The sequence below is a fragment of the Halorubrum amylolyticum genome (genome assembly GCF_004114995.1).
GTDB lineage: Archaea > Halobacteriota > Halobacteria > Halobacteriales > Haloferacaceae > Halorubrum > Halorubrum amylolyticum.
This window is the reverse complement of the sequence record NZ_SDJP01000003.1, coordinates 111,461-213,560: the sequence shown is the minus strand read 5'-3', so window position 1 is coordinate 213,560 and position 102,100 is coordinate 111,461. Positions and strand designations below refer to the sequence as shown.

Genomic DNA, 102,100 nt, shown 5'->3' with positions numbered 1-102,100 from the left:
CCGCGCTCGGCGAACCCCAGCGACGTAAGTACCGCAAGGAGCGAGCAACGCGAGCGACTGAGGAGCGCAGCGAGCTGTGGGAGCCGAGCGCGGCTGGGGCTTTGGAGGTCGTCGCCGCAGAGCCGTCGATCACCGATACACAGCCGACAGCAACACCACTCGATCATTTATAAATAACCGATCCGACACAGTGATTCACGTACTCCCGCACTCGATCAAGAAACCATCCGCAGCGACCGGCTGTGCCGGGCAAATGCTGTCCGAAGAAGAGGGTTTCAGCAGGGCCAAAAACCGGGTGTTCGTCCGTCCGTTCGGTATCGAGGCGTCGTTAGCTGCGGGTAAAGCGGTACTCGACGGTGCCAACTCCCGGCAGGCTGACGCGGCCGACAGTCTCGCGGTCGACGTGGCGGGCGATCGAACGCGACAGGGCGACGAGCGCGACGACGCCGGTCAGGACGCCGAGCGAGACGAGCGGGTACGAGGCCACGAGGACCGCCAGCCCCAGAAACGCGAGGAACGCGAGCGAGGCGCGGGCGCCGCCGTCGAGCGAGTCGGTCGCCCTCGGGCGTCGGCCGTCGGCCGAGAGACCGTGTTTCGGTTGCAGTGGTTGGTCAGTACCGTATCGCATTCCCTCCCGGCCTAAAGGCCGGGATTCCCTGCTTGTAGAAAGATGGTTCCCCGTACGTTCTCGTCAGGCATATACCTTTCATATCTCAGATATGTTTTGAGAACTGGTAACACACAGCTACTCTAGGAGGGAACTAAAACGGCCGTTAATGCCGTGTAATTCTTACCATGGTACTTATTCGTACACTCATAATATATCTAGTAGTTCTGGGAGAAGAGGAGGAGGAGGAGGAGAGCGGGACGTGGACGGATGTCGGGCCGCCGTGGTGGTCGGCCCCCTGTCGTGGTGACTCGTCCGATCTCGATGTCGGGGTCGCGTTAAGTTAGTATCAATATGGCTGCCGTCATGCGATTTTGCTGAAGTGTTCTAGAATGTTGTAGCTGATCGTGTTCTGACGATCAACGGGAAGGAGAACTGAGAAGGCAGATCCTGTTTCTCCCGGAGTTACTACCTATCTTGAGTGTATAAATTGGTTTCCCCCAACTCGCGGAATACTCTCGCCGTCCTGCGTTTCTGCTTAACTTAACGCGACCGATGTCGGCGCCCTCACTTTTATTCCGGTCCGGTACGTATTGGAGAGACGAACAAACGATGCCGACGACACACGACACACCCTTCCCACGGACGGAGCCGGTCGCGGTCCCGGACCGCCGTCGGGTCATCGCCGGGCTCGCGGACGGGGCGGTGGAGACGGTCGGGGACCTGCGGGTCCGCGGCCGGGCGGACGAGATCGCCGCCGAACTCCGCGAGACCCACCTCCCCGCCCTGGAGGAGGCCGGGTACATCGAGTGGGACCGGGAGACGGGGACGATCGAGCCCGGACCGAACTTCGAGGAGGCGGCCGAGCACGTCGCCGACCTCCCCGACCTCAACGAAGAGCCCGAAGAAGACTGAGCCCGCCGACAGGGGGTCGCGTCCGCCGCCGGAGCCCCTGCGAGCCGCGCCCGACGGGTCCGCGAGCCACGCCCGAGACGTTTATACGCCGCGGCGGGCGACCCCAGACATCGCATGGCCGAGCCGATACTGAAGTGGGCCGGCGGGAAGCGGCAGCTCCTCGACGAGCTGTACGCCCGGTTCCCGGCGACGTACGGTCGCTACCACGAGCCGTTCCTCGGCGGCGGCGCGGTGTTCTTCGACCTCGAACCGCCGAACGCGACGCTCAACGACGCGAACCCGCGGCTGGTGAACTTCTACGAACGGGTGCGCGACGACCCCGAGGCGCTGATCGAGCGGCTGGAGTCGTTCGACGACCCCGACGCCGACCCGGACCCCGCCTTCCCGTACGCCGAGGAGACCGCCCGCGGCCGCGACGTGGAGAGCTACTACTACCAGCAGCGCGCGCGGTTCAACAGGCGGCCGTACGAGGGCGAGTTCGACCCGCTGGAGGAGGCCGCGCTGCTGTTGTACCTCAACCGCACCTGTTACAACGGGCTCTACCGCGAGAACGCCGACGGTGGGTTCAACGTCCCCGTCGGCCGGTACGCGAACCCCGACTGGGTCCAGCGCGACCGGGTCCGACTGGCGAGCGACGCGCTCGCGGACGCGACGATCCGGAACGGCGACTTCGCGTACGTCCTCGACGCCGCGGCGCCGGGCGATCTGGTCTACTTCGATCCCCCCTACGAGCCCATGAGCGCGACCGCGAGCTTCAACGAGTACAGCGCCGAGGGGTTCGACCGCGAGGACCAGCGTCGGCTGCTCGACGTGGCGGTCGAACTTGACGAGGCGGGCGTGTGGGTCGTCCTCAGCAACAGCGGCGTGATGGACGAGCCGTACGCGGAGGCGGGGTTCCGCGTCGAGATCGAGGGTGCGACCCGCGCGATCAACAGCGACGCGGGGAACCGCGACGAGGTCGACGAGATCGTCGCTACCAACGTGCCGCCGGCCGAGCGACGCGAGGCCGGACAGCGCGACCTCGCGGAGTTCTGAGGGCTAGCGACCTCAGTCTCCGGCCTCGTCGCTCGCCGCGACGCAGGACCGACCGCAGAGGGCGGGCTTTTTGCCCTCCCCCGCCGACGACTCGCGTATGACCGATCTCGATATCGACCTCGTCCTCGTGTCGGTGGACGGCAGCGAGGAGTCCCACGAGGCGGTCGACTACGCGATCGCCGTCGCCGACGAGTACGGCGCGAGCGTCCACGCCCTGTACGTGCTCGACGAGGACGTGGTCCGCGCCATCGACCACGGCGTGGTCGACGAGACCGACGTGGCCGACGACACCGAGGCGTTCACCGACTCCGTGGCGCGGCGCGCGGAGGCGGCCGGCGTCTCCCACAGCAACTCCATCGCCTACGGGTACTCCACGACGGTGAAGACGGTCCACCCCGGAAGCGTCGTCCTCGACACCGCCGAGGAGATCGAGTCCGACTTCATCGTCGTCCCGCGCGAGCCCGTCTCCGGGGACCCCGGCGAGGTGCTCGGGAAGGCGGCCGAGTACGTCCTCCTGTACGCCAGCCAGCCCGTGCTGTCCGTCTAATGGCCGACGGTCTCCCCTTCCTCCCGGCGGGAACGACCCTCCCGCCCGCGCCGTACCTCCTCGTCGTCCTGCTCGCGACCGGTGGAGTCGTCGCCACGCTCCGCCGGCGGCGCCCGCGGGTCACCGGTCGCCGCGTGTTCGCGCTCGCGCCGTGGATGGCGCTCGGCTCGGCGGCGCACGTCCTCTACGTCGTCGACGCGCTCCCGCCCCGCCTCTCCCCATTCGCCGGCTCGCCGACCGTCTACCTCACGGTGGGGTCGCTGGCGGGCGCGGCGTGGCTCGCCGCCGACGCCGCCCGCCCGGATCGGGTGGCGGAAGCCCTCGCGCTCGCCGGCGCGCTCTGCCTCGCCCCGGTCGTCGCGGTCGCGCTCTCGACCGGGTTCTCGCCGGCGGGCGCGCGCTGGTCGACGATCGCGCTCGCGCTCACCCTCCCGATCGCCGGCGCCGCGTGGGTCGGCCTGAACCGAATCCGGCCCGAGACCGCGGTCACCGGCGGCGTCGGCGCCCTCGCGGTGTTCGGCCACGCGCTCGACGGCGTCTCGACCGCGGTCGGGACGACCCACCTCGGCTTCGGCGAGCGCACGCCGCTCTCGCGGGTCCTGCTCGAGATCGGCGGACTCCCGTCGCTCCCGGTGATCGGGGAGGGAGGGCTGTTCCTGCTCGTGAAGCTCGCGGTCGCGAGCGCCGTCGTCTGGCTGTTCGCTGGGTACGTCCGGGAGACGCCCGCCGAGGGGTACCTGCTCTTGGGGTTCGTCGCGGCGATGGGGCTCGGTCCCGCGGCCCACAACCTGCTCCTGTTCGCCGTGGCGGCGTGAGCGACCGGACGCTCGCGACGGGGTTCCGGCTTTAGAGGACCGCGAGCGCGAATCCGACGGCGACGCCGGCCAACAGGACCGCCTGGACGAACGAGCCGGCGAAGACGCCGATCACCGCGTAGACCGACCGTCGGAGGGCGACACGCGGCTCGGCAGCGTTCTCGGAGAGGCTTTCGAGGAACACGGTTCCGCCGACCCCGACGACGAGGCCGACCGGGCCTACCACGAAGAGCAACGCGATACCCACGAGGGTGCCGACGGCGACGCTCCGCGCCGACGCGCCTCCGAGTCTCCCGGAGACCATCCCCGACGCCGGTTCCGCCGCGGACGCCAGAAGCGAGACGAGAACGAGCGCGAGCAGAGCGACGAGGCCCGGCTCGGTGAATCCCGTGGAGTACGCGTAGCCGACGACGGTCAGCGCCGCGAGGACGCCGCTCGGTACGAACGGGACGAACGAACTGGCCGTCCAGACGACCAGTAACGCGATCGCGATTCCGGCCGCGGAGAAAGGCATACGCGACCATCGCCGCACGGGTTCAAAACGGTTCACCTCGGGCGGGCCGTCGGCCGCCGCGTCGGTTCGACGGCGCGGCGGCTCTTCGAGACGGGAGGAACCCGGAGAAGCGAAGCCGAACCGACCGCCGCCCTCAGTCCTCTTCTTCGACGACTTCCGGGTCCTCGATGGCCGACTGGAGGGAGTCGAGCCCGTTGACCCACTCGGAGACGAGCCCGTACTCTAGGTCCTCGACGAGGTCGATGTCGAGTTCCTCGCCGTCGATGATGCGGGTGCCGGCCTGCACGACGTAGCCGAGCGCGGCGTCGAGGTCGTCCTCGGCTTCGGCGTCGGCGGCCGCGCGCACGAACTCGCTCACGTCGCCGTCGACGACGCCGCCGACGACGTACTCCTCGGCCGCGTAGAAGACGGGGACGAGCGAGGTCTGGACGCCGTCGATCAGCATGACCTTGTCCTCGTCGTCGAACTCCACGTCGGCGAGCACGATGTCGCGGACGGAGTGGATCTCCTCGACCGCACGGTCCTCGTCGATGCGCCCGTCGTCGAGCGCGGCGAGCACCTTCACGATCGCGATCGCGGCGTCGTCTTGGAGGTTCAACAGGAGCCGCGCGGAGTCCTCGTTCTCGGGGTCCAGATCCTCCTCTTCGAGCCGGTCGAGCCAGTTCTGCCACCGTTCGTCGGTATAGAAGGTTTCGACGGCGTCGTCGTCGGTCATGTCCCGTACGTCGCCCGGACTACTCAAATGCCTTTCCTATCGATCGTCGCGCGAGACGGCGTCTCACCCGCTCGACGGCGGGATTCGGGCGTCGAGCTCGGGCGTCGCGCTCAGGCGCCGCGCTCAGGTCGCGACTCAGACCTCTCGATCCAGCGTCGCCTCGGTGTCGATCCCGTAGACTGCGCGGGGGGTCTCGACGTGAGCGGTGCGGACCGCGTCGTCGTACCCCTCCTCCAGCAGCCAGCGGACGCGGCGCGGGACGGTCTTCGGGCCGAGTACCATCCCCGGCTTCTCGGGATCGTCGACGAAGTCGGTCTCCATCAGGAACGGCTCGCCCGACGTTGCCGCGCGCTCCAACCGGTCCTTCTCGCTCATCACGCTCGGGGTCGGCCCCGCCAGTTCGCCCTCCGCGTAGTGTTTCACGACGTTCGTCGGGTCGAGGCCGACCTCCTCGGCGGCGTCGGCCAGATCGGTGAGGTCCTCGCTGGCCTCCGTGTGCAGTTGGACGGCGCAGTCGAGGGCGGCGCCAAGCTCGAACGCGCGCCGGGTCACGGCGTTCGAGGCGTCCCAGACCGCGTCGCTCACGTCGTAGTGCGGGCGCCCCGACTTCAGCGCGAGCGCGTCGCCGTCGGCGACGAACTCGCTCGCGACCTCCAGCCCGCCGCACATCAGGTCGCGGGCGTCCACGGGCGAGAACCCCCGCTCGTCGACGAGCCGGCTGATCAGGCCCGGGTGGACGCCGAGCACCGGCCACGCGCGCCCCGGGAGTACCTCGTTCGCGGCCGCAACCGCGTCGAGCGTCTCCTCGAAGACGGGGCGGAAGTCGGCGGGTTCGTCGGGCTCGACGCCGAGGTGCCACGACGGCTTGTTCACCACGAGCAGGTGGGTGCCGCCGAGCCGGACGAACTCCTCGACCGCGTCGATCCCGCGGCCGTGACGCGGATCGAGGTGGAGGTGGTCGTCGAGCACCGGCGTGTCGAGATCGTCGGTCATGCGTGAGGGACGTGGCGGTCCGCACTATAAGGAACGGCGGAGTCCTCTCGCGAGGAGACGGGCCGGGCGGGCGATCGGCCTCACTCCGCAGCGTTCGGACGGCCCACGGGCTCCGGGGCGCTTCCGGTCTCGATCGCCCGTCGGGTCGACTCGTCGATCTCGACGAGGTGACACAGCGGGTTCCCCGGGTAGACGACCGGGTTCTCCAGGAGGCCGATCAGCAGCCCGGTGAAGGGCGCCTCGACCCCGACCGCGTCCTCCTTGAACGGGTTGGTGATCGTCGCGATCCGCTCGCCCTCGCGGACGAGCGAGCCGCTCTCGAAGTGGGTGTCGACGATCCCGCCGGAGTCGGCCCGGAGCCACGTCTTCTCGCCCGCGCCGGCGACGATCACGTTGGAGCCGAACGCCAGCGCGAGGCGGTGGACCCCGTCGTCGGTCATGTCGCCGCGGACGTGGAGCATGTCCGCGTGCCGGACGCGCTGCTCGCGCTGTCCAACGACCGCCTCAACGAGGGGTGCGAGCGCTTCGGCGAGGTCGGCGTGTACAAGACGGCGATCGGCACCCACGGCGGCGGGACGTGGAAGGTGGACCTCACGGAGCGGGTGAACCCGAAGGTGGGGAACCGGCAGGCGTTCCTCCAGCGGCTCATCGACCGCGACGACGAGAAACACCGCGATCTGCGGGTGTACGTCGTCGGCGACGAGATCGTCGGCTCGATGTACCGCTACGCGCCCGAGGACGCCACCGACGACATGCCACAGGAGGCCGCCGAGACCGCGCTGTACGCCGCCGAGGTGATGGGGCTCGACTACGCCGGCGTCGACCTCGTCATCGGCATCGGCGGCAACCAGCACACCGTCACCGCGAGCGTCGAGGACCGCGGACACATGGAGTACCCGCTGCTCCTCGGCCGCGACATCCTCACCGACTACCGGGTCGACGTCCGGAAGCGCGCCGACGTGGAGGAGGCCGAGCGCGACGAGGCGGGCGAGATACTCGAAGAGGAGTAGCGGCCGGACGACTACTCGACGTCCGGCGCCTTCTCGCCGGCGGGGACGACGATCTCCAGCCAGTTCTCTTCGGGCGGGAGCGGGCAGGAGAACGTCTCGCTGTAGGCGCAGAAGGGACTGTACGCGAGGTTGAAGTCGATCGTCACCGCGTCGCCGTCGGCGAGTTCGCCGTCCGGCTCAAGCTCCATGTACCGCCCGTTGTGATACGTCTGCTGGCCGGTCGTCTTGTCGCGAAACGGGACGAAGATGGCCCCGTCGTCGCCCTCCTGCCGGTAGCCCGCGAGAGTGTGTTCCTCGCCGCGGAGTTCGAACGCGAAGGTGACGACCCGGAGGTACCGAACCGGGTTGCTCGCGGTGGTCTCCATCTCGACCGGTTCGGGGTCGTCGTGGACGGTGACGGTCGCCTCGACCCGGTAGTCGGGGTTCGGCTCGAAGTAGTCGAGCCCGTCGAAGTCGTCGCGGTCCTCGGGCGGGATCGGCGACTGCGGGTGCTCGGCGAAGAACTCGTCCTTCTCGCGGCGGTTCGCGCGGAGGCGTTCGGCGTAGTCGTCGCTCATGTCCGCGGCGAGGGCCGCCGGGGGTTTCAGGGTCGCGGTCTCGGGGCGAACCTACCCCGGATCACCAGCGAGAATCGCTCACAGCGCCTGCAGGTCGGTGAGACACTCGTCCAGATCGCGGGTCGAGGTCGCCAGCGAGAACCCGTCGACGCGCGCGAGGTCGGCGGCGTGGTCCCACAGGTCGCCGTCCTCGATCCCGTGGAGCACGACCGCGTTCGGCGTCGGGCTCACGACCCGCAGCGCGACCAGCGGCGACTCGCCGCGCGTGACGCGCGTGAACACGAGCGCGCGGTTCGTCGACTGCCCGTACAGCCGGTAGAACTCCTCGCTCGACAGGCGGGTGATCGCCTCGATCGAGTTGATGACGGTGTGGCCGTTGACGTGGTCCTGTTCGCCGCGCACGATCTCCGTCGCGCCCATCGCCTCGTAGAACTCCTCTAAGGGGACCGCCGTCGAGTACTCCCGGAGGTCGTGGACGATGTCGCTCTCGAAGCCGGCGGAGAGCACCCGCGCGTACTGGCGGAGCCGCCCGCCGCCGCGCCGCTCGTCGATGTCCAGGAGCCCCTCGACGGTCCGCCGGACGACCCCGATCCCCGGGCTCTCGCGGCGCCCGCTCTCGTAGTCCGAGACGACCGACGAGGAGACGTCGAGCTGGTCGGCCAGTTCCGTCTGGGAGACGTCGAAGTCGGTCCGCCACTTCCGGAGGGTCGCTCCGGGGTCGTCGCTGAGCGTTATCTCGCCGGCGATCCGGCGGGAGAGTTCTTCGCGTGCGTCGCTCATGACCCGATCCGACGACCGAGCGCCGCAAAAGACTACCGAAAGCGGGGTTCGTCGAACGTCGACAGCGGATCGGGAGAACGGTGTCGGGCGACGCTACTCCACCGTCAACGAGTAGACGATGACGCCGAACCCGATCGCGGTCAGCAGGCTGTTGATCGCGATCCCGACGGCCAGACTCGATCCGATGATCTGGTGGGAGACGCCGCCGATCAGCGCACCGACGGTGACGATGCCGAAGCCGATACCGAGCGCGCGCAGCGAGGGGCTGCCGGTCCGACCGTACGCCCGGAGCGCGTAGTAGGTGATGCTGCCACCGAGCACCAGGATGGCGGTCTTTGCGACGATGACGAACAGGTTGATGTACGTATTCATGTTTCCTCGCGGAGCTCCGACCACAGGTCGGCCAGTCGTTCGTCCCGGGTGCGTTCCGGGCGAGTGAACTCGACCTCGAACTCGCGGTCGTCCTCCTCGTCGATCGAGACGGTGACCGTCTCGAACGAGACCGAGTAGCGGGTCGTGTGTTGCCCGTCGCGGCGGATGTCCGTCGACTCCGACAGCAGGGACGCCTCGGTGAGCAGCTCCAGCTTCCGGTAGGTCGTCGACAGGGGGATGTCGCACTCCTCCGAGATGTCGCTGGCCGTCTTCGGCTCGGCGAGTGCTGACACGATCCGCCGTGCGTCGTCGTCTGCGAGCGCGTCCAGCACGTCGTCGACCGGCGGCGGACTCTCCTCGCGCGACGGGTCCCGCACCATACGTGCCCGTTCGACCGCCGGGACTTAAAGCATCGAACTTCCGCTCGCGACACCGGAGAACGCGCCCCGTTTTTGTGGGTGGGTGGCGTACCCGGAGGAGATGGACTCGTGGAAGCGGCGGGTCGCCGGCTACTCGGCGTTCGTCCTCTTCGTGTTGATCTTCACGGCGGTCGTCTACCGCTACGGGATGCGGGTGTACGAGGGCGACCCCCGCACGATGATCGAGGCGCTGCGCTTCTCGGTCGAGATGTTCACCACCACCGGGTTCGGCGGGGACGCGCCGTGGGAGAGCCAGCAGCTGAACGCGTTCATCGCGGTGATGGATCTGGTCGGCATGATGCTTCTGATCGGCGCCCTGCCGGTCGTGGTGACGCCGCTCTTGGAGGAGGCGTTCGCGACGAGCGTCCCCCGGTCGCTGGACGAGGACCTGTCCGGTCACGTCGTCGTCTGTTCGGACACCCCGCGGTCGGCGGCGCTCATCGAGGAGTTCGACTCCCGAGAGATCCCCTACGTGATCGTCGAACCGGACCACGACCGGGCGGTGCGGCTCCGCGAGGCGGGTCGGACCGTGATCCGCGCGGATCCGGAGTCGACGACGGGGCTGGCGGCCGCGAACCTCGCCGACGCGCGGGCGCTGGTGACCGACGTCTCCGATCAGGTCGACGCGAGCATCGTGCTCGCCGCGAAGGAACTGTCGCCCGACGTGCGCGTCATCAGCGTCGTGGAGGACCCCGATCGCGAGCGATACCACCGGCTCGCCGGCGCGGACGAGGTGCTCTCACCGCGGTCGCTGCTCGGCGAGAGCCTCGCCGCGAAGGTGACGACCGTGCTCCAGACCGACCTCGGCGAGGCGGTCGCTATCGGCGACTCCCTGCGACTGGCGGAGGTGTCGGTGCCGCACGGCAGCCGGCTCGCCGGCTCGACGCTCGCCGACAGCGGGATCCGCGAGCGCGCCGGCGTCAACGTGATCGGGGCGTGGTTCAACGGCGAGTTCGACGCGGCGCCCCCGCCGGACGCGACGCTGTCGGCCGGGACGGTCCTGCTCGTCTCCGGGCGGTCGGACCAGCTGGAGCGGCTCGTCGAACTGACGAACTCCGCCACGCGGCGGTTCGGCGCCGGCGAGACCGTGGTCGTCGGGTACGGGCAGGTCGGTCGGACCGTCGCCGAGGCGGTCGCGGACGCCGACCTGCCCGTCACGGTCGTCGACCGAGAGGACGCCGAGGGGGTCGACGTGGTCGGCGACGCGACCGACCCGGAGACGCTGCGTGCCGCCGGTGTCGAGGCGGCGCAGACGGTCGTGCTCGCGCTGCCCGACGACACCACGACGGAGTTCACGACGCTCGTGGTCCGCGACCTGGCGCCGAACACGCAGGTGCTCGCCCGCGTCGAGGAGGCCGCGAGCGTCCGGAAGATGCACCGGGCGGGCGCCGACTACGTGCTCTCGCTCGCGACCGTCACCGGGCGGCTCTCCGCCTCGACCGTTATCGAGGACCGCGACGTGCTCTCGCTCACCCAGCAGATCGAGGTCGTCAGGAGTCGCGTCCCCCGGCTCTCCGGGCGGACGATCGGACGAGCGAACGTTCGGGAGACGACCGGCTGCACCGTCATCGCGATCGAGCGCGACGGCGAGACCGTGACGGAGATCGGCCCCGACACGCGGATCGCCCCGGACGACGAGCTGGTCGTCGTCGGCACCGACGAGGGAATACGAGAGTTCGAGGGACGGTTCACCTGATCGCCGCGTGACGGTGGGTCGGGGCGTTCTGCCCGGCTTGCCGCCGGTCTCGACGGCCCGGACGCCGGTGCGAGTCGAACGCTTCAAGTATTCGCTGGCTGTTCGTTCCTGTATGAAAGACCAGGGACGCTCCACGCGCAAGCGGACCGGCGGCCGACTCAAGCACGCCTCGAACAAGAAGCGCCACCAGCTCGGCCGCGAGCCCGCCGAGACCACGGTCGGCGAGACGCGGGTCCAGTACATCGACTCCCGCGGCACCGAGAAGAAGGTCCGCGCGCTCTCGATGAACGTCGCGCAGGTCGCCGACGGCGACGAGGTCAGCGAGGCCGACATCGAGAACGTCGTCGACAACCCCTCCAACGTCAACTACGCCCGCCGAAACATCGTCACCAAGGGCGCCGTCATCGAGACGTCCGCGGGGCGCGCCCGCGTCACCTCCCGTCCCGGCCAGACCGGGCAGGTCAACGCGGTCCTCATCGACTGAGCGGCTCCCGGTCCGCCGCGCGGCCGACCGCTTTCTGAACCTATTTACCCGTTCGAACCGACGAGCGACGCGTGTACCTCGGCGTCGACGAGGCCGGCAAGGGTCCCGTGCTCGGACCGATGGTCGCCGCGGCGGTGCTCGCCGACCCGGCGGCTCTCCCGGCCGACGCGGGCGACTCGAAGCGGATCGCTCCGTCGCGCCGCGAGTCGATCGACGCCGCGATCCGGGGAACCGACGCCGTCGGCGTCGGCGTCGCGTTCGTCGAGCTAGCCGAGATCGACCGGCCGGACACGGACATGAACACGCTCACCGTGCGCGGACAGGCGCGGGCGGTCCGGGCCGCGCTCGACGGCGATATCGGCGTCGACACCGACGAGCCCGTCCGCGTCGTCGCCGATGCGGGCGACACCAGCGAGGCGCGGTTCGCTCGGCGGCTCGGCGAGTTCGTCGCCGATCCGGACGCTGACGCCGGCGACGGCGACACCGATCTCCCCGCCGTCGACGTGTCGGCCTCCCACGGCGCAGACGAGGACGACCCGGTGGTCGGCGCCGCGAGCGTCGTCGCGAAGGTGGCCCGCGACGAGCGAATGGCGGCGATCGACGCGGACTACCCCGGGTACGACGGGCTCGGCAGCGGCTATCCGAGCGATCCGGCGACGCGAGAGTTCCTCCGAGCGTACGTCGACGACCACGGCGACGTGCCCGACTGCGCGCGGCGCTCGTGGGCGACCTGCGACGACGTGTTGGCGGCCGCCGAGCAGTCCGGGTTAGACGAGTTCTAGCGTCCGAGGAGCGCCCTCCGGTCTACACCAGCCCGGACGCCGCCGCGCTCACGGCCTCGATGAACGCTTCCCAGACGGAGACCCCGGCGACGATGGAGAGCACGGTGTCGGCGCCGAAGAAGGCGAACAGCGCGGCGGACGCGAGGTGCGCCCGCCGCATATCGAATCGGTGGGCGAAGGTGTGGAAGAAGTACGCGTTCGCGAGGCTGACAGGAACGATCGCCAGCATCTCGCCCAGCCAGATGGCGGAGGTCGCGCCGTACTGGACCGCCAGCCCGATCGTCACGAGCTGGGTCTTGTCGCCGAACTCGCCGGTGGCGGTGAGCACGAAGATCGGCAGGAACCCCCCGAACGAGCCGGCGTATCGGTCGAGCGGTCCCGGAAACGTCACCGACTCCAGCGCGTCGAGGGTCGCGTCGTTCGGCTCGGGCTCCGACTCGGCCGCCTCCGAGTCGCCGTCGGCGTCGTCGGACGCGATCCGCTTCGATTCCCGATCCGGCATCGACCGGTACAGCAGGTACGCGAAGACGAAGAACAGCGTCGCGGTCGCGGCGTCGAGCACGACGCCGGGGAGCGCCGACTGCAGCGCTTGGCCGAAGGCGATCTCTACCGCCGTCCAGCCGGCGAACGCCGAGCTCGCGGCGGCGACGACCACCTTCGGGTCGTACCGCGTCGACAGCGCGGCGATCATGAACTGCACTTTCTCTCCCGGCAGCACCGCGAGCTGGGCGACGAACGCGACGACGACGATCTCGGCGTAGGCGGTCACGCCGGTCCCTCCACACACCCTCCCGACCGTGACGGCCGCGGCTCCGAGGCGGCGAATCTCGGCCTCGTCGCGTCTGATTGGTCGTGGGTCACGTGTTCGAGTCGCTTGCGGCGCATGTAACCGCGTTCGGGTTCAGCGAGCCGATCGCGGAGGGTAGTCGTTTCGATCCCCGCGCCGGATCGTCACCGGATCGTCAGCAGGCGGCGGAGGATGTCGCCGTAGGCGGGGCGGGTGATCAGGACGCCGATCAGGACGCCGAGGATGGTGAAGATCGCGAACCCGGAGAGGTCGCCGAGCGACAGCACCATCAGCGGCGACATCGCGATGATCGTCGTCGCCGCGGCCGCGCCGATCACCCAGAAGGCGCGGCGGAACCGGGAGTCGAACACCTTCTTGGAGTTCACCTCGCCCTCGCTCATCACCTCGTCGGCGATGATCACGAGGTCGTCGACGCCGGTCCCGACGACCGCGATGAAGCCGGCGATCACGGCCAGCTCCAGCGGGTAGCTCAACAGCGCGGCGATGCCGAGCAGCGCGTACACCTCGGCGAGCGCCGTGACGATCATCGGTAGCGCCACCGCGGGCTCGCGGTACCGCAGGAACACCATGCCGGCGACCGCGAGTACCGCGAGGATTCCCGTCACCAGCGAGTAAGTCTTGTAGTTCTCCCCCTGCGCCGCCGAGATGGACCGCGAGGTCCCCTGTCCGCTGATGTCGAGCTCCGCCGGGAGCGCGCCGGCGCGCAGGTTGATGGAGATGGTCTGCGCCTGGCTGAACTCGCTCGTCGTGAGCCGGAAGCCGCCGTCGGTGGCCCACGAGCCGCTCGCCATGCTGTCCGCCAGGTCCGGGTCCATCCCGAAGGAGTTGACGACCTCGCCGTCGACGGTGAGCAGGAGACACGGCTTGCTCACGCCGTCCGGGTTCTCGCCGTAGTCGCACCGGTCCTGGTTGGTGTTGTACGCCGAGGCGAACCCGCGGTCGGCGACGGCCTGCTGGAAGCCGTGGGCGGGCGACTGCTCGCCCTCCGGCGCGGTGTTCCGGACCGTCACCGGCACGTACGCCCCGGTTCCCTGCTCGGCCTGAGCGGCGGTGCCGATGTCCTCGAAGTGGTCTTGGATCAGCACTTCCTCCTGGATCGCGGTCCCGTTCTCGGTCGGGTACGCGATGTCGATCTGGACGGTCCCGCGCTCTTCGAGGAGGTCGATCACGTCGCTCCGGTCCTCGCCGGGAACCTCGACGAGGATGAAGTACTCGCCGGTGAGCGACTGGACCTGCTGGACGCTCCCGCCGGAGAGCCCGGCCTCGTTGATCTTGCCCTCGATGATGCCCTGCGCGACGTCGCGGGTCTCCTGTGTGACGCCGGGGCGAACGTCCTCGTAGGCGTATCCGGAGGCGTCCATCGCCGCGCGGAACTCCGACTCGGAGACCGACGCGTCGGTGACCTCGACCGCGTTCTCGTCGGCGACGGCTCCGATGTCGCGCGCAGAGGCGTTCTCGAGCTCGTCCGCGACCGCGCGGGCGATGTCGTCCGGCTGATCGCCGTCGAAGTCGGCCTCGGTGGCGGTGTAACCGAGAAGCGGGGCGCGGACCCGCGTTCCGCCGGCCAGATCGAGCCCGTACTGGAGGTTCGTGACGCCCTGTTGGGCCTCGGAGACGTTCTCGCCGGGCGCGGTCTGGGGACCGAACTGGGGCGCGAAAAGCGCCACCGTCGCGCCGATCACGATGACGATCAAAACCAGGATTCGCCAGTTGTTCTTGACGGGTTCGAGCATCAGCGCTTCACCCCCTGGAACTTGTACCAGCGAAGCAACGAGACGTTCAGCAGGTACGTGTTCATCAGGTCGGCACAGAGGCCGACGGAGAGGATGATCCCGATGTTCCGGAGGAGGTCGACGCCGAACAGCGCCGCGACGATCGCCATGACGATCATCGCCGCCATCGACGTGAGCGTCATCGTCACCCCGGTCCGCATCGCGCGGTTCACCGACTCGTAGAAGTCGCCGGTCCGGCGCAGCACGGAGTTGTTCAACAGGATGTCGGAGTCGACGCTGTACCCGATGATCATCAACAGCGCCGCGATCGTCCCGAGCGTCATCTGGATTCCGAGGAGGTTCATCACCGCGACCGGGATCACCAGGTCGGAGAACGCCGACGCGACGACCGCGATCGACGGGACGAACGTCCGGAACAGCGCGAACACGAGCACGCTCATCCCGAGGAAGGCGAGCGCGACGCCGAATATCGCTGTCCGGGCCGTGTCGGCCGCGAAGCTGGGTGACACCTGATCGACGGCGGTCGTGTTCAGGTTCGAGGCGTTTGCCTGTCTGTCGAGACTGCCTGCCAAACCGTCCGGGTTCTCGTCCGCCGCCCGGAACGTCACCACGTACACGTCGTCCGCGGGGATCGACCGGACCGAGTCGGGCCGCCGGTCGAACGCGGTCTCGATCTGCTGTTCTACGTCGCCGCCGTCGTCGGCGATCCGGAGCTCCACGCCGCCCGTGAACGCCAACCCGAGGTTCGCCGGCGCGCCCGTGATCAGGTACCACCCGCCGATGATCGCGAGCGCGAGGACGAGGACCGCGAGCGGAATCGCCACGAGCTGCCGGTTGGAGTACTCGGTGTAGTTGACCTCCGGTACCTCGATCGCTACCATAAATACCGCTTCCTGCGCGGGCGTGAATAAGCCTTCTTACTCACTCGCGCGCGAGTTCTAGCGTGCGGTGGTCGTTCTCCGATCGTCCGCGCCGCCCGCGCCGCCCGCGAGGCGACGCGTCGCGCCGCAACGGCTTAGCCGACGGCCGCCGTACCGAGACGCATGGAACCGACCGCCACACGCGTCGTTCTCTCGTACCCGGAGGGGCTCAGCGACTGGGGACGCGACCAGGTCGAGACGGACCGCTACAGGGGGTACTTCGCTCGTGTCCTCGACCGCGTCGCCGTCGGGGACGCCCGCGAGGAGTTCGTCGACGTCGGCTGTTGCGGCGACAGCCTCGACGTGCCGTTCCGCGTCGAGCGAGTCGAGATCGACGGCGACCCGGTCGACGTGGCGACCGTGACCGACGCGACGGCGATCGACTACGAGACGCGGTCCGGCGACGTCGACGGCGGCTGGCGCGTCCAGAGCGCGGCCGGGCCGTCGTGTTCGATCTCCGACAGAGAGTGATCGGACCCTGTCGTTTCCGCGGCCAGCTCAGGGCATGTACCGCACGCTGACCACACACGGCTCCGACCGGACCTCGACGCGGTTCACACCGAGCCGGGCCGCCCGCGACAGCGTCGCCTCGCGGTCGTCGATCACGTCGGCGACCGCGTCCGCGGTGTCCTCCTCCGGCGGCGTCAACACGTGGACCTCGCCGACGCCCGCGCGCTCCTCGCGGGCGAGATCGCCGGTCTCCGTCTCGGCCGCGAGCTCGCGCTCGTGGACGGTCGGGGGTTCCTCGCTCTCCTCGATCGAGAGGGACCGCCGCTCGGCGACCTCGACGACCCGATACGTGACCTCCATCGGCGGATCGGGCGCGACGGTCGCCTCCAGGGCGTCGTCGACCGAGAGCCCGGGGTTCGAGCTCAGCGTGTGTACCTGCCCGTCGTGGACGTCTTTCAGCACCGCGGAGTCGCTCTCGACGTGCGTGACGAGGAACGTACTCTCCTTCTCGTCGGTCATTAGCGGTCGTAGGCGACCGAGCCTTTTCCGGGTTTCGAGCCGCGCTGCTCGGGGTTTCGGTCCATCAGAATCGAACGCCGAGTTCTCGCGTCAGTCCCGGACGAGCCGCGCGTCTCCGTCCTCGACGACCACGTCGAGGCCGTGTTCGTGAACGAACGCGGCGGTGTAGTCGGGGACGACGCGGTCGGCGGCGAACCGGGCACGAAGCAGGGGCACCGCGTCGAGCAGGTCGTCGCCGTCGACCATCGACGGCGAGGACTCCAGGAACTCCACGTCGAGGTCGGCGTCGCGACCGCGCGCCGCGAGCGTCGGGAGGCTGGGGGCCTCGAAGGCGCCGTCGAAGTCGATCGGCGCGGTGAAGCCAGCGTAGTAGGTGCGGCCGCGGGTGGAGGGGCCGAGCACGACCTCGTTCGTCCGGAGCTTCATCGCGGCCGAGTCGATCACGGTCCGCGAGAGCAGCGGCGCCTGCGGGGTGACGACCGCGACGGAGTCGGCGTTCTCCTCGCGGAGCAGGTGGGTGACGGTGTTGCCGGCGCGCGCGCCGAACGACGACCCGACCTGTCGCTCGAACCGGACCTCCTCGGTGCCGCCGAGAGTGTCGGCGACGAGGGTGCGCAGCTCGGCCTCAGTCGAGGTGTCGGTGCGGTGCTCGGCGGGGAGGTCGTCGTCCACGGGGTAGTTAACGAGGAGCTCGCCGCCGGAGCGGTCGACCGCGAGGACGGCGTCGCGGAACAGCGCCTCGTACAGGTCGGCGGCCTCGGCGGCCGACAGCGGCGTCGACTCCGCGATCCCGGTCGCGACGAGCCCCTCGCGGGGCGGCTTCGCAAGCACGGCGACGACGGTCATGTCTCGAACCGAATCGCCCGCGCGCCTTCAAGTCGCCGCTTCGGTCGCGGACTCAGGAAGTGTCGATCCGGTCGATCAGGAGAAGTCGCGCCGCATCGCGATCTCGAACCACGGGCACAGGCGGAGCTGCCGGTACAGCGCCGGGTTCTCGTGGAGGTGGTCGTAGTCGACCCACAGCATGCCGCCGATCTCCTCCTCGTCGGGGTCGAGCGAGGCGTCGTCGAGGGTCACCTTCAGCACCGAGCAGACCTCCCACTCGACGCCCTCGTTGGGGTAGTAGCGCTTGTACTCGAACTTGTCCGTCACCCGGAGGTCGTCGTACTGGTCGGGGATGATCCCCAGCTCCTCCTCCAAGCGCTGTGCGGTCGCGTCCTCCTGCGACTGCCCCTCGATCGGGTGGGAGGCGACGGTGCCGTCCCAGTGACCGTCCCACAGCCGCTTGGTGGGCGCGCGCTGGGCCAAGAGGATTCGGCCGTCGGTGTCGTACACGAGACAGGTGAACGCCCGGTGACGAATGCCGTCGCCGGTGTGGGCGTCGAGCCGGTTCACGGTCCCCTGTTCGGCGCCCTCGGGATCGACGGCGATCACGTCCTGCAGCGCGTTCTCGTGGTCCGTTCCGGCGTCGGCCTGCCCGGCGGAATCGCCGGCCGCGGCCGCGTCCTCGGTGCTCATGCGAGGTAGGTCGATCACCAGGGCTAATAAGCGTTCGATACGGCGTCCGCGTGATCGGTGGGTGATACCGCCGCGTCGCGCCCTCCGTCGCCGCCGTCCGCGACGCGGTCCGACGCGCTTAACCGCCTCCCGCGGCTACGTCGCGCGGATGAGTGACCCGGCGCTCGACGTCGTCGAGTTCGTGTTGACGACGCACCTCTACACCGAGAACCGCGACCTCGACGAGAACGACCTGCCGCCGCGCTTCCGGCAGGTGTTCTGGTCGGACGACGCCGCCGACGACGCACCGGGCGGCGTCGAGCGGCCGCTCAAGGCGACGAGCGAGACGACTCGCACCGCGACGGGCGTCGACCACCCGTGGGACGCCGTCTCCGACCTGCTGTTCACCCAGCGGACGGAGTTCTCCGGCGAGATCTCGCTGACCCAGCCGGCGATGGCGCTGGAGTGGTACCGCGACCACGCGGACGGCGAGCGGATCGCCCAGAACCCGACGATCGTCGCCGCGCTCGAACTCGCCGAGGACCTCGACGCGCCGGTGACCCACGAGGCGGCGCGCGACAACGTCCGGCCGATCCAAGCGGACCGCGTCTGGATCGACGCCCTGCTGGAGGAGTACTTCGACGAGGACGAGGACGGCGAGATGCTCGATCTGGTCAACGTCCGCGCGCCAGAGGAGATCGAGACGACGCTCGCCGACCTCGTGCTCACCGGCGACCAGGAGGGCGAGATCCAGAAGATCGTGAAGGCGATCGAACACCGCGAGTACCTCGCGAGCATCGGGCTCCGCGAGATCGGGAAGCTGCTGTTCGTCGGCCCGCCGGGGACCGGCAAGACCACCGTCTCGCGGGCGCTCGCACACGAACTCGGCATTCCGCTCGTCGAGGTGAAGATGTCGATGATCACGAGCCAGTACCTCGGTGAGACCGCGAAGAACGTCGAGAAGACGTTCGAGGTCGCCAAGCGGCTCTCGCCGTGTATCCTCTTCATCGACGAGTTCGACTCGGTGGCGAAGACGCGCCGCTCCGACGAGCACGCCGCGCTGAAGCGCGCGGTCAACACCCTCCTCAAGTCGATCGACGAGGTGTCGCTCGTGCGCGACGAGGTCCTCCTCATCGGCGCGACCAACCACCCGGACCAGCTCGACGCGGCCGCGTGGCGCCGGTTCGACGAGATCGTTAACTTCCCCAAGCCCGACCGCGACATGCGCGCGGACATCCTCCGGGTCGTCACCCGCGAGATGCAGATCGCCGACTTCGACCCAGACGAGGTCGCCGACCGGACGAGCGGGCTCACGGGCTCCGACCTCCGGATGGTGCTCCGCGAGGCGGTCCTCGGCGCGCTCACCGAAGACCGGATGACGATCACGCAGGAGGACGTGATGGAGGCCGTCGAGGACTTCGAAGAACGGGATAACCTCAAGAACATGGACATGATCGACGGCGAGGGTGCGGAGGTGCTCGGCGAGACGGACTCGGGCGAGCAGGACCACACGCACGACGACGAGTCGAGCGGCGACGACGCCGCGCACGACCACGGCGCGCACAGTCACTCGCACGACTAACGAGGAGCCGAGGGCGTGACGGACGGTCCTCCAGCGTTTTTCCACCCGGGACGCTCCGCGACCCCTCCGGGAAAGTAATTAACTATTCGACCGCAATAGTTGCCGTATGAACCTGAACACGCGCATTTTCAGGGCGTATATTAACCACTTCCTCCCGCGTGAGGTGATTGGACCGGTCATCATCGTGTTCTCGTTAGAAGGGGTGATAGACGGCATTTTCAACCTGTACGTCCCGGACGAGCTTGCGACGCTCGGGTGGGGGATCGTCTTCATTTTCACCCTCGTCATCGTCGCCTACTGGGGGACCGTCGACGAACAGGCCATCGGAGAGCTACAGGATCGGATCGAGGAGATCGAAGAGCAACAGGCGACCGACGACGACGCGCCTTGAGGTCGGTTTTCGCCCGAAGGGGCGTTCAACGGACCCGCCGAAGCCGACCTACGCGAACGTGTCGACGATCGTCCCGGTGTCCTCGCCGGTGGTGTAGTAATAGCCGTTGTCTTCCGAGAGTGTCCCCCAGTCGGCCCAGCTCCCCTCGTAGTTGCGCACGTCCTCGAAGCCGAGCTGATCGAGGACGAACCAGCCGACCGACGCGCGGATCGCGGTCTGGCAGTAGGCGACCGCCGTCTCGTCGGGCGAGAGGCCGGCGTCGTCGATCCACAGCGTCTCCAACTCCTCGGGGGTCCGGAGCCGGCCGGCCTCGTCGTCGATGCTCTGGACGAAGTTGAGGTTGGTCGCGCCGGTGACGTGACCGAACCGGTCGAGGTCGCCGCGCTGGTCTTCGCCCCAGTACTCCGCGGGCGAGCGCATGTCGAGGATCGGGACCGCGGCGCCGTCCTCGTCGACGTTGTCGGCGACGAACTCCCGCGTCGCCACCACGCTGGTGTCCAGTTCGGGCTCGTAGGTGGCCGCCTGCGTCTCCGGCGCCTCGGAGACGGTCTCGCCGCCGGCGGCGTCCCAGACGGTGAACCCGCCGTCGAGCAGGCTGACCCGCCCCTCGTGGCCGAGCGCGTTGAGCGTGTAGACCGCGTACGTCTCCCAGAGGTTCGCCTCCGCGCCGTACACGACCACGTCGTCGCCGCGCTCGATTCCCGCCTCCGAGAGCGTCCACGCGATCGCCTCCGGGGAGACGGTGAACCCGTCGGGGGTCTCCTCGGCGTAGGTGTCCAGCATCTCGGAGTCCGGGAAGTGGTACGCGCCGGGGATCCGGCTCTCGTCGAACGCCTCCTCGTCGCGGGCGTCGAGCAGGTGCACGTCGTCGAGGTTCGATTCGAGCCACTGGCTGTCGACGACGCCGTCGAACTCGGCGGCCGCGGGCGTCGTGTACGCCGCCGGCTGTTCGCCGCTATCGGTCGAGCCGAGACAGCCGGCCGTCGCCGCGAGCGCCGCGCCTGCCGAGGCCAACACCGATCGTCTGGAGGTCCGCGTGGATCTGTCGTCCATTCGCTCGCCATTTGCGGCGTGACCACGATAACCCTGTTAGTGGAGGCCCGTGTTACCGTCGGCTCCGACGAGGGTCGCGCTGGCGTCCCCGTCACCGGCCAGATTTGCGACCCTCCTCCCGCACGCCGACGACGGTGTAGCCGAAGCCGCGGTCGACGATCCGCGGGTCGAACCCGGCGTCGGCGAGGGCGGCGGCGAGGTCGCCGGGGTTCCGGAAGCGCGACTCCATCCCGATCGCGTGCTCGCTCGCGACGAGGGCGCGACCGAGGGGGTGCGTCGGGTCGAACTCCCGGATCACGAGCGCGCCGCCGGGAGCGATCACGCGCGCGGCCTCGTCGATCGCGGCCCCTTGGTCCGGAAGGTGATGGAACGCGTCGACGATCGTCGCCGCGTCGACCGACTCGTCGCGGAGCGGGAGCCGCCCCGCGTCCCCGGCCACGCCCGCGACCCCGCGGTGCTCCCGAGCGCGCGCCAGCATCCCGAGCGAGGCGTCGACGACCGTTATCTCGGGACCGGTCAACGCGGCCGCGGCGCGCCCGGAACCGCCGCCGACATCGAGGAGTCGGCCGATCGGCCGCGTCGCGTGGTCGAGCCCCGCGGCCAGCGTCTCGCCGTCGGCCGGCGGCATGACGTGGTCGTACAGCGGCGCGATCCGGTCGAAGAAGCGAACGTCGCCGAGACCGTGCATGGCGGCGATCGGCGGCGGAGACAGTTAAAAGGCGGTCGCCGCGAGCCCCCGTTCATTTAGGTCGGCGAGCCGTATCGATCGCCATGGAGTACGCGTTCCTCGGCGGCCCGGGTGCGGGGGCGACGCTGCGGCTCGACTACCGGGCGTTCGCCTACGCCGGCAAGTTCGTCGTGGGCGCGCCGGGCAAGGCGGCGTTGCGGACCCCCGACGGCTCGCCGGCGGTCCCGGAGTGGGAGCCGGACGCCACCCTCCCGCCGACCGTCGACGCGAGCGAGTTCGACGACGACGTGGTCGCGGCGGTCTCCTTCTCTCCGGACCGGACCGACCCCGACTGCTGTCGGCTCCGGTACGTCACAGTCCACGTCGCGCGCCGCGGCGAGGGGCTCGGCCCGCGGCTGATCGACCGGACCGTCTCGCGGCTCGCGGCCGACGAGTACGACCGGGTGAAGATCGCGGTCAACAACCCGTTCGCCTACGCGGCGCTCTACAAATGCGGCTTCGCGTACACGGGCGAGCGAACCGGAATCGCCGAACTGGAGCTGGCGCGCCCCGCGGCCGAGCCGGCCGTGAAAGGCGGGGGTGGCGGGGAGAGCGATATCGCGGGCGATCGATACCGCGAGGGGCTCCGCGCCTTCCGCGACGGCGACCGCGACCTCGACCCGGTGGAGCGGGAGTTCATCGCCGCGCGGCTCGGAGACGGTGGCTAGATCACGTCGTAGTCCTCCCGGAACGTCTCCAGCGTGGCCGCGAGCACCCCGATGGCGATGGGGCCGACGAACAGCCCGGTGAACCCGATCGAGTAGATCCCGCCGAACACCCCGAGGAGGATCACCGCCGGGTTCAGGTGGGCCTGCTGATCGATGACGAGCGGACGCGCGTAGTTGTCCACCATCGCGATGACGAGGACCCCGTACACCGCGAGGAACACCCCGGCGGCCACCTGATCGATCGCGACGAGGTACGCCGCCGCCGGTCCCCAGACGAAGAACGCCCCGACTAGCGGCACCAGCGCCAGCACCGCCATCACGAAGGTCCAGAAGACGACGTTCGGGATGCCGGCCGCCCAGAGCCCGAGCCCCGCGACCAGCGCCTGCAGCAGCGCCACGACGATGTGACCGATCACGACTCCGCGGGTCATCGCGTCGACGCGGTCGACGAGGTCCGCGGTGACGTTCGACGGCAGGGGACTCGTCACGCGGAGCCACCGGACGAACGCCGGTCCGTCGAGCAGGGTGTAGTAGACCAGAAACAGCGCCAGCGAGAGGCCGACGGACGCGCGGAGCGCGGTGGTGACGATCCCGCCCACCCCGCCGAAAAGCGTGTTGACGAGCACCTGTCCGACCGTCGCGAGGATATCGCCGACTTCGATCTACTCGCCCGTGAACGCCGCGATCTCCGCCTCGATCGCCGCGACGTCGATGTCGGTGTTCCCCCGAGCGATTTCCGTGAGGTCGCGGACGAACACCCACGAAATGTACGCGAGCGGCAGGATGACGGCGACGATCGACGAGACGATCAGGGTCAGCGCGGACAGGCTGTTCCCCACCCGATGCGCGAGCGACTCGCGGAGTCGGTCGGAAAGCGTCAGCCGGAGCCGCCGCGAGAGCCGCACGTGGAACGGGTAGAGGACGTACGCGAGGATCGCGGAGGCGATGACGTACTCGATGAAGGGGCTGATGACGAAGACCGTCAGGACTGCGACCGAGCCGATGAGGAGGAGGAGAAACGATTGCCCGCGGTTCATGTCGGCCAGTCACGCCGCCGACGTATAAACGTGGTCGGCGGCTCCGGACGACGCGGATTCCGGCGGCGGATCGATCCGCCGCCGGATCGATCCGCCGCCGCACCGCGGCCTCCCGGTCAGGCGCTCGCCTCGTCCTCGTCGAGCCCCGGCGCGGCGGACGGATCGACCTCTTCCGGCTCCTCGCGATCGCCGCCGACGACCGTCTCCCCGTCGTCGGTCTCGACGTACACGTCGTCCGCGAAGCCGGCCAGCGCGTTCTCGTACTCCGCCGTCTCCAGCTTCTTGGGCGTCTCGGGCGCGTCCACGACCCCGTCCGCCGGCCGGAACTCGCCGAGCGGGTCGTCGATCGTGATCCCGTGCTCGCTGAAGAAGGACTCGTAGCGCCGGTAGTGCTCTTCCAGCTCGTCGCCCGGGATCTCCATCATCTCCGTCCAGCCGTGGTTGAAGAAGTCGAAGTTGGCCTGTACGTGCGTGATCTCGCGGGCCTCGGCCTCCGGAAAGCCGGCCTCCAGGGCGGCGACGTAGGTGTCCATCGTCGCGTCGAAGAAGCTGTCGAGGTGGTCGCGGCGCTCCTCGCGGCGGTCCTCGTCGGCCTTGTTGAGGAAGATGCTCGTGTGGAGGTCGACGAGCTTGTCGTTCGCCACGTCGCCGACGACCGGCGTCGTCAACGCCTTCTTGGCGGCCCAGTGACGGATGTTCTGCCGGATCTTCATAGGTTTCGTTAGGAAGCGACGACCTTCAATCTGTGGCGAGGCGATCGCCTCTCCTCGTCTCGGAGACGACGATCTCCCCCGACGAAACCGTTATTGCACGAAATCCCCAATATAGATGTATGACCCAGACGACCCCGGAGGACGACTGGGCCGCACAGATCGAGGCGCAGCGCCGGGCGAAACGCGAGCACTTCCGGGACTCCGCGCGGTCCCCGCTTCCGGCGTCGATGCGTGGCGAGGCCTTCCCCGGGCTGGCGTACTCCGATCCGGACCCGGCGTACCGGTTCGTGCTCACCCTTCACGAACACGACGAGAAGGAGACGGTGACCGTCGAGACGACCGCCGACGGCGAGCAGACGTACCGCCGCTGGGGGGAGTTCCGGTTCGAGGTCGACGGTGAGTCCGCGACGCTACAGGCGTATCGGCCGACCGACGGCAGCGATCGCTTCTGGGTGCCCTTCCGCGACGAGACCAACGGCGAGACGACGTACGGGGCGGGGCGATACATCGACTTGGAGCCCGATCGCGACCGGGTTGACGGCGAGTGGGTGGTGGACTTCAACGTCGCGTACAATCCGACGTGCGCGTACAACCACGCGTACGAGTGCCCGCTCATCCCGACCGAGAACTGGCTCGACGTGGCGATCGAGGCGGGCGAGAAGGCGTTCCCGGCCGAGCCCGCGGGCGCCGACCGCTGAGGCGGTCAGACGCGTCGTCGGGCGACCGGGTCGGGCGAGCCGGTACCGAGCGGCCTCGCGTCGACCGGTCGTCGATCCCCTCGCCGACCCGGCTTTGCGGGTGATTAGCACGGGTTCTGCCACGGATGACAACCCACATTAACCATGAATCCGAACCCCCGCGTATGAGCGATTCGTACGTGATCATCGGTGACGGTATCGCGGGCGCGTCCGCGGCCGAGACGCTCCGCGAGGAATCCCCCGACGCCGAGATCACGGTTCTCACGGACGAGGGTGAGTCCCTCTACAACCGAATCCTGATCAAGGAGTACGCGAAGGGGAAGCTCCCTGAGGCCCCGATCTCGATCCACCAGGAATCGTGGTACGACGATCACGACGTCGATCTTCGGCTCAACACGGTTGTCGTCGACGTCGACGTCGAGAACGACGCGGTCCACACCCACGGGGGAGAGACGTTCGAGTACGACTCCCTCCTGCTCGCGGTGGGCGGCACGCCCCAGCAGCTCCCGGTCGGCAACGCGGACGCCGAAGGTATCCACCACTTCTGGACGTTCCAGGACGCCCGCAACATCAAGGAGAGCGTCGAGGACGCCGAACGGGCCGTCATCGTCGGCGCCGGGCTGCTCGGCATCGACTTCGCGGCCATCTGCGGCGCGCAGGACGTCGAGGCGAAGTACCTGATGCGCGGGGACTGCTGGTGGCGCTACGCCCTCTCCGAGGAGGGCGCGGAGATCATGCACGAGGCGATGCGCGAGCGCGGCGTCGAGCCCGTGTTCGACTCCGGCGTCGATCACTTCGAGGTCGACGACGACGGCCACGTCGAGGCCGCGGTCGACCCGAACGGCGAGCGCTACGAGTGCGACTTCGCCGGCGTCGCCATCGGGCTGGACTTCAACACCGAGCTTGTCGAGGACACACCGATCGAGACCGAAGACGGCATCGCCGTCGACGAGTGCATGTGCACGAGCGTCGACAACGTGTTCGCCGCGGGCGACATCACCGCGTTCGACGACCTCATCCTGGGCGAGCGGGCGAAGAACGGCTCGTGGGGGTCCGCCAAGGAGCAGGGGACGATCGCCGCCCGCAACATGCTCGAGTACGGCAGCGAGGCGTTCGAGTGGGTCTCCTCGTACTCGATCACCCACTTCGACTTCCCGTTCCTCTCGTTCGGCCACCCGACGCTCGGCGACGACTTCGTCGAGGCGACCACCGCCGAGGGCGAGTGGCGTCGCGTCGCGCTGAAGGACGGGAAGGTCGCCGGCGGCGTGCTCATCGGCGACCTCTCGCCGCAGTCGGCGTTCAAACAGCTCATGCGCGAGGGGCGCGACGTGAGCAACCAGACGGACCTCCTGATGGAGCCTGGCTTCTCCGTCGACGACCTCGCGGCCGCGACCGAACAGCAGTAGCCGGGATCGAACGTAGCCGGGATCGAACGTAGCCGGGATCGAACCGCATCGGCAACCGACGGGCGACTGCTACCCGCCGACCGCCTTCTGCGACCGCCGCCGGGTCAGTAGCTTTTCACCTCCCGACGCCGTACCCGGTTTCAGAATGTCTCGCGGACACGCCGGCGACGACCCGCCGGGCGGCGAGTTCTTCGCGTCCGTCGTCGAAGAGAGCGCGGACCCGATCGTCTCGGTCGACGGAGACGGCGCGATCGTCCACGCCAACCCCGCCGCCGAGACCGCCCTCGGCCGGGACGCCGCGTCCCTCGCGGACCGTCGGCTCGCGGAGCTGATCCCGGACGGGACCGCCGATCGGCCCGCGGCCTCGCTCCGCGATCGGCTCCGCGATCGGCTCGGCGATCCGGCGCGGCTCGTCGACGCGGGCGACGTCGCGGTGCCGCTGGCGACGACCGACGGGGAGATCCGCGCCTTCTCGGCGCGGTTCCATGCGCACGACGTCGGCGGCGAGACCGCGTACACCGGCGTGTTCCGCGAGCGGAGCGCGGGCGACCGCGACGATCGCCGAACGGAGCGAGCGCGGGCATCGGTCCCCGGTTCCCGACGCCCGGGCGGACGACTGCGGGCGGCGCGATGCGCTCGTCGTATCCGTTCCGCTCAATAGCACTCATAGCAGATCCTATCTACCCGCCCCGCCCCGTAGACGGTATGGGTGGCTTCCATCGACTCCTCCGTCCGGCGCGTGCGTCGGCGACCCCGTCGCGGGTCGACGGCGCTCGCGGCCTCGGACGGACCGGCCGGTTCCGTGCGGTCGACGCGACCGCCTCGTTCCCCCTCGCTCGGAGCATGAACGGCTTTCCCCGAAGCGCTGCGACCGGTCCGTGTCGTCGCACGCTCCTCTTCGGGACCGCGGGCGCGCTGACGGTGGGCGTCGTCGCGTCCAACCTGACCCCCGTGGCCGACGGCGGAACGGGGCCGGCGACCGACGGGTCTCCCCCGGACCCGACGGGGAGTCCGACCCTCATCGCCCATCGGGGATTCGCTGGGGAGAACCCGGAGAACACGCGCGCAGCCGCGAGGGACGCGACGCGATCGGACGGGCCGGGCCGCCGCGCGGACCTCGTCGAGGTCGACGCGGTACCGACGGCCGACGGCGACGTCGTGGCGTTTCACGACGACGCGCTCGCCGGGCGCGACGGACCGGGGCTCACCGACGCCGAGGGCGTGGTCTGGGAGACGGGAACGGAGGCGGTGACGGGCGCGGAGGTGCTTCACAGCGGCGAGACGGTCCCTCTCCTCGGAGACCTGCTCGACGCCGTCCCGACGGACGTTGGCGTCAATATCGAGTTGAAGAACCCCGGGAGCTCCGCGCTCCGATTCGCGGAGAAGCTGTCGGGCGACGCGCTCGAAACGCAGAAGTCGATCTGGCGGCCCTTCGTCGAGCGGGTGCTCGATATCGCGGCCGACCGCGACCACGAGTTCCTCGTGTCGGCGTTCTACGAGGCGGCGCTCGCGGTCACCGTCGACGAGTCGGAACACCCGGTCGCACCGATCCTGTGGCGATCGATCGAGGACGGGATCGCGATCGCCCGCGCGCACGACGCCGACGCGATCCACCCGCCGATCGAGATGATCCGCGGAACGCCGTTCTTCGACGAGTCGCGGTACGGCGACGCCGACCTCGTCGACGTCGCTCGCGCGGAGGGCCGCGACGTGAACGTCTGGACGGCGAAGTCGTGGCACGAGGCGGAGCGGCTCGCGGCCGCCGGCGTCGACGGACTCATCGCCGACTACTCGACGCTGTCGTAGGCGCTCTGCGGCTCTCTGCACTGTTGTCGGCGGCGCCGCGGCTCCGCCCCACAGGGCGGGAACGTGGACCGGACGCGTTCCTCGAAGCGATCTCCCCTCCGCCGCCGAGCACCACCGAGCCCTCGGGAGCGTATATAGTCCCACCGGGCGAACCGTACCGGACGGTAACACTATTAGCAGCAGTTATGCCTGACGTTCCGGTGATCGAACACGTATGGCGCCACCTTCCGAGCGGTCGACAGGTATCTCACGCCGAAACACCCTCGCGACGACCGGAGCGGCGCTCGCCGCGGCGACCGGACTCGCGGGATGCCTGAACGGAGAGGGCGGCGGCGGGGCGCGGTTCTCCCCGATCGCCGACGAGCTCACCGTCTGGCACGCGATGGGGGGAACGAACGGCGAGACGCTCGATCAGATCGCCGCCGACTTCGAGCAACAGTCGGACATCGCCGTCAACATGGAGTTTCAGGACTCCTATGAGAACGTCCTGACGAACACCCTGTCCGCGTTCGACTCCGGGAACGTCTCGGACATGCTACAGGTCGACAGCCTCTTCGCCCAGCAGGTGCTCGACACCGAGCAGGTACGTCCCGTCGAGGAGATCCTCCCGGCGGAGTTCGACGCCGACGCGTTCCTCGACAACGTCGCCGAGTTCTTCACCGTCGACGGCGAGCTCGCCTCGCTGCCGTTCAACAACTCGAACGCGATCATGTACCTCAACAGGGACGCGTTCGAGGCGGCCGGGCTCGACCCCGACGACCCGCCGCGGACGCTGGCCGAGGTCCGGAGCGCGTCCGAGACGCTCGTCGATGAGGGCGTCACGCAGTACGGGATCGTCTGGCCGAACCACGTGTGGTTCGTCGAGACGTGGTACGGGTTCGAGGGGGAACTGCTCACCGACGCCGAGAACGGCCACGCCGGCACGCCCACCGAGCTGCGGACGCCAGACGCGGTCTACGACCTCTTCGAGTGGTGGAAGGGGATGGCCGACGACGGGCTCTACACCAATCCGGGGATCGAGGCCTGGGGCGAGGCGACCTCGCTTTTCATCGAGCAGGAGGCGGCCATGGTGCTCACGAGCACCGCCTCGGTCGCGGGCCTGATCGCCGACTCCGAGGGGTTCGAGGTCGACGCGGCGCCGTACCCGAGCATCAGTGACACGCGCGTCGGTCCGGTCATCGGCGGCGCGTCCTTCTACGTGCCCGACGGCCTGCCGGAGGCGAGGTACGAGGAGATCGGTCGACTGCTCCAGTACATGTCTCAGCCCGAGGTCCAGACGGAGTGGCACAAGGGGTCGGGGTACTACCCGATCACGCAGCCGTCCGTCGAGTCGCTCCGTGACGAGGGGTGGTTCGAGGAGAACCCGATGTACGGGGTTGCGCTCGATCAGCTTCAGAACGGCGACGCCAGCGACCCCGCGACGAAGCGTGCGCTCCTCGGTCCCGCGCGCGACGTGCAGACGGTCATTCAGAACCGATCCGTCGACATTCTGAACGCCGACGACATCGACGACGAGATCCGGGCGCTCAAAGAGGAGGTCGACGGCGTGCTGGCCGAGTACTACGACTGACCCCGCATGGCCACACGCGAAATCTTCGACGGCCGGGTCGAGTCCGGGCTGTTGCTGTTGCCGACGCTGCTCGTCTCGGTCGTCTTCCTCTACTACCCGACGGCGCTCGCGGTCCGGACGAGCCTCTTCGATTCGAGCTTCGGCCGATCGGACGAGTTCGTCGGCCTGGAGAACTACGTCACGCTGTTGACCGACCCGTCGTACCACGCCAGCGTCCTGCTTTCGGTCCTGTTCGCGGCAGTCGTCGTCGCCGGCGTCATCGCCGTCTCGCTGTACCTCACGTTCCTCATCCACGAGGTCGAGACCGGACAGGACCTCTACCTGATCTCGGTGATCTGGCCGTACGCGCTCCCGCCGGCGGTCGGGGCGCTCGTGTTCCTGTTCATCGCGCACCCGACGCTGGGCGTGCTGACTGGACCGATCGAGGCGCTCGGCGTCGACGTCGATTGGTTCAACGACGGGCCGCAGGCGTTCGTCGTCGTCGCGGTCGCGGCGATCTGGAAGCAGATCGGCTACAACGTGATCTTCATGATCGCGGCGATGAACAACGTCCCGGACACGCTCACCGAAACCGCCGCGCTCGACGGGGTGGGCCGGCTCCGGCGGCTCGTCTCGGTCTACGTGCCGATCATGACGCCAACGCTGTTTTTCCTCGTCGTTATCAACACGATCTACGCGTTCTTCAGCACCTTCGCGTTCGTCGATCTCCTGACGAGCGGCGGTCCCTCGAACGCGACGAACATCCTGATCTTCGATCTGTATCAGGAGGCGTTCTCCTTCTTCAACTTCGGGGTCGCCTCCGCGAAGTCCGTCGTGCTGTTCGTCGTGGTCGGCGCGCTGATGTACGTCCAGTTCCGGGTGACGGACGAGTACTCGTATTACGGTGCCTGACATGGCCGGCGTGATCCAGTACGCGAAACGGCGGGTCGAGGCGCTGCGACGCGGGTCCGCGACTGAGACCGTCGCCGGCGACGGTCCGTGGACGCACCTCCAGCTGTGGGTCCTCGTGTTCGCGGTGGTGTTCCCGATCGCCGTCGCGCTCGTCGTCAGCACGAAACAGACGGGCGTCGTCACGGGCCTCGGCGACCTCGTACCCGGGGGCTACGCCGTCGAGAACTACCGCGAAGCGCTTGTCGACTACCGGTTCGGGCGCTTCATGTGGAACTCGCTCGTCATGTCTCTCGTCGTCGTCGTCGGGAAGCTCGTCGTGTCCGTCTGCGCGGCGATGGCGATCGTCTACTACCGGGTCCCGCACAAGGACCTCGTGTTCCTGTTTATCCTGTTCACGCTGCTTTTGCCCGTTCCCGTCCGGTTCGTCCCCCTGTTCCAGCTGATGAACGATCTCGGATGGAGCAACACGGTCCTCGCGATCACCGTCCCGTACGTCGCGAGCGCGACATCGGTGTTCATCCTGCGACAGCACTTCCTGTCGATCCCTGCCTCGATCGTCGAAACGGCGAAACTGGACGGCGTCGGGCCGCTGCGGTTCATGCTGTTCGTGCTCGTGCCGATGTCGAGGGGGGTCCTCGTCGGCGTCTCCATCATCATGTTCGTGTACGCGTGGAACCAGTACCTCTGGCCGCTGATCATCATCGACTCGGAGGCGAATCAGGTCGCGCAGGTCGGGCTTCAACTGCTTCAGGGGGACGTGCAGGGCGGCCAGCTCTCGTGGTCGCTCGTCATGGCCGGCTCGACGCTGACGCTTCTGCCGCCACTCCTGTTGATGATCGCGTTCCGAAAGCCCCTGTTAGAGACGTTCAGCATCCAACAGAAGTGACAATGACAACCGTAACACTGCAGAACCTCCGCAAGGAGTTCGACGACGTCGTCGCCGTCAACGGGATCGATCTCGAAATCGAGGCCGGAGAGTTCCTCGTCATCGTCGGCCCGAGCGGCTGCGGCAAGAGCACGACGCTCCGGCTGCTCGCCGGGTTGGAAGCGGCGACCGACGGCCGGATCGAGATGGACGGACGGGACGTCACCGCCGTCGAACCGAAGGACCGGAACGTCGCGATGGTGTTCCAGAACTACGCGCTGTACCCGCACATGACCGGGCGACGCAACATCACCTTCGGGATGAAGTCGAGCGGCGACTTCACCGACGACGAGGTCGATCGGCGGGTCGCCGACGCCGCCGAGACGCTCGACATCACCGACCTGTTGGACCGGAAGCCGGAGGCGATGTCCGGGGGCGAGCGCCAGCGCGTCGCGCTCGGGCGGGCCATCGTGCGCGACCCCGACGCGTTCCTGATGGACGAGCCCCTCAGCAACCTCGACGCGAAGCTCCGGATACAGATGCGCGCGGAGCTCGCGCGGCTCCACTCGTCGCTCGGAACGACCACCGTCTACGTCACCCACGACCAGACGGAGGCGATGACGCTCGGCGAGCGGGTCGTCGTCATGAACGACGGGCGGATCATGCAGGTGGACGAGCCGCAGACGCTGTACGACTTCCCCGCGAACCGGTTCGTCGCCGAGTTCATCGGCGACCCGGCGATGAACATGATCCCGGTCTCCGTCGAGGACGGGACGGCCGTCCACGAGTCGTTCGCCCTTCCGCTCCCCTCGGACGAGGGGAGTTCCGGACCCCGCCGCAACGGCGACGGCGAGGGCGGCGTCGCGCTCCGCGATGACCGACGGGCCGTCTTGGGTGTCCGTCCGGAGGACCTCTCCCTCGCGGAGGGAGCCCCCGACGACGGCCCTCGGACACTCGACGCCGAGGTGACGGTGACGGAACCCCTCGGGGACAGCCTGTTGTTGCACTGCTCGATCGGGGAGACGCCGTGTAAGATACAGGCGCAGCCCCGCGCCGAGGTCCTCGCCGGCGACGTGGTCTCGGTCGCGTACGACCCCGCGCGGCTCCACCTCTTCGACGCGGAGACCGGCGAGGCCTTCTACCACTCGGAGCGCCGGACCGGTGCGGAAGACGAGTCCGGTGCGGAAGACGAGTCCGGTGCGGAGGACCGGACCGCCCCCGGACCTCGGGAGTAGGACGGGGAGCGCCCGCGTCCGACGTGGCTCGCGACACGCGCGAACGCGACACCGCGTTCACGCCTCTAAAACCGCTCATAAAATTTCTAACTCTCTGTGAAGACGTTTTAAACGATCGCACGAACCGGTGAACGGTCCCGAAATCTCCGCGCCGATCGAGAATCCAACTGAAGCGGAGCCAACGCTCTGGCCCTTATATGATGTCGGCCGTCCATGCGACTGATGACGACGGTGATCCCCATGTCGAACAACACGTTCCCCTCGCTGCGAGCCCCGATCCGGATCGGCACCAGCCTGTCGATCGCCTGTTGGAACAAAGCGATCGCCGCGGTTCGCGCGGTGGCGTTCTGGGCGGCGATCGCCCTCCCGATCGCGTACGTGCCCGCGGCGTACGGCGCGATGGGCTTCGAGAACGCGTGGAGCGCGCTCGCGCTCATCGCCGTTCACGCGGCGTGCGCCGTGATCGGTCACGAACACAACGCGCCCTCCAGAGTCCGCCCGTGAGCGATGACGCCGATGAGGGTCGAGCGGACACACGACAAAAGATACGATATGAAGTTTGCGTATGAATATATTATTATAGACAATTTTGGCTCTCAGAGCCACTTCACACCTCGTCGACACCGAGCCGACATCGAACCGGCACCGAACCGGCATCGAACCGGCACCGAACCGACGTCGAGGCCCGGCGGGAGACGTTCGCGTCGCGGACGGAAGCGAGGTGCCAACGTTTAACGTCGCCGGACACCGCGCTCCGACATGGCGCAGATCGTCGAGTACGAGCTGTTCAAGGTACCTCCGCGCTGGCTCTTCCTGAAAACCGAGACCAGCGACGGAACGGTCGGCTGAGGGGAGCCGATCTTGGGGGGCGAGGACTCGGCCCGCATCGAGGACCTCTGGCAGACGATGTCGGGGAGGTGACCGGCTCTCGGTCCGTGCTCACCCAGCGCGCCGAGGTCGACGTACTCGCGCGTTCGCTCGACGCTCCGACGAATCTCTGGTCCTTCGACGAGCCGCACTGTCTGCCTGTAGACGACCGTTGACGGCGATCGCGAGGGACATCCGCGACGGCGCGGAGACGCGGAGGTCGCCGTGTAGATCGAGACCGTCCGGGAGCGAACCCTCTTGGAGGAACCGCTCCCCTCCGCGCCGGAGTGGGTCTCGGTCGCGATCGCGGTCCGAGATCCGGCGGGCGAGCCGGTGGCGTTTCTCGAAGTCGTCAGTCCCGTCGAACGGGCGAAGGGGATCGATGTCCAACACCAGCGGACTGCTCACCGAGACCGCCGGCCGGATGCGCGCCGAGACACTGACCGGCCCGGACCGACGATCGACCCGATGGGAATTTTATATTCTATATCTGATGTTTTTGAGGACCTGTCTGAATTTGTATTATTCAAACACAGCATCGACGGCGTCGCGCCGGTAGTCGATGTAGCGGTCGTCTTGCATCACCTGCGAGCGCCCCCCGTCGATCAGAATGCTCTCGCCGGTGATGAAGCCCGCGTCGTCGCTCGCGAGGAACGCGGCGAGCCCGGCCACGTCGGAGGGCGTTCCGAGCCTCCCGACCGGGTGGATCTCCTCCGTGTACTCGTAGTCGTCGCCCAGTTCCTCCTCGGTGCGGTCGATCTCGATCCAGCCGGGGTTGATCGTGTTCACCGTGATCCCGTCCGGACCGAGCTCCAGCGCCAGCGCGCGCGTCATCCCGTTGATCCCGGCCTTGACCGCGTTGTACGGGAACAGCCCCGGCATCGTGAGGAACGCGTGGTTCGAGGAGGTGTTGAGGATCGTCCCCCCGTCGGGCATGTGGTCGGCGGCGTGTTTCGCGCACAGCCAGAACGCCCGGAAGTCGGTTTCGAGGACGAACTCCCAGTCGTCCATCGTCGCCTCGCTCGCGGTCGTCTCCGTCTGGACGCCCGCGTTGTTCACCAACACGTCGATCCGCCCGTACTCCGCGACGGCGTGGTCGACGAGCGCCTCGATCTCCGCGGGCTCGCGCATGTCGGCCCGAACGAACGTCGCGTCGCCGCCCGCCGACTCGATATCGTCGACCACGGCGTGACCGCTGTCGGCGGAGCGCCCCGTCACCACGACGGAGGCCCCCTCGGCGGCGAAGCGGCGGGCGACACCCTCGCCGATCCCGCGGGTCGATCCGGTGACGACGGCGACTGTGTCCGCGTGTCTGTTCGCGACGGCGTTCTCGGTCGGGTCGCTCGGTGACATACCCACTACTGCTGTTGCCCCGGTCAAATAATCACCGCCTGCGGGGGCGTCCCGGCGGAGCCCCTACCACTCGGCGACGCTCCCGTCGTCGTGTCGCCAGACGGGATTGTGCCAGTCCACGTCCTCCTCCGCCTGCTCGCGGACGTGGTCCTCGTCGATCTCGACCCCGAGACCGGGCGAATCGGGGATCTGTACGTACCCGTCCTCGTAGTCGAAGACCGAGGGGTCCGCGAGGTAGTCGAGCACGTCGCTCGTCTCGTTGTAGTGGATGTTGAGGCTCTGCTCCTGGATGAAGGCGTTCGGCGAGCAGGCGTCGACCTGCAGGCACGACGCGAGCGCGATCGGCCCCAGCGGGCAGTGGGGCGCCATCGCCACGTCGTACGCCTCGGCCATCGCAGCGATCTTCTTCACCTCGGTGATCCCGCCCGCGTGCGAGAGGTCCGGCTGGATCACGTCGACGGCGCCGTCCTCGAAGACCTCCTTGAAGTCCCACCGCGAGTACATGCGCTCGCCGGTCGCGATCGGCGTCGTCGTGTGCGCGGCGATCCCCGGGAGCGAATCGTTGTGGCCCGACAGGACGGGCTCTTCGACGAACATCGGGTCGTACGGTTCGAGCGCCTCCACGAGCCGCTTCGCCATCGGCTTGGAGACGCGGCCGTGGAAGTCGACGCCGATACCGACCTCGTCGCCGACGGCCTCCCGGACCTCCCGCAGTCGCGTCGCGGCGGCGTCGACGGTGGCGGGATCGTCGATCCGCTCGATCTCCTCGGTCGCGTTCATCTTCAGCGCCGTGAAGCCCGCCTCGACCTGCTCGCGGGCCTGTTCGGCTACGTCGGACGGGCGGTCGCCGCCGATCCACTGGTACACCCGGATACGGTCGCGCGCCGCGCCGCCGAGCAGCTCGTACACCGGGACGTCGAGCCGCTTCCCCTTGATGTCCCAGAGCGCCTGATCGATCCCGGCGATAGCCGACATCAGCACCGGTCCGCCGCGATAGAACCCGCCGCGGTACATCGTTTGCCAGTGGTCCTCGATCCGGTCGGGGTCCTCCCCGAGCAGGTAGGTGTCGAACAGCTCTTCGACTGCGGTCCGCACCGTCTTCGAGCGCCCCTCGACGACCGGCTCGCCCCAGCCGACCGTTCCGTCGGCGGCCTCGACGCGCAGGAAGAGCCACCGCGGCGGCACTTCGAACAGTTCGTAGTCGACGATTTCGGTCATGTGTGAGTGGCCGTACCCCGCCGTCTCTGTTAGTCGTTTCGGGTGCGACTGCGACGAGGGAGTCGTTTCGGGTGCGACTGCGACGAGGGAGATGTTTCGTGCGGGCAGTCGAGAGCTCGATCTCATCCGAGCGTCCCGCCGGTGTATATCTCGATTAATACATATACACGTAGTGTATCGGCGGAGATCAATTACAATCATATGTTTGTAATTACAACGGGAGAGGATGTTCACCGATAGTGTATTATCGGGGAGGCCGGGCCGGAGCCCGTACACTCGCTGCGGTGTGACGGATCGACCGAGCCCGGAGCCGCCGCTCGCGGAACGGAACGACCGACGGAAAGGGCGGGACGCGGCTACCGGTCGAACCCGCGGACGACCTCGGCCGGATCGGCCCCGGCCTCGTGGGGTCGAACGGTGAACGAGAACGAGACCGGCTCCGGGGCGATCCGGTGTTCGGCGAGCGGTTTGACCGGGGTCCCGCCGACGCCGGCGACCGCGGCGTCGACGAACAGGGTCGTCCGCTCCGCGGGGACGAGCTCTTCGAGCCGCTTCGCCTCGGCGAGGTTCTCGTACCCGTCGAACCGCACGTTCAACGGCGTCTCACCGGCGATCGTGGCTCCGGTCTCGGCCCCGGTGACGCTCGCCCATCGCACGTCGGTCTTGTTCCCGTTGTCCGACGGGAGCCGGTAGGGAACGAACTGGTCGTCGATGCGCCCCTCGTACCGACCGACCTCGCCGCCGGTCTTCCGGTCCGGATACGTCTCGTGCGGGCCGCGGCCGAACCACTCCACGTCGGTCACCGACGGCGGGAGATCGAACTCGACGCCCAGTCGCGGAAGCCACGTCGACAGCCCCTCCGTGAGGGCGGTGGTGGGCCGGGCGTCGACGCTCACGTCGACGGCGCCGTCTCGACTCACCTCGTACGCGAAGTCGACCTCGAAGAGCGCGTCCCTCGGGCGGCCGTAGCTCCGTCGAGCTGGTCACCCGGACTCCGCGCCCGCCGTCCCGTTCGACGGCGTGGTCAGCCGCGACCTGACCGAGGGCGTGGAGTCCGAGCGAGCGCCACGCTCCCTCGTTGTCGTACCCCCACTCGGTGTCGCTGTCCATGTGTCCCTCGTTGGCGATCGGCGCCCGGAACGCGCCGAACACCGGCCCGTCGACCGCGATCGCCTCACCGTCGAACCGGAGTTCGTCGAACCGCCCGCGGGCGGGATCGAACCGATACCGGAACCGGTCGCCCGAGAGGACGACCGCGTCGCCCGTCTCCTCGACGGCGATCCGCTCGCCCGCGGTCGGGCGCGCTCCGTCGGCCGCGCGGCGGCGTCTCTGGCTGATGCTGTCGACTCGTACGGGACTGACGGGACGTGCGTCGGCTCGACGCCTTCTTCGATCCTCGCCGGATTCTCGATGTAGTCGCCGAGTCCCGCCAGTTGGGCTGGCTCTCGTGACACGGATCTTCACCACACCTACTTTCGCATGGTATAAAAAATGGCGTGACCTGTCGCATCCCCGCCTCCCGCGGCGTCGGCGTCGCCCCGTCTTGCCGGCGACGAACCCGTCGCCGAGGGGTACAGCGCGGCGGAACGAGGTCGAGATCGGTCGGGCGGACGTCTCGTCACCACCGTTCGGGGACGCGAGCCAGACCATTTATTAGGTCCGCCGCCGCGCGTACCCGTATGCACTCACGACGGGTCGACCGGATACGCGAGGGCGGCGTGATCGCGATCCTCAGGGGCGTCGGAACGGACGCCGCGATCGACGTGGCGGACGCGGTGGTCGAGGGAGGCGTAACGGCGCTCGAAGTGACCGCGGACACCCCGAACGCCACGGCGACGATAGACGCGCTCTCAGACCGGTTTGACGACGTGCTCGTCGGCGCCGGGACGGTCTTGGACGCGGAGACCGCCCGGGCGGTACAGCTTGCGGGCGCCGAGTTCCTCGTCACGCCGACGGTCGACGCCGGGGTCATTCGGACCGGAAACCGCTACGGGACCCCGGTCGCGACCGGCGCGTTCACCCCGACGGAGGCCCTCCGAGCCCACGAGGCCGGCGCGGACCTCGTGAAGGTGTTCCCGGCCGCGACGGGCGGGCCGACACACGTCGCCGCGCTCGGCGGCCCCCTCCCCCAGATCCCGCTGGTCCCGACCGGCGGGGTCGGACCCGCGAACGCGGGGGCGTACGTCGAAGCGGGGGCGGCGGCGGTCGGGGTCGGCAGCGCGATCGTCGACGACGACGCCGTCGCGAACGGGGACTACGAGGCGATCGCCGAGAACGCGCGGCGGACGGTCGACGCGGTGGCGTCCGCCAGAGACCGGTAGCCGCCCGTCGATCAGGCGATCCGCGACCGGAACTCGGGGACGCCGCCCGCGTCGAGGCCGGTGACTCGGAAGACGGCACCGGCGCCGTCCCCCTCGGTCGACCGGTCGCCGTCGGTCAGCGCCGTCGTCACGTAGAGCGTCTCGCGCCCCGCGCCGCCGAAGGTGACCGAGGAGACCTTTCGCGCCGGGAGTTCGATCTCGGCGACCGGCTCTCCCGTCGGCGCGTGCCGGACGACCCGCCCACCGTTCCACCGGGCCGACCACACGTGGTCAGCCGCGTCGACCGTCATTCCGTCGGGGACGCCGTCGTCCGCGGCGACCGCGTGGAACGTGCTCCGGTCCGTGAGGCCGCCGGTCTCGCGGTCGTAATCGAACGCGTAGATCCGCCGGGCCTCGGACTCCGTGACGTAGAACGTCTCTCCGTCGTTCGTGAACCCCATCCCGTTCGGGATGTCGAGCCCTTCGAGGACGGTGGTAACGCGGCCGTCCGGATCGATCCGATAGAGGTCGCCGAGCCCCGCCGGTCCGGGCATCGTTCCGCAGAAGACCCGTCCCGCCGGGTCCGCGATCACGTCGTTGAACCGCGTTCTGGCGTCCACCGTCAGCACGACGCTCGCCGTGTCGCTTCCCGGTTCGAACCGCTCGACCGTTCGGTGGGTGAACAGGAGCAGCGCCCCGTCCGCCTCGACGGTGAACCCGCCTATGGGGCCGGACGGCGCCTCGTACGCGACGCCGTGACTGTCGGTTTCGGGGTCGTACCGCCAGAGCCGGCCAGCGGGGATATCCACCCAGTACAGTCGCTGCCGATCCGGGTGCCACAACGGCCCTTCCCCGGTGTGACTACGCGTGTCCGCGATGCGTTCGAGACGAACCATACCTACCCACTCCGACGGCGGTACTTGAGCGTGATGTTCAGCGTCGGTCGTCGACCATAATTTCAGTAAAAATAGAGTTCTTTTTTATTAAAAGATATTATACTATTCACTCGGTCGTCTGTCCGCCGTCGGTTGAGCGCTGACCACAGCCCCTCGATCGGCGTTCCGTCTTCGTCGCCCCGAACCGGTCTCGGAGCCGTCTGCGGGGCGTCGTCGGCGGAGCGCCCTCGACGCACCCGACCCGGTCTCGAAGATATCCGCAAAATCGGAGTGGATCTCCTCTCCCCCGTCCGCTCTCGCAGACGGAGGGATCTCAGACGCCGATACCGGCGTATTCGACCGATTTCACCGCCGATCGCCTTCCGGCGTCATTCGGCCCGCGGATATCGGCACGACCGTTTCGCCCACCCTCCGAACGCCGATCGAGGCCCTTCGAGCGTGGCTCGCGGCTGCCTCACTCGCCCACCGCTCGCGGCCTTGTCGCTCGCCCGTCGAGGTGCCCGGTTCGATCGCACGCGTCAGGCACCGATCGGTTCTCACCGTGTCGCCTCCGAAATACATATAAAAATAAAATAATATATGTCTAATTTATGTTATCGGGTGAATTCGGTCCCGTTCATCGAACAGTCCGGGGTCGGTCTCCCTCCGTGCACGCCCGGGTCGATCCGTTCGACAGGCCCGGAGAGGCCGTCGGTTCGGCCGGAGGTACCGTCGCGGCGGCCCGGCGGCCCGGCGACAGCCGCAAACCCGATACCCGTGGACGCCGACGGCTCACCCATGCCCTTCGCCGACCTCTTCGAGCGGGCGAGCGAGTACGACGCCACCGCCGACGCGGTGCGCGAAGCGCTCGCGGATCGCCGGTCGAGCGCCGACGCCGCCGAGGCCGTCGAGGACGCCGATGTCGACGTCACGGCCGCCGGCACCGACCCCGCTCCGGCTGACCCCTCTTCCGCCGACCGCGAGCCGAGTCCGGCCCGCGTCGTCGCCGACGCCGACGTGCTGGCGACCGACTTCCTCGTCGGCGGGCCGGCCCGCGAGGCGCTCGACGCGCTGCGCTCGCACGCGTGGACGGCGCTGGTCGCCAGCGACCCGCTCCTCGACGACGCCGAGGCGGTGATCGCCGCGTTCGCGGACGACGGGCTGGCGGCCGACTGGCGCGAAGCGGTCGCGGCGTGGCGCGAGCCGGCGGCGCAGCCCGCGGGCGACCATCCGGCGCTGGCGTCGGCGTACCGCGGCGGCGCGATGCAGGTCGTGAGCCTCGACCCGTCGCTGACGGGTCCGCGGGCCGCCGCCGGGCTCCGAGGCCGGATGGCGGTGAGCGTTCGCGAGCCGCGGGCGTTCGCGACCGTGTTCTCCCCGGCGGGACTGTATCCGGAGGCCGTCGGCGGCGAGTATCCGGGTCCCGACCGCGACCCGCGCTCGATGGAGCCGGTCGACCCCAGCACGGACCGGCACTCCGACGCGGACCGGCACCCCGACACAGACAACCACACCGACGCGGACCGGCACCCCGACGCGGACCAGCACCCCGACGCGGACCAGCACCCCGACGCGGACCAGCACCGATAAACCGCCGCCGGCCCGACCGACGGTAATGACCGACTCGGACGCGGCCGCCGCGACGAGGGACCTCAATGACGGCGACGCCCCCGAGCTGCCGGCCGACCTCGACGCGGTCCGCGAGGCGCTCGTCGACTGGTACGAGGCCGACCACCGCGAGTTTCCGTGGCGGCGCACCGAGGACCCCTACGAGATCCTCGTCAGCGAGGTGATGAGCCAGCAGACCCAACTCGACCGGGTCGTCCCCGCGTGGGAGGACTTCGTCGAGGAGTGGCCGACGACCGGGGCGCTGGCCGAGGCCGACCGCGGCGACGTGGTCGCGTTCTGGTCGGACCACTCGCTCGGCTACAACAACCGCGCGAAGTACCTCCATGAGGCCGCCGGACAGGTCGAGGACGACTACGACGGGACGTTCCCCGAGTCCCCCGCAGAGCTGCAGGAGCTGATGGGGGTCGGCCCCTACACCGCCAACGCGGTGGCGTCGTTCGCGTTCGACAACGGCGACGCCGTCGTCGACACCAACGTGAAGCGCGTGCTTCACCGCGCATTTGCAGAAATCCATAATGCAGACGATCCGGATTACGAAACCGTTTCGAACGCCCTCATGCCGGCCGGAAAGTCCCGAATCTGGAACAACGCGATTATGGAACTCGGCGGTGTCGCCTGCGGGAAGAAACCACGGTGTGACGAGGCCAGTTGCCCGTGGCGCGAGTGGTGTCACGCGTACCAGACCGGCGACTTCACCGCACCAGACGTTCCGACACAACCGAGCTTCGAGGGGAGCAGGCGACAGTTCCGCGGGCGGATCGTTCGACTCCTCGGCGAACACGACGAGATGGAGCTGGACACACTTGGCCATCGAATTCGCGTTGACTACACACCGGATGGTGAGCACGGGCGAGAGTGGCTTCAAGGTCTGCTTTCGGACCTCGCCGACGACGGCCTCGTCCAGATTGAGGAACGGAACGAGCAGACAACTGCTCGACTCCAGTAGTCTGAATCAGACTTGCTGAACGACTCACATACGAGAAGGACTATGACACGCTCGAAGACTACGTCGGTTCGTTAGGAGGAGAACCATTCGAGTCCTGAGAGACCACGAGACGCTGTCGCTGGACGAGCTCGGACCGGAGATTCGAGTCGATTACGCGCTTGACGGCGAGTACGGACGGACGTGGCTCCGCGGACTCCTGTCACTCACCGCGGACGAGCGCCACTCCGGACTGGACCGCCTGGAACTCGCCGACGAGCGTGAGTCGGTCGCTTTCCTTGAGAACGTATGTCGGCTCAGGGACAAACGATTCACTGTCGTGAGTGACGAGGACGACGAGGCAGCGTCCCGGGAGCTTCGGCCCGACCTCCTCGAGCGAGTGGTTAACGAACTCCTCGTTCGTGAGCGCCACCTCTTGGACGTCTCCCTCCTCGCCGAGCATGTCGGTCCACCGGGCCATCGACGGACGCTCGATCACGTTGTCGATGGCTTGGGCCGTCGCGTGCGTTGAAGAGATGATGTCGGCGCCGAGATCCTTAAACGCCTCGACGTTATCCGGCTCGTTAGCGCGGCAGACCACTCGCTCGACGTCGAAGTTCGTGGTGGCCTGCTGACCAACGAACAGATTCACCTTGTCGTCACCCGTCGCCGCGACGACGGTCTTGGCATTTTCGATGCCAGCCGAGCGCAGGATCTCCACGTCGCTTCCGTCACCGATGTGTACCGTGAGCCCCTCACTGCGAGCCCGTTCGACGGCTTGTTCGTCGTTTTCAATGATGACGACGTTCTCTCCCCTGTTTTCGAGCCGGGCAGCGACCTCGCGGCCGACTTGCCCACTGCCGATGATGAGTACACGCATTGGTATCACGTCGAGGTATTCCGCGATCTGTCGGGCAAACCCGCCTTGTAATGCAACGGTCGTAAAGATAACGAGAAAGACGGTCCCAACGAGGAGCGTCGCGGCCTCCGTCTCTCCTGCACTCTGTAGCTCGACCGCGAACAGAGTCGCGACCGAGGCGGGAATGATTCCCCGTGGCCCCACGAAACTGACGAACAGCCGTTCGGAAGACGTGAAATTGGCCCCTCTGGTCGAGACGAACACGTCCAGCGGACGGATGAGGAAGATAACGGCGACAGCGACGATCAGCCCGCCGACACCCAGCGCGAGTAGGTCGCTGAACTGAAGCAATGCTGCGAGCGTAATGAAGACGAACGAAAGGACGATAAGCGTGACGTCTCCTTTGAATTCCGCTATCTGATCTTCGTATGGAATATCGCTGTTACCGAGTATAATGCCGGCCGTCGCGACGGCGGCGACCCCGGCTTCGCTGGCGACGGTATCAGCGGCACCGAACGCGACGAGCGCGCCAGCCAAAACGACGAGCCGTGCATTTCGCGGTGCGTCCCCCGGTGAGAGGTCGATGTATTTGAGAATGATCCAGATGATGGCCGCCACGAGCACACCGATTCCAACGCCGGCTCCGATCCGTTCGATGAACAGCTCGAGAAACGCGGACACCGTCGGCTCCTCCAACTGCATGATCTTGAAGACGACGACGGCGAGGATAGCCGCGGTCACGTCGTTGACGATACCTTCCGTCTCGAGGGCCGTCGCTACTCGGTCGCGAACCGGGACGACCTGGAGGATCGGCGTGATGACGGTCGGACCGGTCGCGACGAGGAGCGCACCGATGAGGAACGCAACGTCCCAAGCGGCACCGAGCGCAAACCGCACGACGAGTGCCGTCCCCAGCAGCGAAATGGCCGCACCGATCGAGACGAGGCGAACGCTCGCTTTCGAGGCCTGCCGGATGTTCTCTACCCGGAGGTGGAAGGCGCCCTCGAAGACGATTATGGCGACCGAGAGGCCGACGATAGCCGGGAGTGACGCGAACGTGTCGGGCGTGATGACCCCGAACCCTTCGGGACCGAGTACGATCCCCGCAACGAGGAGAAACACGATACTTGGCACTTCGAAGCGGTCCGCAAGCAACTGAGCGAGAATTCCGATCGCGATGATCGCCGCTACGAGTGGGATCAATTGGCTTGTCACGTTCGTCCCCTCTCATATTCGGGTTCGAAAAATGGATAAACCTACTGTCTGTGGCCGTCCAGAAAACGGGGGCGACGGGTCGGACGGCGGAGCCGGCGAGGTGGTCGTGTCGTCGGGACGGTGAGTCGCGCTCCGCGGCATGTCGCCGTCGATCCGGAGGCCGCACACCCGCCCGAATCGTTACCCGTTTATCTCGGGAGCCGGAACAATCGGCCATGAGCGAGACCGTCGACGCCGACCTCTACGCGCGGACGAAGGCGCTGCTGGAGCCGGGCGACATCGAACTCGCGGGCTGTATCGTTCACACGACGCTCGGCGGGGAAGAAGACCTGGAGATGCACGAGCTCACGGTCGCGATCAACGAGGTCATCGCCGACCACGCCGGGAAGGGCGAGGCGTATATCGAGGCCGGAAACGACGACACGGACTTCTCGTCGAACCAGTTCCAGGGGCGCACCCTCGACGACGAGGCGTTCGTCTGGGAGTGCCAGCAGCTCCTCCGCGACGGGGCCTTCGACCTCGTGTTCTACTACGAGGCGAACGTCGATCAGGAGGCGCTCGCGGACGACCTCGCCGACCTCGACGGCGTCGATCGCGTGACGCGAGTCCCCTGACGCGGCGACGCGCTTCGTAACCCGTGAGCGACACCGTCCTGATTCCCGGCGGCCGCGACGTGCGCGCCACCCTCGACACCGCCGCGAGCGACAGCGGTGGCGACGCCACCGGCGACGGCCCTCGCGCCGACAGCGTCGTCGTCGCCTGCCCGCCGCACCCGCAGCAGCGCGGCCACCGCGGCGACGAGCGCCTCACCGCCGTCAGCGACGCCCTGACCGACCGGGAGATCGACTGCCTCCGGTTCGACTACGGCGACTGGGACGAGGGGTACGGCGAGAGCACCGACGCCGACAAGGCGGTCGACTGGGCGGTCGCGCGCTACGAGCGCGTCGGGCTGTTCGGCTTCTCGTTCGGGGCGACGGTCGCGCTCGTCACGGCGGCGTCCCGCCCCGGACTCGCCGGGGTCTGCGCGCTCGCGCCGACCGCGCGGCTGACCCCCGACGTCGACGCGGTCGCGACCCTCGACGACCTCGTCGATCTCGGCGTGACGACCCGACTCCTGTACGCGACCCGCGACTCGACGGCCGACTGGGAGCCCGTAGTGGAGCGGGCCGAGGAACTGGAGATCGAGACGGTCGCGTTCGAGTCGGACCACTTCTTTGTCGGGCGGGCGGGCGACGTTGGGGAGAATGTGGCGGGGTTTTTCGGGGCGGGGTTGCGGGACAACTTGTAAATATCGGTCAGTTATACCCCCTCCATCGGTGCCCGCACTCCTTGCACTTGAAGAACCGCGTCGGGGGCTCGTCGGCGGCGCCGGTCTGTTTGATCGTGTACCACGCCTCGCCGTGGCCGCACTCGTCGCAGACGACGTCGTCGGCGGTCGGTTTCCCCTCGAAGTTCGCGCCCTCTTCCGTCTCGATCACCTCGTTGCCGGTCTGTTCGGTCGTCGACTCGAACTCGGCGGCGAGCGCCTCGTCGCGCTCGGTGGTGGCGCCGCAGTCGTCGTTCTGACACACCATCTCTCCGTCGCGAGAGACCATCATCGAGCCGCAGTCGTCACAGAACTGCATATACGGGCGAGGTACGGCGTCGAGCGGTTTAGCTTCCGTGACTGCGCGCCGATCGGGAGGGTGGGAGAGGTGCGTTCACGGTCCGCATCGATGGCGGCTTCGAACCCTGCACGGGGACTCGAAGGGCGTGGCGCGGTCCCCGCGGCCGGCTCGCCGATCCCCACCGCCACCGTTTCTGGTCCCGTTCGCGTTCGTCCGGCAACCCTGCGGTCGAACGGTAGACCTTTGCCGCCCCCGGTGCGAGCGAGCGTATGGTCTCGCTGGGACTGGTGGTGGCGCGGTTCAACGACTCCGTCACGGAACCGATGGCCGAGGCCGCCCGCGAGGCGGCCGCCGACCGCGACGCCGTCGTCGTCGACGAGCTGAGCGTGCCGGGGGCGTACGACAGCCCGCTGGCCGCCGACCGGCTGGCGCGCCGGGACGACGTCGACGCCGTCGCGGTGGTCGGCGCCATCGTCACCGGCGACACCGACCACGATCACGTGATCGCGAGCGCGACCGCCGACAAGCTCACGCGGGTGAGCCTCGACCGCGACACCCCCGTCACGTTCGGCGTGAGCGGGCCGGGGATGTCCGGCGCGGAGGCGCGCGAGCGCATCGACAAGGGCGCGGACGCGGCCGAGGCCGCGATCGACCTCGCGGAGGAGCTCGAATGAGCGACGCCCGCGGTTGCGACCGGAGGACACCACAATGAGCGACGCATACGACTTCTCGGACCGGATCGGACGCGTAGAGCCCAGCGCCACGCTGGCGATATCGAACCTCGCGGCGGAGAAAGAGGCCGAGGGCGCCGACATCGTCGACCTCTCGGTCGGCGAGCCCGACTTCGACACGCCGGAGAACGTCGTCGAGGCGGGCAAGGACGCCCTCGACGCCGGTCACACGGGGTACACCTCCTCGAACGGGATTCCCGAACTCAAGGAAGCGATCGCAGAAAAGCTCCGCGGCGACGGGATCGACGCCGACGCCGACGAGGTGATCGTCACCCCCGGCGGCAAGCAGGCGCTGTACGAGACGTTCCAGACCCTGATCGACGACGGTGACGAGGTCGTCCTCCTCGACCCGGCGTGGGTCTCCTACGAGGCGATGGCGAAGCTCGCCGGTGCCGACCTCTCGCGGGTCGATCTGGCACCGCACGGGTTCCAGCTCGAACCGGCGCTCGACGCGCTCGCGGAGACGGTCTCGGACGACACCGAGCTGCTCGTCGTCAACTCCCCGTCGAACCCCACCGGCGCCGTCTTTTCGGAGACTGCCTTGGAGGGCGTCCGCGACCTCGCTGTGGAACACGACATCGCCGTGATCTCCGACGAGATCTACGAGCGGATCACCTACGACGCCGACCACGTCTCGCTGGCGAGCCTCGACGGGATGGCCGACCGCACCGTCACGATCAACGGCTTCTCGAAGGCGTACTCGATGACCGGCTGGCGGCTCGGCTACTTCCACGCGACCGACGAGTTCGTCGGGCAGGCCGGCAAGCTCCACTCGCACTCCGTCTCCTGCGCGGTCAACTTCGTCCAGCGCGCGGGCGTCGAGGCGCTGGAGAACACCGACGAGTCGGTCACGGAGATGCGCGACGCGTTCCGCGACCGCCGCGACCTCCTCGTCGACCTGTTCGACGAGCACGGCGTCGACGTCGACGTGGGCGACGGCGCCTTCTACATGATGATCCCCGTCGATGAGGACGATCAGGCGTGGTGCGAGGCCGCCATCGAGGAGGCGTCCGTCGCCTGCGTCCCCGGCAGCGCGTTCAACGCGCCGGGCCACGCTCGGATCTCGTACGCCGCCAGCGAACGGCGTCTCCGCGAGGCGGTCGACCGGCTGGTCTCGAACGACCTGCTGTAGGCGCCTCGCCGCGGCAGGCGACCCGACTCTCAACCGCGTGCGGCGGTCTCCTCACCGATCCGGTGGTGCGTTTTTGTCACGGCCGGTCGAACGTCCACGTTGGTGGGACGATGTACGACAAGATACTGCATCCGACGGACGGGAGCGACGGGTCGAAGGCCGCGGCGGAACACGGCACGGTCGGTGAGTACGACGACGGCCGTCGCGTCGGGCAACCCGCACGCGGTCATCCTCGAATACGCCGACGCGAACGACGCCGACCTCGTGGTGCTGGGGACCCACGGCGGACCGGTGTCGGGGCGCTACCTCCTCGGCAGCGTCACGGAGAAGGTGGTCCGGTTGGCAGACCCGCCCGTAGTGACGGTCCGCACCGACGGGTCGACGAGCGAGTGACCGCGGGACGCCACCGCAGCCCATTTTCGCGCCGGCTCCGAAGGGACCCCCATGGACGAGTCCGAGCGGGAGGCGGTACTCGATCGGGTCACCAGTCGGAGCGCGACGGTCGGCGCGTCGGTCCCGGACACGGTGACCATCGACGGGGCCGCGGTCGACCTCTCCGAGTTCATCGTGGAGACGCGGGCGATCGAGACGGTCCCGCCCGAGGTTGACCGGAAGGTATCGTCGGTGAAAGCGACCCTCCGCGCGGAGCGCGAACGTCGGATTGACCGGCTTCGGGGGGACCCTCGGGACGCGGACGACGGCTCCGACGCCCCGATCGACCGCGGGACGGCCGAGGCGCTCGCCGACGAGATCGTCGGGATCGACCGGGCGATGAACGCCTTGGAGACGATCCGGCACCCAGATTTCGCCGACGAACACCGTGCCGCGACGCTCGAGGGGCACGAGCGCTGGCTCTCCTTCGTCGACGCCGTGCAGTGAGGGATAGGGCGGTCGACAGCGGCGTCCGTCGCGGCCGACCGATGCGACGTTCCGAAACCCTTACTCCCGGCCCGGGACACCTCATCGTATGAGCGATACGTCCGAGTCGGCGGACGACGCGGGGGAGGCGCCCGACGGGGGCGACGACGCCGCGGCCGCCGTCGACGCCGAGGAAGTCCGACACGTCGCGGATCTGGCCCGCGTGCGGCTCGACGACGACGAGGTCGCGGCGTTCGCCGACCAATTCGGCGACATTCTCGACTACTTCGAGGCGCTGGACGAGGTGCCCGAGACGGAGCGCGAAGCGGAGCTCGTCAACGTGATGCGCCCCGACGAGGTCGAAGCGGGGCTCACGCAGAAGGAGGCGCTGTCGAACGCCGAGGAGACTCAAGACGGCTTCTTCGTGGGGCCGAAGGTGTCGTGATGGCGGCCGACCACAACGCCTTCATCACGGAGGAGACGATCGAGGGCGACGACGACGGCCCCCTCGCGGAGACGACGGTCGCCGTCAAGGACAACATCTCCACCGAGGGAATCCGGACGACCTGCGGCTCCGAGATGCTCGCCGACTACGTCCCGCCCTACTCCGCGACGGTCGTCGATCGGCTGACCGACGCGGGCGCGACGGTGGTCGGCAAGACGAACATGGACGAGTTCGGGATGGGGACGACCACGGAGACCTCCGCGTTCGGTCCCACGAAGAACCCGGCCGACCCGGAGCGCGTCCCCGGCGGCTCCTCCGGCGGGTCGGCGGCGGCCGTCGCTGCGGGCGACGCCGACGTGGCGCTCGGCTCGGACACGGGCGGGTCGGTGCGCTGCCCGGCCGCGTTCTGCGGCGTCGTCGGTATCAAGCCCACCTACGGGCTCGTCTCGCGGTACGGGCTCGTCGCGTACGCGAACTCCCTCGAACAGATCGGACCGATCGCGGGCACCGTCGAGGAGGCGGCCGCCGCGCTCGACGTGATCGCGGGTCCGGACCCGCACGACGGGACCACCCGCGACTTGAGTGAGGTCGAGGGCGCCGACCCGGACGCGAGCTACGCCGCGGCCGCCGACGGCGACGTCGACGGGCTCACGGTGGGCGTCCCAACCGAGCTGTTCGAGGGCGCCGACGAGCGCGTCGTCGAGACGGTCGAGGCCGCGATCGCGGGCCTGGAGGCGCAAGGGGCCGAGACGACCGAGATATCGCTGCCCTCGGTCGAACACGCTGTGCAGGCGTACTACGTCATCGCGATGGCGGAGGCGTCCTCGAACCTCGCGCGATTCGACGGCGTGCGGTACGGGAACCGCGCCGAGTCGGACGGGAACTGGAACGAGTCGTTCGCGGAGACGCGCGAGGAGGGGTTCGGCGCGGAGGTCAAACGCCGGATTCTGCTGGGCACGTACGCGCTCTCGGCGGGGTACCACGACAAGTACTACAAGAAGGCCCAGGACGCTCGCGCGTGGGTCCGGCAGGACTTCGAGGACGCGTTCGCGGACGTGGACGTGATCGCGTCGCCGACGATGCCGGTGCTCCCCTTCGAACTCGGCGAGAGCCTCGACGACCCCCTCCGGATGTACCTCGCGGACGCGAACACGACGCCGGTGAACCTCGCGAACCTCCCCGCGATCTCGGTGCCCGCGGGCGAGGCGGACGACCTCCCGGTCGGGCTCCAGTTGGTCGGTCCGAAGTTCGACGAGGAGACGGTCATCCGCGCCGCGAGCGCGGTCGAAGACGCCAGCTGACGGTCGCCGTCGCCGGTTTTTAATCCGCGTGAAACCGCGTTGAGCGTCTCGACCGGTTATGTGGTTCCCGCCCCTTCCCCCGGGTGCACCATGACCGAAACCGAACCGACGGCGACGGACGCGTTCGATCGCGAGACCGTTCGCTCCGCCAGCCGAATCGCTATCGCCGCGCTCGCGCTGGTGGGCGTGCTGTACCTCGTTACGCTGCTTCCGGGCGTCGGCCGGCTGATCCCGCTGACGCCGATCACCTTCGCCGCGGTCGCCAGCGCCGTGGTGACGGTCGCGGTCGTCGCCCTCCTCGTGTACGCCGCGCCGAGGGTCGCCGCGCTGACGCGCGCGGCCCTCCACCGGACCGACGCCGCGGACCACGTCGAGCGCATCGCCGAGAACGGCGGCGCGATGGCCTACTGGCTCGTCGTCCTCGCGGCCGTGCTGGTCGCGCACCGCGGATTCGCCGGTGCGATCGTTCCCCTGATCGACGGGTTCGCGTGGGCGTACGACGCCGCGTTCCTGATCGCGTCGTTCGTTCCGCTCGCCTTCGTCGTGGCCCGGTTGACCGTGACCGTCGATCCGCTCTCGGAGCTCGTCGCCGACCGCGTTTCGGGGGGCGAATCGACTGAGGAAGCGGACGGTACGGTCTCAGCTGCGGGCGCGGACGACCCGGACCCGTCGGCGGCGGCCGGCGGTGAGCCCGACGAGTCCGCGGACGAGTCCACCGGGATCGACGCGGCCGATCCGCAGGGCCACTCGATCGAGGAGCGGTGGGGCGTCGACGACGAGTTCGGGGACTCGGCTAGCGGCGGAGCGGACGACGGGTCGACGAACTCCTAGCGCGGAGCGCGATCCGGAACGTCCATACCCGCCCCGGTGAACGACCACGTATGGCGCTGACCGACGAGGAGCGGAGCCGGCTCGCCGACATCGTCCGCCTCCAGCCGACGAAGAACGGCGAGTTGCAGGACGCGTGGGGGCTCGAGGGCGGCAGCGAGGTCCACCAGTATCTCGAAAACCACCTGAAGGAGTACTACTACCGCGACGACGACAGTCTGATCCGGTCGACCGCCGAGGCGAACGACCTCGTCGACGTCGAACCCGGAATCGAGGCCGACGCCGTCGCGAAGGGCGGCGCGCCGGAGACGATCCGCGTTCCCGAACTGGAGGCGCGGGTGTTCGAGGTCGTGGCGGGTCCCGACGAGCGCTCGCAGTCGGTCGTGGCCGTGCTCAACGCGGTCCGCGAGGCGTTCGACCTCGACCCCGACATCGACGAGGTGCGGCGCGCGCTCCGGAGCCTCGAACGCAAGAACGTCGTCGAGGTCGTCTACCGGACCGTACCGACGTTCAGGCTGGCCGTCGAACGCGACGCGATCACCGTCGAAGTGGACGGGTGAGCGCGGTCGCGACCGACTGCGTCGCCGCCCGACCGTCGACGCAGTCGGTCCGAGTCTCAGCAGTACTCGCAGTCGCAGTACGCCTCACACACCGGGTTGTCGCAGTCGGCCCCGCGGGCCGAACAGCGCTCCCGGCCGTGCCGGATCAGGAGGACGTGAAGCGGGTAGATCAGCTCGTCGGGCACCTGCTCGTCTAATACCTCGTGCGCGCGCTCGTTCGACGCCGACGCCGGCACCAGCCCGAACCGCTTGGAGACGCGTTCGACGTGGGTGTCGACCGCCATCGTCGGCTTCCCGAAGTGGAAGTTCAAGACGACGCTGGCGGTCTTCGGACCGACGCCCTTGATCTCCGTGAGCCAGTCTTTCGCGGCGTCGGCCGGCAATGCGTCGAGAAACGCCAGCGAGTACGCGCCGCCCGTCTCCTCTCGGATCGCGGCCAGCGCGCGCTGTATCCGGGCGGCCTTCTGGTCGGCCAGCCCCGCCACGCGGATCGTCTCTTTCAGCTCCTCGTGGTCCGCGGCCTCGATCGCCGCGAAGTCGTCGTACCGGTCGAAGAGCGCCTCCGCCGCCCGGCTCGTGTTCTCGTCGGCGACGTTCTGCGAGAGGATCGTCGTCACGAGCTGTCGGACGCCCTCGCCGGGCTCGGCGGTCGGGTCGGCGCCGTGCTCGGCGACGCGGTCCACCGGCTCGTACAGCGACACCAGTTCGTCGTGGAGGTCGCGAACCTCCGTTTCGGTCCACGCGTGCGTCGACATACCGGTCCTACGGGCGGCGCGGACTTGAGGGCGACGACCGGGGTAAGGGGGTCGCCTCCGCGACCACCGACCGCCTCTGCGATCCGCGACCGATTCCCCGCTGTCCCCCCCCCGCGACCTTTTTATATCGGTGCGCCCAACCGCGGGGCATGTACCGCGCGAGCGATCGCGTCGACAACGCGGCGTGGATCGACCGGCTCGACGACGCGTGCGCGACGCTCGACCTCGACGAGGAGACGCTGTCGACGGCGACGGACCTGTTTCTGTCGCGCGCGCCGGACGACGATCGGGGGAAGCGCGTCGCCGCGGCCGCCAGCCTCTACGCCGCCGCGCTGATCCGCGGGCAGGAGCGGTCGCAGTCCGCCGTCGCCGACGCGATGGACGTCTCCAGGCTTTCCGTCCAGAAGCGCTGGAAGCCGATCTTGGAAGACGCCGGCTTCTCGCCGCCGACGTGGTGAATCGCGCGTGTTTGGCGTCACTACTCCACGTGGACCGTCGTGTTACCTTAAGCATGATTCCACCAGACGGCGTGGGCTTGCAACCACGTTTCCGCGGTCAGCGGATCGGCGTTGCTGAAACAGTTTGAACGTGGTTTCTGTAACCGTGGATCTCGACGCGGTACTCAAGCCCTTCTCGACGGGGCGCGCCCGCGAGATCGGCGGCGTCATCGACGAGAAACACGGCGTCGGAGACATCGTGTTTCCCGCACAACTCGGTGAGAAATTCTCGGCCGATCGGGATCGTATACGTCGGAAAGAGCCGAGCGTGGAGGATTCCGTTGGTTTCGGGATCGACGGCAGCGTACAGCCAGTACGCTTCGTCGTTGATCCGGATCGACTTCTGATCGACCGCGCGACGACGGACGCCAGCGGTTTTTTCACCGCCCGGCGCCCTAAAACGCGTATGAGCGATCCCGAAACCGACGCGCCCGCCGCGGACGACGGTCCAGCGGTCGTCCTGCTGGACGTGTTGCCGAACGGACGGCCGGACGACGACCGCCCGCAGTACCGGAAGTCGCCGGTCGCGTACGGGCTCGGGACGGACGCGTTCCGACTGTACGAGCTCGCTCTCGAAGAGGGGACGGACGTCTCCGTGAGCGACCGGATCGCGCTCGACGGTCCCGCGGTCGGTCGGTACCGCGAGGTGTCGTTCGACGATCTCACCCGGAACGCGGCCGCCGAGATCGAGTACGCGGTCGAGGACATCGTCGCGGGCGACGAGGAGCGGTTCGTCGACTTCTACAACGAGGCCGGCCCGATCACCCTGCGGCTCCACCAGCTCAACCTCCTGCCGGGGATCGGCAAACAGCTCCGGAACAAGGTGCTCGACGAGCGGAAGCGCGCCCCCTTCGAGAGCTTCGAGGAGGTCTCGGAGCGCGTCGCCGGCCTCCACCGGCCGCGGGAGGTCCTCGTCGAGCGGATCGTCGAGGAGATCCGCGAGGAGGATCTCAAGTACCGACGGTTCGTCGGTCACGAGGAGTGAGGAGCGACTGATACCGCTTCGTGGACCGACGCCCCGAAACGGGACTTTTACCCGGAGCGGCGGAGTAACCCGGCCATGACCGATTCATCGACGGGCGCTGGCGCGGCGTACGGGGACCGCGACCCCGACGCGCTCGCCCGGCGGGCCGGGGAGCGCGCGAACCCCGACCGCGACCAGCACTTCCTCGTCGACGACCGCGTGCTCGATCGGATTCCCGCATACCTCCCCGACGACGCCGACGCGAGCCGTCTCCTGGAGATCGGCGGAGGCGCGGGCGCGCTCACCGACCGGCTGCTGGCGGTGGTGGCCGACGACGTTTCCGCGGGCTCCGATGCCGACCCCTCCCCCGGCCGCCTCTCCGTGATCGAGCGCGACGGCGCCTTCGCCGACTTCCTCCGCGAGGAGTTCGCGACCGCGATCGACGACGGCCTGCTCGACGTGATCGAGGGCGACGCGCTCGACGTCGACCTCCCCGATTTCACCGCCTGCGTCGCGAACCTCCCGTACGGCGTCTCCTCGGAGATCGCCTTCCGGCTGCTCCCCGAGGGGAAGCCGCTCGTGTTGATGTTCCAGGCCGAGTTCGCCGACCGCATGGTGGCGTCCGCGGGCGAGTCCGAGTACGGTCGGCTCTCGGTGTCCGCTCAGCACTACGCCGCCGTGGAGATCGTCGAGCGCGTCCCGAAGGAGGCGTTCGACCCCCAGCCCGCCGTCGAGAGCGCCGTCGTCCGGTGTACGCCCCGCGACCCGGAGTACGAGGTCGGCGACGAGGCGTTCTTCCTCCGGTTCGTGAAGGCGCTGTTCACCCAGCGCCGCAAGACGGTCCGGAACGCGATCCGGAACACCGGCCACATCTCGGGGTTGGACGCCCCGGAGGCCGTCGTCGACGCCGCCGGCGAGGAGCTGCTCCGCCGTCGACCGGGGGACTTGGACCCGTCGGTGTTCGCGGCGCTGGCCGAGCTGGCGCGCGAGCACGGCTCGCCGACGGAGGTTTGAGGACGAATGACGGGCGCGGGTTCCGGTCTCACGACCGACGTACAAGGAGTAGTCGCCGGCAACGTCGAACGGATCGCGATCTCCGCGCTGATCGTCGGGGTCGTACTCGCCACGCGGTACCTCACTCGGCGCCTGAAACGGCGGGACGACGAACTCTCTTCCACCCGTCGGCTGCTGTTATCGACGAGCGTTGCCGCCGTGACGGCGGCCAGCGCGATCGGACTGATCGGGGTGTGGGACCGGAGCGGGGCGCTCCTCGAGGCCGTCCGGTCGGCCGCGATCGCCGACCAGTTCTCGAACGTCGTGCTCGCGGTGGTGCTCCTCGCGATCGCGTACGCGGTCACGGACTTCCTCGGCGGCGTGATCCGCGAGATTTCCGCCGAGAGCGCGTCGGTCTCCGACCACCAGCAGGAGGTTATCCTCCGGCTCACGCAGCTCTCGGTGTACACGGCCGCGCTGCTCGTGGTCGTCGGCCTCTTCACCGACAACGTCGGCGGGCTCCTCGTCGGGGCCGGGTTCCTCGGGATCGTGGTCGGCATGGCGGCCCGCCAGACGCTCGGGGCGATCCTCGCCGGCTTCGTGCTGATGTTCTCTCGGCCGTTCGACGTGGGCGACTGGGTGGAGATCGGCGACCACGAGGGGACCGTCACGGAGATATCGATCATGAGCACCCGCCTCCGGTCGTTCGACGGTGAAGTGATCACGCTTCCGAACGACACGGTCCGGTCGGGGTCGATAATCGACCGATCGCGGCGGAACCGACTGCGGATAGAGATCGAGGTCGGTGTCGACTACGACACCGACGTCGACCGCGCGGCGGCGGTGATCGAGGAGGCCGTCGCCGAGACCGAGGACGTGGCCGCGATGCCCGAGCCGAACGCCGTGACGAAGCGGTTCGCCGACTCGGCGGTCGTGCTCGGACTGCGCTACTGGATTCGGAACCCGAGCATGCGCAAGCGCTGGCGCACCCAGACCGCCGCGATGAACGCGATCAAGGCGGCGCTCGAAGACGAGGGGATCGTGATCCCCTTCCCGCAGCAGACGCTCTCCGCGCGGAACCCGGACGCCTCCGGCCCGCAGTTGGACGCGTCGGTCGAGGAGCGCGCGGCGACGCGTGGCGGGTCGCGCTCGGGCGGCAGTGAGGCGTCCGAAAGCGAGAATGGAGACGGCGACACCGACAGCTCGGAGGGGCCGGACCGATGACCGAAGACGACGACGCCGGCCTCGCGGAGCGGCGCGGACTCGACGAGGCCGTCGTGTACCAGCCGGCCGAGGACTCCGGGTTGCTCGCGGAGGCGGCCATCGCGGAGGCGCACGGACGGGTGCTGGAGGTCGGGACGGGATCGGGGTGGGTCGCCCAGCAGATCGCCGAGGAGCGCGGGCTCGACGCCGTCGGCAGCGACCTCAATCCGCACGCGGCGCGGCAGGCCCGCGAGCGCGACGTCGAGGGGGTCGTCGCCGACCTCCTCACCCCGTTTCGGGCGGACGCGTTCGACACGGTGTGTTTCAACCCGCCGTACCTTCCGACCGACCCGGACAACGAGTGGGACGACTGGATGGAGCACGCGCTCTCCGGCGGTGAGTCGGGCCGCGAACTCATCGAGCCGTTCCTCGACGACGCGGGACGCGTACTCGCGCCCGGCGGCGTCGTCCTGCTTCTGGTCTCGTCGCTGACGGGGTACGAGGAGGTGATCGACTTAGTCGAGGACGCGGGGTTCGACCACGAGGTCGTCGTCGAGGAGTCGTTCCCGTTCGAGACGCTCACGGTGCTGGCGTTGCGCCGGGAGTGAGGCAGGCACCATCCATCGCCGACGCCGAGTGCCGTTTGATTACTATAGAGCATAAAGCACATTAGCAAATATTATACGACGGCATATCGAACCTACGGTGATGACTGAACGAGTCGCGGCCACGCCGGGGCTGTACCCGCTCCCGGACTGGGCGAAGGAGACGCTCTCCGACCTGAAGGGGCACCAGAAGGGTGACCTCTTAAGCGGCGACGAGAGCGAGGCGATCGTCGAGGAGTACGCCGAGGTACGCGCCGAGTACGTCGACGACCAGTTGGACGCCGGCCTCGACCGCGTCGTCGAAGGGCAGGGGCGCTGGGACGACATGATCGCGCACCCGCTGACGGTCCACGACGGCGTCGAGACCGGCGGGATCGTGCGGTACTACGACAACAACAACTTCTACCGCGACCCGCGGGTCGTCGCCGACCTCGACTTCTCCGGCGACGTGGCGCGCGAGCTGGAGCGGGCGACCGACCTGATCGACGGCGAGGCGCCCCTCGCCGCGACGCTCCCCGGTCCGTACTCGCTCGCGGAACTCGCGACCGACGAGCACTACGGCGACGAGACTGCGTTCCAGGCGGCGATCGCCGAGTTCCTCGCCGGCGAGGTCGAAGCGTTCCCCGCCCACGAGACGCTGTTCCTCCTCGAACCGTCGCTCGTCACGAGCCCGCCCGCGGAAGGCGAGGAGTCGACCGCGACCGACGCGATCGCGACGGTCGCCGACGCGACCGACGCCGACGTGGTCGTCCAGACCTCGTACGGCGCGCTCGACGAGAAGCTGTACGCCCACCTCGTCGACGAGGCGGGCGCGGACGCGCTCGGACTCGATCTGGTCGCCGGCGACCGCGACGACACGGTGTACAACGTTCAGGAGTTCGGCGCCACCGACTCGCTCGCGCTCGGACTCGTCGACGGGCAGAACACGCTCGTCGAGGAGCCGGAGACGGTCGCGGAGCGCGTCGAGTGGTTCGAGTCGAAGGTCCCCGCCGAGGGGTTCGACCGGACCTACCTGACGCCCAACACCGAGCTGTTCTACCTGCCGACCAACAAGTATCGCGCGAAGCTGAACGCGCTCGCCGCCGCCGCGGAGGTGCTCGACTAATGGTCCGAACCCCCGAAGCCAACCGCGAACAGTTCCGCCCGCACGACCACCCGAACGACGCGTTCCTGCTGACGACCGTCGTCGGCTCGTACCCGAAGCCGAAGTGGCTCAACCGGGCCGACGAGCTGGTCGAGGACCCCGACTCGAAGTTCGACGAGTCGGACCTCGAAGAGGCCCACGACGACGCCTGTCGCCTGATCACCCACGAGCACGAGCGTTCCGGGCTCGACACGGTCGTCGACGGCGAGATGCGCCGCAACGAGATGGTGGAGTTCTTCGCCGACCGCATCGACGGCTACGAGTTCAACGGCCCCGTGAAGGTGTGGGGCCACAACTACTTCGACAAGCCGAGCGTGGTCGAGGAGGTCGCGTACGAGGAGCCGTGGCTCGTCGACGAGTTCGAGTTCACCTCCGACGTGTCCGAGCGTCCCGTCAAGGTCCCGATCACGGGGCCGTACACGCTCGGGTTCTGGGCGTTCAACGAGGCGTACCCCTCCACCGAGGAGCTCGTCTACGACCTCGCTGACCTCGTCAACGAGGAGGTCGAGAAGCTGGTCGAGGCGGGCGCGCGCTACATCCAGATCGACGAGCCCGCGCTGGCGACCACGCCGGAGGACCACGCCATCGTCGGCGAGGCCCTCGAACGCATCGTCTCGGGCATCGACGAGGAGGTCCGGATCGGCCTCCACGTCTGTTACGGCGACTACTCGCGGATCTACCCCGAGATCAACGACTACCCGATCGACGAGTTCGACGTGGAGCTGTGTAACGGCGACTTCGAGCAGATCCCGACGTTCACCGACCCCGAGTTCGAGCCCGACCTCGCGCTCGGCGTCGTCGACGCCCACACCGCCGAGGTCGAGCCGGTCGAGGAGATCAAAGAGAACATCCGGCAGGGCCTGCGAGTCGTTCCCCCGGAGAAGCTCACGATCTCGCCCGACTGCGGGCTGAAGCTCCTTCCGCGCGAGATCGCGTACGGCAAGACCGAGAACATGGTCACCGCGGTCCGCGAGGTCGAAGCCGAGATCGACGCCGGCGAAATCGATATCGAGAACCCGCTCGCGGACGACTGAGTCGGCGCTGCTGAGATTTTTTCAGTCCGTTTCCTACTGAGACAGCCGTGAGGATGCGCTTGCGTACTTAGCTCTCTCTACTCATCGAAATTCGCTGGGGGGGAGTGCGTTATGGACTTGATGCTTGAAATGGTCAGGTATCGTCTCCAGATACGTCCGTTGTGACGCTGCCGTCACTGGGGTTGTTCCTGAGTGCTGATGGCGAGTATTCCCTCGAAACAAATACTAATTGGATACTATTGATGGCAGTTGCTCTCAAAACTTCCTCTTTGATCTGGTCATCAGCAAACTCTGCTGGATTCGTTGTCGCTAGCTCCGTTTCTCCCGGCACATTTGCGGCGACATCGTGAGCATCGATCACAATCCAGAAATCTTCCTCGTCTTGAGCCCGGAGTCGAGTCAATTCGTCCTGTACCGATTCGTGCGAACTAATCCTCAGCCAGCCTTGGAACGTCGAGTAGAGCGTCTCCCTTCGCGCCTCGGCTCGCTGTTCTATTCCACGAATCACTTCCCGCAATTCATCAGTGACCTCGTAGACACCTCTTCCGGCTTTATCATCGTAGAAATCCTCTAAATATCTCCATGCCGAATTTTCATCCCGGTCAATTTCTGACTGAATCTTCTCAATATCACTCTCACTTAGCTCCCCTTGGTAATTGACCTTCACCTGTTGGATGTTCCGGAGAACCCCGCTGCGGTGCTCTTCGATAATTGAGTCCTTCGCATTTCGGAAAATATTCTCAACCTGTTCCGTAGCGAAATATTCTGTTTCGCCACTAAACAAGTACCTCCTACATTCTCTGTGATGAGGGTCAGTAAAGAAACAGAACCCGAGGATGACTCCCTTATCGAGGAAGGCGTTATCCGCCATTCTATAGCTTGTCCAGCTCCTCAGAAATAGCCGTATTGTACGAATCAGCGATGCTGTCCAAAGCCGAGGTAGATTGTCTTTCTGAGAGGGCTTTCTTCCGCTTCTGTGTTACCCGGTTCTGGAGATCACTGCGAACTTTTTCCTTTTCTTCACGCCAGTCTTCAAGCGCCTCCGAATCAATATTCGAATGCTCCTCAAAGCGGAGAATGATTCGTGCGGCTCCCTCGATGAAGGTTTCTGTGAAGTCATGGAGTTCCCTCGGGCTTCGACCGATATCGACCAACAGGCGCATCGTGTCGTCCCAATTAAGGTAAAGATCGTGGATTTCCGAGTAACGCTCCTCGTCGAAGTTTGCCAGCATCTCATCTAGGAGTTCTTCGATGCGGGTCTTTTCATCGGGGGCGACGAATTGGCTCAGCCTGCGCTGACCTTCGTCTTGCGAAATCGTGTTTAAGTACCACCGCAAATCAGCATATGCGATAACGAAACCGTCAGGCGCAAAGTTCTGGTACTGGTACTCTTCCAGTTCCTCGGCTGTTTTGTTGCCGTGTTCAGTGACTATGGACTGAACCGCGTTGTAGATGTCGTCTTTGAGGTCTTCCGACAGGTGGTCAAAGTCGGATTCGCTGACTTGGTCGGCCGGATAGTACGCTTGTCCACCGAAGTGATTCGCGTTGGGCCTGTACGTGACTGCTGAATTCAGATGAGCTTCGGAGATGGTACGGCCGTACTTGTACCAATACTTCGGCAGACCGACTTCCCGGTCGTATTCTTGCGCTAACAGCCGATCAGCTAAACAGCAAAGTTTGTGGATACGGGTCCGCCCTGTCTCACGACCGTCCTGTTCGTGACGTTCCGCAGCCACCCGATACAGAAGATACTCCGGCGGCCCTAAATCACCGAGGCCATCATCCGCCGGTGGCGACTCAGACATTTGTCTTACTCGGCCTATAGAATCAGAGTACAAAATAATTGGCGTTGTAACTACTTCCTGAATTCAGAGTAGTCACCAGTAGGAAACTATCACGAATACGACCACCGCTGTACTAGGCGATTGAGATATCGAAAACGATCAACCGGATCGTAACGGAGCCACCAACCCGACGGCACCATTTATACAAACCCGCCGCACCCACCGCCGACATGGACATCGGTCTCACCGTCGGCGACGACCTCGACCGACTCGCGGCGTCGCCCGCGCGGTTCGACTTCTGCGAGCTCGGGGTCGGCGAACCGACGCTCGTGCCCGGCGAGGTCGACCCCGAACGACTCGCGGACGCGCTCGCCGGCCGCGACCTCGTCGTCCATCTCCCGTACAGCCAGCGGCTGGCCAGCTACGTCCCCGAGGTCAACGACGCGATCGTCGACTACCAGCGCCGGCTCCTAGCGGCGGCCGGCGACCTGGGCGCGGAGAAGGCCGTCCTCCACGCCACCTCCGCCGACCGCGACGACATCGAGTTCCGGGAGACGGCCGCCGACCAGCTCCGACGGGTCGCCGACGCCGGCCGCGAGGCGGGCGTCGAGGTCGTCGTCGAGAACGTCGGCCACCAGCACGCGGGGCTCCAGCTCTCCGTCCTCGGCGACCTCGCGCGGGAGACGGACACCCCGATCTGCTTCGACGTGGGGCACGCGTACATGGAGGGCGACAACAAGGCGATACAGCGGTTCCTCCGGAGCCACGGCGACCGGGTCTCCCATCTCCACTGCCACGACGTGCGCCGCCGCGGCGACACCCACCTCCCCGTGGGGGCCGGCGAGGTCGACTACGGACTCGTGGAGTCGGAACTCGGCGGCTTCGACGGAACGGTCGCGTTGGAGGTGTTCACCGACGACGAGACGCTCCTCCTCGACTCGGCCGAGCGAATCGCGGAGCGGCTCGGCGTCGACTTCTGAGCGTCCGGCTGGCGGGCCGTCGGGGAGCGGATCAGGCCGAGTCGCGGTCGTCGTCGTCATCTCCGGCGGCCGGTTCGTCCTCTTCCCCGTCGCCGGCCGAACTGCCGTCCCCGGCCGAGTCCGCGTCGGCGTCAGCCGCCGCGTCTCCGGCGTTCGCCGTCTCATCGCCGGCCGCGGCCGCCGCGTCCGCCTCGTCGTCGCCGAGCTGACGCTTGATCGACTCCAGCTCCGACTCGACGTCGACCTCGGGCGCGGGCTCGTCCGGGTCGTCCGCGTCCCCGTCCTCGTCGCGGTCTTCCTCCGAGCTCGCGTCCGGATCGGTCACGTCGATCCGGACGCCGCGGTCGGCGGGGTCGTCGTCGGTCGCTTCGCTGGTGGTTCGGGTTTCGTCTCGTCTGTCGTCACTTCGACCGTCGAGTCGATCGCGTTGATCGCGTCGCCCGCGCCGGGTCGCGTCGGCCTCGCGGCGCCCCTCGTCTATCCGGGCTTCGATCTCCGCCGTGAGGTCGCGCGCGTCCTCGATTATCGACCGCGAGGCGGCCTCCTCCGGGAGGTCGGCCTCAGAGAGCGCCGTGCGTAGCTCCGAGAGCGACCGCGAGAGCCCGGCGCTCGCGCCGTCTCGCACCTCGCCGAGGCGGTCGGTCGCCGAGCCCGCCTCGTCGAGGCTCCGGCCGGGGTCGGCGAGCCGGAGCGTCCCCTGCACCAGTTCGAGCGACTTGATCGTCGTTTCGAGGAGGGCGATCAGCGTCGGGATGGTGTACTGCTCGGTGAACCGAACGAGCTCGGAGAGCCGTGGCGGTCGCGGGGGACCGCGGCGGTCCCGCTCAGTCTCGCGGAGGTCGGCGCGGAGCTCGCTCAGCACGTCCTCGAGCTCGTCGAGCCGCTCCTCGAAGTCGTCGTCGCGTGGATCGCGGGAACTCATGCCGCGTCGTAGGCGGTCCGCGGATAAAAAGCCCTGCCGGGTCGCGGAAGCGGTTCCGGGCGGAGCGCCTCAGAACCCCTCGCGCAGGTGCGTCGTCCGCGGCGGGAACAGCGCGCGGAGGTCGTCGGCGGTCGCGGAATCGACCGCGAGTCCGCCGCCCCGAACCGCGTCGTCGGCCGACCGGTATCCGACGTACAGCTGCGAGAGCGCGCCGACGTCGACCGCGGCGTCCGCGGTCCCCTCCGTCCCCTCGCCGTCGTCCGCCGGCTCGACCGCTACCGATCCATCGCCGACTTCGACCCCGAACGTCCGGTCGTTCCAGTCGACGAGCGGGTCGTCGACCGCGAGCGAGAACGCGGTTTCGACCGCCGGGTCGGGCGCGAGCGATTCGAGCGCGGCGGCGACGTCGACGAGCCGGACCATCGGGCCGGTTCGGACCTCGCAGTCGACGGCGCGCGGGTCGTCGACGAGGTCGAGCAGGGGCGCGTCCGGCGGGGCGCGGATCTGTACCTCGTCGACCTGCGAGTCGTGGTTGCGGAAGAAGCGCAGCAGCTGGAACCACGCCTCGTCGTCCGCGACGGCGACGTCGGTGACGCGCAGGACCGGGTCGTCCGCCTCCGGATCGTCGTGGAAGCTGTACGCGCAGACGGCCCGGAGCTCGCCGTCGCGCTCCCAGCCGTAGACGAACGGGTCGGTCTTCCATCCCTGAAGCGCGCGCTCGCGCCACCACTCCTCGGTCCAGTTCATCGTCAGGTCGTAGCGGTCCGCCATCGCCGCGAGGACGGGCCGCACCGCCGGGTAGTCGTCCTCGCCGAGCCGGCGGAAGCGCCCGGCGTCGTCGCCGTCGGTCGCGATAAGGTCGTCGACGAACCCCAGTGCGGCCGGCGGCGCGGTCAGGCGGCGGTAGAGGCTCGCGGTCGCCCAGCCGTAGCCGGCGTAGAACGGGTACTCGAAGGGCCACAGCGTCGAGACGAACACGCCGCGCTCGCGGTACTCCGCCAGCGACTCCCGGAGCATGCGGCCGACGTTCCCCTGCCGGCGGTGTTCCGGCGGGGACGCGACCGAGGAGAGCCCAGCGACCTCGCGGTCGGCGCCGCGGATCCGGAGCGAAAGGTAGTGGTGCGCGCAGACCGCGACCGGGTCGTCGCCGTCGAACAGCCCCCGCCTGTCGGCAATGGTGTCGTGATCGCCCGCCGCCTCGGGGTCGGACGGGGCCTCGATCGGGGAGAACGCGTACCGCATGAACGCGCCGAACTCGTCGCCGCGGTCGCCGGGGAACGGTCGGTACTCCATACGCGGTCGGCTCGCGGGAGCCGAATAAATCTTCCCAGAGCGTGCGAGGAGGTGTCGTCCTCGTGACCAGCCTCAGTCGAACCGACCGCGCCGGTACTGCACCGGCCAGTCGGCGTCCGCGCCGAGCTCGTGGGCGGCCTCCAGCGGCCAGTACGGATGTCGGAGCATCTCGCGGCCGAGCGCGACGAGGTCGGCCCGCTCGTTCCGGACGAGGGCGTCGGCGTGAGTCGGTTCCGTGATCTTCCCGACCGCGGCGACCGGCACGTCGGTCCCCTCGCGGATCGCCTCGGCGTACGGCACCTGATACCCCGGCCCCGCGCCCGGAAGCTGCTGATCCGGATGAATTCCGCCACCGGAGACGTCGATCAGGTCGGCGCCGGCCTCGGCGAGCACGGGGGCCAGCCGCACGGAGTCGTCCACGTCCCACGAGTCGCGGTCGGGGAGCCAGTCGGTCGCGGAGATCCGGACGAAGACCGGCTTGTCGTCAGGCCAGACCTCGCGGACGGCCGCGACGACCTCGCGGACGAGGCGGGTCCGGTTCTCGAAGCTCCCGCCGTACTCGTCGTCGCGGTCGTTGGTGACCGGCGAGAGGAACTGGTGGAGCAGGTAGCCGTGGGCCGCGTGGACCTCCGCGACCTCGAAGCCGATCTCGCGCGAGCGCTCCGCGGCGGCCGCGAACGCGTCGATCACCTCGTCGATCCCCTCGCCGTCCAGCCGGCGGGTCGCCGCCGGCTCGTCCTCGGAAGCGTCCGAATCGGGGTACGGCGCGTCGGTCGCCGACACCGTCTCCCAGCCTCGCTCGCGCTCCGCGGGGATCGGGGCGCCGCCCTCGGCCGGCGGGCTGTGCGAGCCCTTCCGCCCGGCGTGGGCGAGCTGGATCCCGGGCGTTGCGCCCTGCGACTCGACAAACTCGACGATCGGCTCGATCGCCTCGGCGTGCTCGTCGGACCAGATCCCCAGACAGCCCGGCGTGATGCGGCCGCGCGACTCGACCGCGGTCGCCTCGGTCATCACGACCCCGGCACCGCCGGCGGCGCGAGAACCGAGATGGACCCGGTGCCAGTCGTTCGCGAACCCGTCGTCCGCGGAGTACTGGCACATCGGCGACAACATGACGCGGTTGCGGAACTCGGTGTCGCGCAGCGTGAACGGAGTGAAAAGCGAATCCGGCATCGTCTCCGATGACGGTCGGCACGGGCTAAGGGGATCCGATCCCCCGCCTAGCTCGCCGCCGCCGAAACGGCCTCGGTCGGTTTCACGACGCTTTAGGCCGACCGAAACCTATAACCCACCGCACCCCTGACGGTCTGGTAATGACAGCTGGGGACCGGATCGAACGCGAGGTCGAGGAGCCGTCGGACGCGCGCCCGACGGTCGAGGCGAGCCGCTGCTCGCCCGACCGCACAGTCTTCACCGAGGAGGGGAACACGGACGCGTGGATCGCGACCGATCTGACCGTCGAACTGGAACGATAGCGAGCCGCCGTTCTCCGGCCTTCTCTCGCCGCGTTGTCGCCGACCGCTCAACCGAGTCGCTCCGTCACCGACCGCCACAGCCGACTGACGAGTCCCGACTCGCTCGACGCGCGCTCGGGGTCAGAGAGATCCCATCCCGCCTTCTCCGCCGCCTCGTCGATCGGCCGGTACTCGAAGCCGACGTGGGTCGCGACGCGCCGGTTCGCGGCCGACGTGCCGACGAACACCGCCCGCGGGGCGTCGCTCTCCTCGTAGATGTCGCCGAGCGTCCCCCACTTGTCCCAGTTCCGGAGCGCGTAGTCGTTCTCGATCCCGGCCTCGCCGACGAACCGCTCGACCGCGTCCGCGTCGTTGGCGACGACGCCGACGTGGCGGCTCCACTCGCGCGCGTCCGCGGCCGCCGCTTCGGGGTCCGCGAGCCGTCGGGCGGCGCCCAGCGAGAACACGAGCGTCACCTCGCCGGTGCGGTCGGCGGGATCGGTGGTGTCGGCGTCGTCGGTCGCGTCGACATCGATACCCATCTCTCTGGCGTCCGTTCGCGTCCGAGCGGGTAAACGGTGGGGGAGAAAGGGCGACCGCGTGGCGCGAGCGGACGGGCCATTCCCGTGTGGTGAGACTTATCCGCGGGGCGGGCGTTCGGTCGGTATCATGGAGTTCGAGACGACCTTCGGCACGGACGCGCCGGTGATCGGCATGGTACACCTTCCGCCCCTCCCGGGGGCGCCGAAGGCGCCGGACGACGGCGCGGCCGCGATGCGAGACGCGCTCGACCGCGCCGCCGCCGACGCCCGCGCGCTCGACCGCGGCGGCGTCGACGGGATCATGGTCGAGAACTTCGGTGACGCTCCCTTCTACCCTGACGACGCGCCGAAGCACGTCGTCGCGAGCGTCACCCGGGCGGCGACGGTGATCGCCGCTGCGACCGACCTCCCGCTCGGGATCAACGTCCTCCGCAACGACGCGGAGGCGGCCCTGTCGGTCGCCGCCGCGGTCGGCGCCGCCTACGTCAGGGTGAACGTCCACACCGGCGCGCGAGTGACGGACCAGGGCGTCGTGCAGGGGACGGCCCACGAGACGATCCGGCTCCGCGACCGGCTCGGCGTCGACGTGGGCGTGTTCGCCGACACGGACGTGAAACACTCCGTGCCGCTCTCCGCCGGGGGAAACGCCGCGGAGTCGTTCGTCGACACCGCCGAGCGCGGGCTCGCCGACGCCGTGATCGCCTCGGGACGCGGCACGGGCGAGGCGATGGAGCCGGAAGCGCTCGACGCGGTCGTCGCCGACCGCGACGCGCACGGGCTCGACACGCCGGTCCTCGTCGGGAGCGGCGTCCGCGCCGACACGATCGGCGACGTGCTCTCGGTCGCCGACGGCGCGATCGTCGGCACCGCGCTCAAGGAGGGCGGCGAGACGACCGCCCCGGTCGACGCCGACCGAGTTGCAGAGGTCGTCGCCCGGGCGGACGAGGTCCGGTGAAAAGTCGGTGACTGCGGCTCGGCGAGCGGTCAGAACCCGCGGTCCGCGAGGAACGTCTCCGCCTCGTCCCGGGTCGGGAGCCCCGGCTGCGCGAACCGGGAGGTGCAGTTGATCGCGGCGACCGCGGCCGCGAACCGAACCCCGTCGGCGACGCCGGCGCGCTCACCGCGAGAGTCCTCGTCGCCACCGTTGCCCCCGGCTATCCACCGGTCGATCAGCCCCGCGACGAACGAGTCGCCGGCGCCGGTCGCGTCGACCACGTCGACCTCGAACGCGTCGAACTCGGTGACCGCGCCGTCGGCGACGACCGTCATCCCGTCGGCGCCGTGGGTGAGGACCGCGCGGGGCCAGCCGTCGCCGGTCAGCGGGGGCCGACCGACCGCCTCCCGCGCGCGCTGGGCGGCCGCGACCCGGTCCACCGCCGCGTCCGGGCCGCCGAAGAAGGCCGCGGCCGCCACGTCGTCGGCGACGAACAGGTCCGCGGCGTGGAGCAGCCGATGGACCGTCTCCGGCTCGGTCCCCCGCCCGACGAGCTCCTCGACCGAGCCGGAGAGGTCGAACGCGAGCGCGGGCGGGTCGGCGGCCGACGCGACCGCGTCGAGCACCGCCCGCGAGACCGCATCGGGCGTGTACCCGGTGAGGAAGACGGTCTCGGCCGCGGCGAGCGCCTCGCGGTCCGCCTCGTCCAACCGGAGGCGGCGGAAGCTCTCGCCCGCGGTGACGATGGCGCGCTCACCGTCGGGGTCGCTGAGGATCACCGACCGCGTCGAGGGGTCGTCCCCGACCGAGACGCGCGAGTCGTCGATGCCGGTGTCCGCGAGGTACTCGCGCGCTCGGTCGCCGTACTCGTCGTCGCCGATGCGGCTCACGAGCCCGACATCGCACCCGAGTCGGTCGAGCGCGACGGAGACGTTGGCGCCGACGCCGCCGAACGCTGTCGTCACCTCGCTCGCGAACGCCCCGCCGTCCGGCTCGGGGAGGTTGCTGACGGCGTACCACTCGTCTATCGCCGCGGCGCCGACCGCGAGGATCGGGGGCGCCCCGGTCATGGGCGCGGCGACCCTCCTCGCCGGCTCACGCTACGCGTCACCGTACACCGACTCGTGGAGCTCCATCGCGGCCGCCTCGGCGATCGGTCCCTCGACCGTCGTGTCGCTCTCGGCCCGGCGGATCACCTCGGCGCAGGGGATCGTCACCGCGTCGCCGGTGAGCGCGTCGAGCGTCTCGCCGGCGACGCCGAAGACGACCCGGCCGATCCCGGCGTAGTGGATTCCGGCCGCGCACATCGGGCACGGCTCGGTACTGGCGTACATCGTGCAGCGGGCGCGCTCGTCGGCGTCGAGCTCGCGGCCCGCCCACCGCGCGAGGGTCAGCTCCGGGTGCGCTGCGATATCGTCCTCGATCAGCGTCTCGTTGTGGCCCTCTGCGACGATCTCGCCGTCGAGGACGAGCAGGGCGCCGAACGGGGTGTTCCCCATCTCGACGGCCTCCTCGGCGAGCTCGATCGCGCGATCGACGTACTCGCGGTCGGTCTGATCGGGTTCGTCGCCCTCGGTCGGGGCGGCGTCGCCATCGGTCGAATCGTCGTGGCCCGCCGCGTCGGTGTCGCCCGCCGCGTCGTCGTCTCCCGGATCGCTCATACTCCCGTGTTCGCCCGCGGGTACCTAACCCTTCGTCTGGCGCGGCGGTCGCGTTTATATGTCTCCCGGCGCTACCCCAGCCGTGTCCCGCGTCACCGTCAGCATCGATCCCCACGTCCACTCGGACGACAGCTACGACGGCCACGAGCCGGTGGAACTCATCTTGGAACACGCCGCGGAGATCGGGCTCGACGCGGTGGTGATCACCGACCACGACGTGATCGGCGAGTCGAAGCGCGCGGCGGCGATCGCCGCCGAGTACGGGCTGATCGGCATCCCCGGCGTCGAGGTGTCGACCGCGCACGGCCACTTGCTCGCGATCGGCGTCGAGCGCATGCCGCCGCGCCGGCGCCCCTACGACGAGACGGTCGCGTGGATCCACGAGCACGGAGGCGTCGCGATCGTTCCACACCCCTTCCAGCGGTCGCGCCACGGCGTCCGCGAGCGGAACATCCCCGTGCCGGACTCGGCGGACCGAGTAGGGGAGGCGACCGCCGAGAGCGACGGCGGCGGTGCGGCCGCCGAGGCTGCTGAGGCCGCCGGAGTCCCCGAGGTCGACGCGATCGAGGTGTTCAACGCGTGGCTGTTCACCGGCTACCGCAACCGCCGCGCGCGGCGGTTCGCGGCCAAGTACGGCTATCCGGGGATCGCCGCGAGCGACGCGCACCACCTTGAGTACGTCGGCCGCGCGTTCACCGAGGTCGAGATCGAGGGGCGCGAGTCCAGCGGCGCGGTCACGGCGGACGACGTGCTCGACGCGATCCGGAACGGGACTACGCGGGTCGACGGCCGCCGCGCGCCGATCCGGATGGCGGCGAAACACTACGTCGGCGCGGCCGGCCGCAAGTCGGGGTACTACGCGCGGACCGGCGCGGCCCGGAGCACGACCGCCGCGCGCCGAGCGGTCGCCGAAGTCGTCTCCACCCTTCGGGTCGCCGTCTCGCAGGGCGCGCACCGCGCCGCACGCGTCCTCTCGTGGGTGACCTGACGGTTCCCGACCGGCGAACGACTGTCTCGCCCCGGAGACGGGTTTTTGCTTGCGGGCGCGAAACGGCAGGCCATGAGCCACGACAGACGCGAGGCCGGCTTCAAGCGGCGGACCCGCGTCGCGGACGCGCTGGCGACGCTGCTCGACGCGGCCGACACCCACGGCCGGACCGAGTCGGCGCCGCTCGCCGACGCGGACGGGCGAGTCGTCGCCGAGCCGATCGACAGCCCGGCGCCGGTCCCGAGCTACGACCGCGCGGCGATGGACGGGTACGCGGTCCGCGCCGAGGACACCTTCGGCGCGTCCGACCGGTCGCCGGCGGTGCTCCGCGCGGTCGGCACCGAGTCCGACTCGATCGCGCCGGACGAGGCCGCGCGGGTTCACACCGGGAGCGCGGTCCCCGACGGGGCCGACGCGGTCGTGATGATCGAGCAGGTCGAGACCGTGGGCGGCGGGAGCGGACAGAGCGGCGAGGTCGAGGCGTTCGACGCGGTCGCCGAGGGCGAGAACGTCGGCGAGGCGGGCGAGGACGTGGCGGACGGCCAGCGCCTCTTCGAGGCCGGCCACGTCCTCCGGCCCTCGGATCTCGGACTCCTGAAGTCGGTCGGGCTCGACGCGGTCCCCGTCTACGAGCGCCCGACCGTCGCCGTGATCCCGACGGGCGAGGAGCTGGTCCAGTCCGACCCCGATCCGGGCGAGGTGATCGAGACGAACGGCCTCACCGTCTCGCGGTTGGTCGAGCGGTGGGGCGGCGAGGCACGCTACCGCGACGTGGTCACCGACGACGAGGACGCGCTGGCGTCGGCGATCGAGGGCGACCTCGACGCCGACGTCGTCGTCACCACCGGGGGGTCCTCGGTCGGCGAGCGCGACCTGCTCCCGGAAGTCGTCGATTCGCTCGGCGAGGTGCTCGTCCACGGCGTCGCCCTGAAGCCGGGCCATCCGGTGTGTCTCGGCGTCGCCGGCGACACCCCGGTCGTCTCGCTGCCCGGCTATCCGGTCGCCTGCATCGTCAACGCCGCGCAGTTCCTCCGGCCGCTCCAGAAGCACGTGGGAGGAACGACCGCGGACCCGTTCCCGACGCGGCGCGCGAGGCTCGTCCGGAAGGTCCCGAGCGAGCCCGGGACGCGGACGTTCGCGCGCGTGTCGCTCTCGGAGGGGACCGGCGGCGAGGCCGCGGGCGACGAGGATGCTGAGGGCGACGGGGACGACTCGGGCCTCCCCGCTGCCACGCCGACCCGCGCCAGCGGCTCGGGCATCCTCTCCAGCGTCGCGCTCGCCGACGGCTGGGTCGTCGTCCCCGAGCCGCGGGAGGGGCTGGACACGGGCGAGGTCGCCGACGTGGAGCTGTGGGAGGCGAACCGATGAGCGACCGGAAGGAGTTCCGCGACCTCGCGACGCCCGAGGCCGCCCGCGAGGCGATCGACTCGCTCGACCTCTCGCCGGCGCCGGAGACGGTCCCGCTGGCGGACGCCCGCGGGCGGGTCCTCTCGGAGCGGATCGACGCCGCCATCGACGTGCCGGGGTTCGACCGCGCCTCGATGGACGGGTACGCGGTCCGCGCCCGCGACACCTTCGGCGCCGACGAGGCCGACCCGGCCGAGCTCGACTTCGTCGGCGCGGTCCACGCGGGCGCGACGCCGGACGTGACCGTCGAGCCCGGGACCTGCGCCGAGATCTCCACGGGCGCCGTGATGCCGGACGGCGCAGACGCCGTGGTGATGGTCGAGCGAACGGACGAGCTGGGCGGGGAGGGCGGAGACCGGAACGCCGAGGGGAGCGAGCCCGACCGGATCGCGGTCCGAACCGCGGTCGCGCCGGGCGACCACGTGATGAGCGCGGGCGCGGACATCGCCGCCGGCGCCCGCGCGCTCGGTCCGGGGACGCGACTGACCCCCCGCGAGATCGGACTGCTCTCGGCGCTCGGCGTCGACGAGGTGCCGGTCAGAGGGAGACCGCGGGTCGGGATCGTCTCCACCGGCGACGAGCTGGTGCGGCCCGGCGAGCAGCTCGACCCCTCGCGCGGCGAGATCTACGACGTGAACTCGACGACGATCGCGGCCGGCGTCGAGGAGGCGGGCGGCGAGCCCGTCCTCTACCCGCACGCCGGCGACGACTACGACGAGATGGAGCGACTGCTCCGGCGCGCCGCCGACGAGTGCGACCTCGTGCTCTCGTCGGGGTCGACCTCGGCGAGCGCGGTCGACGTGATCTACCGCGTGATCGAGGAGCGCGGCGACCTCCTGCTCCACGGCGTCGCGGTCAAGCCCGGCAAGCCGATGCTGATCGGGCGACTCGACCGCCGCGAAGGCGCGGACGCGCCGGGTCCCTCGGCGTACGTCGGCCTCCCCGGCTACCCCGTCTCCGCGCTCACGATCTTCCGGACGTTCGTCGCGCCCGCGATCCGCGAGGCGGCCGGGCAGCCGGAGCCCGCGACGGCGACCGTCGAGGGACGAATGGCCGTCGGCGAGCGCTACGGCGAGGGCCGCATGCGGCTGATGCCGGTCGGGCTGCTCGACCTGAACGACCGCGACCTCCCGCTCGTCTACCCGGTCGACAAGGGGTCGGGCGCGACGACGAGCCTCGTCGAGGCCGACGGCGTCGTTCCGGTCGACCCGGACACCGAGTATCTCGACCGGGACGAGCGCGTCGCGGTCCAGCTGTTCTCGCCCGACGTGCGCCCGCCGACACTGCTCGGTGTCGGCGAAGACGACCCGGCGCTCAACCGCCTGCTCGACCGCCTCGAAACCCCCCGTTACCTCCCGGTCGGCTCCCGCGAGGGGCTCCGCCGGCTCCGCGACGACGTGCCCGACGTGGCGGTCGTCGCGGGGCCGGCCGACCGCGAGGTCGACGCCGTCGACCTCGGCGGGTGGACCCGCGAGTGGGGGCTGGTCGTCCCCGCGGGCAACCCTGACGACGTGACGGGGCTCGCCGACCTCGTCGACGGTGACCCGCGGTTCGTCAACCGACCGACCGACTCGGGGCTCCGTCGGAGCCTCGACGACGCGCTCGACGACCTCGCGGTCGACCGCGACGCGTCGCGCGGCGAACTCGCCGACCGGATCGACGGCTACGAGCTGACCGTCCGCGCGTTCGAGAGCCCGGTCAGGACGGTGCTCGCCGGCGACGCCGACGCCGGGGTCGGGCTCCGGGAGACGGCGGAGCGGCTCGGCTGCGGGTTCGTCTCGCTAGGTGAGCAGTCCGTCTCCGTCCGCGCCGCGCCCGATCGCGTCGAGCGCGAGGCGGTCGCGGAACTCGCGGACGCGCTGAGCGAGATCGACGACCTCCTCGCCGATCTGGCGGGTTACTCGCCAACCTAGCGGGCTACTCGCGGAACAGCCGGAACGACCCCTGACCGACGACGACCTCGGCGGCGTCGCCGTTCGTCGAACTGGTGACCGTCATGTCGCTGACGCCGATCGAGCCGCCGGACCTGACGACCGTCGCCTCCGCCCGGAGGTCGCCGGTCGCCGGCCGGAGGTAGTTCGCGTTGAGGTTCACCGTCGCGACTCCACCCGAGAGCGGGTCCTCGAAGGCGGTGCGCTGGGCGATCCCGCCCGCGGTGTCGACGAGCGTCGCCGCCACGCCTCCGTGGATGGTGCCGCCGTCGCTGTTCGTCAGCTTGTCGTCGAACGGGATCGAGAGGACGACCCGGCCGCGCTCGACGACGTCGACCGACGTGTTCAGCCACGAGAGGTAGCCGTGCTCCTCCTCGATCCGCCGCTCGACGAGCTCGACCGCCGCCGCCGACAGCGGCTCCATCGCCTCGACCTCGCTCCGGTCCATACTCCACCGTCGGCGTCCCCCCGCTTGTAGCCCTCGGAACTCGCGACAACGGCAGCGAGGTTGGGAGCGGTCGCGGCGAGACGAGAACGCCCCACCCGACGCCTTATCCGCGATCACGCGTCATCCGCCCCGTGACCTGACGCGTCGCCCGCGGCGACCGAGGCGGGAGCCCGGCGCACCGCCGCGGCGGAGCGTTCGCGCCGGCTGTCCGCCAGTTCACCCGCCAGCCACCGGTGTGTCCGAGCTCACCCCACGCCGAGCCGGATCGGATCGTCGCTCGGGGCGAGCGCGAGCGAGACGGTCTCGCCGAGTTCGAACCGTCTGTCCGGACAGACGAGCTTCGCCCCGAACCCGCCGTCTCTGGCCGCGAACAGCGACAGCCCCACCGCCCGCTTGCCGTTCGCGAGTACGTCGACCGGCTCCCACGCGACGCCTCGCCCCCGTGCGACGCCGACGCGGGTTCCCCACAGCGACACCGCCGTCCCGTCCGCGAGCGCGTCGAACGCCCCGCCGCCCGCGTAGTGCGCCAGCCCGCCGTCGAGGGGGGTCCCGCCGTCGCTCGCGAGCGCCGCGAACCGCCGGCCGGGGTCCGGGTGGGTCGGCGCATCGAGGACGACGTGCGTCGGGCCGCGCTCGACGACTACACCGGTCCCGTCCCACCTTACCGGCTCGACCGGCACGTCGACGTCGACCGGGAGCGACCCGCTCGCCCGGAGCGCGTTCGCGCCCGGCGGTCTGAACCCGAGGTGGACGTGGTCGTCGACCCACCGCCCGAAGAAACCGGAGCGCGTCAGCGGGCCGAGCGCGTCCCCGACCGCGACGCGGTCGCCCGGCGACACCGCCGGGACCACGTGGAGGATCCGCGCGAGCGTTCCGGGCGCCGCGCCCGCGCGCCGACACCAGTCGTCGTCGAGTTCGACGACGATCAGGTGGTCCTCGTCGGCGGCGTACGGGCGGTCCGGACAGCCGACGGTCCGCGTCTCGCGGACGATGCCGGCGACCGGCGAGACCCCCGTTTCGCCGTCCGGATAGAGGTCGATCGCGCGCCCGTCGTCGTGCGCCGGATACGGAGAGTTGAACCGCGAGAACCGTCGGTAACGCTCGATCACCGCGGGCGGAAGCGTGACGGCCATCGGATCGTCTCGTGGGGCTCGACGGGCAAGTGGGCGTCGGAGCCGGCCATCGCGGTCGGTTCCTGAGACGACCCCTCACGCGTCGGATCAGTCGTCAGCGGCCTCGATCCCCGAGATCTCGAAGCGCGCGCCGCCGGTCCACGACTCCTCGACGGAGAACTCCCACCCGTGGGCCTCGGCGATGTCGCCCACGATCGCGAGTCCGAGTCCCGTCCCGCCGCCGAGGGAGACGCCGCGCTCGGTCACCTGCGAGCGCTGGTCCGGCGGCACGCCGGGGCCGTCGTCGGCGACCGCGAGCGCGACGCCGTCCTCTCGGCGCTCGATCGTGACCCGCACCACCACGTCGTCGCCGGCGTGTTCGATCGCGTTGCGGAACAGGTTCGAGAGGAGCTGTTCGAGCCGGTCGCCGTCGGCGAATGCGGGCACGTCCGGCCCCTCGACCGACAGCGTCGCGTCCGCGGTTTCGAGCCGCGACCAGACCCGTCTGGCGGTCCCGTCGAGCGAGACGCGGTCGACCTCGTCGACCGACTTCCCGGCGGTCGCCAGCGACAGCAGCCCCTCGATCAGGTCGTCCATCCGCTCGTGGGCGTTCGCGGCGCGGCCGAGTGCGTCCACGCTGTCCCCGTCGCCGCTGCGAGCGAGTTCCACCGCCGCGGTCGCGGCCGCGAGCGGGTTCCGGAGGTCGTGGGAGACGACGCCGGCGAAGTCCTCCAGACGTTCGTTTTGCCGCTCCAACTCGGCCTCGCGGCGCTCCAGCTCGGTCTGTCGCCGCTCGCGTTCGGTGACGTCACGGAGCAGGAAGACGTGTCCGCGGTCGGTCCCGCGGGGGTCCGTGATCGGGTCCTCTTGGATGTCGAACTGCCGCCCGCCGATCGATATCGGGTGTTCCACGCCGACCTCCAAGCGCGGGAACACGTCCGACAGCGACGACTCGACCGCGTCCGGCGGAAGGAGCTCCTCCGCCGCCGGGTTGAGGTCCCGTATCCGACCGTCGGAGCCCGCGACGATCACGGGGTCCTGCATCACCTCGACGGCCGTGTCGCGCGCGACGACGGCGGCGTCGAGCGTCCCGAGCCAGAAAACGGTCCCGTACAGGAAGACGCCGTGGACCACGAGCCCCGTCGGGAACCACGCGAGGTGGGCGTAGCTCCCCACGTCGACGACGGTGACGATCCCGCCCAAAAACGGAAACAGCGTTCCGAGCAGGATCACGAACGTCTGGAGTCGGTAGCGGTTCCCGGTCCGGCGGTACAGATCGACGACGACGAGGACGCCGGCGACACACAGCGCGTAGGCGTACAACACGAACGCGGCGTCCGCGAGCCCGAGCCCGAACGAGAGCAACGTGAACGGTCCGTCGGCGACGGCCGTCAGCCCGCGGCGCGAGAGTTCGTGCGTCCCGCTCGACCACGCGGTCAACACCCAGACGAACGCCGGGGCCGCGAGCGCGACGGTCCGGTTCTCCGTGCGCCACCGGTCGTGGCCCGAGAACGCCAGCACGAACGCCATCCAGACGCCGGGGACCGCGGCGACGAGCGGGGTCGAGAGGTTGAGCGCGACGACCATCGCCAGTTCGCTCGCGCTGGCGACCCTGACGGCGTACAGGAGCGAGACGGCGCCGCCACAGAACAGGTAGAGCGCGACCTCGGTGCCGCCCGGCTCGTCGCGGTCGACCCACGCGACGCGGCCGAGCCAGATCCCGATGACCCCGGCGAGGAGGCAGGCTGCGAGATACGCCTGCACCGGCAGCGCGCCGAGGTCGCTCATCGTTACCTGACACAGTCAGAGGGCCGGCAAAACCTTTGTGTCACGCGCTCGCGACCGCACCCGAACGCGGACGACGCACGTCCGACGCGCGTCGCAAACGGCTTGTCCGGCCGCTCCCTCTCGTCGGTATGCGCGTGCTCAGAGGTCGCAGTCCTCGCCCCGCGGCGGACCGAGAGCACACCGCGGCGCTGCTCGCGGACGCGAGCGACGGGACGCCGGGGCTCCGGGTGTGGACGCCGCCCCGGCAGGTCGCGTTCGGTCGCCGCGACGCGCGCGAACCGGGCTTCGAGCGAGCGAAGCGGCTCGCCGCAGACCGGGGGTACGAGCCGGTCGAGCGCGACGTGGGAGGCCGGGCCGTCGCGTATCCGGGCCGCACGCTCGCGTTCGCGCACGCGATCCCGCTCTGCGACGGTCGAAGTGTCGAGTCGATCGCGGACCGATACGAGCGCGCGACGGAGGTGCTTCTCGGAGCGTTGCGGAGCCTCGGCGCCGACGTGTCGTCCGGCGAACCGCCCGAGTCGTTCTGCCCCGGCGACCACTCGGTCCGCGCCGCGGGCAGCGGCAAGATCGCGGGGATAGCCCAACGGGTTCGGGGCGACGCCGCGCTCGTGGCGGGCTGTCTGGTCGTCGCTCCGGGCGACGCGCGCCAGATCGCAGACACCACGGCGGCGGTGTACGACGCGCTCGGCGTTCCGTTCGATCCGGACACGGTGGGAAGCGTCGCGGACGCGGGCGGTCCCGAGAGTCCGAAACGCGCCGCTCGGGCGCTGGAGGACGCGTTCGTCGACGGACTGTGGGGCGACGGCGACCCGCGGGTCGACCGGATCGATCGCGGCGACTGAGCGGCGATCGACGCCTGCGACACAGTCCACTGGTCGATCGCGGCCGGATCGCGGTTTCGACGTGCTTTTTATTCGCGGGGGTCTCGGTTCGCCCATGGCCGAATTCAAAGTCGTCATCGCCGACCCCGACGCCGGCGAGACGTTCCAGCGAGAGGTCGACGGACAGGACGCAAACCGGTTCCTCGGTCGCGAGATCGGCGACGAGATCGGCGGCGACGCCGTCGGGCTCTCCGAGCACACGATCGCGATCACCGGCGGCTCGGACGAGACCGGGCGACCGATGCGCGAGGACGTTTCCGGCACCCGCCTGAAAGAGCTGCTCTTGGAGGGCGGCGTCGGCTTCGACCCGTCCCGCGAGGGCGAGCGCAAGCGCGTCACCGTCCGCGGCCGCGAAATCGACGACGACGTGGCCCAGATCAACGTCTCGGTCGTTGACGGCGACGACGTCGCCGCCGCGTTCGGCGAGGACGACGGCGACGCCGACGAGGAGTAACGCCCCGTTTCGATGCCCCGCGTCCCCTCCGACGACGAGGGCGTCGCTTCGCTCCGCGTTTCGCTCGCCCGGAGCGGCGGCACTCGCCGCCCCTGCGTCCGGCTCCCGAACGACGACGAGCTCGACGGTCGCGTCGAGTCCGGGACCTGCGAGTCGCTGTCGCTCGCCGCGGGCGACGTCGTTCGCGTCGCCATCGACCGCGAGGAGCACCACGCGCCGGTGCGGAGCGACGGCGAGGGACGGCTCGTCCGCGGCGCGTTCGACAACCGGCGGCTCGCGCGCGAGCCCGGCGAGGGGGCGAACCGCCTCGCCGAGTGGCTCGACGAGAACGACCGCGAGCCGGGCGACGTGATCGTCCTCGACGTCGTCGTTCCCGGCGAGCAGTACGGCCTCCGGATCCCCGGCGAGCGGGCGGTGTACGAGGCGACCCGCGGCCCCCGGTCGTCGCTGTCGGACATCGCTCGGGACCTCGACGGCTGAGTCCGGACAGGTCGTCGCGACCCGTGTTCTCACCAGGCGACACGGGCCGGATCGCTTATTCTCGCCCGGGTCCGATCCCGGCGTATGCAAGAGGTCGACGCGGATCTGACGGCGCTCGACCGCGGGATCATAAACGCCTTCCAGGGCGGGTTCCCGGTGACCGAGAGCCCCTTCGAACCGGCCGCGGCCGCGCTCCGCGAGCGCGGGATCGACGTGACCGGCCCGGAGCTGTGCGAGCGCGTGCGCGAGCTCGACGAGGAGGGAATCCTCTCGCGGTTCGGGGCGCTCGTCAACGCCGAGGAGATCGGCGGGGCGGCGTCGCTCGTAGCCATGCACGCGCCGGAGGACCGGTACGAGGAGACCGCGGAGACGGTCAACGAGTTCACCGCGGTGGCGCACAACTACGAGCGGGAGCACCCGCACCTCAACATGTGGTTCGTCGTGAGCGTCGCCGACCACCCGGACCCGGACAAGGACGGGAGCGATCGGGTCGACGAGGTGCTCGCGGAGATCGAGGCCGCGACGGGTCAAGAGACGTACAACCTCCCGAAGGTCCGCGAGTTCCACGTCGGCGCGAAGTTCCTCGTCGACGGGCCGGTCCCCGACGGCGTGGTCGACTGTTCCGATCTCGGTCCCGCCGTCTCGCCGAGCGACCGGTCGACGCTCACCCCCGACGAGCGCGACCTCGTCGTCGAAATTCAGGGTGGACTCCCGATCACCGAGACGCCGTACGCCGACGTGGCGGCCGCGATCGGCGCCGACACCGACTGGGTGATCGAGACGATAAAACGGTTCGACGCGGAGGGGAAGGTGCGCCGCGTCGGCGTCATCCCGAACCACTACGCGCTCGGGTACACCGAGAACGGGATGACCGTCTGGGACGTGCCCGAAAAGGCCCTCGATGAGGTCGGACCGGCGGTCGCGGGGCTCGACTTCGTCACCCACTGCTACCAGCGCCCGCGACACGCGGGCGTCTGGGAGTACAACTTCTTCGCGATGACGCACGGGCGGACGGAGGCCGAGAGCGAGCGTCGGATCGCGGAGGTGAAGGAGCTGATGGACGAGCACTGGGAGGTCGGCGAGAACGACTGGGACACGCTGTTCTCGACCCGAATCCTGAAGAAGACGGGGATTCGCATCGCCGACCGCGCCGACAGCAACACCGCGTGACCCGCCGGAGCGCGATATCACGGTGGCACGCGTGATCCCGCTGTACCACGACTTCGACGGCGAGACCGTGCTGGTGTTCGGCGGCGGCGCCGTCGGGTCGCGGAAGGCGTCTCGGTTCGCCGACGAGGCGCGGGTCGTCGTCGTGAGCCCCGCGTTCGCCGACCGGCTGGCCGACCTCGCCGAGGGGGATTCCGAGTCGGTGGAACTCGTCCGCGCCGCGCCGGACGCCGACGCCGTCGGAGACTGGGTCGGCCGCGTCGACCCCGCGCTCGTCGTCGCCGCCACGGACGACGCGGCGGTCAACGCGGCTGCCGAGGCGGCCGCGCTCGACGCCGGCGCGCTCGTCAACCGGACCGACGTGTCGGCCGCGGACCGCTCGGGGGGCCGAGGGGCGCGGAGCGTCGTCGTCCCGGCGACGGTCGAGGATGACCCGGTCAGGGTGGCGCTCTCGACCGGGGGCGCGAGCCCGGCGCTCGCGAAGGCGCTCCGCGAGCGGATCGAGGCGGAGATCGACGGCGCCGGCGCGATGGCGGAGCTGTCGGGGACGCTCCGCGCGGAGCTCAAAGACCGGGGCGTCGAGCCCGAGAAGCGCCGGGAAGCGATTCGCCGCGTCGTGCGATCCGAGGGGGTTTGGAAGGCTTTACAAAAGGGGGATACCTACGGTCGGCAAGAGGCGGATTCCGTGATCGAGGAGGTACTCACCAGATGAAGGAGACGGGCGCTATCACGGGCGTGAGCGTCGCCCACTCCCGCGCGACGGTCGACGAGATCGAGGCCGCGGGCGGCGACGGCGTCCGCGCCACCGTCTCGGACCTGCTCGCGCGCGACGGAGTGGAGGAGGCGTTCGCGCTCCAGACCTGCAACCGCTCTGAGGCGTACGTCGTCACCGACCGGACCGTCGACGGCTCGGTCGCGCTGGAGTCGTTCGCCCCCGAGGTCCGCGGCGGCGCGGTCCACCGGCTCGACCACGAGGAGAGCTTGGAACACCTGATGCGGGTCGCCTCCGGGCTCGACTCGCTCGTGCTCGGCGAGGACCAGATTATCGGGCAGCTCCGCGAGGCGTACGAGGAGTCGAAGTCCGCGGGCGGCATCGGCCCGGTGCTGAAAGACGGGGTGACGAAGGCGCTCCACGTCGGCGAGCGCGCGCGGAACGAGACGTCGATCAACGAAGGGGTCGTCTCGCTCGGGTCGGCCGCGGTGCGGCTGGCCGCCACCGAGATCGACCTCACCGACGGCTCCGCCGTGGTGGTCGGCGCCGGCGAGATGGGGACGCTCGCGGCCCGGACGCTCGACGACACCCCGGTCTCGGAGATCGTCGTGGCGAACCGGACGGTGCCGAACGCGGCGTTCGTCGCCGAGGAGGTCGACACTCCCGCGGAGGCGGTGCCGCTCGCCGACCTCCCGGCCGTGCTCCCCGACGCCGACCTCGTGATCGCGGCGACCGGCAGCCCGGACCCGGTCGTTCGGCCGGAGAACGTGACCGGTGCCGACCGGCTCGTCTGTATCGACATCGCGCAGCCGCGGGACGTGGACCCCGCGCTCGCCGACCGCGAGGGACTCTCGCTGTACGATATCGACGCCTTGGAGGACGTGACGCGTCGGACGCGCGAGAGCCGCGAGGCCGAGGCGCGGGAGGTCGAGGCGATCATCGACGAGGAGCTCGACCGCATCTTGGAGGCGTACAAGCGCAAGCGCGCCGACGATGCCATCTCGGCGATGTACGCCGGCGCCGACCGCGTGAAGGCCCGCGAGGTCGACCGCGCGGTCTCGAAGCTCGAAGCGCAGGGGGAGCTGACCGACGCGCAGCGCGAGACCGTCGAGGACTTGGCGGACGCGCTGGTCGGCCAGCTGCTCGCCGCTCCGACCCGGTCGCTTCGCGACGCGGCCGGCGAGGACGACTGGGAGACGATCCGCACCGCGCTCCGGCTGTTCGATCCCGAGTTCGACACGCTTCCGTCGCGGCCCGGCGGCGAGGGGAGCGCCTCGGAGTTCGACGCGCGCCCCGACTCCATCGCCGAGGAGCTCGACGACTGATCGGCCCGCGCTCGGTGCGTGTCCCGGGTCCGCCGCGCTTTACTCCGCTCGCACGGTACCCGTCGGTATGGAGCGCTCCGAGTACGTGCGACGGCTCGACGACAGGGTCGACACGGCCGCGTACGCCGACGTCGACGCCAGCGCGAACGGGTTACAGGTGGGATCGGATCGAGGAGCGGTCGAGCGCGTCGCCTTCGCGGTCGACGCCGCGGACGCGACGATCGAGGCCGCGGCTGACGCGGACGCCGACCTCCTCGTCGTCCATCACGGGATCTCGTGGGGCGGGATCGACCGCGTCACGGGCCGGACCTACGACCGGGTCGCGGCGCTCGCGGACCGCGACCTCTCCTTATACGTCTCCCATCTCCCGCTCGACGGCCACCCGGACCTCGGCAACGCCGCCGGCGTCGCGGCGGAGTTGGACCTCGGCGAGCGGGAGCCGTTCGGCGAGGTCGGACCGGTCACGATCGGGACGATCGGCGAGACGGACGCGCCGCGGTCGGCCGCGTCGATCCGCGAGACGCTCGACGGGTTCGAGGGGCAGCCGGATAGTGAGGGCGAGGCGTCCCCGACACAGGTCATCGACTTCGGTCCCGACGAAATCGAACGCGTCGCGGTCGTCACCGGCTCCGGGACCGACTGGCTCGACGAGGCGGTCGAGGCGGGCGCCGACGCGCTGGTCACGGGCGAGGGGAAGGGGCAGGCCTACCACGACGCGCGCGAGGCCGGGGTCACCGTCTTCCTCGCCGGCCACTACGCGACCGAGACGTTCGGGGTTCGGTCGCTACAGGCGCTGACCGAGGAGTGGGGGCTAGAGACGACGTACGTGAGCCACCCGACCGAGCTCTGAATCGGGGCACCTCGCGGCCGCGGCTCGCCGCCGAGGGCGACGCCGGTCCGCCCCGTCGCCCCCGAACGCAACCCTTACCGCCCGCGTCCTCACACTCGGGGTATGCGCGATCACTTCGAGATCCGGGACCACGACGCCGCCGGGCGGATCGGGCGGCTGGAGGTCCCCCGCGCCGGGGTGACCGTCGAGACGCCGGCGCTTCTCCCGGTCGTCAACCCCAACGTTCTCACGGTCGAGCCGCGGCGGCTTGCCGAGGAGTTCGGCGCGGAGATGCTGATCACCAACTCCTACATCATCCGGAGCACCGACCGGATCCGCCACCGCGTACTGGAGGAGGGGCTCCACGAGTTCCTCGGGTTCGACGGCGCGATCATGACCGACTCCGGCTCCTTCCAGCTCGCCGAGTACGGCGACATCGACGTGACCACCGAGGAGATAATCGAGTTCCAGCGGGCGATCGGCAGCGACGTGGCGACCCCGGTCGACGTGCCCACGCCGCCGGACGTCGACCGCGAGCGCGCCGAGCGCGAGCTTGCGACGACCCGACAGGCGCTCGCCGACGCGGAGGCCGCGGAGACGGGCGAGATGCTCGTCAACGCCCCCGTGCAGGGGTCGACGTTCCCCGACCTCCGCGAGGAGGCGGGGAGCCACGCGAGCGCGACCGACTTGGACGTGTTCCCCGTCGGCGCGATGGTGCCGCTCCTGAACTCCTACCGCTACGCCGAGGTCGTCGAGGCGGTGCGCGCCGCGAAGCGCGGGCTCGACCCCGATGCCCCGGTCCACCTGTTCGGCGCGGGCCACCCGATGATGCTCGCGCTGGCGGTCGCCGCCGGCTGCGACCTGTTCGACTCGGCCGCCTACGCGCTGATGGCGCGCGACGGCCGGTACCTGACGGTCTCGGGGACCGAACACCTCGAGGAGATGGAGTACTTCCCCTGCTCGTGTCCCGTCTGCGCCGAGCACACGCCCGCGGAGCTCCGGGAGATGGAGGGGAGCGACGGGGGCGGTGGGAACGGCGCCGGCGCGGACCGGTCCGCGGCGGAGCTCCTCGCCGAGCACAACCTCCACGTCACCTTCGAGGAGCTGCGGCGCGTGAAGGCCGCGATCCGGTCCGGGAACCTCCTCCAGCTCGTCGACCGGCGCGCCCGCGGCCACCCCGCGATGCTCGACGGGCTCCGGACCCTCCTCGACCACGCCGACGAGCTTGAGGAGACCGACCCGGTGTCGAAGGACGCGTTCTTCTACACCTCCCACGAGTCGGCTCGCCGGCCCGAGGTCCGCCGGCATCACGACCGGCTCTCGCGGCTCGCGGTCCCCGATCGGCTCCTCCTCACCGAGTCGGACGCGCCCTCGAACCACGACTACGACGCGGTGTGGCGCGTGAAACCCCCGTTCGGCCCCTTCCCGCGGGCGCTCTCCGAGACGTACCCGCTCACCGCGGAAGTCCCCGAGCGGGTCGACGGCGCGGCGCAGGTCGCGGCCGCCGAGGGCGTCGCGAGCCTCGCCGGCGCCAACCCGGACACCGCGATCACCCTCGGCCACGACGACTGGGCGCCGCGCGCGCTCGACGCGGTGCCAGACGGGATCGAGACGGAGAACCTACGGCACCTCGGTCGCTGAGAACGGGAGAGCGGGATCGGCGTTCCTCCTGCCCCATCTGCTCCGTGTCGTCCCACGAGTGGAGCCGATCCGGTTCGATCCGCACCCGGATCTCCTCGCGCTCCGGCCGGAGGAGGCGGTCGGCGGTCGGGTTGTCGACGCCGCCGGACCGCAGTCGACAAATCGGATATAGTAAAAACACGATTAGTAAAATCTAGATTAAGATAATGCGTAGATTTATTCTGGCAAAACACAATGTGCGAGTATGGTCGTATCGTCGTTCGTGAATCGACGGGAAGAGCTCAACACCCTTTGCTCAGGGTTTGCAAGTGGCTCCTCAGATCTTATCGTCGTGTATGGCCGCCGGCGGCTCGGGAAGAGCGCACTCGTTCGAAAGGCGATCGAAGACCGAGACGACGCCGTGTACTGGCAGGCAACCGAAGAAACGTCCGACGTACAGCTCGCCGATTTCGTGGATACCGCCAGTGAGACGTACCCGCTCTTGGAAGACATTCAACGTGATTGGGAGGCTCTCCTTCGGGCACTCGGCCGTGAGAACGCGATTGTCGTACTGGATGAGTTTCCGTATCTGATCGAATCGGATGACGCTCTCCCATCGAAATTTCAGCGTGTGTGGGATCTACACTTAAAAGAGACCGAGATGACGCTCGTTCTCGTCGGATCGTCGATCTCCGTTATGGAAGAGAAAGTGTTGGAAGGCGGCAGCCCACTGTACGGTCGCCGGACGGCCACGATCGACTTGCCACCGCTTACGCTCACTGACGCACAAGAACTGCTTCCCGTTGCTGAGCCGGACGAAATCATCCAATCGTGGGGAGTGTTCGGTGGGACTCCATACTACCTGCAGGCGTTGGAACGGGACACCTCGCTTTCAGAGAACATCCAATCGCTGATTCTCTCCGAGCATGGCGTCCTCCACAACGAACCGGAGTTCTTGCTTCGGACGGAATTCGGAATCCGTGAGCCCCAGACGTACTACACGATTCTCAGAGCGATTGCGACCGGCAAACGCAAAGCCAACGAGATCGCATCGTTCGCGGGAGTAGACTCGAACTCGCTCGGGTCTTACCTCTCGAAGCTTCGGCGATTGAGGCTCGTCGAACGCGATATTCCCGTGACTGCCAATCCGAACGCGACGCGCAAGAGTCGATATCGACTGAAGGAACCGCTCTTCCGGTTCTGGTTCCGGTACGTGTATGGACAAAGCGGGACACTCGCTCAACTCGGACGTAAGGCATTCGAAGAAGTCGTCGAGCCGACGTTCACGGAGTACATGGGTGCAATGTTCGAACAAGCGTGTCAGAACGCGCTTCCGGAGTTGATACCGAAGACCTATCGCGGGATCGGCTACTGGTGGCACCGACAGCACGAACTCGATGTCGTTGGCCTCGCAAGTGACGGAACACTCGTCGCGGGTGAGTGTAAGTACACGACCCGAGAAATGCACGAAGGCGATCTCGCTGACCTTGAGCGAAGCGCCGATCAGGTGGAGTGGACACCGCCTGAAGGGAGTTCTCTCACGCACCGTTACTGCTGTTTCTGTCGCTCGGGATTCTCAGAGGGATTGGAACACACAGCTGCGAGGCGAGATGACGTATCGCTCTTCACGCCCGCCGATATCGTCGATCCGGAACCATCCTGAGTATCTTGTTGCTCTGTGACTCCCCTCGTGGGTGGATCTCACGCCGCCGGAATCCCCATCGTCACCGTCGTGCCGGCGTCGTCGTCGCTCGCACTTTCGTCGTCCGCCTGCGTCGTCTCGATCGCTAGCCACCCGTCGAATGCGTCGGCGGTCGCCCGGACGATCCAGAGCCCGAGCCCGCTCGCGTGCTCCAGCTGCGTCTCCGGGTCTCGCCCGGTGATCACGCGGCTCTCCGACTCGTGAATTCCCGGGCCGTCGTCTGCGACGGTGATCTCGATCTCGCCGTCGGTCTCGCGGGCCGACAGCTCGACCGCGCTCGCGCCGTGTTCGGGCGCGTTCGTCGCGAGTTCCTCCACCGCGGTCGCAAGCCGGTCGTCGGCCAGCGCGGCGCAGGGCTCGACGTCGACCTTGGCGGTCTCGGCGCCCGAGTCGCGGGCGGCCTCGGCGGCGTCCTCGATCAGCGGCTCGACCGGGACCGGCTCGCTCTCGTCGGGGCGGCGCTCGAAGGCCGCCTGCAGGCGCTTGGCGTCCTCGGCGAGCCCGCCGATCACCGCGGCGCTCTTCGCCACCGCCTCGGCCGAGTCGCGGAGCTCCGGGTCGTCGACGCCCTCGGCGATGAGCGACGCGTGGCCGCCGAGCACCGTCGTCTCGTTGCGGAGATTGTGTCGGATCATCCGGTTTAACACGGAGACCCGGCGCTGCTCCTTGGCGAGCTGTTGGGCGCGGACCCGGCGGGCGTCGTAAACGCCGATGATCACGTGCGCGACTGCACCGATCGCGAGGACCTTCGCGACGGTGAAGGTTGGTGCGACCATCGGGGTCCCGAGCTGCGCCTGATACCGGATGATCCCGAGCATGATCGCGCCGAGCACGACGATCCCGAAGAGGCTCCAGACGGAGATGCGGACCGCGTTTCGCGTGGTGAACGCGCTGCGGTACAGGAGCCCGCCGACGACCACCAGCGCGACCGAGAGCACGGTCCCGAACACCGAGAGGACGACGCCGATCGGCGGCTCGCCGCCCGAGACCAGCGGCGTCACGTTCGGGATCAGTAAGGCGAACCCCGACAGCGAGACGAACAGGGCGGCGGCCGCGCGGGCGACCCCTCCCTCGGGCTCCTCGGAAACGTGGTCCGGATCGACGACTCCGAGCGTCACGAGTACCTCCGTCAGTCGTCCCCCTCCCGCGTCTCGCGTGTCGTACCGTCCTGCCATCTCCTCCGGGGACGACGGTCCGAGATAAAACGCTTCGCACGCGAGTATCGGACGTGAGGATCGGAGCGCCGAGCTGCGGACCACGCTTCCGTGTCCGGTCTCCCCGCTGCGACCGCGGAACACAAGAGAATTGACCGTCCCCCCGCGAGAGGGAGTATGACCGAGTACTTCGAGGTCCACGAGCGCGACGGCGCCGCCCGCCTCGGTGAGGTCCGGCTCGCCGACCCGGTGACGACGCCGGCGCTCGCGGACCCGTTTCTCACGGACGCCGGCAGCCTCTGGGCCGGCGACCGCGAGGTCCCCGACGGCGACGAGGCGTCGCTCACCGTCCTGCCGCACCGCGCGTTCCCCGCGGGGACCCGCACGGAGGTCCGCGAGTCGTTCGCGGTCGATCACCCCGGCGTCGAGTACCCGTCCGCGGCGGTCGTCGACAGCGAGAGCGCCCGCGACGTGGGCGCCGACGCGTACGTCCTCGCGGACGCCTCCGGGTTCGTCGGCCACGGCGAGGCGTTCCGCGACGCGGTCGTGGCCGCGAAGGAGTCGCTGCCGGCCGACACCGCCCTCACGCTCTCGGGCGTCGCCACGCCCCGGAACGTCGCGCTTCTCGCGTACGCCGGCGTCGACCTCGTGGACGCGACGCTCGCGCGGACGAAGGGGACGCAGGGGATGTACTGCACCGCCGACGCCGAGCACTTCTTGGAAGACCTCGACGAGCTGCCGTGCGCCTGCCCGGCGTGCGCGGGACCCCGAGACGAGTTCACGCGCGCGGACTGCGCCGAACACAACGTCAACGCCCTCCGCGCCGAGCTCCGGCGGGTCCGCGAGCGCATCCGGGCGGGGCGTCTGCGAGATTATATCGAGGGGCAGACCCGCCACGAACAGTGGCTCACGGCGGCGTTCCGCGAGTTCGACGACCAGTGGGGGTACCTCGAACAGCGGACCCCCCTCATGCGCGACGCAGAGGTGGCCGCGGCGAGCGCGGAGACGCTCGACCGCGTCGAGATCCGGCGGTTCGCCGACCGCGTCACGAGCCGGTACCGAAACCGATTCACCGACCAGCCGCTCGTGTTGGTGCCCTGCTCGGCGACGAAGCCGTACAGCGACTCCCAGAGCCACGGCCAGTTCCACGACGCGATCCAGTGGCGCGGCCACACCGTCTCGATGACCTCGCCGATCGGCGTGGTGCCCCAGGAGCTGGAGACGACCTACCCCGCACAGCACTACGACGCGGTCGTCACCGGCGACTGGAGCGAAGACGAGATCGAGTTCGTCGCCGAGGTGCTCCGCCGATATCTCGAGCGGAACGATTACTCCCGCGTCGTCGCGCACGTCCCAGACCACGGCTACCGCGAGATCTGCGAGCGCGTCGAAAGCGACCCCGCGGTCGACGTTCCCTTCGAGTACACCTGCGTCGGCCACCCGACGAGCGACGAGTCGCTCGGAGAGCTGAACGCGACCCTGCAGGGAGAGCCCGCCTACAGCAAGCGGGAGCGCGAGCACAACACGGTCCGGGCGCTCGCCGACTACCTGCTCGGCGGCGGCGCCGGCGACGACCTGTTCGGCGGACCGGGCGAGGCCGACATCCGCACCACCGGGCGCTACCCCAAACTGCAGGTGTGGGGCGACAACCCCGACGCCGGCCGCGAGGGCGAGCCGGGCGAACAGCTCGCGACGATGGTGCCGCAGTACGGCACCCTTTCGTTCACCCTCGCCGGGGCGCGTCGGTGGGTCGAGAGCGACGCCCCCACGAAGCGGGTCGAAATCGACCCGTTCGTCCCGCACGGATCCGTGCTCGCGCCCGGCGTCGTCGACGCGGACGACGACATCCGCGTCGGCGACGAGGTCGTCATCGAGGGGCCGAAGGCGTTCGCGGTCGGCCGCGCCGAGATGTCCGGCCCGGAGATGGTCGAGTCGACGCGAGGCGTCGCCAGCGAGGTCCGGCACGTCGACGAGAAGTAGGGACGAACGCGGCGGGACGGCTATTTATAAACGAATCGCGGTGGCGCGTGCCTCCGAGTGGCCGCCCTCGGCGGCCGCGAGGAGCGTCGCGCGAGGGAGTCGGTGGTCCGGAGCAACGCGGAGGACCACCGACGAGGTTGGGGAGGTGTGAGGCTGCGGTCCCGTGAGCGACCGAAGGGAGCGAGCGGGAGCACGGAAGTCGCAGCCCGCGCAGCGAAGCGAGCAGGACCGTCTTCCGGCGGTGCTGTGCGGTTGGGCGGGACTCAAAGGGGCAGTCGCGCTCGGCGAACCCCAGCGACGCAAGCACCGAGGGAGCGAGCACCGCGAGCGACTGAGGAGCGCAGCGAGCTGTGGGAGCCGAGCGCGGCTGGGGCTTTGGAAGAGTTCACCGTCGGAGTTCCGTTCATGTAGTACGGATCGGCTGGGGCTTTGGCGGTGTCCATCACCGATTCATCAGCAACGCCGTATAAACGATCTCCAACCGAGTACAACCGCCGAATCAGTAGCTTCAAAACCGCGCCGGACCGATCCGCGCACATGGCGCTCGAAAAGGACGTGGACTGTCCCTCGTGCGGAGAGGCCCAGTCGTTCTACCGGACCGCGGCGATGACCCTCCACCTCGGCGAGAAGACGAAGTGGCGCTGCCCCGAGTGCGGGTTCGGCTACGTCGAGATCAACGGGATCGACACGCTGCCGGCCTGATTCGCGTCCGGCCGGCATCGCACCGCCGGACCGCTGGACCGCTGGACCGCCGGACCGCTGTTCTCTCCGTTCCGTCGAGGCACCCTCACACGACGGCGCCGACCAACTCGATCAGCAGGGTCAGCGACGCGACCGACGCGACCGTCGTGACGAACACGTTCAGCGAGGCGAACCCGGCGTCGCCGCCGAGCTCGGTCGCGAACACGTACGTCGACACCGCGGTCGGCGTCCCGAGCATGACGACCCCGGCGGTGAACGTCGCGGCGTCGACGCCGAGCAGCGCGAGGACGCCCCACGCGATGGCGGGCATACACGCCACCTTGAGCGCGACCACCGAGGCGGTCGCCCCCCGGTCGATCGTCGAGGAGTCAACCTGTAGCGTGGCGCCGACGCAGAGCAGCGCGAGCGGGAGCGCCAGCGACCCGACCCAATCGAAGGCGGTCGCGGCCGCGGTCGGCACGCCGACCTGGAACCCGCCGATCGCCATGCCGACGACGAGCGCGACGAGGACGGGGTTACCCGCGAGCGACCGGAGGTGTCGCCCCAACGCGCCCTCGGCGTTCGTTCCGTTCATCGACACCAACAGGATCACCGTCAGCGGCACCTGCACCAGCGCGCCGATGCCGAGGATGACGCTCGCGATCGCGGTCACCTCGGCGTCGAACGTCGCCGCGACGAGCGGGACGCCGAGGTAGCCCAGATTCGAGTGGTACGACTGAACGACTGCGACGCTGCGGCGCGCGGTCGGCGACCGGTTCCGGTGGACGATCGACGCGACGAGCGCCGTCCCGAGCAGTGCGGCGACGACGGCGACGAACAGCTCCCACGAGACGACCTCGCCGATCGCCTGATCGTAGGTCGCGACGAACACGAGCGCCGGGAGCGCGACGTAGTACGCGGTCTGGTTGAGCAGCTCCGTGCGGTCCGCGTCGAGGACGCCGACGCGCCGGAGCCCCGTCCCCGCGAGCAGCAGCGCGAGCAGCCCCGAGAGCCGGACGAGGACCTCCATCTACGCGGACCGAGGCGATCCCGCCGGTTGACGGTTGCGGTAGCGGGCGATCGGGGCGACCCGACGGCGGGTTCGTGCTGCCGGCGTCGATGACGATCGACCGTTCCGTTGGCCTCCCCGAACCACGGGGAGGAGCGGAACGCGCCCGCGGTAGTCCTTCACCGGACGTGACGAGGCGGTCGCTCCGACCGACCGGAAACGCCCGGGACGCGCCGGGAAGCTCATTACGCGTCCGCCCGAGTCGGGGGACATGGACGAGACACGGCGACCGGCCACGAGAACGATCCGCCGGTCGGTCACGAGAACGATCCGCCGGTCGGTCACGAGAACGATCCGCCGGTCGGTCACGAGAACGATCCGCCGGTCGGTCACGAGAACGATCCGAGGGCCGAGCACGGAGGTGATCCGGCGTGGTTGGTGAGGCGCGCGACCCCGAGGGCGACACGGGACCGCTCGACGGGCTCACGGTGATCGACGCCTCGCGGGTGCTGGTGGGGCCGTTCTGCACCATGCAGCTCGGCGACCTCGGCGCCGAGGTGATAAAGATCGAGCGCCCGAACGAGGGCGATCAGACCCGGACGTGGCGCCCGCCCGCGTTCGGCGAGGGCGAGGGCGCGCAGAGCGCCTACTACGCCAGCGTCAACCGCAACAAGCGCTCCGTCGAGCTGAACCTCGCGAGCGAGGCCGGACAGGCGGTGTTCCGCGACCTCGCCGGGGAGGCCGACGTGCTCGTCGAGAACTTCCGGGTCGGCAAGATGGCCGAGTGGGACCTCGACTACCCCGATCTCGTCGAGGAGAACCCCGGGCTGATCTACTGCGGGATCTCCGGGTACGGCGAGTGGGGGCCGGACCGCGACGAGCCCGCGTACGACATCGTGATGCAGGCCCGCGGCGGCTTCATGTCGTTCACCGGGGTCGAGGGCGGCCCGCCGGTGCGGATCGGCGTCGCGCTCGCCGACATCGGCGCCGGGATGTACGCGACGCAGGCGATCCTCGCGGCCCTCTTAGAGCGCGAACTCGGCGACGGGACGGGCCAAAAGATCGACGTGAGCCTGCTCGACGGGCAGGCCGCGTGGACCAGCTACATGGCGGCGAACTACTTCGCGAGCGGCGAGCCGCCGGGGCGGATGGGGAGCAAGCACCCGAACATCGCCCCGTACCAGGCGTTCGAGACGCGGGACGGGGACATCGTGGTCGGGTGCTCGTCGGACCGGTTCTGGCCGCCGCTCTGCGAGGCGCTCGACCGGCCCGACCTGCTGGCCGACGAGCGGTTCGAGACCAACGAGGGGCGGGTGCGCAACCGAGACGCGCTCGACGACGCGCTCGCGGCCGAGTTCGCCGAGCGGCCGACCGACGAGTCCCTCGCGGCGCTCGGCGAGCACGGCGTCCCGGCGAGCCCGGTCCGCGACGTGGCCGAGGTGTTCGACGACCCGCAGCTGGCCGCGCGGGACATGGTCGCCGAGTTCGACCACCCGACCGCCGGGCAGATGCGGGTGCCCGGCTCGCCGATGCACTTCTCGCGGACGCCGACGACGGTCCGCCAGCACCCGCCGTCGCTCGGCGAGCACACGGAGGCGGTGCTCAGGGAATACGGGTACGGCGACGGCGACCTCGACGAGCTGAGAAGCAGGGGAGCGATCCCCGAGTAGCGCTCGGGACGGCTCCGAAACGGTTCGGAGTCCCGTGATGCCCACCGGGACCCGAAGGGCGACTCTCGGACGCTAAACGCGCGGACAGACCGCTACAGAATCCCCGCCCGCTCCGCGCGGGCGACGATGCCGCGGGCCATCTTGTCGGTCGCCTCGTCGACCATCTCGCCGTCGACCGAAACGGCGCCTTTGCCCTGTTCCTTCGCCTCGGCGTAGGCGTCGACGATCCGGCGGGCCTTCTCCGCCTCCTCGGGCGAGGGCGCGAACGTCTCGTTCGCGGGCTGGATCTGGCTCGGGTGGATCGCCCACTTCCCGTCGCAGCCGAGCTGGCTCGCCCAGCGGCAGGAGTCGCGGAACCCCTCGGCGTCCTCGATCTCGGCGTAGGGGCCGTCGATCACCTGCAGGTCCTGCGCCTTCGCCGCGTGGGCGATCCGCGCGAGCTGGTAGTGCCAGTAGTGCCCCGGGTAGTCGTCGCCGGAGCCGATCGTGAGCCCGGCGGCGCCGACGTTGGCGGTGTAGTCCCCGGGGCCGAACACCAGCGACTCCAGCCGGTCAGACGCGCGGGCGATGTCGGCGACTTTCGTCATCGCTTCCGGCGACTCGATCTGCGCCTGCAGACCGATGTCGCCGACCGGCAGGCCGTTGTTCGCCTCGACCTGCGTCAGCAGGTTGTCGACGGTGGCGACCGTCTCCGGGTTGTTCGCCATCGGCACCATGATCGTGTCGAGGTACTCGCCCGCCCGCCCGACGACCTCGATCACGTCGTCGTAGAACCACTCGGTGTCGACGCCGTTCATCCGGTAACACGGCCGGGTGTCTGACCAGTCGTACTCGATCAGCCCCTCGATGACGTTCTCGCGGGCGTCGATCTTCTCCGAGGGCGCGACGGAGTCCTCCAAGTCGAGGAACGCCTCGTCGGCGCCCGAGTCGGGGGCGCGTTCGATCATCTTCGGGTCCGAGCCCGGCGTCGCGAGCTGGCTCCGCCGGAGCGTGACGTCTTCCGGCCCACCCATCAGTCGTCACCTTCCGAGGCCGTGATCGGGTCGTTCTCGTCTTCGGTGAAGCCCGCCGACTCCTCCTGCCGCTCGCGCGCCTCGGGGTCGAACTCGGCCTCGATGTCCTGGTACCGCGGGACGAAGGAGAGCTCGTGGTGGCTCTCGGTCTCGTGACCGATGTACCGCTCTTCGAGGTCGAACTGCGCCGCCTCGTCGTTCTGCGCGATGTTCTCGAAGTCCTCGTAGGCGGCGTGTGCGCCCGAGTGAAGCCCGTACAGCGTGATGAAGATGTACTGGTAGCCCAGATCGCCGAGCTCTTCGAACGTGAGCGGGTCCTCCTCGGCGCCCCACTCGAACGAGGACGAGTAGTTGAAGGCCAGATCCAGATCGGGGTGTGTCTCGTGGATCGTCTCGGCGTACTCGACCGCGTCCTCGCGCGACGGGTCGGGCATCTCCGGCCAGACGAGGTCGACGCCGGCGTCGGCGTAGATCCGGCCGCGTTCGAGGTGCTCCTCCCAGTCACCGTTGGCGGAGCCGTACGCGTCGGTGCGGGCGATGATGACGGTGTCCTCGCTCTGCTTGGCGTCGACCGCGGCCTCGAACCGCGACCGCGCCTCCTCGCGGGAGACGATCTGCTTGCCCGCGATGTGGCCGCAGCGCTTCGGCGAGGTCTGGTCCTCGATGTGGATCGCGGCGACACCGGCCTTCTCGTACTCGCGGACCGCGCGCCGGACGTTGTGGACCCCGCCGTAGCCGGTGTCGCAGTCGGCGATGACCGGAAGGTTCGTCGCCTCGACCATGCGCTTGGCGTTCTCGACCATCTCGCTCATGGTGACCATCTCCAGGTCGGGAAAACCGAACTGGCCGAGAACGGTCGAGTAGCCGCTCATGTAGGCGGCGTCGAGCCCGGCCATCTCCGCGAGGCGGGCGTCGAGCGCGTGGTAGATCCCGGGCGCGAACGTGTAGTCCTGCTCCTCGAACAGTTCGCGGAGCCGGCGGCCGGCCGGGTTGTCGATGTCTCTCGTGAAGACGTCGTCGTCGAGTTCGTTGGGATGCATTGATGTCACTCCGTGGTCGCGTCGTCGGTGAACCGATCGGTCGTCTCGCTGTCTAACTGGTCGATCGCGCGCCGTGCGAACGTCGTCGGGTCCGGTCGCGGTCCGCGTCCGGTCCCGGCCATCGGGACGGCGCTCATCGCGACCCCCCGTCGGTCCGCGGGCGACGCGTCGGTCGCAGGTCGGGGACCAGCGGGGCGTTCCGCTCGCCGTCTGTCGGCGGCGGGCTCGGGCGCCGAGGGGTGTCGGTCGCTGTCGACCCCTCGGTCGTCGGACGTGTCGTCGGGACGATGGGGGCGCCCGCCTCTTCGGTGATCGGCGTGCGCCCGGGGATCGTCCGGGGAGAAGTGTCCGCGCTGCCTCGATCGGTCGTCGTTCTCTCGGTCGGCGTTCGATCGGTCGTCGTTCTCTCGGTCGGCGTTCGATCGCTCGGCGTTCGATCAGCCGAGGATCGCTCGTTCGGCGTTCGGTCGGTCGTTCGGGTCGTCCGGTTCGTCGGGTCGTCGGTGGGTGTGGTGTCGTCAGGTGTCGTCATCGGGTCGTGTGGGCGGTTGCGGCGGTCGTCTGGTGATCGTGCTATCGGCGGGTCGGGCTGCTGCGTGTCCGCGTACGGATACTGTCATTGCACTCGGTACGTCTGGAGGGTGAGTAATAAACATAATGATTGGTAATGATAATATTCGTTAATGTGTATTATCGGTTTAATTGGTTCTTGGTAACTCTCCACAGTTTGTAGGGGAGATCCGGGCGGGAACCGCGCCCGCGGGATCGATCGCTTATAACCCGTGCGGACACGACTGACCGGTATCGTGAACGAGCGAGACGCGCTCCGGGCGCTCGCGGCCGACCTCCCGCACGCGGGCGACGACGCCGCCGTCGTGGGCGACACCGTGATCACGACCGACATGCTCCACGAGCGGACCGACTTCCCGCCCGGGACGACGCGGTACACCGCCGGCTGGCGCGCGGTCGGCGCGTCGCTCTCGGACGTGGCGGCGATGGGGGCGACGGCGACCGCGGCGGTCGCGGTCTACGCCGACGCGACCTTCGAGGAGGAGGAGCTCGACCGCTTCGTCGCCGGCGCGGTCGACGTCTGCGAGGCGGTCGACGCCGAGTACGTCGGCGGCGACCTCGACACCCACGACGAGTTCACCACGGCCTCGACCGCGGTCGGCGACGCGACGGACGCGGGCGCCGTCACGCGGTCGGGCGCGCGCCCCGGCGACGCGCTCTGCGTCACCGGCGAGTGGGGTCGGTCCGCGGCCGCGCTCCGGCTCTTCGAGCGAGGCGACGACGAGGCGGTCGAGCGCGCCAACGACCTGTTCCGGTTCACGCCCCGCGTCGCCGACGGGTTGGCGCTCGCGGACTCCGCGACCGCGATGATGGACTCCTCGGACGGGCTCGCGCGCTCGCTCCACCAGCTCGCCGAGGCGAGCGAGGTCGGGTTCGAGCTCGACCGCGATCGGCTCCCGGTTCACCCCGCCGTCGACGAGGTCGCCGACGATCCGGCCGAGCGCTTCGAGCTGGCCGCGCACTTCGGCGAGGACTTCGAGCTCGTCTGCGCCGTCCCCGAGGAGGCGGTCGAGCCCGTCAGCGAGGCGTGTCCGGGCGGACTGACCCGCGTGGGGCGAGTCGTCGACGCCGCGGACGGGGTGACCGCCGACGGCGACCCGCTTCCCGACCGCGGGTACACGCACGGGTAGGAGGCGACCGTCGGAACCCCGCCCTCAGCGGTTCGGCCGTCGAAACGCCGCCCTCAGTAGTGCCAGGGGTAGTCTCGAAATTCGGGCTCCCGCTTCTCCAAGAACGCGTCACGACCCTCCTGCGCCTCGTCGGTCATGTACGCGAGGCGGGTCGCCTCGCCCGCGAACACCTGCTGGCCGACCATCCCGTCGTCGGTCATGTTGAACGCGTACTTCAGCATGCGCATCGCGGTCGGCGACTTCTTCGTCATCTCGTCGGCCCACTCCAGCGCGACTTCTTCCAGCTCTTCGTGGGAAATCGCCTCGTTGACCATCCCCATGTCGGCGGCCTCCTCGGCGGAGTAGGTCTTCCCGCGGAAGAACACCTCACGGGCCTTCTTCTGCCCGATCTGCTTCGCGAGGTACGCGGAGCCGAACCCGCCGTCGAAGGAGGCCACGTCGGGGTCGGTCTGGAGGAACTTCCCGTGCTCCTCGCTGGCGAGCGTGAGGTCACAGACCACGTGCAGCGAGTGGCCGCCGCCGACCGCCCAGCCCGGGACGACCGCGACGACCGGCTTGGGCATGAACCGGATCAGCCGCTGGACTTCGAGGACGTGGAGCCGGCCGGCGCGCGCCTCGCGGACCAGCTCGTCCTCGTCGTCGCCGGCCTCATCGTCGTCGCGGTACTCGTAGCCGGAGCCGCCCCGAACCGACTGGTCGCCGCCCGAGCAGAACGCCCAGCCCCCGTCCTTCTCCGACGGGCCGTTGCCCGTGAGGAGCACGCAGCCCACGTCCGCCTGCTTGCGCGCGTGATCGAGCGCGGCGTACAGTTCGTCGACGGTGCCCGGCCGGAACGCGTTCCGGACCTCCGGGCGGTCGAACGCGATCCGGACGGCCGGCACGTCGACGCCGCGGTGGTAGGTGATGTCGTCGAACTCGTCCGTGACCGGTTCCCACGCGTCGGGGTCGAAGATCTCCGAGACCATACGCGCGTGTTAGCGGGCGGCCTCATAAACGACGGCGGGTCGGCGGCGGTCGCCTACTCCGGCCCTTCGTCGTCGACGGCGGCGGCCAGTTCGTCGATGTGCGTCCGGATCACCGAGAGCGTCGCGTCGGCGTCCGCATACCCCTCGTCGTAGCTGTCCAGCGTGGACTCGGTCTCCTCGAGAAAGCGTTCGACCGCGGCCTCGATCGGCTCGTCGCTCATGGGAACCGCTCCGAGCGCCGCCGGGTTATATCTCTCGGGCTCGACGGTCGGGGCGGTCCCCGTCGCGGTGCTTCGCGTCGGACCTCGTCCCGATCGGTCCCGCGGGAACGGCAGCATTCGGATCGCCCGTCGAGCGACCCCGTCAGCGACGCCGCAGCGCGTACGTCGCGTAGCCGACGGCGACGAGCAACCCCGCCGACAGCAGGCTCCCGAGCACCGCCGGCGATGCCCTGACGAACTCGCCGAACGGGTCGGTCAGCGCGAGCACGCCGACGATGAGCGCGACGGAGATGAGGATGCCCACCGCGCCGAACGCCTTGAACGCCGCGTCGAGGTCCAGTCCGCGCGATCCGGGTCCGGTCGAATGGCTCATACACCGCCGTAGGGGTTCGAAACATAAATGCGTGAGACGGCGTTCCCACGGCGAGAGAACATGACTGGCAGGGCCTGCCGGCGGCCCGGCGTCAGTCTCCGTCTCCGTCCTCGCTCCCGGGGTGGCCCTCGGCGATGGCGACGCCGGAGGAGGCGCCGATCCGCACCGCACCGGCGTCGAGCATCTCCATCGCCTCCTCGTAGGAGCCGACGCCGCCGGAGGCCTTCACCGGGAGGTACTCGCTCATCAGCTCCACGTCGGGGACGGTGGCGCCGCCGTCGGCGAACCCCGTGGAGGTCTTCACCATGTCGGCGTCGGCGTCGACGGCGGCCGCGCAGGCGCGGCGCTTCTCGGAGTCGGTCAGGACGGCGGTCTCGATGATCACCTTCACCGGGACCGGCACCGCGGCGACAACGTCCGAGATCTCGGCGGCGACGGCGTCGTCCTCGCCCGCCTTCAGCCGGCCGACGTTGATCACGAGGTCGATCTCGTCGGCGCCGGCGTCCCACGCGGCGACCGCCTCGTCGCGTTTCGTCCCGGGCGCGTGCTGGCCGTGCGGGAACCCGACCACGGTCGCGATCGTCTCAACGGTCGCGATCGTCTCCGGCGCGTCCCCGTGGTCGGCCGCCTCGGGGAGGTAACAGGGCGGGATACAGGCGTTCATCCCGTGGTGGGCGGCCTCGTCGAGGACGGTCTCGACGTCGCCCCACGTCGTCTCCGGGCCGAGCACGGTGTGGTCGATGCTGGCGGCGAACTCGTCGCGGTTCATGCGCTCAAGGTCGGGGGCGCAGGTAAAAGACGTACTGGGTGCCGTTCGGGACTGGGTTCGCTCCGGACCGCCGAACGGTTGGATTCAAGTCCGCCGGAGGGGAACCCGGTGGTATGCAACCGGGAGATCGCGTCCGCGTCGACCGCGGGGACGTCACGAATGAGGGCGTACTGCTCCCCTCGACGACTCGCGACCACCTCGTCGTCAAGCTCGACGGAGGGTACAACGTCGGCATCGACCGCGCCGCCGCCGACGTGGAACTGCTCGAATCCGGCGCCCGCGACATCGACGAGGGCGCGGACGCCGGCGGCGACGAGGCCTCCGAGATCACCTTCGACGGGGACCTCCCGACGATCTCGCTCATCTCCACCGGTGGGACCATCGCCTCCACCGTCGACTACCGGACCGGCGCGGTCACCGCCCAGTTCGACGCCGAGGACGTGCTCCGGGCGGTCCCCGACCTCGCGGGGCGGGCGAATTACCGCGGGCGCGTCGTCGCCAACATCCTCTCGGAGAACATGGAGCCGCCGATCTGGCGGGAGCTCGCCGAGGCCGTCCGCGAGGAGATCGACGCGGGCGCCGACGGCGTCGTCGTGATGCACGGCACCGACACGATGCAGTACTCCGCCTCCGCGCTCTCCTTCATGCTCGACTCGCCGGTCCCGATCGTGTTCACCGGAAGCCAGCGCTCGGCGGATCGGCCCTCCTCCGACAACGTGATGAACGCGGTGTGCGCGGTCGAGGCCGCGAAGGCCGACCACGCCGAGACGCTCGTCTGCATGCACGCGAGCCCCTCCGACGACGCCTGCGCGCTCCACCGCGGCACCCGCGTCCGGAAGAACCACACCTCCCGCCGCGACGCCTTCGAGACGGTCGGCGCCGAACCGCTCGGTCGCATCGACTACGAGATCGCGGCCGAGGCGGGCGCCGACGGCGACGCCGCGGACGCAGCCATCGAATGGGCCCGCGATCCGCTCCCGCGGGGGGACGACGCGGGCGAGGGCGGCGCGGGCGAGGGCGGCGCGGGCGAGGACGGCGCCGACATCGCGACCGCAACCGATCTCGACGGCGACGTGGAGCTGGTGAAGTTCACGCCCGGCATGGACCCGGCCGCGTGGGACTACCTCGACGACAAGGACGGCGTCGTGATCGAGGGGACCGGGCTCGGCCACGTCCACACCGACCTCATCCCGCGGATCGAGGAGCTGGTCGAGAGCGGGACCGTCGTCGCGATGACGAGCCAGTGTCTCGCGGGCCGCGTCTGCGACCGCGTGTACGACACCGGCCGCGACCTGCTCAACGCCGGCGTCGTCGAGGCGGGCGACACCCTCCCCGGCACCGCGAAGGTGAAGCTGATGTGGGCGCTCGCGAACCGCTCCGACCCCGCCGAGGCGATGGGCCGCGACCTCGCCGGCGAGCTGACCGAGGAGTCCCGACCCTGGCGATGACGGGCTCGGAGGAGGAGTCGGTGCCGGCCTCCGGCTCGGTTCCGACCCCCGTCGTCCGCGAGGCCCGCCCCGCCGACGCCGACGCGGTCGCCGCGTTCGCGTGGGACACGTGGGGCGAGCGCCACGAGGACTACATCCCGCGCGTCTTCCCCGAGTGGGCCGCGTCCGACGACCCCGACAGCGGCACCTTCGTCGCGACGCTGCCGCCGGACGCGGTCGCCGAGCGCGACGCGATCGGGGAGGACGACGACCGCGATCCGGGCGACACCCTCGTCGAGGGGGACGGCGCGGGCGCGGTCGCAGCGGGCGACCGAGAAGCGGTCGTCGGCTGCATCCAAGGCGTTCTGCTCTCCGAGTGGGAGGCGTGGGGGCAGGGGATCCGCGTCGACCCCGCGGCCCGCGGGCTCGGCGTCGGGACCGCCCTCTCGGAGGCCGCGCTCGGCTGGGCCCGCGACCGCGGCGCGCGGGTGTGCCGCAACATGGTGTTCTCGTGGAACATCATGGGGCTCGGGCAGTCGCGGGCGGTCGGTTTCGAGCCCGCGATGGAGTTCCGGTTCGCGGAGCCGGCGCCCAACCCGGACGCGTCCGGGTCGGAGGCGACCGACTTCGACGCGCTCGACGGCCCCGACCCGAACGCCGCGTGGGCGTTCTGGATTGACAGCGACGCCCGCGACCACCTCCGCGGGCTCGCGCTCGACCCCGCCGAGTCGTGGGCGTGCTCGGCGCTCACGCGCGATCGACTCCGAAACGCCGCCGACGAGAACCGACTGCTCGCGGTCGCCGGCGCGGACGCGCTCGCCGGGTTCGCGGTCCGGACCCGCGTGACGGAGCGCGAGGAAGCCGGAGAAACGACCCGGACCGCGATCTACGGCGTCGCTGCGTGGCGCGACGTCGACGCGGCCGGTGCGCTGTACGAGGCGATCGCTGTCGACGCCGCCGCGGTCGACGCCGACGCCGCCCGCGTGCTGATCCCCGAGACGGTCGGCCATGTGAGCGACACGGGCGCGAACCGCGTCCCGGTCGCCGCCGAGCCCGACTTCGTGATGGCCGCCGACCTCACCGGCGGGGAGCCATGAGCCTCTTCGGCGTCGCACTCCCGTGGTCGCTCCCGCTCACGCTCGTGATCTACGGCGTCGTCGTCGCCGCCGCGGTGTGGATCTACCGCGACGCGAAGGCACGCGGAAGCCGCTACGCGGTCGTCTGGGGGCTCTCGACGCTCGTGTTCACGATCGTTCCGGTGCTCGCGTACCTGTACCTCCACCGCGACGCCGGGCCGGCGAGCTGAGTCGGTCGGCCCCCGGACCGGCGGCGGGGGCGGTCGCACCCCCCGCGCCGAGCGCTCCTGACCCCCGCGCCGAGCGCTCCCGACTCCTTATGTGCGGGGACGCGGAACGACCGACGGATGCCCTCTCTCCGCCTCTCCTCTCTGCTGCGAGCGCTCGGCCGCGGTCGCCGCCCGCGCGCGCTCTCGGTCGCGATCGCCAACCTGCTCCCGCTCGTCGGCGTCGCCGCCCTCGGCTGGAACGCGGCCGCGCTGATGGCGCTCTACTGGTTCGAACTCGGGATCGCCTCCCTCTGGGCGGTCGTCCGCGCGCTGTTCGCCGGCCGCCCGTCCGAGATCGAGCGCGACGCGCTGATCGCCGGCCCGCTCGCGCAGCGACGGATCGGGCTGTCGATCCCCCGGACCGACCTCCAGATCCGACTCTCCTCGCTGCTCGTGCTCCCGATCGCCGCGCCGATCCTCGCGGTCGTCTGGCTGTTCGTCGGCGGACTCACCGTCGGCGTCGTCGCCGACGGCGGGCTGTCGCCGGCCGCGCTCGACACCCTGACGCTCGCGATCCTCGCCGTCTTCGCCGGCGAGGCGGCGACGACGCTCGTCGAGTACTTCGGCCGCGGCGAGTACCGCGACCACAGCGCGCAGACGGCGATACGGGGCGTGTTCGCGCGCGGCGCGGCGATATTCCTCGGCGCGGTGTTCACGGTGATGCTCGTCGGCGCGGCAACGCTGGAGGAGGACGCGCCGATCGCCGCGCTCGACCCCGCCGCGGTCGGCCTCCCGCTCCTGCTCGGGATCGTCGCGGTGAAGGCCGCGTTCGACCTCACGGGGCTGTACGGCGACCGGCTCGCGGCGTTCGACGAGTCGTCGTCGCTCGATCTGGGGTTCTCGTACGGCCCGCCCGCGAGGGAGCCGGTCGACAGCTCTGTGGGGTCCCCGGTGCGGACGGTTCGGCAGTCCGGCCGCGCGCGGCTTGCGGGGGCGCTGACGACGCCGCTCGGCCACCCGGGGCTGTGGTACCTCGCCGCGGTCCCGGCGGTCGTCGCCGCGCTGTTCGCGATCGGCGGCGACTTCCCGACCGCGGCCGCCCTCGCCGCGGTCGCGGTCGCGGTCCCGCTGACGCTCGGCGCGCTCGACCACGAACTCCGGTACGGGCTCGTCTCGTACCGCGCCGGCGACGACGCGCTCATCGCCCGCGACCGCCTGTTCGGCGTGGCGCTGTGGCGCGTCGAACCGTGGGACGAGACCGACCTGCGAGTGACGCGCGGGCGGCTCGACCGGCGGCTCGGGACCGAGACCGTCGTGATCGAACTCCGCGACGACGAGTACCGGGTCCCGAGGCTGACGGGCCCCGAGCCGGTGCTCTCGGTCTTCGACAGGCGGGCGGATCGCCCGGACGGCTGAGCGCGCGGACGGCTGAGACGACCGTCAGCGCCCTTCGGCCCGGTAGAGAGGATGTGCGTCGCCCACGATCCGCTTGAAAATCCGGATAATGCCGGCGTGAAACCCCACGAGAACGGTCACGCTCGCGACGATGATCACCACTTCCGTCGGGGTCGACAGGAGACCGAGCGACACGATGAGCGTCGTCGCGCAGGCGGGCGCGTGGACGGAGTCGGTCGCGATCATCGCCCAGCTCGTCGCCACCAGCGAGACGGTCGCGCTCGCCGCGAGCCGGAATC

108 protein-coding genes and 8 pseudogenes (1 of these 116 only partly in view) are annotated in these 102,100 nt (G+C 69.5%); 66 read left to right on the top strand and 50 right to left on the bottom strand.

The window, feature by feature from the left end; translation table 11 throughout:
• Positions 1 to 328 precede the first annotated feature (328 nt).
• Entirely contained in the window at positions 329 to 628 is a 300-nt protein-coding gene (locus ESO89_RS05040; RefSeq protein ID WP_241686119.1) for a hypothetical protein, read from the bottom strand.
• A 591-nt stretch (positions 629 to 1,219) separates the two neighbouring features.
• On the opposite strand from ESO89_RS05040, the gene ESO89_RS05035 reads away from it, so the two are divergent.
• The 4 genes from ESO89_RS05035 (at position 1,220) to ESO89_RS05020 (ending at position 3,919) form a co-directional block, all read left to right on the top strand.
• A complete protein-coding gene (locus ESO89_RS05035) occupies positions 1,220 to 1,522 on the top strand; it encodes a DUF7344 domain-containing protein (protein ID WP_128904572.1) in 303 nt (100 codons plus the stop codon).
• A 114-nt stretch (positions 1,523 to 1,636) separates the two neighbouring features.
• Positions 1,637 to 2,557, top strand: a complete 921-nt coding sequence (locus ESO89_RS05030) for a DNA adenine methylase (protein WP_128904571.1) — start codon at positions 1,637 to 1,639, stop codon at positions 2,555 to 2,557.
• A gap of 97 nt (positions 2,558 to 2,654) precedes the next feature.
• Positions 2,655 to 3,104 (top strand): universal stress protein, encoded by a 450-nt coding sequence (locus ESO89_RS05025; RefSeq protein WP_128904570.1) that lies wholly within the window; start codon positions 2,655 to 2,657, stop codon positions 3,102 to 3,104.
• Positions 3,104 to 3,919 carry a DUF63 family protein gene (locus ESO89_RS05020; RefSeq protein WP_128904569.1) on the top strand — a complete coding sequence of 272 codons (816 nt, stop codon included), beginning with the start codon at positions 3,104 to 3,106 and terminating at the stop codon, positions 3,917 to 3,919. Before ESO89_RS05025 ends, ESO89_RS05020 begins: the two co-directional genes overlap by 1 nt.
• A gap of 31 nt (positions 3,920 to 3,950) precedes the next feature.
• Here the strand turns inward: ESO89_RS05020 and ESO89_RS05015 are convergent, their stop codons facing one another.
• The 4 genes and pseudogenes from ESO89_RS05015 to ESO89_RS05000 all read right to left on the bottom strand — a co-directional run.
• The gene (locus ESO89_RS05015; RefSeq protein ID WP_128904568.1) at positions 3,951 to 4,433 is read right to left on the bottom strand and encodes a DUF456 family protein; all 483 of its coding nucleotides are present in this window, start codon (positions 4,431 to 4,433) and stop codon (positions 3,951 to 3,953) included.
• A gap of 133 nt (positions 4,434 to 4,566) precedes the next feature.
• Positions 4,567 to 5,148 carry a DUF2150 family protein gene (locus ESO89_RS05010; RefSeq protein ID WP_128904567.1) on the bottom strand — a complete coding sequence of 194 codons (582 nt, stop codon included), beginning with the start codon at positions 5,146 to 5,148 and terminating at the stop codon, positions 4,567 to 4,569.
• Positions 5,149 to 5,283: 135 nt separating this feature from the next.
• On the bottom strand, positions 5,284 to 6,141 hold the full coding sequence (locus ESO89_RS05005) for a TatD family hydrolase (RefSeq protein ID WP_128904566.1): 858 nt from the start codon (positions 6,139 to 6,141) through the stop codon (positions 5,284 to 5,286).
• A gap of 80 nt (positions 6,142 to 6,221) precedes the next feature.
• A pseudogene (locus tag ESO89_RS05000) lies at positions 6,222 to 6,701 on the bottom strand (succinylglutamate desuccinylase/aspartoacylase family protein); the annotation flags it as partial.
• Between ESO89_RS05000 and ESO89_RS04995 the strand changes: the two are divergent.
• A pseudogene (locus ESO89_RS04995) lies at positions 6,600 to 7,151 on the top strand (hypothetical protein); the annotation flags it as partial. The pseudogenes ESO89_RS05000 and ESO89_RS04995 sit on opposite strands and share 102 nt — an antisense overlap.
• Positions 7,152 to 7,162: 11 nt before the next feature.
• On the opposite strand, the gene ESO89_RS04990 reads toward ESO89_RS04995, so the two are convergent.
• The 4 genes from ESO89_RS04990 to ESO89_RS04975 all read right to left on the bottom strand — a co-directional run bounded on the left by ESO89_RS04990 (position 7,163) and on the right by ESO89_RS04975 (position 9,240).
• A complete protein-coding gene (locus ESO89_RS04990) occupies positions 7,163 to 7,708 on the bottom strand; it encodes a DUF1684 domain-containing protein (RefSeq protein WP_128904565.1) in 546 nt (181 codons plus the stop codon).
• Positions 7,709 to 7,786: 78 nt separating this feature from the next.
• A complete protein-coding gene (locus ESO89_RS04985) occupies positions 7,787 to 8,488 on the bottom strand; it encodes a helix-turn-helix domain-containing protein (protein WP_128904564.1) in 702 nt (233 codons plus the stop codon).
• A 93-nt stretch (positions 8,489 to 8,581) separates the two neighbouring features.
• Complete coding sequence (locus ESO89_RS04980) at positions 8,582 to 8,860, bottom strand: DUF7521 family protein (RefSeq protein ID WP_128904563.1); 279 nt, start codon at positions 8,858 to 8,860, stop codon at positions 8,582 to 8,584.
• Positions 8,857 to 9,240, bottom strand: a complete 384-nt coding sequence (locus ESO89_RS04975; protein WP_128904562.1) for an ArsR/SmtB family transcription factor — start codon at positions 9,238 to 9,240, stop codon at positions 8,857 to 8,859. Before ESO89_RS04975 ends, ESO89_RS04980 begins: the two co-directional genes overlap by 4 nt.
• Before the next feature lie 100 nt (positions 9,241 to 9,340).
• Here ESO89_RS04975 and ESO89_RS04970 point away from each other — a divergent pair, with 100 nt between their 5' ends.
• From ESO89_RS04970 to rnhB, 3 genes are all read left to right on the top strand, one after another.
• A complete protein-coding gene (locus tag ESO89_RS04970; protein ID WP_128904561.1) occupies positions 9,341 to 10,975 on the top strand; it encodes a potassium channel family protein in 1,635 nt (544 codons plus the stop codon).
• A 112-nt stretch (positions 10,976 to 11,087) separates the two neighbouring features.
• The gene (locus tag ESO89_RS04965; protein WP_128904560.1) at positions 11,088 to 11,459 is read left to right on the top strand and encodes a 30S ribosomal protein S8e; all 372 of its coding nucleotides are present in this window, start codon (positions 11,088 to 11,090) and stop codon (positions 11,457 to 11,459) included.
• Positions 11,460 to 11,530: 71 nt separating this feature from the next.
• Positions 11,531 to 12,241 carry a ribonuclease HII gene (gene rnhB / locus ESO89_RS04960; protein ID WP_128904559.1) on the top strand — a complete coding sequence of 237 codons (711 nt, stop codon included), beginning with the start codon at positions 11,531 to 11,533 and terminating at the stop codon, positions 12,239 to 12,241.
• 22 nt (positions 12,242 to 12,263) lie between these two features.
• Here rnhB and ESO89_RS04955 read toward each other — a convergent pair whose 3' ends face one another.
• The 3 genes from ESO89_RS04955 to secF form a co-directional block, all read right to left on the bottom strand.
• The gene (locus tag ESO89_RS04955) at positions 12,264 to 13,010 is read right to left on the bottom strand and encodes a TMEM165/GDT1 family protein (protein ID WP_128904558.1); all 747 of its coding nucleotides are present in this window, start codon (positions 13,008 to 13,010) and stop codon (positions 12,264 to 12,266) included.
• 182 nt (positions 13,011 to 13,192) lie between these two features.
• Positions 13,193 to 14,782: a preprotein translocase subunit SecD gene (locus tag ESO89_RS04950; protein ID WP_128904557.1), complete on the bottom strand. Its 1,590-nt coding sequence runs from the start codon at positions 14,780 to 14,782 to the stop codon at positions 13,193 to 13,195.
• Positions 14,782 to 15,663: a protein translocase subunit SecF gene (gene secF, locus ESO89_RS04945; RefSeq protein ID WP_128904556.1), complete on the bottom strand. Its 882-nt coding sequence runs from the start codon at positions 15,661 to 15,663 to the stop codon at positions 14,782 to 14,784. The genes ESO89_RS04950 and secF overlap by 1 nt, the downstream gene beginning before the upstream one ends.
• Positions 15,664 to 15,825: 162 nt before the next feature.
• Here secF and ESO89_RS04940 point away from each other — a divergent pair, with 162 nt between their 5' ends.
• Positions 15,826 to 16,173, top strand: a complete 348-nt coding sequence (locus ESO89_RS04940; protein WP_128904555.1) for a hypothetical protein — start codon at positions 15,826 to 15,828, stop codon at positions 16,171 to 16,173.
• Between the two features lie 27 nt (positions 16,174 to 16,200).
• Here the strand turns inward: ESO89_RS04940 and ESO89_RS04935 are convergent, their stop codons facing one another.
• The 3 genes from ESO89_RS04935 to ESO89_RS04925 all read right to left on the bottom strand — a co-directional run bounded on the left by ESO89_RS04935 (position 16,201) and on the right by ESO89_RS04925 (position 18,189).
• Positions 16,201 to 16,671, bottom strand: coding sequence for a DUF5812 family protein (locus ESO89_RS04935; RefSeq protein WP_128904554.1), 471 nt, complete (start codon positions 16,669 to 16,671; stop codon positions 16,201 to 16,203).
• A gap of 90 nt (positions 16,672 to 16,761) precedes the next feature.
• Complete coding sequence (locus ESO89_RS04930) at positions 16,762 to 17,517, bottom strand: DUF2064 domain-containing protein (RefSeq protein ID WP_128904553.1); 756 nt, start codon at positions 17,515 to 17,517, stop codon at positions 16,762 to 16,764.
• Between the two features lie 75 nt (positions 17,518 to 17,592).
• The gene (locus ESO89_RS04925; protein ID WP_128904552.1) at positions 17,593 to 18,189 is read right to left on the bottom strand and encodes an NUDIX hydrolase; all 597 of its coding nucleotides are present in this window, start codon (positions 18,187 to 18,189) and stop codon (positions 17,593 to 17,595) included.
• 148 nt (positions 18,190 to 18,337) lie between these two features.
• On the opposite strand from ESO89_RS04925, the gene ESO89_RS04920 reads away from it, so the two are divergent.
• Together ESO89_RS04920 and ESO89_RS04915 are read left to right on the top strand one after the other, a co-directional pair.
• The gene (locus ESO89_RS04920) at positions 18,338 to 19,750 is read left to right on the top strand and encodes an ATP-binding protein (RefSeq protein WP_128904551.1); all 1,413 of its coding nucleotides are present in this window, start codon (positions 18,338 to 18,340) and stop codon (positions 19,748 to 19,750) included.
• 106 nt (positions 19,751 to 19,856) lie between these two features.
• Positions 19,857 to 20,141, top strand: coding sequence for a hypothetical protein (locus ESO89_RS04915; protein ID WP_241686117.1), 285 nt, complete (start codon positions 19,857 to 19,859; stop codon positions 20,139 to 20,141).
• 48 nt (positions 20,142 to 20,189) lie between these two features.
• Here the strand turns inward: ESO89_RS04915 and ESO89_RS04910 are convergent, their stop codons facing one another.
• Together ESO89_RS04910 and ESO89_RS04905 are read right to left on the bottom strand one after the other, a co-directional pair.
• Complete coding sequence (locus ESO89_RS04910) at positions 20,190 to 21,194, bottom strand: sulfurtransferase (RefSeq protein ID WP_241686115.1); 1,005 nt, start codon at positions 21,192 to 21,194, stop codon at positions 20,190 to 20,192.
• Positions 21,195 to 21,285: 91 nt separating this feature from the next.
• On the bottom strand, positions 21,286 to 21,882 hold the full coding sequence (locus ESO89_RS04905) for a class I SAM-dependent methyltransferase (RefSeq protein WP_128904550.1): 597 nt from the start codon (positions 21,880 to 21,882) through the stop codon (positions 21,286 to 21,288).
• Between the two features lie 83 nt (positions 21,883 to 21,965).
• Here ESO89_RS04905 and ESO89_RS04900 point away from each other — a divergent pair, with 83 nt between their 5' ends.
• Complete coding sequence (locus ESO89_RS04900; protein ID WP_128904549.1) at positions 21,966 to 22,589, top strand: GNAT family N-acetyltransferase; 624 nt, start codon at positions 21,966 to 21,968, stop codon at positions 22,587 to 22,589.
• On the opposite strand, the pseudogene ESO89_RS19260 reads toward ESO89_RS04900, so the two are convergent.
• Positions 22,586 to 23,626, bottom strand: a pseudogene (locus ESO89_RS19260) (AI-2E family transporter). The gene ESO89_RS04900 and the pseudogene ESO89_RS19260 sit on opposite strands and share 4 nt — an antisense overlap.
• Positions 23,627 to 23,742: 116 nt before the next feature.
• Positions 23,743 to 24,339, bottom strand: coding sequence for a DUF6149 family protein (locus tag ESO89_RS04890; protein ID WP_128904548.1), 597 nt, complete (start codon positions 24,337 to 24,339; stop codon positions 23,743 to 23,745).
• A gap of 119 nt (positions 24,340 to 24,458) precedes the next feature.
• Here ESO89_RS04890 and ESO89_RS04885 point away from each other — a divergent pair, with 119 nt between their 5' ends.
• The 10 genes and pseudogenes from ESO89_RS04885 to ESO89_RS04840 form a co-directional block, all read left to right on the top strand.
• Positions 24,459 to 25,037: a DUF1684 domain-containing protein gene (locus ESO89_RS04885; RefSeq protein WP_128904547.1), complete on the top strand. Its 579-nt coding sequence runs from the start codon at positions 24,459 to 24,461 to the stop codon at positions 25,035 to 25,037.
• Between the two features lie 164 nt (positions 25,038 to 25,201).
• A complete protein-coding gene (locus tag ESO89_RS04880; RefSeq protein ID WP_128904546.1) occupies positions 25,202 to 26,443 on the top strand; it encodes an NAD(P)/FAD-dependent oxidoreductase in 1,242 nt (413 codons plus the stop codon).
• A gap of 145 nt (positions 26,444 to 26,588) precedes the next feature.
• Entirely contained in the window at positions 26,589 to 27,104 is a 516-nt protein-coding gene (locus tag ESO89_RS04875; protein WP_241686111.1) for a PAS domain S-box protein, read from the top strand.
• 182 nt (positions 27,105 to 27,286) lie between these two features.
• The gene (locus ESO89_RS04870) at positions 27,287 to 28,249 is read left to right on the top strand and encodes a glycerophosphodiester phosphodiesterase (protein ID WP_128904620.1); all 963 of its coding nucleotides are present in this window, start codon (positions 27,287 to 27,289) and stop codon (positions 28,247 to 28,249) included.
• Between the two features lie 382 nt (positions 28,250 to 28,631).
• Positions 28,632 to 29,819 (top strand): ABC transporter substrate-binding protein, encoded by a 1,188-nt coding sequence (locus tag ESO89_RS04865; protein ID WP_128904619.1) that lies wholly within the window; start codon positions 28,632 to 28,634, stop codon positions 29,817 to 29,819.
• 6 nt (positions 29,820 to 29,825) lie between these two features.
• On the top strand, positions 29,826 to 30,710 hold the full coding sequence (locus tag ESO89_RS04860) for a carbohydrate ABC transporter permease (protein ID WP_128904545.1): 885 nt from the start codon (positions 29,826 to 29,828) through the stop codon (positions 30,708 to 30,710).
• 1 nt (position 30,711) lies between these two features.
• Entirely contained in the window at positions 30,712 to 31,596 is an 885-nt protein-coding gene (locus tag ESO89_RS04855; protein WP_128904618.1) for a carbohydrate ABC transporter permease, read from the top strand.
• A gap of 2 nt (positions 31,597 to 31,598) precedes the next feature.
• Positions 31,599 to 32,810: an ABC transporter ATP-binding protein gene (locus tag ESO89_RS04850; protein WP_128904544.1), complete on the top strand. Its 1,212-nt coding sequence runs from the start codon at positions 31,599 to 31,601 to the stop codon at positions 32,808 to 32,810.
• A 222-nt stretch (positions 32,811 to 33,032) separates the two neighbouring features.
• Positions 33,033 to 33,314 (top strand): hypothetical protein, encoded by a 282-nt coding sequence (locus tag ESO89_RS04845; RefSeq protein ID WP_241686106.1) that lies wholly within the window; start codon positions 33,033 to 33,035, stop codon positions 33,312 to 33,314.
• A 255-nt stretch (positions 33,315 to 33,569) separates the two neighbouring features.
• Positions 33,570 to 33,719, top strand: a pseudogene (locus tag ESO89_RS04840) (galactonate dehydratase); the annotation flags it as partial.
• A 480-nt stretch (positions 33,720 to 34,199) separates the two neighbouring features.
• On the opposite strand, the gene ESO89_RS04835 reads toward ESO89_RS04840, so the two are convergent.
• The 3 genes and pseudogenes from ESO89_RS04835 to ESO89_RS19170 form a co-directional block, all read right to left on the bottom strand.
• Positions 34,200 to 35,030 carry an SDR family NAD(P)-dependent oxidoreductase gene (locus ESO89_RS04835; RefSeq protein WP_128904543.1) on the bottom strand — a complete coding sequence of 277 codons (831 nt, stop codon included), beginning with the start codon at positions 35,028 to 35,030 and terminating at the stop codon, positions 34,200 to 34,202.
• A gap of 63 nt (positions 35,031 to 35,093) precedes the next feature.
• Positions 35,094 to 36,248: a galactonate dehydratase gene (gene dgoD, locus ESO89_RS04830; protein WP_128904542.1), complete on the bottom strand. Its 1,155-nt coding sequence runs from the start codon at positions 36,246 to 36,248 to the stop codon at positions 35,094 to 35,096.
• Between the two features lie 356 nt (positions 36,249 to 36,604).
• Positions 36,605 to 37,177 (bottom strand): annotated as a pseudogene (locus ESO89_RS19170) (beta-galactosidase small subunit); the annotation flags it as partial.
• A gap of 181 nt (positions 37,178 to 37,358) precedes the next feature.
• Here ESO89_RS19170 and ESO89_RS19165 point away from each other — a divergent pair.
• Positions 37,359 to 37,664 (top strand): hypothetical protein, encoded by a 306-nt coding sequence (locus ESO89_RS19165; protein ID WP_277750254.1) that lies wholly within the window; start codon positions 37,359 to 37,361, stop codon positions 37,662 to 37,664.
• A gap of 263 nt (positions 37,665 to 37,927) precedes the next feature.
• Positions 37,928 to 38,569 (top strand): bifunctional 4-hydroxy-2-oxoglutarate aldolase/2-dehydro-3-deoxy-phosphogluconate aldolase, encoded by a 642-nt coding sequence (locus ESO89_RS04815; RefSeq protein ID WP_128904540.1) that lies wholly within the window; start codon positions 37,928 to 37,930, stop codon positions 38,567 to 38,569.
• Positions 38,570 to 38,580: 11 nt separating this feature from the next.
• Here the strand turns inward: ESO89_RS04815 and ESO89_RS04810 are convergent, their stop codons facing one another.
• A complete protein-coding gene (locus ESO89_RS04810) occupies positions 38,581 to 39,444 on the bottom strand; it encodes an SMP-30/gluconolactonase/LRE family protein (protein ID WP_128904539.1) in 864 nt (287 codons plus the stop codon).
• A 777-nt stretch (positions 39,445 to 40,221) separates the two neighbouring features.
• Here ESO89_RS04810 and ESO89_RS04805 point away from each other — a divergent pair.
• Both ESO89_RS04805 and ESO89_RS04800 read left to right on the top strand, forming a co-directional pair.
• A complete protein-coding gene (locus ESO89_RS04805) occupies positions 40,222 to 41,013 on the top strand; it encodes a DUF7384 family protein (protein ID WP_128904538.1) in 792 nt (263 codons plus the stop codon).
• 25 nt (positions 41,014 to 41,038) lie between these two features.
• Complete coding sequence (locus ESO89_RS04800) at positions 41,039 to 41,998, top strand: HhH-GPD family protein (protein WP_128904537.1); 960 nt, start codon at positions 41,039 to 41,041, stop codon at positions 41,996 to 41,998.
• A gap of 199 nt (positions 41,999 to 42,197) precedes the next feature.
• Here the strand turns inward: ESO89_RS04800 and ESO89_RS04795 are convergent, their stop codons facing one another.
• On the bottom strand, positions 42,198 to 44,036 hold the full coding sequence (locus ESO89_RS04795) for a cation:proton antiporter domain-containing protein (protein WP_241686105.1): 1,839 nt from the start codon (positions 44,034 to 44,036) through the stop codon (positions 42,198 to 42,200).
• Positions 44,037 to 44,263: 227 nt separating this feature from the next.
• Between ESO89_RS04795 and ESO89_RS04790 the strand changes: the two genes are divergently transcribed.
• Both ESO89_RS04790 and ESO89_RS04785 read left to right on the top strand, forming a co-directional pair.
• Positions 44,264 to 44,662, top strand: coding sequence for a DUF5778 family protein (locus tag ESO89_RS04790; RefSeq protein WP_128904535.1), 399 nt, complete (start codon positions 44,264 to 44,266; stop codon positions 44,660 to 44,662).
• A 23-nt stretch (positions 44,663 to 44,685) separates the two neighbouring features.
• Positions 44,686 to 45,336: a CocE/NonD family hydrolase gene (locus ESO89_RS04785; protein WP_128904534.1), complete on the top strand. Its 651-nt coding sequence runs from the start codon at positions 44,686 to 44,688 to the stop codon at positions 45,334 to 45,336.
• A 7-nt stretch (positions 45,337 to 45,343) separates the two neighbouring features.
• Here the strand turns inward: ESO89_RS04785 and ESO89_RS04780 are convergent, their stop codons facing one another.
• A complete protein-coding gene (locus tag ESO89_RS04780) occupies positions 45,344 to 45,673 on the bottom strand; it encodes a transcription factor S (RefSeq protein WP_128904533.1) in 330 nt (109 codons plus the stop codon).
• Positions 45,674 to 45,924: 251 nt separating this feature from the next.
• On the opposite strand from ESO89_RS04780, the gene ribH reads away from it, so the two are divergent.
• The 8 genes from ribH to ESO89_RS04740 all read left to right on the top strand — a co-directional run bounded on the left by ribH (position 45,925) and on the right by ESO89_RS04740 (position 51,510).
• Entirely contained in the window at positions 45,925 to 46,329 is a 405-nt protein-coding gene (ribH, locus tag ESO89_RS04775; protein WP_004050125.1) for a 6,7-dimethyl-8-ribityllumazine synthase, read from the top strand.
• 34 nt (positions 46,330 to 46,363) lie between these two features.
• A complete protein-coding gene (locus tag ESO89_RS04770) occupies positions 46,364 to 47,518 on the top strand; it encodes a pyridoxal phosphate-dependent aminotransferase (RefSeq protein ID WP_128904532.1) in 1,155 nt (384 codons plus the stop codon).
• A gap of 129 nt (positions 47,519 to 47,647) precedes the next feature.
• Positions 47,648 to 47,911, top strand: coding sequence for a universal stress protein (locus ESO89_RS04765; protein ID WP_394345372.1), 264 nt, complete (start codon positions 47,648 to 47,650; stop codon positions 47,909 to 47,911).
• A 51-nt stretch (positions 47,912 to 47,962) separates the two neighbouring features.
• Complete coding sequence (locus ESO89_RS04760; RefSeq protein WP_128904531.1) at positions 47,963 to 48,397, top strand: DUF5788 family protein; 435 nt, start codon at positions 47,963 to 47,965, stop codon at positions 48,395 to 48,397.
• A gap of 88 nt (positions 48,398 to 48,485) precedes the next feature.
• Complete coding sequence (gatC, locus tag ESO89_RS04755; protein ID WP_128904530.1) at positions 48,486 to 48,821, top strand: Asp-tRNA(Asn)/Glu-tRNA(Gln) amidotransferase subunit GatC; 336 nt, start codon at positions 48,486 to 48,488, stop codon at positions 48,819 to 48,821.
• Positions 48,821 to 50,122 carry an Asp-tRNA(Asn)/Glu-tRNA(Gln) amidotransferase subunit GatA gene (gene gatA / locus ESO89_RS04750; RefSeq protein WP_128904529.1) on the top strand — a complete coding sequence of 434 codons (1,302 nt, stop codon included), beginning with the start codon at positions 48,821 to 48,823 and terminating at the stop codon, positions 50,120 to 50,122. The genes gatC and gatA overlap by 1 nt, the downstream gene beginning before the upstream one ends.
• 90 nt (positions 50,123 to 50,212) lie before the next feature.
• On the top strand, positions 50,213 to 50,953 hold the full coding sequence (locus ESO89_RS04745; protein ID WP_128904528.1) for a hypothetical protein: 741 nt from the start codon (positions 50,213 to 50,215) through the stop codon (positions 50,951 to 50,953).
• A gap of 50 nt (positions 50,954 to 51,003) precedes the next feature.
• The gene (locus tag ESO89_RS04740; protein WP_128904527.1) at positions 51,004 to 51,510 is read left to right on the top strand and encodes a DUF5797 family protein; all 507 of its coding nucleotides are present in this window, start codon (positions 51,004 to 51,006) and stop codon (positions 51,508 to 51,510) included.
• A gap of 56 nt (positions 51,511 to 51,566) precedes the next feature.
• Here the strand turns inward: ESO89_RS04740 and ESO89_RS04735 are convergent, their stop codons facing one another.
• A complete protein-coding gene (locus ESO89_RS04735) occupies positions 51,567 to 52,265 on the bottom strand; it encodes an endonuclease III domain-containing protein (protein WP_128904526.1) in 699 nt (232 codons plus the stop codon).
• Positions 52,266 to 52,414: 149 nt separating this feature from the next.
• Between ESO89_RS04735 and ESO89_RS04730 the strand changes: the two genes are divergently transcribed.
• A complete protein-coding gene (locus tag ESO89_RS04730; protein ID WP_128904525.1) occupies positions 52,415 to 52,723 on the top strand; it encodes a transcription initiation factor IIB family protein in 309 nt (102 codons plus the stop codon).
• A gap of 47 nt (positions 52,724 to 52,770) precedes the next feature.
• Here ESO89_RS04730 and ESO89_RS18870 read toward each other — a convergent pair.
• Positions 52,771 to 53,117 (bottom strand): annotated as a pseudogene (locus tag ESO89_RS18870) (IS6 family transposase); the annotation flags it as partial.
• A gap of 51 nt (positions 53,118 to 53,168) precedes the next feature.
• Between ESO89_RS18870 and ESO89_RS04720 the strand changes: the two are divergent.
• From ESO89_RS04720 to ESO89_RS04695, 6 genes are all read left to right on the top strand, one after another.
• Positions 53,169 to 53,747: a DUF655 domain-containing protein gene (locus ESO89_RS04720; protein ID WP_128904524.1), complete on the top strand. Its 579-nt coding sequence runs from the start codon at positions 53,169 to 53,171 to the stop codon at positions 53,745 to 53,747.
• A 75-nt stretch (positions 53,748 to 53,822) separates the two neighbouring features.
• Entirely contained in the window at positions 53,823 to 54,740 is a 918-nt protein-coding gene (locus ESO89_RS04715) for a 16S ribosomal RNA methyltransferase A (RefSeq protein ID WP_128904523.1), read from the top strand.
• A gap of 6 nt (positions 54,741 to 54,746) precedes the next feature.
• The gene (locus ESO89_RS04710; RefSeq protein ID WP_128904522.1) at positions 54,747 to 55,943 is read left to right on the top strand and encodes a mechanosensitive ion channel family protein; all 1,197 of its coding nucleotides are present in this window, start codon (positions 54,747 to 54,749) and stop codon (positions 55,941 to 55,943) included.
• Positions 55,940 to 56,530, top strand: coding sequence for a HemK2/MTQ2 family protein methyltransferase (locus ESO89_RS04705; protein WP_128904521.1), 591 nt, complete (start codon positions 55,940 to 55,942; stop codon positions 56,528 to 56,530). The genes ESO89_RS04710 and ESO89_RS04705 overlap by 4 nt, the downstream gene beginning before the upstream one ends.
• A gap of 100 nt (positions 56,531 to 56,630) precedes the next feature.
• Entirely contained in the window at positions 56,631 to 57,632 is a 1,002-nt protein-coding gene (locus ESO89_RS04700; protein WP_128904520.1) for a 5-methyltetrahydropteroyltriglutamate--homocysteine methyltransferase, read from the top strand.
• Positions 57,632 to 58,705 (top strand): methionine synthase, encoded by a 1,074-nt coding sequence (locus tag ESO89_RS04695; protein ID WP_128904519.1) that lies wholly within the window; start codon positions 57,632 to 57,634, stop codon positions 58,703 to 58,705. The genes ESO89_RS04700 and ESO89_RS04695 overlap by 1 nt, the downstream gene beginning before the upstream one ends.
• A 133-nt stretch (positions 58,706 to 58,838) precedes the next feature.
• On the opposite strand, the gene ESO89_RS04690 is transcribed toward ESO89_RS04695, so the two are convergent.
• Both ESO89_RS04690 and ESO89_RS04685 read right to left on the bottom strand, forming a co-directional pair.
• Positions 58,839 to 59,576 carry a hypothetical protein gene (locus tag ESO89_RS04690; RefSeq protein ID WP_128904518.1) on the bottom strand — a complete coding sequence of 246 codons (738 nt, stop codon included), beginning with the start codon at positions 59,574 to 59,576 and terminating at the stop codon, positions 58,839 to 58,841.
• A 1-nt stretch (position 59,577) separates the two neighbouring features.
• On the bottom strand, positions 59,578 to 60,510 hold the full coding sequence (locus tag ESO89_RS04685; protein WP_128904517.1) for a hypothetical protein: 933 nt from the start codon (positions 60,508 to 60,510) through the stop codon (positions 59,578 to 59,580).
• 209 nt (positions 60,511 to 60,719) lie between these two features.
• Here ESO89_RS04685 and ESO89_RS04680 point away from each other — a divergent pair, with 209 nt between their 5' ends.
• Positions 60,720 to 61,469 carry a sugar phosphate isomerase/epimerase family protein gene (locus ESO89_RS04680; protein ID WP_128904516.1) on the top strand — a complete coding sequence of 250 codons (750 nt, stop codon included), beginning with the start codon at positions 60,720 to 60,722 and terminating at the stop codon, positions 61,467 to 61,469.
• Between the two features lie 31 nt (positions 61,470 to 61,500).
• Here the strand turns inward: ESO89_RS04680 and ESO89_RS04675 are convergent, their stop codons facing one another.
• The 3 genes from ESO89_RS04675 to ESO89_RS04665 form a co-directional block, all read right to left on the bottom strand.
• Positions 61,501 to 62,391: a DUF7547 family protein gene (locus ESO89_RS04675; protein ID WP_128904515.1), complete on the bottom strand. Its 891-nt coding sequence runs from the start codon at positions 62,389 to 62,391 to the stop codon at positions 61,501 to 61,503.
• A 69-nt stretch (positions 62,392 to 62,460) separates the two neighbouring features.
• A complete protein-coding gene (locus ESO89_RS04670) occupies positions 62,461 to 63,684 on the bottom strand; it encodes a GNAT family N-acetyltransferase (RefSeq protein ID WP_128904514.1) in 1,224 nt (407 codons plus the stop codon).
• A gap of 72 nt (positions 63,685 to 63,756) precedes the next feature.
• Positions 63,757 to 64,857, bottom strand: coding sequence for an NADH:flavin oxidoreductase/NADH oxidase (locus ESO89_RS04665; RefSeq protein WP_128904513.1), 1,101 nt, complete (start codon positions 64,855 to 64,857; stop codon positions 63,757 to 63,759).
• Positions 64,858 to 64,997: 140 nt separating this feature from the next.
• On the opposite strand from ESO89_RS04665, the gene ESO89_RS18425 reads away from it, so the two are divergent.
• Complete coding sequence (locus ESO89_RS18425; RefSeq protein ID WP_164932741.1) at positions 64,998 to 65,159, top strand: DUF7331 family protein; 162 nt, start codon at positions 64,998 to 65,000, stop codon at positions 65,157 to 65,159.
• 47 nt (positions 65,160 to 65,206) lie between these two features.
• Here ESO89_RS18425 and ESO89_RS04660 read toward each other — a convergent pair whose 3' ends face one another.
• Positions 65,207 to 65,680 carry a DUF7124 domain-containing protein gene (locus ESO89_RS04660; RefSeq protein ID WP_128904512.1) on the bottom strand — a complete coding sequence of 158 codons (474 nt, stop codon included), beginning with the start codon at positions 65,678 to 65,680 and terminating at the stop codon, positions 65,207 to 65,209.
• A gap of 127 nt (positions 65,681 to 65,807) precedes the next feature.
• Between ESO89_RS04660 and ESO89_RS04655 the strand changes: the two genes are divergently transcribed.
• Positions 65,808 to 66,635 (top strand): BtpA/SgcQ family protein, encoded by an 828-nt coding sequence (locus tag ESO89_RS04655; RefSeq protein ID WP_128904511.1) that lies wholly within the window; start codon positions 65,808 to 65,810, stop codon positions 66,633 to 66,635.
• Between the two features lie 29 nt (positions 66,636 to 66,664).
• On the opposite strand, the gene ESO89_RS04650 is transcribed toward ESO89_RS04655, so the two are convergent.
• Entirely contained in the window at positions 66,665 to 67,684 is a 1,020-nt protein-coding gene (locus tag ESO89_RS04650) for a carbohydrate kinase family protein (protein WP_128904510.1), read from the bottom strand.
• A 30-nt stretch (positions 67,685 to 67,714) separates the two neighbouring features.
• A complete protein-coding gene (locus ESO89_RS04645) occupies positions 67,715 to 68,275 on the bottom strand; it encodes a nucleoside deaminase (RefSeq protein WP_128904509.1) in 561 nt (186 codons plus the stop codon).
• 82 nt (positions 68,276 to 68,357) lie between these two features.
• On the opposite strand from ESO89_RS04645, the gene ESO89_RS04640 reads away from it, so the two are divergent.
• The 3 genes and pseudogenes from ESO89_RS04640 (at position 68,358) to ESO89_RS04630 (ending at position 72,618) form a co-directional block, all read left to right on the top strand.
• Positions 68,358 to 69,263: a CehA/McbA family metallohydrolase gene (locus tag ESO89_RS04640; protein ID WP_128904508.1), complete on the top strand. Its 906-nt coding sequence runs from the start codon at positions 68,358 to 68,360 to the stop codon at positions 69,261 to 69,263.
• 72 nt (positions 69,264 to 69,335) lie between these two features.
• Complete coding sequence (locus tag ESO89_RS04635; protein ID WP_128904507.1) at positions 69,336 to 70,631, top strand: molybdopterin molybdotransferase MoeA; 1,296 nt, start codon at positions 69,336 to 69,338, stop codon at positions 70,629 to 70,631.
• Positions 70,628 to 72,618 (top strand): annotated as a pseudogene (locus ESO89_RS04630) (molybdopterin biosynthesis protein). The gene ESO89_RS04635 and the pseudogene ESO89_RS04630 overlap by 4 nt, the downstream one beginning before the upstream one ends.
• On the opposite strand, the gene ESO89_RS04625 reads toward ESO89_RS04630, so the two are convergent.
• The 3 genes from ESO89_RS04625 to ESO89_RS04615 form a co-directional block, all read right to left on the bottom strand.
• Complete coding sequence (locus tag ESO89_RS04625; protein ID WP_128904506.1) at positions 72,588 to 73,049, bottom strand: PaaI family thioesterase; 462 nt, start codon at positions 73,047 to 73,049, stop codon at positions 72,588 to 72,590. The pseudogene ESO89_RS04630 and the gene ESO89_RS04625 overlap by 31 nt on opposite strands.
• A 245-nt stretch (positions 73,050 to 73,294) precedes the next feature.
• Positions 73,295 to 74,182, bottom strand: coding sequence for a hypothetical protein (locus ESO89_RS04620; protein ID WP_128904505.1), 888 nt, complete (start codon positions 74,180 to 74,182; stop codon positions 73,295 to 73,297).
• Positions 74,183 to 74,269: 87 nt separating this feature from the next.
• Positions 74,270 to 75,949: a sensor histidine kinase gene (locus tag ESO89_RS04615; protein ID WP_128904504.1), complete on the bottom strand. Its 1,680-nt coding sequence runs from the start codon at positions 75,947 to 75,949 to the stop codon at positions 74,270 to 74,272.
• Between the two features lie 128 nt (positions 75,950 to 76,077).
• Here ESO89_RS04615 and ESO89_RS04610 point away from each other — a divergent pair, with 128 nt between their 5' ends.
• From ESO89_RS04610 to tgtA, 8 genes are all read left to right on the top strand, one after another.
• Positions 76,078 to 76,791, top strand: coding sequence for a lipoate--protein ligase family protein (locus tag ESO89_RS04610; protein ID WP_128904503.1), 714 nt, complete (start codon positions 76,078 to 76,080; stop codon positions 76,789 to 76,791).
• A 94-nt stretch (positions 76,792 to 76,885) separates the two neighbouring features.
• Entirely contained in the window at positions 76,886 to 77,284 is a 399-nt protein-coding gene (locus ESO89_RS04605) for a 30S ribosomal protein S6e (protein ID WP_128904502.1), read from the top strand.
• Between the two features lie 12 nt (positions 77,285 to 77,296).
• Positions 77,297 to 77,764, top strand: a complete 468-nt coding sequence (locus tag ESO89_RS04600; RefSeq protein WP_128904501.1) for a DUF7112 family protein — start codon at positions 77,297 to 77,299, stop codon at positions 77,762 to 77,764.
• 84 nt (positions 77,765 to 77,848) lie between these two features.
• Positions 77,849 to 78,934, top strand: coding sequence for a siroheme decarboxylase subunit beta (gene ahbB / locus ESO89_RS04595; protein WP_128904500.1), 1,086 nt, complete (start codon positions 77,849 to 77,851; stop codon positions 78,932 to 78,934).
• 31 nt (positions 78,935 to 78,965) lie between these two features.
• Complete coding sequence (locus tag ESO89_RS04590; RefSeq protein ID WP_128904616.1) at positions 78,966 to 79,643, top strand: precorrin-2 dehydrogenase/sirohydrochlorin ferrochelatase family protein; 678 nt, start codon at positions 78,966 to 78,968, stop codon at positions 79,641 to 79,643.
• Entirely contained in the window at positions 79,640 to 80,968 is a 1,329-nt protein-coding gene (hemA, locus tag ESO89_RS04585; RefSeq protein ID WP_128904499.1) for a glutamyl-tRNA reductase, read from the top strand. Before ESO89_RS04590 ends, hemA begins: the two co-directional genes overlap by 4 nt.
• Positions 80,969 to 81,035: 67 nt before the next feature.
• Positions 81,036 to 81,818 (top strand): Nif3-like dinuclear metal center hexameric protein, encoded by a 783-nt coding sequence (locus ESO89_RS04580; protein WP_128904498.1) that lies wholly within the window; start codon positions 81,036 to 81,038, stop codon positions 81,816 to 81,818.
• 102 nt (positions 81,819 to 81,920) lie between these two features.
• Complete coding sequence (gene tgtA, locus ESO89_RS04575; protein WP_128904497.1) at positions 81,921 to 83,438, top strand: tRNA guanosine(15) transglycosylase TgtA; 1,518 nt, start codon at positions 81,921 to 81,923, stop codon at positions 83,436 to 83,438.
• 22 nt (positions 83,439 to 83,460) lie between these two features.
• Here the strand turns inward: tgtA and ESO89_RS18865 are convergent.
• Positions 83,461 to 83,583: pseudogene (locus ESO89_RS18865) on the bottom strand (pyridoxamine 5'-phosphate oxidase family protein); the annotation flags it as partial.
• Between the two features lie 99 nt (positions 83,584 to 83,682).
• Here ESO89_RS18865 and ESO89_RS04565 point away from each other — a divergent pair.
• On the top strand, positions 83,683 to 85,080 hold the full coding sequence (locus ESO89_RS04565) for an ATP-binding protein (RefSeq protein ID WP_128904496.1): 1,398 nt from the start codon (positions 83,683 to 83,685) through the stop codon (positions 85,078 to 85,080).
• Between the two features lie 38 nt (positions 85,081 to 85,118).
• Here the strand turns inward: ESO89_RS04565 and ESO89_RS04560 are convergent, their stop codons facing one another.
• Positions 85,119 to 86,294: a sensor histidine kinase gene (locus ESO89_RS04560; protein ID WP_128904495.1), complete on the bottom strand. Its 1,176-nt coding sequence runs from the start codon at positions 86,292 to 86,294 to the stop codon at positions 85,119 to 85,121.
• Positions 86,295 to 86,450: 156 nt separating this feature from the next.
• Here ESO89_RS04560 and arcS point away from each other — a divergent pair, with 156 nt between their 5' ends.
• Complete coding sequence (gene arcS / locus ESO89_RS04555) at positions 86,451 to 88,253, top strand: archaeosine synthase subunit alpha (RefSeq protein WP_128904494.1); 1,803 nt, start codon at positions 86,451 to 86,453, stop codon at positions 88,251 to 88,253.
• Positions 88,254 to 88,790: 537 nt separating this feature from the next.
• Positions 88,791 to 88,955, top strand: a complete 165-nt coding sequence (locus ESO89_RS18420) for a DUF7838 family putative zinc beta-ribbon protein (protein ID WP_164471129.1) — start codon at positions 88,791 to 88,793, stop codon at positions 88,953 to 88,955.
• Positions 88,956 to 89,040: 85 nt separating this feature from the next.
• Here ESO89_RS18420 and ESO89_RS04550 read toward each other — a convergent pair whose 3' ends face one another.
• On the bottom strand, positions 89,041 to 89,964 hold the full coding sequence (locus ESO89_RS04550) for an AEC family transporter (RefSeq protein ID WP_128904493.1): 924 nt from the start codon (positions 89,962 to 89,964) through the stop codon (positions 89,041 to 89,043).
• 410 nt (positions 89,965 to 90,374) lie between these two features.
• On the opposite strand from ESO89_RS04550, the gene ESO89_RS04545 reads away from it, so the two are divergent.
• The gene (locus tag ESO89_RS04545) at positions 90,375 to 91,613 is read left to right on the top strand and encodes a CaiB/BaiF CoA transferase family protein (RefSeq protein ID WP_128904492.1); all 1,239 of its coding nucleotides are present in this window, start codon (positions 90,375 to 90,377) and stop codon (positions 91,611 to 91,613) included.
• A gap of 92 nt (positions 91,614 to 91,705) precedes the next feature.
• Here the strand turns inward: ESO89_RS04545 and ESO89_RS04540 are convergent, their stop codons facing one another.
• Genes ESO89_RS04540 through ESO89_RS04530 form a run of 4 tightly spaced genes read right to left on the bottom strand, consistent with a single transcriptional unit; the run spans position 91,706 to position 94,198 of the window.
• Positions 91,706 to 92,626 carry an HpcH/HpaI aldolase/citrate lyase family protein gene (locus ESO89_RS04540; protein WP_128904491.1) on the bottom strand — a complete coding sequence of 307 codons (921 nt, stop codon included), beginning with the start codon at positions 92,624 to 92,626 and terminating at the stop codon, positions 91,706 to 91,708.
• Complete coding sequence (gene aceA / locus ESO89_RS04535) at positions 92,626 to 93,666, bottom strand: isocitrate lyase (protein ID WP_128904490.1); 1,041 nt, start codon at positions 93,664 to 93,666, stop codon at positions 92,626 to 92,628. Before aceA ends, ESO89_RS04540 begins: the two co-directional genes overlap by 1 nt.
• Positions 93,667 to 93,671: 5 nt before the next feature.
• Complete coding sequence (locus ESO89_RS19160) at positions 93,672 to 93,803, bottom strand: hypothetical protein (RefSeq protein ID WP_277750253.1); 132 nt, start codon at positions 93,801 to 93,803, stop codon at positions 93,672 to 93,674.
• Positions 93,800 to 94,198 (bottom strand): hypothetical protein, encoded by a 399-nt coding sequence (locus tag ESO89_RS04530; RefSeq protein ID WP_128904489.1) that lies wholly within the window; start codon positions 94,196 to 94,198, stop codon positions 93,800 to 93,802. The genes ESO89_RS19160 and ESO89_RS04530 overlap by 4 nt, the downstream gene beginning before the upstream one ends.
• Before the next feature lie 274 nt (positions 94,199 to 94,472).
• Here ESO89_RS04530 and thiL point away from each other — a divergent pair, with 274 nt between their 5' ends.
• Positions 94,473 to 95,366 (top strand): thiamine-phosphate kinase, encoded by an 894-nt coding sequence (gene thiL, locus ESO89_RS04525; protein WP_128904488.1) that lies wholly within the window; start codon positions 94,473 to 94,475, stop codon positions 95,364 to 95,366.
• 53 nt (positions 95,367 to 95,419) lie between these two features.
• Here the strand turns inward: thiL and ESO89_RS04520 are convergent, their stop codons facing one another.
• The 4 genes from ESO89_RS04520 to deoC form a co-directional block, all read right to left on the bottom strand.
• Positions 95,420 to 96,331, bottom strand: coding sequence for a 1,4-dihydroxy-2-naphthoyl-CoA synthase (locus ESO89_RS04520; RefSeq protein ID WP_128904487.1), 912 nt, complete (start codon positions 96,329 to 96,331; stop codon positions 95,420 to 95,422).
• Between the two features lie 53 nt (positions 96,332 to 96,384).
• Positions 96,385 to 96,552, bottom strand: coding sequence for a hypothetical protein (locus ESO89_RS18415; protein WP_164932740.1), 168 nt, complete (start codon positions 96,550 to 96,552; stop codon positions 96,385 to 96,387).
• 142 nt (positions 96,553 to 96,694) lie between these two features.
• Entirely contained in the window at positions 96,695 to 96,925 is a 231-nt protein-coding gene (locus ESO89_RS04515) for a hypothetical protein (RefSeq protein WP_128904486.1), read from the bottom strand.
• A 91-nt stretch (positions 96,926 to 97,016) separates the two neighbouring features.
• Complete coding sequence (gene deoC, locus ESO89_RS04510; RefSeq protein ID WP_128904485.1) at positions 97,017 to 97,694, bottom strand: deoxyribose-phosphate aldolase; 678 nt, start codon at positions 97,692 to 97,694, stop codon at positions 97,017 to 97,019.
• Positions 97,695 to 97,807: 113 nt separating this feature from the next.
• Here deoC and gatD point away from each other — a divergent pair, with 113 nt between their 5' ends.
• From gatD to ESO89_RS04490, 4 genes are all read left to right on the top strand, one after another.
• On the top strand, positions 97,808 to 99,142 hold the full coding sequence (gatD, locus tag ESO89_RS04505) for a Glu-tRNA(Gln) amidotransferase subunit GatD (RefSeq protein WP_128904484.1): 1,335 nt from the start codon (positions 97,808 to 97,810) through the stop codon (positions 99,140 to 99,142).
• Complete coding sequence (locus ESO89_RS04500) at positions 99,139 to 100,218, top strand: GNAT family N-acetyltransferase (RefSeq protein ID WP_128904483.1); 1,080 nt, start codon at positions 99,139 to 99,141, stop codon at positions 100,216 to 100,218. The genes gatD and ESO89_RS04500 overlap by 4 nt, the downstream gene beginning before the upstream one ends.
• Positions 100,215 to 100,427 (top strand): hypothetical protein, encoded by a 213-nt coding sequence (locus ESO89_RS04495; protein WP_128904482.1) that lies wholly within the window; start codon positions 100,215 to 100,217, stop codon positions 100,425 to 100,427. The genes ESO89_RS04500 and ESO89_RS04495 overlap by 4 nt, the downstream gene beginning before the upstream one ends.
• Before the next feature lie 117 nt (positions 100,428 to 100,544).
• Positions 100,545 to 101,822, top strand: a complete 1,278-nt coding sequence (locus ESO89_RS04490; protein ID WP_128904481.1) for a DUF6498-containing protein — start codon at positions 100,545 to 100,547, stop codon at positions 101,820 to 101,822.
• A gap of 24 nt (positions 101,823 to 101,846) precedes the next feature.
• On the opposite strand, the gene ESO89_RS04485 is transcribed toward ESO89_RS04490, so the two are convergent.
• Positions 101,847 to 102,100, bottom strand: partial view of an HPP family protein gene (locus ESO89_RS04485; protein WP_128904480.1) — the 3' portion only. It continues 268 nt past the right edge of the window; the window shows 254 of its 522 coding nt (coding positions 269-522); its start codon lies off the right edge, out of view; its stop codon occupies positions 101,847 to 101,849.

What these genes read in the sequence shown, in the direction of transcription:
- ESO89_RS04920 (WP_128904551.1), top strand. Translation starts at nt 18,338, where the DNA reads ATGAGTGACCCGGCGCTCGACGTCGTCGAGTTCGTGTTGACGACGCAC.
- ESO89_RS05035 (WP_128904572.1), top strand. Translation starts at nt 1,220, where the DNA reads ATGCCGACGACACACGACACACCCTTCCCACGGACGGAGCCGGTCGCG.
- ESO89_RS04925 (WP_128904552.1), bottom strand. Translation starts at nt 18,189, where the DNA reads ATGAGCACCGAGGACGCGGCCGCGGCCGGCGATTCCGCCGGGCAGGCC.
- ESO89_RS04835 (WP_128904543.1), bottom strand. Translation starts at nt 35,030, where the DNA reads ATGTCACCGAGCGACCCGACCGAGAACGCCGTCGCGAACAGACACGCG.
- ESO89_RS05005 (WP_128904566.1), bottom strand. Translation starts at nt 6,141, where the DNA reads ATGACCGACGATCTCGACACGCCGGTGCTCGACGACCACCTCCACCTC.
- ESO89_RS04550 (WP_128904493.1), bottom strand. Translation starts at nt 89,964, where the DNA reads ATGGAGGTCCTCGTCCGGCTCTCGGGGCTGCTCGCGCTGCTGCTCGCG.
- ESO89_RS04600 (WP_128904501.1), top strand. Translation starts at nt 77,297, where the DNA reads ATGCCCCGCGTCCCCTCCGACGACGAGGGCGTCGCTTCGCTCCGCGTT.
- ESO89_RS04690 (WP_128904518.1), bottom strand. Translation starts at nt 59,576, where the DNA reads ATGGCGGATAACGCCTTCCTCGATAAGGGAGTCATCCTCGGGTTCTGT.
- ESO89_RS05020 (WP_128904569.1), top strand. Translation starts at nt 3,104, where the DNA reads ATGGCCGACGGTCTCCCCTTCCTCCCGGCGGGAACGACCCTCCCGCCC.
- ESO89_RS04625 (WP_128904506.1), bottom strand. Translation starts at nt 73,049, where the DNA reads ATGGACCGGAGCGAGGTCGAGGCGATGGAGCCGCTGTCGGCGGCGGCG.
- ESO89_RS04875 (WP_241686111.1), top strand. Translation starts at nt 26,589, where the DNA reads ATGTCTCGCGGACACGCCGGCGACGACCCGCCGGGCGGCGAGTTCTTC.
- ribH (WP_004050125.1), top strand. Translation starts at nt 45,925, where the DNA reads ATGGTCTCGCTGGGACTGGTGGTGGCGCGGTTCAACGACTCCGTCACG.
- ESO89_RS04885 (WP_128904547.1), top strand. Translation starts at nt 24,459, where the DNA reads ATGACCCAGACGACCCCGGAGGACGACTGGGCCGCACAGATCGAGGCG.
- ESO89_RS18415 (WP_164932740.1), bottom strand. Translation starts at nt 96,552, where the DNA reads ATGAGCGACGAGCCGATCGAGGCCGCGGTCGAACGCTTTCTCGAGGAG.
- ESO89_RS04950 (WP_128904557.1), bottom strand. Translation starts at nt 14,782, where the DNA reads ATGCTCGAACCCGTCAAGAACAACTGGCGAATCCTGGTTTTGATCGTC.
- ESO89_RS04645 (WP_128904509.1), bottom strand. Translation starts at nt 68,275, where the DNA reads ATGAGCGATCCGGGAGACGACGACGCGGCGGGCGACACCGACGCGGCG.
- ESO89_RS04500 (WP_128904483.1), top strand. Translation starts at nt 99,139, where the DNA reads ATGACGGGCTCGGAGGAGGAGTCGGTGCCGGCCTCCGGCTCGGTTCCG.
- ESO89_RS04515 (WP_128904486.1), bottom strand. Translation starts at nt 96,925, where the DNA reads ATGAGCCATTCGACCGGACCCGGATCGCGCGGACTGGACCTCGACGCG.
- ESO89_RS04770 (WP_128904532.1), top strand. Translation starts at nt 46,364, where the DNA reads ATGAGCGACGCATACGACTTCTCGGACCGGATCGGACGCGTAGAGCCC.
- ESO89_RS04710 (WP_128904522.1), top strand. Translation starts at nt 54,747, where the DNA reads ATGACGGGCGCGGGTTCCGGTCTCACGACCGACGTACAAGGAGTAGTC.
- tgtA (WP_128904497.1), top strand. Translation starts at nt 81,921, where the DNA reads ATGCGCGATCACTTCGAGATCCGGGACCACGACGCCGCCGGGCGGATC.
- arcS (WP_128904494.1), top strand. Translation starts at nt 86,451, where the DNA reads ATGACCGAGTACTTCGAGGTCCACGAGCGCGACGGCGCCGCCCGCCTC.
- ESO89_RS04520 (WP_128904487.1), bottom strand. Translation starts at nt 96,331, where the DNA reads ATGGTCTCGGAGATCTTCGACCCCGACGCGTGGGAACCGGTCACGGAC.
- ESO89_RS18425 (WP_164932741.1), top strand. Translation starts at nt 64,998, where the DNA reads ATGACAGCTGGGGACCGGATCGAACGCGAGGTCGAGGAGCCGTCGGAC.
- ESO89_RS04620 (WP_128904505.1), bottom strand. Translation starts at nt 74,182, where the DNA reads ATGGCCGTCACGCTTCCGCCCGCGGTGATCGAGCGTTACCGACGGTTC.
- ESO89_RS04860 (WP_128904545.1), top strand. Translation starts at nt 29,826, where the DNA reads ATGGCCACACGCGAAATCTTCGACGGCCGGGTCGAGTCCGGGCTGTTG.
- ESO89_RS04965 (WP_128904560.1), top strand. Translation starts at nt 11,088, where the DNA reads ATGAAAGACCAGGGACGCTCCACGCGCAAGCGGACCGGCGGCCGACTC.
- ESO89_RS04810 (WP_128904539.1), bottom strand. Translation starts at nt 39,444, where the DNA reads ATGGTTCGTCTCGAACGCATCGCGGACACGCGTAGTCACACCGGGGAA.
- ESO89_RS04880 (WP_128904546.1), top strand. Translation starts at nt 25,202, where the DNA reads ATGAGCGATTCGTACGTGATCATCGGTGACGGTATCGCGGGCGCGTCC.
- ESO89_RS18420 (WP_164471129.1), top strand. Translation starts at nt 88,791, where the DNA reads ATGGCGCTCGAAAAGGACGTGGACTGTCCCTCGTGCGGAGAGGCCCAG.
- secF (WP_128904556.1), bottom strand. Translation starts at nt 15,663, where the DNA reads ATGGTAGCGATCGAGGTACCGGAGGTCAACTACACCGAGTACTCCAAC.
- ESO89_RS04985 (WP_128904564.1), bottom strand. Translation starts at nt 8,488, where the DNA reads ATGAGCGACGCACGCGAAGAACTCTCCCGCCGGATCGCCGGCGAGATA.
- ahbB (WP_128904500.1), top strand. Translation starts at nt 77,849, where the DNA reads ATGCAAGAGGTCGACGCGGATCTGACGGCGCTCGACCGCGGGATCATA.
- ESO89_RS04805 (WP_128904538.1), top strand. Translation starts at nt 40,222, where the DNA reads ATGCCCTTCGCCGACCTCTTCGAGCGGGCGAGCGAGTACGACGCCACC.
- ESO89_RS04790 (WP_128904535.1), top strand. Translation starts at nt 44,264, where the DNA reads ATGAGCGAGACCGTCGACGCCGACCTCTACGCGCGGACGAAGGCGCTG.
- deoC (WP_128904485.1), bottom strand. Translation starts at nt 97,694, where the DNA reads ATGAACCGCGACGAGTTCGCCGCCAGCATCGACCACACCGTGCTCGGC.
- ESO89_RS04615 (WP_128904504.1), bottom strand. Translation starts at nt 75,949, where the DNA reads ATGAGCGACCTCGGCGCGCTGCCGGTGCAGGCGTATCTCGCAGCCTGC.
- gatD (WP_128904484.1), top strand. Translation starts at nt 97,808, where the DNA reads ATGCAACCGGGAGATCGCGTCCGCGTCGACCGCGGGGACGTCACGAAT.
- ESO89_RS04745 (WP_128904528.1), top strand. Translation starts at nt 50,213, where the DNA reads ATGACCGAAACCGAACCGACGGCGACGGACGCGTTCGATCGCGAGACC.
- ESO89_RS04980 (WP_128904563.1), bottom strand. Translation starts at nt 8,860, where the DNA reads ATGAATACGTACATCAACCTGTTCGTCATCGTCGCAAAGACCGCCATC.
- ESO89_RS04935 (WP_128904554.1), bottom strand. Translation starts at nt 16,671, where the DNA reads ATGACCGACGAGAAGGAGAGTACGTTCCTCGTCACGCACGTCGAGAGC.
- ESO89_RS04540 (WP_128904491.1), bottom strand. Translation starts at nt 92,626, where the DNA reads ATGGGTGGGCCGGAAGACGTCACGCTCCGGCGGAGCCAGCTCGCGACG.
- ESO89_RS04990 (WP_128904565.1), bottom strand. Translation starts at nt 7,708, where the DNA reads ATGAGCGACGACTACGCCGAACGCCTCCGCGCGAACCGCCGCGAGAAG.
- ESO89_RS04870 (WP_128904620.1), top strand. Translation starts at nt 27,287, where the DNA reads ATGAACGGCTTTCCCCGAAGCGCTGCGACCGGTCCGTGTCGTCGCACG.
- ESO89_RS04815 (WP_128904540.1), top strand. Translation starts at nt 37,928, where the DNA reads ATGCACTCACGACGGGTCGACCGGATACGCGAGGGCGGCGTGATCGCG.
- dgoD (WP_128904542.1), bottom strand. Translation starts at nt 36,248, where the DNA reads ATGACCGAAATCGTCGACTACGAACTGTTCGAAGTGCCGCCGCGGTGG.
- ESO89_RS04780 (WP_128904533.1), bottom strand. Translation starts at nt 45,673, where the DNA reads ATGCAGTTCTGTGACGACTGCGGCTCGATGATGGTCTCTCGCGACGGA.
- ESO89_RS04495 (WP_128904482.1), top strand. Translation starts at nt 100,215, where the DNA reads ATGAGCCTCTTCGGCGTCGCACTCCCGTGGTCGCTCCCGCTCACGCTC.
- ESO89_RS04675 (WP_128904515.1), bottom strand. Translation starts at nt 62,391, where the DNA reads ATGAGTTCCCGCGATCCACGCGACGACGACTTCGAGGAGCGGCTCGAC.
- ESO89_RS04800 (WP_128904537.1), top strand. Translation starts at nt 41,039, where the DNA reads ATGACCGACTCGGACGCGGCCGCCGCGACGAGGGACCTCAATGACGGC.
- ESO89_RS04610 (WP_128904503.1), top strand. Translation starts at nt 76,078, where the DNA reads ATGCGCGTGCTCAGAGGTCGCAGTCCTCGCCCCGCGGCGGACCGAGAG.
- ESO89_RS04720 (WP_128904524.1), top strand. Translation starts at nt 53,169, where the DNA reads ATGAGCGATCCCGAAACCGACGCGCCCGCCGCGGACGACGGTCCAGCG.
- ESO89_RS04890 (WP_128904548.1), bottom strand. Translation starts at nt 24,339, where the DNA reads ATGAAGATCCGGCAGAACATCCGTCACTGGGCCGCCAAGAAGGCGTTG.
- ESO89_RS04730 (WP_128904525.1), top strand. Translation starts at nt 52,415, where the DNA reads ATGTACCGCGCGAGCGATCGCGTCGACAACGCGGCGTGGATCGACCGG.
- hemA (WP_128904499.1), top strand. Translation starts at nt 79,640, where the DNA reads ATGAAGGAGACGGGCGCTATCACGGGCGTGAGCGTCGCCCACTCCCGC.
- ESO89_RS04660 (WP_128904512.1), bottom strand. Translation starts at nt 65,680, where the DNA reads ATGGGTATCGATGTCGACGCGACCGACGACGCCGACACCACCGATCCC.
- ESO89_RS04530 (WP_128904489.1), bottom strand. Translation starts at nt 94,198, where the DNA reads ATGACGACACCTGACGACACCACACCCACCGACGACCCGACGAACCGG.
- ESO89_RS04905 (WP_128904550.1), bottom strand. Translation starts at nt 21,882, where the DNA reads ATGCACGGTCTCGGCGACGTTCGCTTCTTCGACCGGATCGCGCCGCTG.
- ESO89_RS04940 (WP_128904555.1), top strand. Translation starts at nt 15,826, where the DNA reads ATGGAACCGACCGCCACACGCGTCGTTCTCTCGTACCCGGAGGGGCTC.
- ESO89_RS04850 (WP_128904544.1), top strand. Translation starts at nt 31,599, where the DNA reads ATGACAACCGTAACACTGCAGAACCTCCGCAAGGAGTTCGACGACGTC.
- ESO89_RS19160 (WP_277750253.1), bottom strand. Translation starts at nt 93,803, where the DNA reads ATGAGCGCCGTCCCGATGGCCGGGACCGGACGCGGACCGCGACCGGAC.
- ESO89_RS04845 (WP_241686106.1), top strand. Translation starts at nt 33,033, where the DNA reads ATGACGACGGTGATCCCCATGTCGAACAACACGTTCCCCTCGCTGCGA.
- ESO89_RS04740 (WP_128904527.1), top strand. Translation starts at nt 51,004, where the DNA reads ATGGCGCTGACCGACGAGGAGCGGAGCCGGCTCGCCGACATCGTCCGC.
- ESO89_RS04910 (WP_241686115.1), bottom strand. Translation starts at nt 21,194, where the DNA reads ATGGACGACAGATCCACGCGGACCTCCAGACGATCGGTGTTGGCCTCG.
- aceA (WP_128904490.1), bottom strand. Translation starts at nt 93,666, where the DNA reads ATGCATCCCAACGAACTCGACGACGACGTCTTCACGAGAGACATCGAC.
- ESO89_RS04670 (WP_128904514.1), bottom strand. Translation starts at nt 63,684, where the DNA reads ATGGAGTACCGACCGTTCCCCGGCGACCGCGGCGACGAGTTCGGCGCG.
- ESO89_RS04900 (WP_128904549.1), top strand. Translation starts at nt 21,966, where the DNA reads ATGGAGTACGCGTTCCTCGGCGGCCCGGGTGCGGGGGCGACGCTGCGG.
- ESO89_RS04735 (WP_128904526.1), bottom strand. Translation starts at nt 52,265, where the DNA reads ATGTCGACGCACGCGTGGACCGAAACGGAGGTTCGCGACCTCCACGAC.
- ESO89_RS04855 (WP_128904618.1), top strand. Translation starts at nt 30,712, where the DNA reads ATGGCCGGCGTGATCCAGTACGCGAAACGGCGGGTCGAGGCGCTGCGA.
- ESO89_RS04685 (WP_128904517.1), bottom strand. Translation starts at nt 60,510, where the DNA reads ATGTCTGAGTCGCCACCGGCGGATGATGGCCTCGGTGATTTAGGGCCG.
- ESO89_RS04635 (WP_128904507.1), top strand. Translation starts at nt 69,336, where the DNA reads ATGAGCCACGACAGACGCGAGGCCGGCTTCAAGCGGCGGACCCGCGTC.
- ESO89_RS05040 (WP_241686119.1), bottom strand. Translation starts at nt 628, where the DNA reads ATGCGATACGGTACTGACCAACCACTGCAACCGAAACACGGTCTCTCG.
- ESO89_RS04970 (WP_128904561.1), top strand. Translation starts at nt 9,341, where the DNA reads ATGGACTCGTGGAAGCGGCGGGTCGCCGGCTACTCGGCGTTCGTCCTC.
- ESO89_RS04655 (WP_128904511.1), top strand. Translation starts at nt 65,808, where the DNA reads ATGGAGTTCGAGACGACCTTCGGCACGGACGCGCCGGTGATCGGCATG.
- ESO89_RS04695 (WP_128904519.1), top strand. Translation starts at nt 57,632, where the DNA reads ATGGTCCGAACCCCCGAAGCCAACCGCGAACAGTTCCGCCCGCACGAC.
- ESO89_RS04605 (WP_128904502.1), top strand. Translation starts at nt 76,886, where the DNA reads ATGGCCGAATTCAAAGTCGTCATCGCCGACCCCGACGCCGGCGAGACG.
- ESO89_RS04560 (WP_128904495.1), bottom strand. Translation starts at nt 86,294, where the DNA reads ATGGCAGGACGGTACGACACGCGAGACGCGGGAGGGGGACGACTGACG.
- ESO89_RS04715 (WP_128904523.1), top strand. Translation starts at nt 53,823, where the DNA reads ATGACCGATTCATCGACGGGCGCTGGCGCGGCGTACGGGGACCGCGAC.
- gatA (WP_128904529.1), top strand. Translation starts at nt 48,821, where the DNA reads ATGGCGGCCGACCACAACGCCTTCATCACGGAGGAGACGATCGAGGGC.
- ESO89_RS04700 (WP_128904520.1), top strand. Translation starts at nt 56,631, where the DNA reads ATGACTGAACGAGTCGCGGCCACGCCGGGGCTGTACCCGCTCCCGGAC.
- ESO89_RS05025 (WP_128904570.1), top strand. Translation starts at nt 2,655, where the DNA reads ATGACCGATCTCGATATCGACCTCGTCCTCGTGTCGGTGGACGGCAGC.
- ESO89_RS04865 (WP_128904619.1), top strand. Translation starts at nt 28,632, where the DNA reads ATGGGGGGAACGAACGGCGAGACGCTCGATCAGATCGCCGCCGACTTC.
- ESO89_RS04665 (WP_128904513.1), bottom strand. Translation starts at nt 64,857, where the DNA reads ATGCCGGATTCGCTTTTCACTCCGTTCACGCTGCGCGACACCGAGTTC.
- ESO89_RS05030 (WP_128904571.1), top strand. Translation starts at nt 1,637, where the DNA reads ATGGCCGAGCCGATACTGAAGTGGGCCGGCGGGAAGCGGCAGCTCCTC.
- ESO89_RS04975 (WP_128904562.1), bottom strand. Translation starts at nt 9,240, where the DNA reads ATGGTGCGGGACCCGTCGCGCGAGGAGAGTCCGCCGCCGGTCGACGAC.
- ESO89_RS04650 (WP_128904510.1), bottom strand. Translation starts at nt 67,684, where the DNA reads ATGACCGGGGCGCCCCCGATCCTCGCGGTCGGCGCCGCGGCGATAGAC.
- ESO89_RS04930 (WP_128904553.1), bottom strand. Translation starts at nt 17,517, where the DNA reads ATGACCGTCGTCGCCGTGCTTGCGAAGCCGCCCCGCGAGGGGCTCGTC.
- ESO89_RS04705 (WP_128904521.1), top strand. Translation starts at nt 55,940, where the DNA reads ATGACCGAAGACGACGACGCCGGCCTCGCGGAGCGGCGCGGACTCGAC.
- ESO89_RS05010 (WP_128904567.1), bottom strand. Translation starts at nt 5,148, where the DNA reads ATGACCGACGACGACGCCGTCGAAACCTTCTATACCGACGAACGGTGG.
- ESO89_RS04565 (WP_128904496.1), top strand. Translation starts at nt 83,683, where the DNA reads ATGGTCGTATCGTCGTTCGTGAATCGACGGGAAGAGCTCAACACCCTT.
- ESO89_RS04760 (WP_128904531.1), top strand. Translation starts at nt 47,963, where the DNA reads ATGGACGAGTCCGAGCGGGAGGCGGTACTCGATCGGGTCACCAGTCGG.
- ESO89_RS05015 (WP_128904568.1), bottom strand. Translation starts at nt 4,433, where the DNA reads ATGCCTTTCTCCGCGGCCGGAATCGCGATCGCGTTACTGGTCGTCTGG.
- ESO89_RS04490 (WP_128904481.1), top strand. Translation starts at nt 100,545, where the DNA reads ATGCCCTCTCTCCGCCTCTCCTCTCTGCTGCGAGCGCTCGGCCGCGGT.
- ESO89_RS04580 (WP_128904498.1), top strand. Translation starts at nt 81,036, where the DNA reads ATGGAGCGCTCCGAGTACGTGCGACGGCTCGACGACAGGGTCGACACG.
- gatC (WP_128904530.1), top strand. Translation starts at nt 48,486, where the DNA reads ATGAGCGATACGTCCGAGTCGGCGGACGACGCGGGGGAGGCGCCCGAC.
- ESO89_RS04680 (WP_128904516.1), top strand. Translation starts at nt 60,720, where the DNA reads ATGGACATCGGTCTCACCGTCGGCGACGACCTCGACCGACTCGCGGCG.
- ESO89_RS04915 (WP_241686117.1), top strand. Translation starts at nt 19,857, where the DNA reads ATGAACCTGAACACGCGCATTTTCAGGGCGTATATTAACCACTTCCTC.